Source organism: Acinetobacter sp. LUNF3 (assembly GCF_022699605.1).
Lineage (GTDB): Bacteria > Pseudomonadota > Gammaproteobacteria > Pseudomonadales > Moraxellaceae > Acinetobacter > Acinetobacter johnsonii.
Genome location: NZ_CP093968.1, coordinates 3,227,373 through 3,317,686 on the forward strand (window position 1 = coordinate 3,227,373; position 90,314 = coordinate 3,317,686).

Annotated in this window: 65 protein-coding genes, 2 tRNA genes, 3 rRNA genes and 2 pseudogenes (1 of these 72 only partly in view); 26 read left to right on the forward strand and 46 right to left on the reverse strand. The window is 43.1% G+C overall.

Annotated features, from left to right (window positions below):
* Both MN200_RS15780 and MN200_RS15785 read right to left on the reverse strand, forming a co-directional pair.
* Window positions 1–674: the 5' portion of a replication-associated recombination protein A gene (locus MN200_RS15780; protein WP_242760556.1), read on the reverse strand. Its footprint begins 604 nt before the window's first position; the window shows 674 of its 1,278 coding nt (coding positions 1–674); it begins with the start codon at window positions 672–674; the stop codon falls past the left edge of the window.
* A 99-nt stretch (window positions 675–773) separates the two neighbouring features.
* The gene (locus tag MN200_RS15785; RefSeq protein WP_242759831.1) at window positions 774–1,226 is read right to left on the reverse strand and encodes a YcgN family cysteine cluster protein; all 453 of its coding nucleotides are present in this window, start codon (window positions 1,224–1,226) and stop codon (window positions 774–776) included.
* Window positions 1,227–1,427: 201 nt separating this feature from the next.
* Here MN200_RS15785 and MN200_RS15790 point away from each other — a divergent pair, with 201 nt between their 5' ends.
* The 8 genes from MN200_RS15790 to MN200_RS15825 all read left to right on the forward strand — a co-directional run bounded on the left by MN200_RS15790 (window position 1,428) and on the right by MN200_RS15825 (window position 6,594).
* Complete coding sequence (locus MN200_RS15790) at window positions 1,428–1,586, forward strand: DUF1328 domain-containing protein (protein ID WP_004647174.1); 159 nt, start codon at window positions 1,428–1,430, stop codon at window positions 1,584–1,586.
* 166 nt (window positions 1,587–1,752) lie between these two features.
* Window positions 1,753–2,493, forward strand: coding sequence for a dienelactone hydrolase family protein (locus tag MN200_RS15795; RefSeq protein WP_058951488.1), 741 nt, complete (start codon window positions 1,753–1,755; stop codon window positions 2,491–2,493).
* Window positions 2,494–2,567: 74 nt separating this feature from the next.
* Window positions 2,568–2,930, forward strand: a complete 363-nt coding sequence (locus tag MN200_RS15800; RefSeq protein ID WP_058870560.1) for an HIT family protein — start codon at window positions 2,568–2,570, stop codon at window positions 2,928–2,930.
* A 108-nt stretch (window positions 2,931–3,038) separates the two neighbouring features.
* Entirely contained in the window at window positions 3,039–4,073 is a 1,035-nt protein-coding gene (gene mutY / locus MN200_RS15805; protein WP_242759833.1) for an A/G-specific adenine glycosylase, read from the forward strand.
* Window positions 4,074–4,157: 84 nt separating this feature from the next.
* Complete coding sequence (locus tag MN200_RS15810) at window positions 4,158–4,700, forward strand: M23 family metallopeptidase (protein WP_242760557.1); 543 nt, start codon at window positions 4,158–4,160, stop codon at window positions 4,698–4,700.
* 15 nt (window positions 4,701–4,715) lie between these two features.
* On the forward strand, window positions 4,716–4,961 hold the full coding sequence (locus MN200_RS15815; protein WP_094148434.1) for a hypothetical protein: 246 nt from the start codon (window positions 4,716–4,718) through the stop codon (window positions 4,959–4,961).
* Between the two features lie 19 nt (window positions 4,962–4,980).
* Window positions 4,981–5,535 (forward strand): DNA-3-methyladenine glycosylase I, encoded by a 555-nt coding sequence (locus tag MN200_RS15820; RefSeq protein WP_094148435.1) that lies wholly within the window; start codon window positions 4,981–4,983, stop codon window positions 5,533–5,535.
* A gap of 36 nt (window positions 5,536–5,571) precedes the next feature.
* Entirely contained in the window at window positions 5,572–6,594 is a 1,023-nt protein-coding gene (locus MN200_RS15825) for an NAD(P)-dependent alcohol dehydrogenase (RefSeq protein WP_242759835.1), read from the forward strand.
* A 30-nt stretch (window positions 6,595–6,624) separates the two neighbouring features.
* Here the strand turns inward: MN200_RS15825 and MN200_RS15830 are convergent, their stop codons facing one another.
* Window positions 6,625–8,076 (reverse strand): PLP-dependent aminotransferase family protein, encoded by a 1,452-nt coding sequence (locus tag MN200_RS15830; protein ID WP_125273784.1) that lies wholly within the window; start codon window positions 8,074–8,076, stop codon window positions 6,625–6,627.
* A gap of 99 nt (window positions 8,077–8,175) precedes the next feature.
* Between MN200_RS15830 and MN200_RS15835 the strand changes: the two genes are divergently transcribed.
* A complete protein-coding gene (locus MN200_RS15835) occupies window positions 8,176–8,577 on the forward strand; it encodes a hypothetical protein (RefSeq protein ID WP_201952957.1) in 402 nt (133 codons plus the stop codon).
* Between the two features lie 49 nt (window positions 8,578–8,626).
* Here MN200_RS15835 and MN200_RS15840 read toward each other — a convergent pair.
* Together MN200_RS15840 and dapB are read right to left on the reverse strand one after the other, a co-directional pair.
* Window positions 8,627–9,274 (reverse strand): annotated as a pseudogene (locus MN200_RS15840) (START domain-containing protein).
* A 59-nt stretch (window positions 9,275–9,333) separates the two neighbouring features.
* Window positions 9,334–10,155, reverse strand: coding sequence for a 4-hydroxy-tetrahydrodipicolinate reductase (dapB, locus tag MN200_RS15845; RefSeq protein ID WP_062031806.1), 822 nt, complete (start codon window positions 10,153–10,155; stop codon window positions 9,334–9,336).
* 197 nt (window positions 10,156–10,352) lie between these two features.
* Between dapB and MN200_RS15850 the strand changes: the two genes are divergently transcribed.
* Window positions 10,353–10,592: a hypothetical protein gene (locus tag MN200_RS15850; RefSeq protein ID WP_131230901.1), complete on the forward strand. Its 240-nt coding sequence runs from the start codon at window positions 10,353–10,355 to the stop codon at window positions 10,590–10,592.
* Between the two features lie 63 nt (window positions 10,593–10,655).
* Here the strand turns inward: MN200_RS15850 and dnaJ are convergent, their stop codons facing one another.
* From dnaJ to MN200_RS15870, 4 genes are all read right to left on the reverse strand, one after another.
* The gene (gene dnaJ / locus MN200_RS15855; protein ID WP_004978425.1) at window positions 10,656–11,774 is read right to left on the reverse strand and encodes a molecular chaperone DnaJ; all 1,119 of its coding nucleotides are present in this window, start codon (window positions 11,772–11,774) and stop codon (window positions 10,656–10,658) included.
* Between the two features lie 104 nt (window positions 11,775–11,878).
* Window positions 11,879–12,256 (reverse strand): hypothetical protein, encoded by a 378-nt coding sequence (locus tag MN200_RS15860; RefSeq protein ID WP_004978426.1) that lies wholly within the window; start codon window positions 12,254–12,256, stop codon window positions 11,879–11,881.
* Window positions 12,257–12,387: 131 nt separating this feature from the next.
* Window positions 12,388–15,525, reverse strand: coding sequence for an efflux RND transporter permease subunit (locus MN200_RS15865; protein WP_242759836.1), 3,138 nt, complete (start codon window positions 15,523–15,525; stop codon window positions 12,388–12,390).
* Window positions 15,526–15,527: 2 nt separating this feature from the next.
* Complete coding sequence (locus MN200_RS15870) at window positions 15,528–16,628, reverse strand: efflux RND transporter periplasmic adaptor subunit (protein WP_242759837.1); 1,101 nt, start codon at window positions 16,626–16,628, stop codon at window positions 15,528–15,530.
* A gap of 149 nt (window positions 16,629–16,777) precedes the next feature.
* On the opposite strand from MN200_RS15870, the pseudogene MN200_RS15875 reads away from it, so the two are divergent.
* The 4 genes and pseudogenes from MN200_RS15875 (at window position 16,778) to MN200_RS15890 (ending at window position 22,951) form a co-directional block, all read left to right on the forward strand.
* Window positions 16,778–17,404: pseudogene (locus MN200_RS15875) on the forward strand (TetR/AcrR family transcriptional regulator).
* A 204-nt stretch (window positions 17,405–17,608) separates the two neighbouring features.
* Window positions 17,609–20,293 (forward strand): phosphoenolpyruvate carboxylase, encoded by a 2,685-nt coding sequence (gene ppc, locus MN200_RS15880; protein ID WP_058870573.1) that lies wholly within the window; start codon window positions 17,609–17,611, stop codon window positions 20,291–20,293.
* Window positions 20,294–20,594: 301 nt separating this feature from the next.
* A complete protein-coding gene (locus MN200_RS15885; protein WP_058870574.1) occupies window positions 20,595–21,896 on the forward strand; it encodes a solute carrier family 23 protein in 1,302 nt (433 codons plus the stop codon).
* A 149-nt stretch (window positions 21,897–22,045) separates the two neighbouring features.
* The gene (locus tag MN200_RS15890) at window positions 22,046–22,951 is read left to right on the forward strand and encodes a LysR family transcriptional regulator (protein ID WP_058870575.1); all 906 of its coding nucleotides are present in this window, start codon (window positions 22,046–22,048) and stop codon (window positions 22,949–22,951) included.
* On the opposite strand, the gene MN200_RS15895 is transcribed toward MN200_RS15890, so the two are convergent.
* The 5 genes from MN200_RS15895 to ilvD (MN200_RS15915) form a co-directional block, all read right to left on the reverse strand.
* Window positions 22,948–23,685, reverse strand: coding sequence for a sulfite exporter TauE/SafE family protein (locus MN200_RS15895; protein ID WP_004691863.1), 738 nt, complete (start codon window positions 23,683–23,685; stop codon window positions 22,948–22,950). The two genes, MN200_RS15890 and MN200_RS15895, sit on opposite strands and share 4 nt — an antisense overlap.
* Before the next feature lie 161 nt (window positions 23,686–23,846).
* The gene (locus MN200_RS15900) at window positions 23,847–25,949 is read right to left on the reverse strand and encodes a TonB-dependent siderophore receptor (protein WP_242759838.1); all 2,103 of its coding nucleotides are present in this window, start codon (window positions 25,947–25,949) and stop codon (window positions 23,847–23,849) included.
* 205 nt (window positions 25,950–26,154) lie between these two features.
* Entirely contained in the window at window positions 26,155–27,453 is a 1,299-nt protein-coding gene (locus MN200_RS15905; RefSeq protein WP_242759839.1) for a hypothetical protein, read from the reverse strand.
* Window positions 27,454–27,524: 71 nt separating this feature from the next.
* Entirely contained in the window at window positions 27,525–29,210 is a 1,686-nt protein-coding gene (gene ilvD / locus MN200_RS15910; protein ID WP_005401430.1) for a dihydroxy-acid dehydratase, read from the reverse strand.
* 366 nt (window positions 29,211–29,576) lie between these two features.
* Window positions 29,577–31,406 (reverse strand): dihydroxy-acid dehydratase, encoded by a 1,830-nt coding sequence (ilvD, locus tag MN200_RS15915; protein WP_242759840.1) that lies wholly within the window; start codon window positions 31,404–31,406, stop codon window positions 29,577–29,579.
* Between the two features lie 471 nt (window positions 31,407–31,877).
* Here ilvD (MN200_RS15915) and fmt point away from each other — a divergent pair, with 471 nt between their 5' ends.
* Window positions 31,878–32,837 (forward strand): methionyl-tRNA formyltransferase, encoded by a 960-nt coding sequence (gene fmt, locus MN200_RS15920; protein ID WP_058870581.1) that lies wholly within the window; start codon window positions 31,878–31,880, stop codon window positions 32,835–32,837.
* A complete protein-coding gene (rsmB, locus tag MN200_RS15925) occupies window positions 32,837–34,141 on the forward strand; it encodes a 16S rRNA (cytosine(967)-C(5))-methyltransferase RsmB (protein ID WP_058870582.1) in 1,305 nt (434 codons plus the stop codon). The genes fmt and rsmB overlap by 1 nt, the downstream gene beginning before the upstream one ends.
* 86 nt (window positions 34,142–34,227) lie before the next feature.
* Here rsmB and MN200_RS15930 read toward each other — a convergent pair whose 3' ends face one another.
* From MN200_RS15930 to tyrS, 17 genes are all read right to left on the reverse strand, one after another.
* Entirely contained in the window at window positions 34,228–34,779 is a 552-nt protein-coding gene (locus tag MN200_RS15930) for a hypothetical protein (protein WP_058870583.1), read from the reverse strand.
* A complete protein-coding gene (locus MN200_RS15935) occupies window positions 34,779–40,793 on the reverse strand; it encodes an SdrD B-like domain-containing protein (protein ID WP_058870584.1) in 6,015 nt (2,004 codons plus the stop codon). Before MN200_RS15935 ends, MN200_RS15930 begins: the two co-directional genes overlap by 1 nt.
* A 92-nt stretch (window positions 40,794–40,885) precedes the next feature.
* Window positions 40,886–43,570, reverse strand: coding sequence for an NEW3 domain-containing protein (locus tag MN200_RS15940; RefSeq protein ID WP_081313277.1), 2,685 nt, complete (start codon window positions 43,568–43,570; stop codon window positions 40,886–40,888).
* 46 nt (window positions 43,571–43,616) lie between these two features.
* The gene (locus tag MN200_RS15945; RefSeq protein WP_058870598.1) at window positions 43,617–44,111 is read right to left on the reverse strand and encodes a hypothetical protein; all 495 of its coding nucleotides are present in this window, start codon (window positions 44,109–44,111) and stop codon (window positions 43,617–43,619) included.
* Window positions 44,112–44,608: 497 nt separating this feature from the next.
* Window positions 44,609–48,292 carry a DUF11 domain-containing protein gene (locus MN200_RS15950; RefSeq protein WP_058870586.1) on the reverse strand — a complete coding sequence of 1,228 codons (3,684 nt, stop codon included), beginning with the start codon at window positions 48,290–48,292 and terminating at the stop codon, window positions 44,609–44,611.
* Between the two features lies 1 nt (window position 48,293).
* The gene (locus tag MN200_RS15955) at window positions 48,294–50,951 is read right to left on the reverse strand and encodes a DUF11 domain-containing protein (protein ID WP_058870587.1); all 2,658 of its coding nucleotides are present in this window, start codon (window positions 50,949–50,951) and stop codon (window positions 48,294–48,296) included.
* A gap of 15 nt (window positions 50,952–50,966) precedes the next feature.
* Window positions 50,967–53,612 carry an isopeptide-forming domain-containing fimbrial protein gene (locus MN200_RS15960; protein ID WP_242759842.1) on the reverse strand — a complete coding sequence of 882 codons (2,646 nt, stop codon included), beginning with the start codon at window positions 53,610–53,612 and terminating at the stop codon, window positions 50,967–50,969.
* A 330-nt stretch (window positions 53,613–53,942) separates the two neighbouring features.
* A complete protein-coding gene (locus MN200_RS15965; protein ID WP_081313279.1) occupies window positions 53,943–54,086 on the reverse strand; it encodes a methionine/alanine import family NSS transporter small subunit in 144 nt (47 codons plus the stop codon).
* Between the two features lie 10 nt (window positions 54,087–54,096).
* Window positions 54,097–55,575, reverse strand: coding sequence for a sodium-dependent transporter (locus tag MN200_RS15970; protein WP_242759844.1), 1,479 nt, complete (start codon window positions 55,573–55,575; stop codon window positions 54,097–54,099).
* Between the two features lie 964 nt (window positions 55,576–56,539).
* Window positions 56,540–57,103 carry a DUF4256 domain-containing protein gene (locus MN200_RS15975; RefSeq protein ID WP_058870590.1) on the reverse strand — a complete coding sequence of 188 codons (564 nt, stop codon included), beginning with the start codon at window positions 57,101–57,103 and terminating at the stop codon, window positions 56,540–56,542.
* 137 nt (window positions 57,104–57,240) lie between these two features.
* Window positions 57,241–58,599 carry an MFS transporter gene (locus MN200_RS15980; RefSeq protein ID WP_058870591.1) on the reverse strand — a complete coding sequence of 453 codons (1,359 nt, stop codon included), beginning with the start codon at window positions 58,597–58,599 and terminating at the stop codon, window positions 57,241–57,243.
* A gap of 370 nt (window positions 58,600–58,969) precedes the next feature.
* Window positions 58,970–59,084: ribosomal RNA gene (rrf, locus tag MN200_RS15985) — 5S ribosomal RNA — on the reverse strand.
* Between the two features lie 175 nt (window positions 59,085–59,259).
* A 23S ribosomal RNA gene (locus MN200_RS15990) occupies window positions 59,260–62,153 on the reverse strand.
* A 447-nt stretch (window positions 62,154–62,600) separates the two neighbouring features.
* A tRNA-Ala gene (locus MN200_RS15995) sits at window positions 62,601–62,676 on the reverse strand.
* 68 nt (window positions 62,677–62,744) lie between these two features.
* Window positions 62,745–62,821 (reverse strand) — tRNA-Ile (locus MN200_RS16000).
* Between the two features lie 61 nt (window positions 62,822–62,882).
* Window positions 62,883–64,420, reverse strand: a 16S ribosomal RNA gene (locus tag MN200_RS16005).
* Together the 16S, 23S and 5S rRNA genes with 2 tRNA genes alongside form the textbook arrangement of a ribosomal RNA operon.
* A 1,271-nt stretch (window positions 64,421–65,691) precedes the next feature.
* Window positions 65,692–66,924, reverse strand: coding sequence for a tyrosine--tRNA ligase (gene tyrS / locus MN200_RS16010; protein ID WP_109439270.1), 1,233 nt, complete (start codon window positions 66,922–66,924; stop codon window positions 65,692–65,694).
* Window positions 66,925–66,987: 63 nt separating this feature from the next.
* Here tyrS and MN200_RS16015 point away from each other — a divergent pair, with 63 nt between their 5' ends.
* Window positions 66,988–68,115: an anhydro-N-acetylmuramic acid kinase gene (locus tag MN200_RS16015; protein WP_058870637.1), complete on the forward strand. Its 1,128-nt coding sequence runs from the start codon at window positions 66,988–66,990 to the stop codon at window positions 68,113–68,115.
* 113 nt (window positions 68,116–68,228) lie between these two features.
* Here the strand turns inward: MN200_RS16015 and MN200_RS16020 are convergent, their stop codons facing one another.
* From MN200_RS16020 to MN200_RS16035, 4 genes are all read right to left on the reverse strand, one after another.
* Window positions 68,229–69,512 carry a lytic murein transglycosylase gene (locus MN200_RS16020; RefSeq protein WP_242759846.1) on the reverse strand — a complete coding sequence of 428 codons (1,284 nt, stop codon included), beginning with the start codon at window positions 69,510–69,512 and terminating at the stop codon, window positions 68,229–68,231.
* Window positions 69,513–70,292: 780 nt separating this feature from the next.
* The gene (locus MN200_RS16025; protein ID WP_242759847.1) at window positions 70,293–71,414 is read right to left on the reverse strand and encodes a 5-(carboxyamino)imidazole ribonucleotide synthase; all 1,122 of its coding nucleotides are present in this window, start codon (window positions 71,412–71,414) and stop codon (window positions 70,293–70,295) included.
* Window positions 71,415–71,429: 15 nt separating this feature from the next.
* Complete coding sequence (purE, locus tag MN200_RS16030) at window positions 71,430–71,942, reverse strand: 5-(carboxyamino)imidazole ribonucleotide mutase (RefSeq protein ID WP_111810723.1); 513 nt, start codon at window positions 71,940–71,942, stop codon at window positions 71,430–71,432.
* Between the two features lie 224 nt (window positions 71,943–72,166).
* Entirely contained in the window at window positions 72,167–72,508 is a 342-nt protein-coding gene (locus MN200_RS16035; protein WP_019836196.1) for a DMT family protein, read from the reverse strand.
* Between the two features lie 240 nt (window positions 72,509–72,748).
* Between MN200_RS16035 and mpl the strand changes: the two genes are divergently transcribed.
* The gene (gene mpl, locus MN200_RS16040) at window positions 72,749–74,116 is read left to right on the forward strand and encodes a UDP-N-acetylmuramate:L-alanyl-gamma-D-glutamyl-meso-diaminopimelate ligase (protein ID WP_242759848.1); all 1,368 of its coding nucleotides are present in this window, start codon (window positions 72,749–72,751) and stop codon (window positions 74,114–74,116) included.
* 58 nt (window positions 74,117–74,174) lie between these two features.
* On the opposite strand, the gene MN200_RS16045 is transcribed toward mpl, so the two are convergent.
* The 3 genes from MN200_RS16045 to MN200_RS16055 all read right to left on the reverse strand — a co-directional run bounded on the left by MN200_RS16045 (window position 74,175) and on the right by MN200_RS16055 (window position 75,255).
* Window positions 74,175–74,552, reverse strand: coding sequence for a hypothetical protein (locus MN200_RS16045; protein WP_333654420.1), 378 nt, complete (start codon window positions 74,550–74,552; stop codon window positions 74,175–74,177).
* 94 nt (window positions 74,553–74,646) lie between these two features.
* Complete coding sequence (locus MN200_RS16050; protein ID WP_184119130.1) at window positions 74,647–74,931, reverse strand: GNAT family N-acetyltransferase; 285 nt, start codon at window positions 74,929–74,931, stop codon at window positions 74,647–74,649.
* A gap of 39 nt (window positions 74,932–74,970) precedes the next feature.
* Window positions 74,971–75,255, reverse strand: a complete 285-nt coding sequence (locus tag MN200_RS16055; protein ID WP_062031177.1) for a GNAT family N-acetyltransferase — start codon at window positions 75,253–75,255, stop codon at window positions 74,971–74,973.
* Between the two features lie 398 nt (window positions 75,256–75,653).
* Here MN200_RS16055 and MN200_RS16060 point away from each other — a divergent pair, with 398 nt between their 5' ends.
* The 3 genes from MN200_RS16060 (at window position 75,654) to MN200_RS16070 (ending at window position 78,331) form a co-directional block, all read left to right on the forward strand.
* Window positions 75,654–76,619 (forward strand): TerC family protein, encoded by a 966-nt coding sequence (locus MN200_RS16060; RefSeq protein WP_004697489.1) that lies wholly within the window; start codon window positions 75,654–75,656, stop codon window positions 76,617–76,619.
* A 185-nt stretch (window positions 76,620–76,804) separates the two neighbouring features.
* A complete protein-coding gene (locus MN200_RS16065) occupies window positions 76,805–77,167 on the forward strand; it encodes a hypothetical protein (protein WP_058870645.1) in 363 nt (120 codons plus the stop codon).
* Window positions 77,168–77,170: 3 nt separating this feature from the next.
* Window positions 77,171–78,331, forward strand: a complete 1,161-nt coding sequence (locus tag MN200_RS16070) for a glutathionylspermidine synthase family protein (RefSeq protein ID WP_058870646.1) — start codon at window positions 77,171–77,173, stop codon at window positions 78,329–78,331.
* A 381-nt stretch (window positions 78,332–78,712) separates the two neighbouring features.
* Here the strand turns inward: MN200_RS16070 and MN200_RS16075 are convergent, their stop codons facing one another.
* Window positions 78,713–79,186, reverse strand: a complete 474-nt coding sequence (locus MN200_RS16075; protein WP_058870669.1) for a hypothetical protein — start codon at window positions 79,184–79,186, stop codon at window positions 78,713–78,715.
* Between the two features lie 328 nt (window positions 79,187–79,514).
* On the opposite strand from MN200_RS16075, the gene guaD reads away from it, so the two are divergent.
* From guaD to MN200_RS16090, 3 genes are all read left to right on the forward strand, one after another.
* Window positions 79,515–80,846 carry a guanine deaminase gene (guaD, locus tag MN200_RS16080; protein WP_058870647.1) on the forward strand — a complete coding sequence of 444 codons (1,332 nt, stop codon included), beginning with the start codon at window positions 79,515–79,517 and terminating at the stop codon, window positions 80,844–80,846.
* Window positions 80,847–81,055: 209 nt separating this feature from the next.
* Window positions 81,056–81,583 (forward strand): hypoxanthine phosphoribosyltransferase, encoded by a 528-nt coding sequence (hpt, locus tag MN200_RS16085; protein ID WP_058870648.1) that lies wholly within the window; start codon window positions 81,056–81,058, stop codon window positions 81,581–81,583.
* 172 nt (window positions 81,584–81,755) lie between these two features.
* On the forward strand, window positions 81,756–82,007 hold the full coding sequence (locus tag MN200_RS16090; RefSeq protein ID WP_058870649.1) for a GlsB/YeaQ/YmgE family stress response membrane protein: 252 nt from the start codon (window positions 81,756–81,758) through the stop codon (window positions 82,005–82,007).
* Between the two features lie 58 nt (window positions 82,008–82,065).
* Here the strand turns inward: MN200_RS16090 and MN200_RS16095 are convergent, their stop codons facing one another.
* Together MN200_RS16095 and dmeF are read right to left on the reverse strand one after the other, a co-directional pair.
* The gene (locus tag MN200_RS16095) at window positions 82,066–82,767 is read right to left on the reverse strand and encodes a DsbC family protein (protein WP_058870670.1); all 702 of its coding nucleotides are present in this window, start codon (window positions 82,765–82,767) and stop codon (window positions 82,066–82,068) included.
* 106 nt (window positions 82,768–82,873) lie between these two features.
* Entirely contained in the window at window positions 82,874–83,851 is a 978-nt protein-coding gene (gene dmeF, locus MN200_RS16100) for a CDF family Co(II)/Ni(II) efflux transporter DmeF (RefSeq protein ID WP_242759850.1), read from the reverse strand.
* A gap of 56 nt (window positions 83,852–83,907) precedes the next feature.
* Here dmeF and MN200_RS16105 point away from each other — a divergent pair, with 56 nt between their 5' ends.
* Window positions 83,908–84,174: a metal/formaldehyde-sensitive transcriptional repressor gene (locus tag MN200_RS16105; RefSeq protein WP_058870671.1), complete on the forward strand. Its 267-nt coding sequence runs from the start codon at window positions 83,908–83,910 to the stop codon at window positions 84,172–84,174.
* 166 nt (window positions 84,175–84,340) lie between these two features.
* Window positions 84,341–85,486: an MFS transporter gene (locus tag MN200_RS16110; RefSeq protein WP_058870672.1), complete on the forward strand. Its 1,146-nt coding sequence runs from the start codon at window positions 84,341–84,343 to the stop codon at window positions 85,484–85,486.
* Window positions 85,487–85,530: 44 nt separating this feature from the next.
* Here MN200_RS16110 and mnmE read toward each other — a convergent pair whose 3' ends face one another.
* The 5 genes from mnmE to rpmH form a co-directional block, all read right to left on the reverse strand.
* Complete coding sequence (mnmE, locus tag MN200_RS16115; protein ID WP_058870651.1) at window positions 85,531–86,886, reverse strand: tRNA uridine-5-carboxymethylaminomethyl(34) synthesis GTPase MnmE; 1,356 nt, start codon at window positions 86,884–86,886, stop codon at window positions 85,531–85,533.
* Between the two features lie 99 nt (window positions 86,887–86,985).
* Window positions 86,986–88,749 (reverse strand): membrane protein insertase YidC, encoded by a 1,764-nt coding sequence (gene yidC / locus MN200_RS16120; protein ID WP_242759851.1) that lies wholly within the window; start codon window positions 88,747–88,749, stop codon window positions 86,986–86,988.
* A gap of 5 nt (window positions 88,750–88,754) precedes the next feature.
* Entirely contained in the window at window positions 88,755–89,075 is a 321-nt protein-coding gene (gene yidD / locus MN200_RS16125; RefSeq protein ID WP_004977726.1) for a membrane protein insertion efficiency factor YidD, read from the reverse strand.
* A gap of 9 nt (window positions 89,076–89,084) precedes the next feature.
* A complete protein-coding gene (gene rnpA, locus MN200_RS16130; RefSeq protein ID WP_004697431.1) occupies window positions 89,085–89,474 on the reverse strand; it encodes a ribonuclease P protein component in 390 nt (129 codons plus the stop codon).
* Window positions 89,475–89,507: 33 nt separating this feature from the next.
* On the reverse strand, window positions 89,508–89,642 hold the full coding sequence (rpmH, locus tag MN200_RS16135) for a 50S ribosomal protein L34 (protein ID WP_000831329.1): 135 nt from the start codon (window positions 89,640–89,642) through the stop codon (window positions 89,508–89,510).
* Window positions 89,643–90,314: the final 672 nt, after the last annotated feature.

The following is a 90,314-nucleotide window of genomic DNA, read 5'->3' on the forward strand; positions in this document are numbered from 1 at the left end:
TGTGCAACTTTGACCACCATTGCATTGGTCACGATATTTTCAACGTCAGGTTCGAAGGTGCCCGCAATCAGTTCAATTAAATTCAAGGCTTTACGGGCATCACCTGCGGCAAACTGCACCAGTGCTTCAAATTCTTCAATTTGAATATAACGTTCTTTTAAAAACGGATCGTTCTTAATCGCTTGTAATAATAAAGTTTGAATCGCATCGGCATCAAGCGCATTTAAGGTATAGACCTGACAACGTGACAACAATGCACTGTTGACTTCAAAAGAAGGATTCTCGGTAGTGGCACCAATGAGGGTAATTTTGCCTTTCTCCACAGCATTCAGTAAGGCATCTTGCTGTGATTTGTTAAAACGATGAATTTCGTCAATAAACACTACAGGTGGCATTAAATCTCCACCATCGGCAATGATCTCACGGAGCTCTTTAACCCCCGTATTGAGTGCAGATAAACTGACAAAAGGTCGATCAATCGCTTGCGCCAACAGTAAAGCAATGGTGGTTTTCCCCACGCCTGGCGGCCCCCAAAAAATGATCGATGGCAAATGCCCTTGATCGATCATTTGGCGGAGCGGTGCCTGCTCACCCAATAAGTGATCCTGCCCAATAATTTCAGATAAATCACGCGGGCGTAAACGTTCAGGCAGTGGAATATTGCTATCGGACATAGGGCTAGGACTTATCATGCGTTCATCGAATGCTTATGTTATGGCAAATTCAGGCGAATGACACAAGCTTTTCATGCAATTTGATTGTGCTTTTATCGACTAGCGAACCCAACGCACAATATAGTCTTCGATGTCGTCATCCTGAATCTTTTCTTCAGAAATACAGCGTCCTGCCGCAGACTTTTTCGCTTTCAGAATACTTTGCCGTGAACCCGTGTTCAGATAGTGCCATCTGGGCAAATTTTTACCTTCATGCAGACGACGGTAAGCACAGCTCGATGGTAACCAATGAATCGTGTCTAAAAGTTCGGGCGTGAGCTGGATACAATCGGGCACATGCTGCTTTCGGTTCGGATAATCCCGACAACTGGCCGTTTGACAGTCCAACAGTTTGCAGGCCACTTTGGTATAGGCGACTTCTTGGCTTTCCTCATCTTCAAGTTTCACCAGACAGCATAGACCACAACCATCACACAACGCTTCCCACTCTGCTGAACGTAGCTCAGTGAGCGCATAATGCTTCCAAAACTCTGGTCTTAATTCGTTGGACATAACCACTGCCAATAAAACTGAATGCACTATTATAACCTATAGTCACATGGCTTTCAGAGCTATCTAAAGTGTCAATATTTACATCATATTCATAAACTTAAATACAAACAGAACACTTTTTAAACAAAAGCAACACAGTGTGTCCGAGCCTTCTTTCTATACTAATAGAGTAATAAATAAGAACATCTATGGAGAAAAATTATGTTTCGTTGGGCGATTATCTTCGCAGTGATTGCACTGATTGCAAGTTTACTTGGTTTTGGCGGTGTAGCAGGTTTATCCAAAGACTTTGCCATTATTTTATTAGTGATTGCTGTGATTCTTGCTATTGTCGGATTTTTATCCCGTGGCAAAGTCTAAAGCACATTACGCTTAATCACTAAAAAGAAGGATTCAGATCCTTCTTTTTTTATATGTGCCTTTAAAAATAATTTCTCACACTTCTCATGTACATCGGAATATTTTTCAAATCCTTGTAAAAGTTTTTATGCTTTAATCAGAGCAGATCATCTATCAGGATTTGAGCATGACAATCAGTATTCAAACTCGAGAAATTCAATATAACGCAGCCGATGGACAACGCTTAGTCGGTTATTTTGCAGCACCAAGCTCTCAAACACCGCATGCAGGTATCATCGTTGCACCCGAATGGTGGGGCCGAAATGAATATACTGAACAACGTGCTCGCGAACTGGCTGAACACGGTTATGCCGCACTGGCGATTGATATGTATGGTGATAAAAATGTCACCACAGATGCGAAACAAGCCTATGAATGGATGATGCAAACTTTTGCCGATGCAGACACCATCGTCAACCGGGCTAAAGCAGGTTTAGATACGCTTGCTGCCCAGCCTGAAGTGAATGCAGATCAACTGGCGGCGATTGGTTTTTGTTATGGCGGTAAAGTGGTTTTAGACTTAGCGCGCTCAGGCGCACCACTTAAAGCTGTGGCGACTTTCCATGCAACATTGGCACCGAAAGCCCCTGCGGTCGAAGGTCAAATTCAAGGTGAAATTTTAGTTTTACATGGTGAGTTAGACAGCATGGTTACTTTGGATGATGTTGCTAGCTTCCGTGAAGAAATGCATGCGGCAAAAGTGGACCATGAAGTCATCATTTTTGAAGATGCGAAGCATGGTTTTAGCAATCCATTGGCCGATGAGCGTGCCAAAGCCAATGGCGTAGACTTGGGCTATAACCTAGAAGCAGAAAGACAAGGGCTAGATGCAATGTATGACTTGCTAGAACGCAATCTCAGTGCTTAACTAGAGCTGAGAATTCAACTATTTGATTTTTCAGATCCAACAGGATACATAATTAGATTTTAGAGGAGATAACAATGACTGAGACCCACTGCCAATATTGTAATTTTGATGAATATGACGTGCTTGATAAAAATGACTTTGGGGTGATTTTGCCCGAACCCAATGCATTGTCTAAAGGTCACTGTGTCATTATCCCTCTACGTCATGTGAGCTCATTTTTTGACATTACCGACAAAGAACGTAAAAGCTTAATGTCTTTACTGGAACTGGCACGTAATGAACTCCAATTACGTCATCAACCTTCAGGCTTTCATATTGGTTTTAATGACGGTGAAATATTTGGGAATGTGTCTGAACACTTACATATCCATATTATTCCACGCTACAAAGACCAAGAGCTAAAACTTGATGCACGTTGGGGCATGGCAAAAGACTAAGCTTTTATGGTTTTAAATGGCGCGTAAGCGCCATTTTTTATGCGCAAAAAATCAGGCTCAGAAAAGACATTCAGTTATACTAAGCCGAATTTCTTCCTTGTGCCTCAGATGTCTCCTTTCTCTTTTTCAGATGCGTTACTGACTTGGTTCGATGTTCATGGTCGACATGATCTGCCATGGCAAGTAGCCGATGATCCCTACAAAGTCTGGGTGTCTGAAATTATGCTGCAACAGACCCAAGTCAAAACCGTGCTGCAATACTTCGAGCGTTTTATCGAACGCTTCCCAACGGTTGCAGCTTTAGGGACAGCATCATGGGATGAGGTCGCACCTTACTGGGCAGGTCTGGGCTACTATGCCCGTGCACGTAATCTGCATAAAGCCGCAGGGGTTGTGGCACGTCAGGGACACTTTCCTCAAACTTTAGAGGACTGGATTGAACTGCCAGGCATTGGTCCATCTACCGCAGGGGCGCTGATGTCTTTGGGTTTACGTCAGTACGGCGTCATTATGGATGGCAATGTAAAACGCGTGCTCGCGCGTTTTTTTGCCATTGAGGATGATCTAAGCAAACCTGTGCATGAACGCAGCATGTGGCAACTGGCCACTAAACTCTGTCCAACTGAACGTAACCACGACTATACCCAAGCCATCATGGATTTGGGGGCAACCGTCTGTACCCCTAAAAAACCACTGTGTTTATACTGCCCAATGCAGCAACACTGTAAAGCCCATGCACAAGGTCTAGAAACTGAATTGCCTTTTAAAAAGCCCAAGAAAGCTGTACCTGTAAAGTCTGCCCAAGTTTTGGTGCTGCGTCATCACAATCAATGGCTGTGGCAGCAGCGTCCCAATAGTGGACTGTGGGGCGGTTTATGGTGTTTACCTATTTTTGAAAATCGTGATGAGTTCTCGCAACTGTGCCAAAGTCTAGGACTAAAACAAGTCTCGCAACGCGCTGACATTTCGCATAGTTTCACCCATTTCACTTGGCAACTAAAAGCGCTCTGCTTTGAGGTCGATGCCGACCAGCTCGAACATTTAAGTATAGAATTGGCCAGCACATGGCTAGACATACAAAACGTCACAGAAATGGGCATCCCAACCGCGATGAAAAAATTGATCTCGGCAATTCAACTGTGACATAGTTGGGTGATCCATTGGGTTCACCCTGACACTTTAAAATTAGATCACTGAAATAATAAAGGATTTTTCGTGCGTAATTGTTTGCCCAGCCTTTCTGCGCTTGCCAGTTTAAGTTTTGTGATTCTGTTACTTGCAGCTTGCCGCACCACGCCGCCTGCGCCGAGTGGAAGCCAATTACCTGCCTCACAAGTCCAACAGCTGAAAAACATGCGTTTAGCTCAGCAGCTGCCTGTACCCGTTCAAGGCATTAAACGTCAAGGGCTCACAGATACTTGGGGAGCGTCCCGCAGTAGCGGACGGACGCATGAAGGCATCGATATTCTGGCTCCACGTGGAACAAAAGTTTTTTCTGCCACAGAAGGTCTCGTTGCAGACTTACGCAATAACAATTTGGGTGGTAAAGTGGTTTGGATTATGGGGCCAGCAGGCACTTGGCATTACTATGCTCATCTTGATGACCATAAACGTGGCTTAAGTGTCGGCGACTATGTCAAAAAAGGCGACCTGATCGGCTATGTCGGCAATACAGGCAATGCACGGCACACCGCCCCACATTTGCATTATGGACTTTATTTACAAGGTAAAGGCCGTGGTGCAGTAAATCCCTATCCTTATTTACGTTAACTTTAGGAATTTTTCATGTCAGAAACGTTGATCAACCGTCTGGTCGAATTTGCTGAATCAGGCAATCAACAAAAAATCATCTTGGCTGGACAAAACCACCAAGGTTGGATCATGGAAATTACCGAAGATGCACTTTTAATCAGCACTGGATTTGCTGAAAAAACAGGAAACGATGTCTGGATTAACTTTTCCGACCTCGAACACGCACAATTGTTTTATTGGGACAATCAACACGACCAATGGGCACCTTTTACCCTATAAAAAGATCAGGAGCATGTTCATGACCACTCAACGCTGCGGATGGTGCTCCTCAGACCCACTTTACATCGACTACCATGATCATGAGTGGGGTAAACCACTACATGATGAAAAGCAATTATTTACAATGCTCTGCCTCGAAGGTCAACAAGCGGGGCTTTCATGGATTACCGTCCTGAAAAAACGTGAACATTATCATCGCCAGTTTTTTCAATATTCCATTGAACAGATTGCGGCTTTAAGTGATACAGATTTAGCCGAAAAAGTCCAAGATATCGGCTTAATTCGCCATATCGGGAAGCTGACTGCCATTCGTGACAATGCGATTGCATGGCAAGCCCTAAAGCAAGAAGGCATTAACCCCGTTGAGTGGCTCTGGAACTTTGTCGAGCAACACGCAATCAACAATGATGTCCCGGACTACCGCACAGCACCTGCACAGACACCTCAAAGCCAAAATATGTCTAAAACCCTAAAAAAACACGGCTTTAAATTTGTCGGACCCACCACCTGCTATGCCTTTATGCAAGCAGTCGGCATGGTCAACGACCATGAAAATAGCTGTCATTTTAAATAAAAGTACATAAAAAACCGGAAAATAAGGATATAAAATATGACGGATAACACCATTCGTGCCTATGCGGCAATGCAAGCAGGTGCAGCACTACAACCCTATCAATTCGATGCGGGTGAACTGCAACCACATCAGGTCGAAGTCCAAGTCGAATATTGTGGATTGTGCCATTCCGATGTTTCAGTCATTAACAATGAATGGAACTCTTCGGTCTATCCCGTTGTCGCTGGTCATGAAATTATTGGCACCATCAGTCGCTTAGGCTCCGAAGCCAAAGGGCTTAAACTTGGACAGCGCGTCGGTATTGGCTGGACGGCAGAAAGCTGCCAACACTGTGACCCCTGTGTGTCGGGCCAACAAGTGCTCTGTACAGGAGGACCGACAGCAACCATCGTCGGTCATGCAGGCGGCTTTGCCGACAAAGTTCGCGCAGGTTGGCAGTGGATTATTCCTTTACCTGAAGAGCTGGATCCTGAGTCAGCAGGTCCTTTATTGTGCGGCGGTATTACCGTTTTTGATCCGATTTTAAAACACCGCATTCAAGCCATTCACCATGTCGGGGTAATTGGCATCGGTGGTTTAGGGCATATGGCCATTAAGCTACTTCGAGGATGGGGCTGTGAAATCACGGCATTCACCTCGAACCTCGACAAAACGGAAGAACTCAAGGCCATGGGTGCAGATCATGTGGTGAATAGCCGTGATGTGGATGCGCTTAAAACCCAGCGGGGCAAATTTGATCTCATCCTCAGCACCGTGAATGTCACGCTCAATTGGCCTGCCTATATCAGTACACTGGCACCAAATGGCACGATCCATCTGCTAGGCTTGCCTCTAGAGCCCATCAAATTAAATGCAGGTAGTCTGATTGGTGGAGCAAAGTCTATCACGGGTTCACCCACTGGCTCACCTGCGGCATTACGTCAGCTACTCAAATTCGCTGCACGTAAAAACATTGCGCCACAAATTGAACTGTATCCTATGTCACAGTTGAATGAAGCACTGGAACGGTTACATTCTGGAAAAGCCCGTTATCGGATCGTCCTCAAAGCTGACTTTTAATCGATAAGCGCCTCAAAACAGGCGCTTTTTTTATACCGCTTGTTTGACCAACGTCGAACTGCTGAGTTGCGCTTTCACCCAATCGGCCAACAAGGTGACCGCTGCGCGAATATCTGTTGAAATTTCATGACCTGCATTGAGGCGGATACAGTTTTTATAACGCTGCCCTTCACCAAAGACTTCGCCTGGCACAATATTAATACCGTGCTGCTGAGCAAAATAGTACATATCTAAACCATCGATACACTCGGGTAGCTGTAACCACAGCGCATAACCACCTAAGGGTTGATTGATACGTAACTCAACTCCGTTAAAGGCATGCTGAATCATGTGTCGGTATTGCTCAACTTGCTGTTTCAAAATCGGCTTTAACTGCTGTAAATGCTCCCGATAAGCACGGCTATAAATGAGATCGGCCAGTGCCAACTGCAAGGGTGTATTCACTGTGATATTTTGCATCAGCAACGTAGCCTTCAAATGCGCTAAGCGCTGCGGAATACAGAACCAACCTACGCGATACGCAGTTGAAAGGGACTTGGAAACTGAACCACAGAAAATCACATAACCCTGCTGATCCCAATACTTAATCGGCAGCGGACGACTTGAGCTGAAACTACATTCACCATAAATATCATCTTCAATCACATAGCACTGATAGCGCGCAGCCAGTTGTGCAATTTTTTCTTTTTCTGCATTACTTAAACAAAACCCCAAGGGATTTTGATAATTGGCCGTGAGTAAGCACGCTTTTGCGCCTGAACTTTGCATGACCTGCTCTAAACGTTCAAGATCAAAGCCTTGAGTATCGGCTGGAATTTCAATAATTTTTCGCTTTAACCCCGCCAGCATTTGCAACTGACCATTAAAATTTGGGGTCGGTACAATTACGCTGTCGCCTTCCTTGCTGAGGTGTTGGATCATCACCGACAACGCAGGCATACAGCCATTGCTGATGTAGATATCATCCTGCGAAATATAGAAGCCATCTTCAGCCCAATGCTCAGACAAAGCCTGCCGCAAGCGAATATGACCCTGCTTATCGCTATATAAAAAATCTTCAGGTTGGCTGTGTTTTAAGGCGCGTTGAATGGAGCGGCGGAGCGCTTCTACAGGCACATGTTTTGGAGAAAGCTGAATCGCTCCCAAATGGATGAGACGGCTATTAATGGAAGACTGTTGAATTTCCAGCTGTAGCTCTAAATTAGAAATATCACGGGCTTGAGACTGAAAATCAGGATGCTGCGGTACAGGAATAGATGGGCTGGTATTTTTCTGATAACTGACAAAATAGCCCGACTTATTTTTCACATGAATATACCCCTGCGACTCGAGTAGTTCATAACAGCTCTTAGCAGTATTCAAACTGACCTTTTGTAAGTTGGCAAACTGGCGTAACGACAACAGCTTTTGCCCTGCGGGTAATTCAGCATTTTGAATTTTTTCAAGCAACTGTGCAGCCAAGCTTTGATACTGGAATGCCATTCATCTGTACCTATTTTTTTAACTTTTATGTATCTGTATCCATTATGCCAACAGAATTATGCTTCTGTCATTCGTTCACAACCATAAATAGGCACTTTTATGAAAAAAATAATCATATCTCTCTTTTGCTTATTGAGCTTATCGGCTTGCCAACCGCCACATGTTTCACAGCAGGTACAACAGCAACATTTTATTTGTAAAGCACTGATTGAAGGGTTTCTGAAAACGCAAAATTTAACTGATTATCAGTTTTTAAGTTTAGCGCCGAGCTTGACTGAAACCTCGACCCAACGAACCTATCAATATCGGTTGAACAATGAACGTGAAATGCAGATGAACTTGCCCCACCAGAAAAATTTACAGTTCCAATGTGACCAAAGCAGTGCTGAAAACTTCAAGATCTCGCTCGCTGGTGAAGGAGATGCCATGCTCAGTTTAATCCAGTTAGACCTGCCTAAGGCTTCAACCTTAGAGATGCTGAGCGCCTATCAACAGCCTTAAGTTTTAAAACATAAAAAAGCCTGCATTGCAGGCTTCTTCATCTTTAAAATTAACGTAAGGCAACTGGTAAATGGGCAGGAGTGTCTTCTTGTTCCAGCAATTGATTTTTCATTTTTTGCAGCATTTGATAGGGTTGTTGTTGGACAAACATATTCACAAACTTCAGTGGTATCGACCCCTCAGGGTTAGCATAACCTGAGGTCGAAACCTTGACTTTATTTGGTCCCAGTTTCTGAAAGGTCCAATCGCCCTCATAATGATTTAGGCGCACATAATCTGGATTTTTAAGGATGTTTTTATCAATCGCTTTATTTTTAATGCTAATAATGTCCTGACTGTCCTTGGTCATTTTTCCCTACACCACCAAGTCGCGGTCTTTTAAAGGAAAAGGGAAATCCAGCACCATATACAGTTGAAACTCGCCTTTTTTATCATCGCGCGACAAGACTTTCACACTGCCCATATACGGCACCCATTTCACCGCATGGTCAACATCTAAGATCAATGACACTGCTTTTTCAATCGGCACATCAAACGTGGTTTCAGCCTTATATAAAAAAACTGGGTTTTGTGCATTTTGATAGGTTCAAACTTTAATATTATTTTTATGAATACTGAGTTTGGCTTGATCCATAGGTTTGGCCTGTGCTGTCGTCATCACGGCAACAACACAAGCCATATATATGACTTTTTTCATTCTATTCTTCGTCTTATTTTAGTTTTTTATCTTGTTTTTATGGCGAATGAAGCAGGTTTTTAAACTTGAATGTCGTTAAAACCCAGTACATCTTTCATGTCATATTTACGTGCTTCACGTCCTACCACCCAAGCCGCAGCACGTACCGCACCCGAAGCAAAGTTCATCCGGTTGGTCGCTTTATGAGTAATTTCAACGCGCTCACCATCGGCAATAAACATAGCTGTATGTTCACCGACAATATCGCCGCCACGAATAGTTTGGAAACCAATACTTTGACGCTCACGAGGCCCTGTATGACCTTCACGGCAATACACTGCATCGGTTTTCAAGTCACGACCTAAAGCACCCGCAATGGCCTCACCCATCATCAACGCTGTGCCTGATGGTGCATCGACTTTATGACGATGATGCGCTTCAATCACTTCAATATCCACTGTGTCGCCAAAGACTTTAGACGCCAATTCCAACAGTTTAATCGAAACATTGACCCCCACAGAATAGTTGGCTGCATAGACCACAGGTGTTTGAGTCGCAGAGTCATCCAAATAAGCTTTTTGTTCGTCATTCATGCCCGTGGTGCCAATGACAATGGCCACCCCAGCTTCACGACAAATTTTTAAATGCTGAACGGTCGCTACTGGTGCAGTGAAGTCAATGATCACATCACAATCTTTCACTACCGCTTCCAGACTACCCACCACCTTCACGCCAAGGCTGCCAATACCTGCAAGCTCACCTGCATCTGTACCAACCAGTGAGCTTTCAGGGCGTTCCACTGCCGCAGCCAGTTGATAGCCTGCTTCGTGTACCGCTTGAATAAGGATGCGACCCATACGACCGCCGGCACCTAAGACACCAATGCGTGGAGCTGCTGACATAACATATTCCTAATCTAGCTTCAAAATTGCTCTTACTATAGCAAAACTGATTGCCCAGACTAAAGTTTGTTGGCCATTTTCATCGAAAAAATCGCTTTATTTTCAAACATGATTTCTCCAGCTTTTCACAAATTTGCAATCAATCTTACGCAGACTAGGTTCGCGTTTAAAAACAACTTTAAAATGAGGAAAATAGAATGAAAGCAAAGGTACTTTTTCTAGCGATGGCGTTTGGGGGCAGTTGGGCACAGGTTCAGGCTGAACCCGCTGTTCAAGCGGGCGATACCTTAGAAAGTTTGTCACAGGTAAAGATCACCACCAGCACACACCCTAAAGTACAGGCCGAACAACAAGTACAAGCCGCTGCACCTATGGCTGAAGAAATGGTGTCGGTTGAAGAGATCGATCAACCTGAGCTGCCCGCAGAAGCGCAATAACATAAAAAAAGCGGGAAAATATTCCCGCTCTTTTCAACACCAATTCAGACGTACCGTATTCAATTAATCAAACAGTCGGTCAAAGAAAGACTTCTTCTTTGGTGATGATTTGTGATCATCTCCATCTAAAGTTTCTTGCAACTCTTTCAACAATTCACGTTGACGTGCTGTTAAGTTGACTGGCGTTTCAATCACGATACGGCAGAGTAAGTCACCTTGCATGCTGGTGCGTACAGGTTTAACCCCTTTGCCACGTAAACGGAACATTTTACCCGTTTGTGTGCCTTCAGGAATTTTCAAACTCACACGACCTTCGAGTGTCGGGATTTCAATTTCTTTACCCAAAGCAGCATCGGCAATGCTCACAGGCACATCCATATACAGGTCTGCACCATCACGTTGGAAGATTTCGTGCTCACGCACTACTACTTCTACGTACAAGTCGCCTGACTGACCATCACGAATCGCTTCGCCTTTACCCGTTAAACGAACGCGGTCACCGTTGTCGACGCCCGCAGGAATCGTCACTTCTAAGGTTTGTTGACGGTCTTTAACGCCCGAACCATGACAGGTATTACATGGGTTCTTAATGATCTTACCCTGACCGCGACAGGTACTACAGGTCTGCTGTACAGAGAAGAAACCTTGCTGCATGCGAACCTGACCTGCACCATGACAAGTTTTACAGGTTTCAACATCGTTCGGGTTTTTAGAGCCTTTACCATCACAAGTTTCACATGGCGCTGGTGCAGTAAAAGTAATGGTTTTTTTCACCCCTCTTACAGCTTCTTCCAACGTCAGTTCCATCACATAACGTAAGTCAGAACCACGACGTGCACGCTGTTGACCACGGCCACCGCCGCCACCAAATGCACCACCGAAAATGTCACCGAATTGACTGAAAATGTCTTCTGCGCTGAAACCACCACCGAAGCCGCCTCCGCCGCCCATACCACCTTCAAAGGCTTGATGCCCCATACGGTCATACATGCTGCGCTTTTCGCTATCCGATAAAATTTCATAAGCTTCAGCAGCTTCTTTAAATTTCTCTTCAGCTTCAGCATTGTCAGGGTTGCGGTCCGGATGATATTTCATCGCCAACTTACGGTAGGCTTTTTTAATTTCATCATCACTAGCGGTTTTAGCAACACCTAAAACCTCATAATAATCACGTTTAGCCATGTCTGGCGATGCTCCTTACGGAATTTATTTAATACTCAACTGTGGTCTGAAATTGGGTTCAAACCAAGTTTTACAAGGGGATGTTTGAAAAAAAATCAGCAGAATTAGAAAACTGCTTTATTTTTCAAAAATTTAGACAGGCCTTTAAACCACGCATTTAGAAGGAAGAGAAATGCAATACAGCTAAAAACCACACCTGCAACCGTGCATGCAGTCACCCACAATGCGCTGTCCCAAGTGAAGAAAATAAGAGGAATAAACCACAGTGCTGCAAATAAAGCCAAAATGCTATAAATCACAATATTGCGCATGACCCAGAGTGCTTGCGCTTGTAACCACACTTCGGCATGATCAATTTGCGTGACTTTTCGGGCATACCAATAGGAAAATGCGCCACTAATCACAGTAAACAAAGCCAAAAACATGAAGACATAAGAAATCGCGATAGAGCGGCGATACTTGGTTACATTGTCTTGCATCATGCGTTTAACCCCATTTGCCACATCGTTGGTTTTTTAATGTGTAGCAAAAAACTGCTTTATAAAAATGCCATAAATTTCAGGTGCTACTATATTGAAATTTTCAACGTTTCGCACCTGATATTGGCATAAATTTACAGCTTATGGCTAATTTTTTTTACTTTAAACCACTGCGCGTACAAGGCAGGTAAAAAGAACAGGGTTAATAGCGTCGCCACAATCAGTCCGCCCATGATCGCAACGGCCATAGGTCCAAAGAAAATACTTCTAGACAATGGGATCATCGCCAGAACAGCTGCCAATGCCGTCAGCACAATTGGACGACAACGTCGCACCGTCGCATCAATGATCGCATCCCATGATTCATGCCCTGCTTGAATATCTTGCTCAATCTGATCAATCAAGATCAGTGAATTGCGCATGATCATGCCTGACAAGGCAATGGTGCCCAACATTGCAACAAAACCAAAAGGTTTATTGAACAACAGCAGGAACAACACCACGCCAATCAAACCTAAAGGCGCAGTGAGCAAGACAATCGTAGCACGAGACATACTGCGCAGTTGAATCATCAGTAAAGTCATGACCACGGCCAAGAATAAAGGCATGCCTGCTGCAACCGATTTACCCCCACGTGCAGACTCTTCCACTGTACCGCCAACTTCAACCAAATAGCCATTCGGCAGTTCCGCACGCAGCTGATTCATCTGCTCCGCCATTTCATCCACCACAGTGGCCGGTTGTAACTTGGTCCGAATATCCGCACGTACCGTAATGGTCGGTAGACGGTTCCGATGCCAAATCAAACCTTCTTCAAAGCTATAATCAATTTTGGCAATTTGTGCCAACGGTACTGTTCCGCCATTTGAGGTTGGAACGGCAAGGCTCGCCAGTGATGCTACTTCAACCCGCTCAGCTTGATCGCCACGTAAACGGATTTCAATCAGTTCTCGTTTCTCACGGTACTGGTTAATGGTGGCACCTGAAATTGAGCTGTTCAAGAAATTGGCCAAATCTAAACTCGACACCCCCATTTGGCGGGCACGGTCTTGATCAATCTCTAAATTGATCATCTTGCTTGGTTCACCCCAGTCCAAATGCACATTGGTGGTGTTGGGGTTAGCACTCAGCATCGCCGCGACTTTATCCGCCCAAGCACGCACTTGGGTCAAGTCTTCACCCGACACGCGATATTGAAGTGGATAACCGACAGGTGGGCCATTTTCAAGTAAAGAGACGCGAGTACGCACATCGGGCAATAACTGGCGGATTTGGGTATCTAAGGATTTACGAATTTCATTGCGATCATCCAGTGAAGAAGCCAAGACCACAAACTGAGCAAAGCTGGCTTGTGGTAGCTGCTGATCGAGCGGTAAATAAAAACGTGGCGAGCCTGTGCCCACATATGCCACATAATTATCTATGCCTTCCTGCTTCGACAGGAACTGTTCAACTTTTTTCACCGCATTTTCAGTTGCCGTTAAAGATGCACCTTCTTCAAGCTTTAAGTCGACCAAAATTTCGGCACGATTCGAAGGCGGGAAAAACTGCTGTGGTACTAACTTAAACATCAACACCGAGAGCACAAAAATAGCCACCGTCGTCGCAATGACCGTTTTGCGATAGATCACACACAGATCGACCCAACGGCGAAAACCTTGATAGAACTTGGTTTGATAAGGATCGTGTTGCTCACCTGCATGATGCACCATCGGCTGAGGTTCTGGCTGTTTGCGCAAACGTGCCCACAAACGGCTATACCACGGCGCTTTTTGAATCAGCTCTTTATTAAAATCGGGCAGGAGTTTGTCACCCAAATAGGGTACAAAAAGCACCGCTGCAAACCACGACACAATTAAGGCAATGGTCACCACTTGGAAAATAGAGCGAGTGTATTCGCCTGTGCTGGACGCTGCCGTGGCAATCGGTAAAAAGCCCGCAGCGGTAATCAAAGTTCCCGTCAACATCGGAAAGGCAGTGGTTCGCCATGCATGCCCCGCTGCTTGTAGTCGACTGTAGCCTTGCTCCATTTTGATTGCCATCATTTCCACAGCAATAATAGCGTCATCGACCAAGAGTCCCAGCGCCAAAATCAGCGCACCTAAGGAAATTTTATGCAGACCGACATCAAAAATATTCATGCCTGCAAAGGTCATGGCTAGGACCAATGGAATGGAGAATGCCACCACCAGTCCAGTACGGAAACCCAGCGAGAAAAAGCTAACCAGCAAGACAATAATCACCGCTTCAGCCAAAACTTTCATGAACTCGTTGACACTACGCTTCACCGCGACAGGCTGGTCTGAAACTTTCTTCAGCTCCATACCTAAAGGCAAAGTTTTTTGCAGCTTGGAAAACTCAGTTTCTAAGTTTTTACCCAAAGCCAAGATGTCGCCACCTTTACGCATCGACACCGCAATGCCAATGCCATTTTCCCCCATAAAGCGCATACGGGGTTGAGCGGGTTCACTAAAGCCACGATAGACGTCGGCAACATCGCTCAGCTGGATGGTTTTCCCATTGACCAATAAAGGCATACGTTGCAGTTCTTCAACGCTCTTAATTTGCCCTGTGACTCGGAGTTGAATACGATCCGATTCTGTTTCAAAAAAGCCTGCACTGGCCATGGTATTTTGCTGTTGCAGGGCTTGTTGTACCGCTGTCACAGGAATGCCTAACTGCGCCGACTTGGTGTTGGAAATTTCAATCCAAATCTTTTGATCTTGCAGCCCGACCAAATTGACTTTGGCGACATCTTTGACACGTTGCAGTTGTAACTGTAAACGGTCGGCATATTCTTTCATCACCGCATAATCAAAGTCTTTACCAGTCAGCACATAAATGTTGCCGAAAGTATCGCCAAACTCATCATTAAAGAATGGTCCTTGTACCCCATTGGGCAGCTGATGTTTGATGTCTCCAACCTTCTTGCGTACGTCATACCACACATCAGGTATCTCACTGGAGCGCATGGCATCTCGTGCCACAAAAGTCACCATCGACTCGCCGGGTCTGGAGTAGGCCATAATGCGCTCATACTTACCCGTGGTCATCAGCTCTTTTTCAATACGGTCGGTCACTTGTTCAGACACCTCGCGCGCCGTTGCACCCGGCCAATAGGTCTGTACCACCATCACTTTAAAGGTAAAAGGTGGGTCTTCGCTTTGTGCAAGTTTAGAATAAGACACCACACCCACGATGCCCAGTAACAACATCAAATAAAGGACCAAGCCCTTATTTTTTAAGGCCCATTCCGACAGGTTATAGTTCATGCTTAACCTCCTGTCGCAATCTTGACCGTTTTATTGTCACGGCTAATCGGTTGAATTTTTTGTTTTTCACGCAGTAAATGCACCCCACCCACCACGACATAGTCCTTTGGCTGTAAACCTGAACGAATGGTAACGGTGTCTCGACCATACTCCCCCACGCTGACAGGGACTTTACGAATGCTGTTGTCAGCATTCACCACCCAGACATAAGCATTTTTACCCGCAGCGGAAACACTGGCTAACGGTACACTCAACACATTGCTTTCAGTTGAGCTGAAAAACACCCGTGCACTCTGTCCCAGTTGAATCATATTTTGTCCTTCACGCAAAGCCACTTTGACACTAAAAGTACGTGACTGATCTGCGGCAGGCGAAATTTCACGGACGTAGGCGGCAAAACGTTCATCGGGTTTGGACCACAAAGTGACTATGGCATCTTGTCCAACTTTAATCTGAGCAATGGCTTGTTCAGGCACACCAATCACCACCTCACGATCACCTGAAATGGCCAGTTGAAACGCGGGTTGCCCTGCTGAAATCACCTGTCCAATTTCAATATTTCGCTCGGTAATCACACCGTTTTTATTGGCAATCAGTTGGTTATAACTGGTTTGGTTTTGCGTAACGTTATAATTGGCTTGTGCTTGTTTCAAGCTCGACAGTGCGGCTTTATATTGATTTTCAACGCTGTCGTACTGTGAACGACTCACTGCATTACTCGGTAATAATTGCTTAAAGCGTTTGAGTTCATCCTGCGCATTTTTTTCAGCCGCTTGGGCACTCTCTAACTGTGCTTTTGCTGCATTGAGTTCTAACTGGGCATCTTGTACATCTAAGCGTGCTAAAACTTGTCCGACTTTGACTTGGTCTCCCACATCGACCAGACGCTCCGTGACTTGTCCCCCAACACGAAAGGACAGTGCAGTTTGTTGGCGGGCTTGCACTTCGCCTGCATAGCTTTTTTGTTCTAGATGCGTGGTATTCGGTTGGCTCACCATTACCAAAGGCACCGACTCTGGTTCGGTCGTGTCTTTGCTACATCCCCACAAGGTGATACTACACACCACCATCATACTTGCCACAAGGGTCTGAATTTTGCTCATGAAGTCTGCTCTTCTTCCATAACCACCAATTAATCAGGCACAATATCCAGACTTAACTTGGTTATTTTTTAATTAATATACTGTGTAGTACACTAATTAAAGATATGCTCAGATGTAAATGACTTTTTGAACTTTTTTTAGGAAAATGTGTGCAAACTTCAGCAGGACGTCCCAAGGATTTAGAAAAACGGCAACGTATTTTGGAGGTGGCACGTCAGTTGTTTTTACAACATGGCTACCACGGCTCCAGCATGGACCATATTGCCAAGGAAGCGCACGTCACCAAACTCACGGTGTAAAACCATTTTCAAGACAAAGCCAATCTGTTCAGTTGTGCGATTGAGGAAACCTGTGAAAAGCTGATGCTGGGTCGTTCTTTTCAATTGCAACGTGCCGAAGACTTTGTGCCCATGCTCGAACAGATTTGTGCGCTATCGATGCATATTATTAACCTGCCTGAGGCCATCAAGCTGGAGCACTTACTATTACAGCTGGCCGCTGAACAAAATCCTTTGCTAGAGAACTTCTATAAAGCCTCCCACCTCAAAATGCGGGCGATTTGGGAACAGTTCTTTGACCAAGCCCAAACCTTAGGCGTGCTTCAGTTTGAACAGGTCAACGAGGTCATCACCTTATTAATGTCTCTGCTGTTTGGATACCGTCACCAAGAAATGTTGTTGGGGATGAATGAAGTGCCCAATGCCGAACAACGCGAGCAACTGATTCGAGAAGCCATTGCGATTTTTTTATTAAAATACCCCATACAAAAACCGTAAGATTCGGCTAATCAAATTTATATTTTTTATAATTAATTCAAATACTTGGGATTAAAACCATCTTTATTTTAAAACAATTGCTTGCCCTAAGTGGTTCATTTGATTCTAAAATCAGCAATTAATCCCCTACTTTTGTCTGCCCCTACTTGGATTGTCATCGAATCGGGGTATAGTCAAATTAAGAACAACGAGGGAATAATAATCATGATTCAACAAATTGATGCTCCACTACGTGAAGATGTCCGATTACTCGGCAACCTATTGGGTGAAACCCTCAAGGAGCATGCAGGACAAGATTTGTTTAATCAGGTCGAGCAAATTCGGGCCTTATCCAAAGGGGCACGGGACGGTCAAGTTGAAGCCGAAAAGCAGCTGGAACAATTGTTTTTCAGCCTTGAAGACGATGAAATTTTGCCGCTGACGCGTGCCTTTACCCACTTTTTGAACTTTGCCAATATTGCGGAACAATATCATGTGGTGCGTAGCCGTCGTCAAAGTGAATTTGATGAGACCGCACCCTCTCCAAATCCGCTCGACCACCTCTTTGCTAAATTTAAAAATAACGACATTTCAACCGATAGGCTGTTCCAGCAAATCTGTGATTTAAATATTGAACTGGTTCTGACCGCTCACCCCACTGAAGTCAGCCGTCGTACCCTGATCCAAAAATATGATGGTATTAACGATGCCTTATTTAAAATGGATCAGCAAAAACTGACCCCTCGTGAGCGCCAAACAGTCCTTGAAGACTTAAAACAACTGATCTGTTCGGCGTGGCAGACCGATGAAATTCGTCAACACCGTCCAACCCCAGTCGATGAAGCAAAATGGGGCTTTACTACTATTGAGCAAACCTTATGGAATGCCGTGCCGAAGTTCATGCGTGAACTAGACGACATGGTGATTGAGCACTGTGGGCAACGTTTGCCTCTCCATGTCGCACCTGTACGTTTCGCTTCATGGATGGGGGGTGACCGTGACGGCAACCCGAATGTGACACACAACATTACGCAAGAAGTCCTGTGGCTATCGCGTTGGAAAGCGGCTGATCTTTATTTACGTGACATTGAAGCCTTGCGTTGGGAACTGTCAATTCAAAGCTGTAGCGATGAACTGCGTAAAGCCTTGGGTCAAGACCATCCTGAACCCTACCGTGAATATTTACGTCATACCCGCGAACGGCTGAAAGCTACGCGCCATTGGCTCGCAGAAAAACTGCGCGGTGCCGATGCCGATGACAGCTTGGTGATTAAAGCCAAAGAGGAGCTGCTACAGCCTTTACTGCTGTGTTATCGCTCTTTAATTGCCAGCAACCTGCCTGAAATTGCCAATGGCAAATTGCTAGACTTTATCCATCGAGTGAACTGTTTCGGGATTGAACTGCTAAAACTGGATATTCGCCAAGAGTCAGGCCGTCATCGCCAAGCGATTTCAGCCATTACTGAATATTTGGGTCTGGGGAATTTTGAAACGTGGACCGAACAAGCACGTCAAAACTTCTTATTGCAAGAGCTACAAAGCAAACGTCCACTGTTGCCCAAGCATTTAAATGAACCTGCGCAAAGTTTAATTGAACAACCTGAAGTACAAGAAGTGTTTGCCACCATGCGTACTTTGGCAGCGCAGCCTCAAGAAAGTTTAGGTGCCTACATTATTTCGATGGCTGAATATCCAAGTGATGTGCTGGCGGTACTGCTTTTGCAAAAAGAAGCAGGCATCCAACATCCACTACGTGTGGTGCCATTGTTTGAAACATTGAAAGACTTAGATGGCGCGGCAGCCACCATGAATACCCTATTCAATATGCATTGGTATAAACAGCATATTCAGGGCAAACATGAAGTGATGATTGGCTATTCGGACTCAGCAAAAGATGCAGGTTTTATGTCAGCCAATTGGGCACAGTACCGTGCGCAAGAAGAGTTAACCGCAATTGCGAAAACGCATGGCGTACAACTTACGCTATTTCATGGTCGTGGCGGTTCCATCAGCCGCGGCGGTGCGCCAACGCAACAAGCCCTATTTTCACAGCCACCTGGCTCGATTTCAGGTGCAATTCGAGTCACTGAACAAGGTGAAATGATTCGCTTCAAGTTTGGCTTAGAAGGCATTGCGCTACAAAACTTAGAGATTTATACCGCTGCTACTTTAGAAGCCACTTTACTTCCACCGCCCGTCCCAAAACCTGAGTGGCGCGAGTTGATGCACAGCATGACCGATTTGTCGGTACAAGTGTATCGTCAGACTGTGCGAGAAAACCCGCACTTCGTAAAGTACTTACGTACAGTCACGCCAGAGCTTGAACTGCAAATGTTACCGCTTGGCTCACGCCCTGCAAAACGTAAAGTCACTGGCGGCATTGAGTCCCTACGTGCCATTCCTTGGGTATTTGCGTGGACTCAGATTCGTTTGATGCTACCCGCTTGGTTGGGTACAGGCGCGGCAATTAACCAAGTGATTGATCAAGGACATAAGGCTACCTTAGATGAAATGCTGGTGGCATGGCCGTATTTCCAAACCCTGATTGATATGTTGGAAATGGTACTCTCAAAATCTGATGCTCATGTAGCGCTGTATTATGAGTCGCACCTGACTGATGATGAGGACTTGAAAGTGCTCGGTGAACATCTGCGTCAGCGCTTAAAGTATGCGGTGCAAACCCTGTTAGCGCTTAAAGGTGAGTCTAAACTCCTCAGCAGTAACGAAGTTTTAGATCAGTCGATGAGAGTGCGCAAACCGTATTTATTGCCTCTGCATTTACTCCAAGCAGAGTTAATGAAACGTCGTCGCCGCTACCTAGAAGAGCGTCAGGAAACAAATACACCTGTAGATCATGCACTTATGGTAAGTATCGCCGGCATTGCAGCGGGTCTTCGTAACACAGGATAAAGTTTTAAGCCCGCTCCATTTAAAGCACATCACTATGATGTGCTTTTTTATTGAACGCATAGTCAAACCTTTTATAATTTTTTTTATCAATCCAATCATAAATATTTATGAATGAGCGATTGGCTAAATTTACCAATTAAACCTTGATTTATCATTATTTTTAAAAATATAAATTTTTACCATGCGGTAAAAAGTTCTGAAAAGTCATAAGATTAGTTTGAACAATTTTTTGTATCACTGATTAAATCTTCTAAAAAACAAGAGTATGATGTGCACAATTTATCTTTAGAGTGCTCAAAAAATGTCCAATTGGTTTCCCAAATGGCGCTCGTACGAAGGCAATATCGATGCACGTCCTGTTGGCACAAGTGAATATCTCCCTGCTTCACAAAGTGCAATTTTAGGTGTGCAGCATGCCTTTGCCATGTTTGGAGCAACGGTTCTTGCACCTTTCTTGATGGGCTTCGATCCCAACCTTGCCATTTTAATGTCCGGGATTTGTACCATCTTGTTCTTTATTATGACGGGTGGACGTGTTCCAAGTTATTTAGGTTCAAGTTTTGCCTTTATTGGGGTCGTGATTGCAGCAACGGGCTATACCGCATCGGGCACAGGCGCACTCAATCCAAACTTAGCTATGGCGGGCGGCGGTATTATTGCCTGCGGCGTGCTCTATACCTTGTTTGGTTTTATGGTCATGGCAACGGGCACCAAGTGGATTGAAAAACTGATGCCGCCTGTGGTGACAGGTGCTGTGGTGATGATTATTGGTCTCAACCTTGCCCCAGTGACGGTCAAAGGCGTTGCGGGCAATTCCTTTAATATGTGGATGGCACTGGTTACCGTATTATGTATGGGCTCGATTGCCGTCTTTACTCGTGGTTTATTGCAACGTCTCTTATTATTAATTGGTTTGTTACTGTCTTACTTGGTCTATTTCATCGTGACCAATGTTATGGGCTATGGCACAGCGATTAATTTTGCCCCGATTCAACAAGCCGCTTGGTTTGGTTTACCGACTTTTCATGCACCTGAATTTAATGCCAATGCCATGATGATCATTGCACCGATCGCATTAATTTTGGTGGCAGAGAACCTCGGTCACATCAAAGCCGTGAGTGCGATGACTGGTGAAAACCTAGATCCACACATTGGTAAAGCATTTGTTGCCGATGGTGTAGCAACGACGTTAGCCGGTGGTGTCGGCGCTCCAGGCATGACCACCTATGGTGAAAACATTGGGGTCATGGCAGTCACACGAGTTTACTCGACTATCATTTTTGCCATTGCAGGTGTGTTTGCCATTTTCTTAGGTCTGTCTCCGAAATTTGGTGCCATCATCCATACCATTCCGACCGCGATTTTAACCGGTGCGTCGATTGTGGTGTTTGGTTTGATTACCATCGCAGGTGCAAAAATCTGGATTGAAAACAAAGTCGATTTTTCACAGAACAAAAACCTGATGGTCGCTGCAGTCACCATCATTTTAGGTACAGGTGATTTTGCCTTACAAATTGGCAACTTTAACTTGGGTGGTATTGGTACTGCTACGTTTGCAGCATTGTTCTTAAACTGGTTCTTCAGCTTAGGACAAAAAGATTAATCTGCCTGATATTTTAATTATCCATTGTTGATCGCAGCCTTCGGGCTGCTTTTTTTGGTCTAATGCTCTGACTCCTATTACACCTAAAGGGATGTCTCAAAACACAAAAAGGACTAAGATAAAGCAACATTTTCCGCTTTGACCCTGCCATGCGCCTTGATTTTTTTGATCTGCAATTGTTTATCAATATCCTGAGTACAGGCAGTCTGACCAAGGGCGCAGAACGCTCCGCCATTTCTTTACAGGCCGCCAGTGAGCGAATTAAAAAATTAGAACAGCATTTTGAAGTCAGTTTATTTACCCGCCATGCAACCGGGGTGAAAGCGACCCTTGCTGGGCAAACCTTTGCGGAACATGCGCAGCACTTACTGCAACAACAGCAGCAATTACAACAGGCCATGTTGCCCTTTGCCCACAGTGCAACGAGCAACATTATATTGTGGTGCAACTCATCGGCACAGAGTGAGTACTTACCGCATTTATTGCCGCAGTATTTAATGGAAAATCCGAAGATTCATATTGAATTAAAAGAAGCCGAAACCAATGACATCATTCAGGCCCTTAGTACAGGTACGGCGCAGTTGGGATTGATCTCTGGTTTTTTTGATGCGGGACAACTTGAAACCCAAGAATTTGCTGAAGACCCTTTGGTACTGATCTGCCCAAGCCAGCATCCACTTGCAACTGCAGCTCAACTAGAACTGGGTGAATTATTGCAACATCCGTTTGTGGGCCTCATGCAATATCACTCCTTACAACAGTCAATAGAAGCGCAAGCCAAATGCTTAGGCTGTGACATCCACTATCGTCTACGGGTGCCGAACTTTGCCGCGATTGCCCAAGTCGTTGCCAATGGCGTCGGCATTGCGATTATTCCCAAACGGGCAGCTCTGCGTTTAAAAGCACAGTATGATTTTCAGCAAATTGAACTCTTAGGCAAATGGGCCAACCGCAAGTTGCTATTAGCAGCACGGTGTTTTGATCAGCTCCCAGTAGATTACCAACGCTTTAGTCAATTCCTCTTGAGCCAACATGACCAGCTCATTGCGCATTAAAGCCAGCCCAGTTGATGTAAAACCATATAACTGCCAAATAAGACTAGGCCCACAAAAAACACCTTACGAAAGGCTTGCTCAGGGATGCGATAACGAATTTTAGTGCCCAACCACATTCCGAGCAATGCAGGAAGCAGAGCGATCAACGACAGTTGATAGTCAATGGGAGTGTCTTCAACAGGATTCAGATGTAAATACGTGGCCAGACACAAGGTTGAAACGGTAAAGGCAAGGCCGAGCGATTGTACCAAATCATCCCGTTTCAAATGCAAGGACTGCAAATATGGCACTACGGGAATCACCACCACCCCTGTCGCCACCGTCAAAGCACCGCCCAAATAGCCCATGATCGGTGATAAATATTTTTCATACGGGGCTAAGTTGGGCATGTTTTTGGCAAACAAACCATATAGACCATAAATGGCCAACATCCCGCCCAACAGCGCTTCACTTTGAAATTCGCCATGTCCGAGCGTAGGAAAAACACTCCAAACTGAACCAATGATCATGCCCACCAGCAACGGCCAAAAGCGCTGTACCAGTCGCAGTACACGCCCTTCTGCAAACAATTGCCAAAAGTTCGTGACCATGGAAGGGATAATCAGCAAAGTTGCCGCTTGAAATGGACTAATCACCAAAGATAAAAGTCCCATCGACACGGCGGGCAAACCCAGACCAATGGTACCCTTAATCATGCCTGCGACAGCAAAAACAAAAATAACAAAAGCAAGCATGATGCTTCTCTCTAAACACTTAGCGCCATGCTATAAAATTTAAATCTGTGCTCATATCACTGTTTTTAGAAGTAAGCCTCAATCAAATATTGAGGCTTACTGGAAAGAATGGTCTGGATCCAACTGTTATTGAATCCAAATGTGATGCAGTGCGATTCTGCTTAGTATTTGAAATTTAGGCTGAAGCAGAAAGTACGTGGATCGCCCCAGCTCACCAATTGTGCATTTGGCGTGGTTCCGACTAAATATTCTTTATCAAACAGGTTTTTTACGCTGAATTTTGCGCCCCAATTTTTCGCTTCATAACCGGCACTGACATCGTAGAGTGTATAACTCGATAACGGTACATAATAGCTATCTCTTTGTGCTGTACGCTCACCTTGATAAGTTGCAGCTGCACCAACATTCCAACCCAGTTGATCACCAGCAAAGAAATATTGAGTTGATAAAGAAGCCGCATTTTTAGGCACATGGTTAATCCGCTTACCAATATCACTACTGGTTTCACTTTCAGTAATTTTGGCTGTAGGAATATAACTATAGGTTGCGGTCAGGTTCCATTGATCAGTTAAAGCCGCGGATAATTCAGTTTCAAAGCCCTTGGTCTTTTGTTCACCAATTTGTACAGAATAAGTATTTGTGGGATCTGGTTCTGTGACATTCTGACGGGTTAAATCATAATACGCCACATAACCTTGTAGTCTTTGATTCAGCCCTTGGAACTTCACACCGACTTCATATTGCTCCCCTTCTTCAGGGTTTAAAAGTGAACTATCTTTACCTGCATCACTCACAGGAAAGAAAGAGGTTGCATAACTCATGTAAGGGGCAAACATATCATTAATCTGATACATCAAAGATGCATTACCCGTAAAGGCATTATCTGAATTTTTCAACAACTTATTCTTGAAGATATCTTCAACTTCGATCTGTGTCCAATCATGACGACCTGATAAGCCTAAGATCCAATGATCATCAATTTTAAAATTATTACGTAGATATACACCCATATATTGGGTGTCGGTAATTTGGTGAGCAATTGTTGTTGTTGCTTTTGGAATTGCAGTGTAAACAGGATTATTGGCATTAAAAGATGACAAACTATTGCGACGGCGTTCATAGTCACTACGCTCATGCATCATATCTAAACCAATCATTAAATCATATTGGGTTTTGCCCCAGTCGAAATGACGTGACACATTATTATCTAATGCAAAATTTACATCATCTTTAATCTGTCTTTCCACCGTCCGTTTGATGGTCGGTAAGGTGTTATTACTCCCCGCCAATACAGGATTATTATCTGCATCGGTTTTAGTCACAGCAAAGTTTTGTTTAAAAGTCCAACCATTATCAAAATAATGTGCATAGTTCGAACCTAAGCGCAAAACATCGAACGTATTGCTTAAATTCGGCGCGCCAAAAAACAAACTCTGTGAGTAATTTTTATAAGCACCATTACTATAAGGAATCCCTTGCTGACGAATAAAATCACGATGTTGATAGCTCGCTATCACAGACAACTCATCTTTTTCACCTAAATCAAAATTATAAGAGGGCGCAATATAATAATTTTTATAATAAACATAATCTGTTGGATCATCCTGATCAGAAGCATGACCCACCACACGAAACGCACCCTTTTCACTGTCATTTGGTGCATAGTTAATGTCAAATGTTCCATCAACCAAAGCATTGCTGCCATAGCTCACACTGCCACGATAAGAAGTCTTTGCCTCAGGACGCTTCGTGGTTAAATTGACTAAACCACCCGGTAAGGCAAAGCCAAAACCGGTCGATGTTGGCCCTTTCACCACTTCAATCGACTGTAAACCACTGATGTCTTCTGAACGTAGGGCATTATCAGAAGTTTGAATACGCAAGCCATCGACATAGGTCTGTGCGCTGGAAACCTGACCACGAATAATAAAGTCATCCCAACCACGGCGACCATACTGTCCTGCGGTGACCCCCGCTACACCCTGCAAGGCTTCAGACAGTGTTTTTGCTTGTTTTTGTTCGAGTTGTTTTTCACTAATCACGCTGATCGATTGCGCAGTTTCAAACAGCGGTGCATCTGAACGCAAAACAGCTGATGCAGTTTTTGCTGCATATGCCGCTTTGTCATCTGCATCTTGGGCTTCAAATTGCAAAGTCGGTAAAACTTGGGATGATGCTGTTTCCAGTGTCTCGCCCTGAGCAAACGCTGCTGTAGTCATCATGGCCAGAATGGATAAGCTCAAAGAAGAAATATGAAAACGCATAACATCGATCAACAGACAGAAAGAATGCCAATTATAATCATTTTCATTTGGAAGCCTATTTATTAATAAAATTTAACAATGAATTTAATTGTTAAACCTCATTAACATTATTAATAAGCACTTTAATAACTCAGCCTAAAAACACCATCGGCTTTAGGTTTCATGTGTTATTGGACTGTTTTGATCAATAAGAGGTATACAAAACTCAGCCTTCGCTTTCATCCACAGGGTCGGTTTTATATTGATCTTCCAGCACATTACTGAAAATACTTTCAATCATCCAGACGCGATACAAACTATTAAAGACATAGCTCTGCCCATCCACACGCAGTTCAATCACGGGGAAATCAGGCTGGGACTTCATTTCACAGAGCATGTCATTTTCTTGAAGCTTGGCTTCCACATCTTCGGTGATCAATGCTGTGATTTCCAATTCTTGCATCAGTTGATCAAAATGCGATTTAAAGGATAAATCTTTGCCTTGGGTCCAAACGGCTTTCAAAATCCGATACATGGCATCAATACGCTGCTCTTCAGGCACGCTATAAAATAACTGCGCCATCGCCAAAGTGGCTGCTTGCGTCGGACGGCAAAACGGTGTGAATTTGATTTCTGTCCGTTTGGATAAGCGCGTTGCCAAACTCCAATCAAACCCATCTCGACCGTGATAACTGAGCGGATAGACATTGAGCTGAATATTATAATAATCGGCCAGTTCTTCTTTAATATAGGCCAATAACAACCATGAAATTGGATCTTCTAGCGCAACGTATAGATCTAACTCTGGATCGAGCGCCTGAATTTCATTTAACTCTTCAGCATCGCTAATCAAATGCTCACGCCAATCAATATGATTGATCAAGAAAATTGGGTTATCGGTAAATAATTTTTGTTGTTTTAACCGGCGCGTTAAACGTAGCAGATCATCGACCGCATGATACTGACGGTCACCGAGTTGGAAGTAACTGGCCAGTACCGCATCATCATTAAAAATACGTTCTGGAAAGTTTTGCTCTTGATGGTGACGGCTGGCCATCGCATATAAGGTGCGCAGCTTACCTTCTTGTTTTTGCCACAGCATGTGAAACACATCTTCCAGCAAATACAAAAAGTCCTGCCCTCGCAGCGGCGTATGCCGCAAGATGGTTTCCGCTTGGCTCAGCGCCTCAGGACTGGGTTGTTCTGGCGTTTCATGAAAGCTAAAACGATGCTGACGCGACAGAATTTTGGCATCATTTAAACAATAAGTTTGCCACTCCAAAGCCGACATTTGGTTCGGAGGTTCAGCGGCCTGACTGGAAATGACCACCTTCAATGGTTTCAGTTCGTCCGCTAAAATTTCTTCAATTTGTGGTAACTGCTGAACCGCTAAATAGCTATATACATCGTCGAGGCGTAAATGAATACTCAAGCCTTGTTCTGTAGAGACGACCGTTTGACGAATCGGTTTTTGGTAAAACCAACGCGATCGAATCGGATCGAACCATCGACGCAACAGTGACATGAGCAAAGCCTCTAAATTAAACCCTTGAAAGTACTACAAGGGTTTATATCAATTCACAGCAAAATGATCAATTAGACATCTAAATTTAGATCAGTTACCGCGCCTTTTTCCGCACCAGTGGTCAGTTTTGCAAACTTGGCCAAAGCCCCATAACGATAATTCGGTTGCGGTTTCACCCACGCGGCTTGACGCGCTGCGATCTCTTCTGCCGAAACATGCCACGTCATTTCGCGAGTTTCTGCATTAATCGAGATTTTATCGCCATTTTGCACTAAACCAATTGGCCCACCTTCATAGGCTTCTGGGGTCACATGACCAATCACAAAACCATGACTGCCGCCTGAGAAACGACCATCGGTGATCAGCGCTACTGATTTGCCCAAACCTTTACCAATAATCGCTGAGGTCGGTTTCAGCATTTCAGGCATGCCCGGTCCACCTTTAGGCCCTTCACCACGAATCACCACCACTTCACCCGCTTGAACTTCGCCATCTAAAATGCCACGCATCGCGCCGATTTCACCTTCAAAGACACGTGCAGGCCCCTCAAAGTACAGGCCTTCTTTGCCGGTAATTTTAGCCACAGCACCTGTTGGAGACAGATTACCTTTAAGCACCACTAAGTGAGAGTCTTTTTTAATTGGCGCGTCGAACGGTAAAATAATCTGCTGACCTTCTGGATAGTCTTCGACCTCAGCCAAATTTTCCGCCAAGGTCTTTCCAGTTACGGTTAAACATGAACCATCGAGCATGCCAGCATCAAGCATTCGCTTCATCAGCGGTTGAATGCCCCCAATCGCGATCAGCTCAGACATCAAATATTTGCCAGATGGACGCACATCGGCCACTACGGGAATATCTTGCCCGATACGGACGAAATCATCCAAACTCAGCTCAACCCCAGCAGTATGTGCCATTGCCAGTAAGTGCAGCACACCATTGGTCGAACCACCCAAGGCAATCAGCACTTTAATTGAGTTTTCAAATGCAGCTTTGGTCATAATATCGCGTGGTTTCAGGTCTAAGCGCAGTAAATTCATCACCGCTTCACCTGCTTTTTGACAGTCGATCCGCTTGTCATCAGAAACCGCTTCTTGTGCAGAGGAGCCCGGCAAACTCATGCCCAAGGCTTCAATCGCAGAGGCCATCGAATTTGCAGTGTACATGCCACCACATGAACCCGGCCCCGGCAGTGCCACTTCTTCAATCTGTTTGACTTGAATGGCACTGATTTCACCTTTGGCGTGCTGACCCACAGCTTCAAAGACGGAAATCATGTCGGTATGTCCTGCGCCAGGCTTAATTGTACCGCCATAAACAAACAAACCTGGACGGTTTAAACGGGCTAAGCCCATGATGCAACCCGGCATATTTTTGTCACAACCACCGATCGCGATCACGCCATCATAGGCTTGGCATCCCACCACCGCTTCTATCGAATCCGCAATAATTTCACGGCTCAGCAATGAATACTTCATACCTTCGGTGCCGTTAGAAATACCATCTGAAATGGTGATGGTATTAAAAATAATGCCTTTACCACCAGCTTGATTGACCCCTTTTTCGGCCTCACGTGCCAGTTCATTGATATGCATATTACATGGCGTGACATTAGCCCAAGTAGACGCAATACCAACAAAGGGACGAGTAAAGTCTGAATCTTTAAAGCCTGTGGCACGCATCATGGAACGTGCAGGCGCATTTTCAATGCCTTCATAAACTGGGGCTGAATGTTCGCGGATATTGTCTTTACTCATTGTATTTGTCCTTAGCGATGGCTGCGTATTGCTCTACAGTCTTGGCAATTTTTTCTGTTTTTATTGTATAGAAAGCAGGCTAGACATGAAAGCGACTCGCTGGGTATTACATGAACCCATTTATTGTTTTTTCTACCAAATCAGATCACATGATGAAGCAATATGGATGTCGCTGTTTCACTGTATGACAGGGATGCCATATCAGGGGAGCAAAGGCATTTTATTACTTTTGTGTCGTCAAAAGTAAAATCTCATCTACGCAATAACAGTACAAACCGTACTGTAAAATGTGACTGTGCTATTTTCATTAATCAATAAAAAAGCACCCCCAAAGGAGTGCTCTTTCTTATCCGTAAAACCTACCGATTAAATTTCACGTACTGCGCCTTTAGACGCACTGGTGGTATGCATTGCATAAGCCTTTAAGGCTTTAGACACTTTACGTGGACGCTGCTCAGCAGGTTGCCAGCCTTTGGCTTCTTGTGCTTCACGGCGCGCAGCCATGGTTGCTTCATCCACGGCCAAGTGAATACTACGGTTTGGAATATCGATTTCAATACGGTCACCATCTTCAACCAAACCAATCGCACCACCTTCAGCCGCTTCAGGAGACACGTGACCAATAGACAGACCTGATGAACCGCCCGAGAAACGCCCATCGGTGAGTAAAGCACAGTCTTTACCAAGGCCTTTCGATTTTAAATAACTGGTTGGATACAACATTTCTTGCATACCCGGACCACCACGCGGACCTTCGTAACGAATCACCACCACATCACCAGCAGTGATTTTGCCACCTAAAATCGCTTCTACCGCTGCATCTTGACTTTCAAACACACGTGCGGTGCCATTGAATTTCAAGATGGAATCATCTACACCCGCAGTTTTCACAATACAGCCTTCTAATGCGATGTTGCCGTACAGCACAGCCAAACCACCATCTTGAGAGAAGACATGTGCAGCATTACGAATCACGCCGTTGTCACGGTCACCATCTAAACGAGAGTAGTAACGGTCTTGTGAGAATGCGGTTTGCGTCGGCACACCACCCGGTGCTGAACGGAAGAATTGATACACTTCTTCATCTTCAGTACGGATGATGTCCCACTTGTCCAAGGCATCTTTTAAGGTTTTTTCATGCACAGTCGGTACAGAAGTATCCAACAAGCCTGCACGGTCTAATTCACCCAAGATCGACATAATACCACCTGCACGATGTACGTCTTCCATGTGGACATCTTGCTTTGCAGGGGCAACTTTACACAGCACAGGCACTTTACGTGACAAACGGTCAATGTCGGTCATGGTAAAGTCAACTTCCGCTTCATGCGCCGCTGCCAACAAGTGTAAAACGGTATTTGTTGAACCGCCCATTGAAATATCAAGGGTCATGGCATTTTCAAAAGCCGCTTTAGTGGCAATTGAACGTGGCAACAAGCTGTGATCATTTTGTTCGTAATGACGCTTGGTAATTTCAACAATCAACTGACCAGCGCGTTCGAATAGTTTTTTACGATTGGCATGGGTCGCTAAGGTTGAACCATTGCCCGGAAGCGATAGTCCCAAAGCTTCGGTTAAACAGTTCATTGAGTTTGCAGTAAACATGCCTGAACATGAACCACAGGTTGGACAAGCTGAACGTTCGTATTCCGCCACTTCTTCATCAGTGAAACTGTCATCTGCTGCGACAATCATGGCATCGACCAAGTCAATCGCGTGTTCATTACCACGGATTTTCACTTTACCCGCTTCCATCGGCCCACCAGAAACGAATACCACAGGAATGTTCAGACGCATAGACGCCATCAACATGCCAGGAGTGATTTTGTCACAGTTCGAAATACACACCATCGCATCAGCACAGTGCGCATTGACCATGTATTCCACTGAGTCCGCAATCAAGTCACGTGAAGGCAATGAATACAGCATGCCATCGTGTCCCATCGCGATCCCATCATCGACCGCAATGGTATTAAATTCTTTAGCTACGCCGCCTGCCGCCTCAATTTGACGTGCCACAAGTTGACCTAAGTCTTTTAAATGAACGTGACCCGGTACAAATTGAGTGAATGAGTTGACTACCGCAATAATCGGCTTACCAAAGTCTTCATCTTTCATCCCCGTAGCGCGCCATAAGCCACGCGCACCCGCCATATTTCTTCCGTGTGTTGATGTTTTTGAACGATAGTCAGGCATTGTACTTTTCCAACATAGTTGTGCTTGAGATGAATGTCCACATTCACTCTGGCTAAAATCTGAGTTCTGAGAGTGTCAAACTGTCAAAAATTTAAACATAGCATATTCGCATTCTGCGTAAATCTCGTTTTTAGGCATCTCGACCTAAATTACCGACAACAGTAAGTTTGCGCGCTACATTTTAACCGATGAGCTGACATTCAATTGCATATGGAAACTACTATAACCCGTTCAATCGTCTTGCAATACAAAACTTCTATGAATAATTTTTAAATTTTGCATGAGTTTTATTTATATGAAATACAAATTTTGAGCGATACGCTATCAAGAGTCCTTTCTCTATTCTTAGAATAAAACTATCGTACATCATATAGTTAGAACCGCTCTATCGGCTTTTTATACAGGATAAATCTGTAGCTGCTCGAGTTTTGCTATAATTGTTTTAATCTTCTCCTTTTTTCCGAGTATTTCTTGAAAATCATCTTTGCAGGCACGCCCGAATTTGCGGCTGTGGCATTAGACGCTCTCCTAAAAACAGAACACGAAATTGTAGCCGTCTATACGCAACCTGACCGTAAAGCAGGTCGTGGGCAGAAACTTACCGCTTCAGCCGTGAAGCAGTTGGCTTTAGCACATGATATTCCTGTGTATCAACCACTGCATTTTAAGTCTTCAACTGAAGAAGGTCTGGCTGCTCAAGCTGAACTCAAGGCCTTAAATGCAGATGTGATGGTGGTGGCTGCTTATGGCCTGATCTTGCCCCAAGTGGTTTTGGATACGCCTAAATATGGCTGTTTGAACATTCACGGTTCACTGTTGCCCCGCTGGCGGGGTGCAGCGCCTATTCAACGCGCAATTTCTACTGGAGATACCGAAACTGGGATCACCATTATGAAAATGGCTGCGGGTTTGGATACTGGCGATATGATGTATAAAACCTACTGCCCGATTGAAGCTACAGATACCTCTGCAAGTTTGCATGACAAATTGGCACAACAAGGGGCCGAGGCGACGGTCAAAGTTTTAGCCTCTGAAAGCACATTGCAGCACTATTTAGACAACCGCGAAGTGCAAGATGAAGCTTTGACAGTCTATGCACACAAACTCTCTAAGGCTGAAGCGCAAATTGATTGGACTTCAACAGCGGTGCAAATCGACCGTAATATTCGCGCATTTAACCCATGGCCTGTCGCATTTATCGCACTGGATGAAAGCAATAATCTGCGCGTTTGGGGTTCGATGTTGTCCCAAGAAAATGCCCAAGCTCAAGCTGCAGGCACCATTTTAGCTATTGATAAACACGGTGTTCATGTCGCTTGTGGCGATGAACACGCGGTGTGTTTAAGCTCTCTGCAATGGCCGGGCGGTAAACCCCTAAATGCCGTACAAATTTTACAAACCCAAAAACTGAATATTGGACAAATTTTATAATGAAACAATCTCCTCACGCCTCAGGTAAGACCCTAAACTTACGTGCTCAGGTTGTTAAAACGTTATTGGCTGTCCAAAATGGTCAATCACTGGCATCGGTACTTCAGCAACACATGGCAATTGTGTCTGACAAAGACCGTGCCTTGTACCATGAGTTAGTTCTTGGCTGTTTACGCCAATGGCATGCGCTTAAACAAGTGACTTTACCGTTGTTGACTAAGCCACTGGAAAACCAAGTCGTTGAAACCTGTTTATATGTGGGTTTATACCAATTGCTGTGTACCCGCGTTGCAGCGCATGCCGCGATTTCTGAAACGGTAGAAGCAGCCAAACAATTGGGTATGGAAAGCTTAAGCGGTGTGGTGAATGCTATTTTGCGCCGTGCAACACGTGAAACGGAACAGTTCTACGATGTTTTGGAACAAGCCTCGAATCTGCCAAGTTGGTTAGCAAAGCGTTTGAAAAAGGACTGGGGCGAGCAACTGGCTGAAATCAGCTATGAGCTGAAACAAGTTGCACCCTTAACCTTAAGAGTGAACACCTTACAAGTCAGCCGTGACGAATATCTTGAAATTTTAGAAGATGAAGGCATTGAAGCACACGCCTGTGAACTTTCGAATGTCGGTATTGTGTTGGATGACAGTCTGCATATCCCAAGCCTACCGGGTTTTGAAGTAGGTGGTTTTTCAGTACAAGATGAACATGCGCAACTTTGTGCAACCTTGTTGCCAGACTTAAATGGCAAATTTGTAATTGATGCCTGTGCAGCACCTGGCGGCAAGACAGCGCATATTTTAGAGATGTATCAGCCGAAAAAACTGATTGCACTCGACCAAGATGAAAAGCGCTTAAAACGTGTCTCTGAAAACTTAGAGCGTTTGGCTTTAAATGAAAAGTATGTCGACATTATCACTGCCGATGCAGTGAAATGGACATCGCCTGAACTGGCGGATTGTATCGTTCTCGATGCACCCTGTTCTGCCATTGGAGTAATCCGTCGCCATCCCGATATTCGTTTACTGCGTCAGTCGGGCGATATTGCTAAAACGGTACAGCTGCAAAAGCAAATTCTTGAAAATATGTGGCAACAACTCAAAGTAGGTGGCTCATTGCTATACATCACCTGCTCGATTTTGAAAGCTGAAAATGAACAGCAAATGGTCGACTTCTTTGCTGAACATACGGATGCGAAAGAAATTAAAATTGATGCCGATTGGGGCGTTGAGCAGATTCATGGTCGCCAACTACTCCCACAAGTAGGGCGTGGCGATGGTTTTTATTATTGTCGCATTGAAAAAATTTAAAATTAAAAGGAGCTGAAAGGCTCCTTTTTTCATGTGTGTACTGATTGCAGTTACTGCAATTTTTCTAAAAAGCGAACTGCTTTAAGTTAAAGTGTGCCACAGTTTTCAGATAAATATGTGGCTTGATCCATCAACCGTTCTGCAGAAGCAAAAATCTCACGCGAATGATGCCAACCTAATTCACGGTACTCAGCAGCCGCCCAAACCAAATTCACTTCAGCTTGTGCAAGTTCTTTATAAGCACACTGAAATCCAGTCTGTGTTTTTATGGTTGTGGCACGCGTCCATAAATCACGGCGCATCAGTTGGGAAAATGGTAGCATTGGTGTTTCTATACTTAACGTTGCACGCTGATCTGCATATACAATGTCTAAGACCTGCTGATAGATCAGATCAATATTTTGACGCTTCGCTTTTTCACTATATTCATGGTCAGCATAACTCAGCCATGTTCGTGCTTTTTCTAACTGGTACTTGTCTCGTACGTCCATCGCTTGCTCAATTGCAGTGTGCAATTGCTCATGCACATGTTGCTGCGAAACTGGATAATTTGAGCTGACAGGGACCTCTGCAGCATGCGCCACCACAGTACCCAAAGCTAAAAGCCACAACACATGTTTAGCATGGTGTTTCAACATTATTTAGGCTCCAAGGCTTTATTGACTGAAGGCTTATTTTTGTTAAATAAGTTTTCGTCAAATTTGAAGCGGAAACGGAAATATGCACCATCCATCGTTGTATCACTATCAATCAGATCTTTATCTTGATAGCCCACAAAGTTATATCCACCTGAAACCCAAAGGTTCGACGCTAGTAGATAACCCACTTCAACCCCTGCCATCAACTTGGTTCCATCCGAAACACTGTTCCACATCACGCCAGCATTCACCCCTGCATCCCAACGCTCATTAATGTCATACATAAACCGGCTGTTGAGCATTTGAGTCATACCACTGGTTTGCAGTAGATCATAAGTTTCATCCAAATATTTAACCGCATATTGCCCTGATACATGTACCGAACGTGTTGGATGATAATTCATATGATGAGACATAATATAAACATTGCGCTCATATGGATCATTCAGCGTTGTTTCATTTTTCTCGTAGCGATATTCAATTTTGCTCAATGAGTCAAAACGATTGGTTGCCAAATCACGATATGCAGCACCGACCTGAACACGGTCAATCACGCGATCGCCAGAATCTGCAGACTTATTGTCAGTAATATTCAAGACATTTTTAGCCAATAAAGTCACTTCGTCTGAATACTTATACGCTGTACCTAAAGTATTTAAATAGCTATCACTTTGATTAGACCAGCGCCCTTCTATACGTGCCACATTTTTCCAGCGTGGATTGGAAAGGTGTTCAAAGCCCAAAGTCGCTGCAGTGGACTCTAGTGAATCTTTATTTTCACCTTCAAAGACTTTTACTTTTTCAAAACTGGTATTAAAGAATAGCCCTTCTTTAAGCTGCCAACGATTACGCACACCCATCGCGGCTTCAGCTTCACGTGCGCTCATACCATCACGTACACGATATTCACTAAACACAGAGCCATCACGCATATATTCACTGTCTAAACCAAAAACGGTGGTATTACGTTTTTGCGTGTCATTGAGTTCGTATAATCCGCCTATACTTGAAATGAACTCATGGCGCGCATAGGCATGAATATTTTTATAAACTTGTGCATCACCGCCCACAGCAAATACACGGCGGTCACTATCCGCGATGTCTTGCTCATATTCTAGGAAAGCACTTGAACCATCAAAAGGGAGTGCTGTTTTTAATTTAGCACGCACGGTGGTACCGTCATATGGTGTTTCAACATTTTGGGTCGAAGCACTGGCTGCATTGACCGACTCATTATAATAACGTGCACCCAACTCTAAACTTACAATACGGTTAATCGCTTTCTCAATCGAAGCGCTCACGCCATGGCGAACACCTTCATTCACGCTATCTTCAGTTCTTACCGCTTCAACACGTAAAATACCAAACTGATCTAAACGTGCATTAAGTTTGACTGCACTTTCTTTGCGCCCTGAACTGATTGAAGACGCCGCATTACGGAAACCTTCATCTGCTTGTTGATGGTAAGCACGTAAATCGACCTTGTCATTTTTGTATTCCAATTCAACGCGTGCCGCTGTGCCATCCCCAGATGTGTCTGTACTATTTGACGCATTCACATCTGTCAATTGGTCAAGGTTTAGGGCATCGTGGTCAGAATATGCATATTCCGCAATCAGTTTGGTCTTATCATTCCAATGAATGACGGTATTGGCACTGGCAATTTTCTCTTGATCCATAGGATCATCATTTTGAATATAAGAGCCACCCACCGTCACTTTATCATTGAGCTTATAACGACCATTCACACCAGCAACGGTATATTCCTGCCCCCCTTGATCCGACTCTACAGTAATCCGTAGATAAACAGGATTCAGGTTTTCATCAATACTACTTAACGGTGAAGTCAGGTAAATACTGTTGGTATAGGTATCTACTTGGTAGTCGCTGAAGCGATTTAAAGTACGCTGCGCAATAATCAAACCTGGATTGTTACGATCACGAACAATCACTTCCACCTTTTCACTATTTTCTAAAATATCGTCGGTATCAATTCCTAAAGAATATGGACCAGAAACCCCCATTGCACGTAATTCATTCACGATTTGCGTTGCATTGGTTCGTGCCGCGAAGCCCGAAACTTGGTAACGATCCCCTTCAACAGTTGACTTCAGACCTGTCAATGAACGGCTGTATTGCCCCAGTGAAAGCCCTTCGTCATTTTCAGTACGTGTAACATAGTCCCCATACATGGCATAAGAACGTCCCTTATCCACACGGACATACAGTTTACTGGTGGACTGCGCATCAAACCCTTTTGCCGATGCATCACCATACACGGGGTAATATTCATCTGGGCGAATATCACGGAATAGACGCTGATTATTTTCTTTGCTCGAGTCATAAGCCAAAGTCAGTAAATAATCTCCGCGCACCTTCCCTTTCAAGAATAAAGCCGCACGACCACGAATGGCGGTTTCACCATCCCCTGAACTGGATAAATCATTCAGTTCTTCTTCGAAGCCATCTTGTGTTGAGCTTTGCGATAAATTTTTTGGGTCGAATTTGTTCAATGCAAATGAACCTTCGATAATCCCCGCAACCAACATTGGGCGTAATTCTGCTAAAAAGCGAACTGGAACAGTCTGCTCATAAATACCACTACGAATACGCAGCACACCTGAACCTGCTTCTAATGGCGCAAGGACTGGGATCACCAGTGAGCCACCTTCAGCAAAAACTTGAATACCCGGTTTATCTGGATCTAAATCTTTGAGTTGAACCGTTCCCACCGATGTTTCTATCGTAATTGGGGTACGTGTTGCAACAGCCGTGCCATTGCGATCAAGCACCTTAACAACAACTTGATAAACGTCTTTGCCATTGGCATAAACCACTTGTTCTGCAGGCTGCGCAGCCAGTTGACTCATCGCATCTGGTGCGATTACTGTCACTTGCTGTTGGTCACGTAAATTGCCAAAGCTATCGTACTGGCGAACTGCAACTGTGTTTTTGCCTGCAAGCAGCGGCACACCAATAAAGTCTAAACCAGCAACACCATGCTCTTGATAAGCTGCTTTTTTACCAATACGTTTTTCAGAAATTTGCTCATCATTCACAAATAAACGAATGTCGGTTCCTAAAGCACCCTTCACCTGAATGGTTGCTTGTTGAGCAGATAGCACTTGCTGTTCATTTAAATTCAAAATTGCAAGTTGGTTCGACTCAGAACGTTGTAGCTCTTGCTCTAAATCTAAAATCATTGGTGTTTTAACGGGTTCAACTTGAACCGTTTTAACGTCTTTAATCTGTTCTTTTTTATATTCAATATTACAGTTTGCCGAAGCCCCTGAAGCACTAATACAACCACTTGCAGGCTGACCTTGAACATCAGTCACATAACTGCTCTGTGCATCTACGTTTAAATCTTGGCGTAAGGTTTGCTCAAGTGCATCAAGTTGCGCATCAATTTTGCTACGACGGGCTTCAATTTGTGCGGCCAATGCCTGACTACATTCGCCTGCGGTATCTGCAATCGCGAAATCGGCACGGTGCAATTCACCGCGTTTTAGGTCCACAAATCGGCTGGCTGGATCACCCGCTTGACGGTTACTGATCAGTACCAACTCAGCATTATTCGGTAAAGTGGTGTTGTCGACTTTAAGAACATGGGTAATCGGTTTAATGCCATAGAAGTTATATTTCCCTTCACGGTCAGTGACCACAAAGTTACCATCTTCCATATAAATACGAACACCTGGAACACCAAGCTCGCCCACATCTTGCACCCCATTACGGTTACAGTCAGTAAATACTTTACCCACCACGAAACCATCTGGACTAAATACTCCTGGTGTCACTTTGACTGCCGCTTGTGCTTCATTTGAGGTGGTATTTTTATTGTCCTGTGCATAAACACGGTTAATCCCATCGCCACTTAAAGCATTTGGCCCGACATACACACGGTATTGAACTTTCGCTTCTTGTTTCGGTGTCAGTGTCCCTAAACCTAAAGTTAAATAAGGACCTTTACCACCCTGAGGGTCATTACTCTTTTGACCATTAACACGCGTAGTGCCTGATACATACACAAAACCACGTGGCAAAGTATCTTTCATATTGACGTCATACAATGTTGAGTCACCCATATTGGCAACCGTCACCATATAATCTTTAAAGTCACCAATCTCAGCTGTTTTATCGCCCACCACTTCTTTTTTAATGACCAATTTGTCATTAATTGGCGTCACAATATCAACTGGGTCGATTGGGATATCAATATTGAGTGCAGCATCACCTGTTTTTAAAGTGAAGTTTCCGCCATAAGACCATGATGCGTCGACCACACGCTGATCAAAATTATTATAAATGGTTTTGTCACTGGTAAATTTATAGTGGGTTCCACCCGCAATCGTTGAGGTGTCGATATATAAGCTATAAGTACCATTTTCAACATAAGGGTAAATAAACTCACCATCACTATTGGTTACCTGCTTTGCAGGAATAGCAACTTTGTCCCCTGTCGTTTCATCTAGTTTATAAGCAACATTTTCAGCAGGTTTGCCATTCGCATCCAATAAAGTAACGGTTGCACCCGCAACAGGTTGATTGGTTTTGGCATCAAAAACCACACCATATGGATCAATGAGTACATTGGTATCTACATCACTAATACTGTTTGTGGAGTTACCATTTTCATCCAAGCAATCCGTTAAGCTAACAACCACTTGATCACGCTTAACCGTTTGTAGAATTTGATCATTCTGCTGTGCTGTCGCAGACTCCTGCGTAGGTAATGAAAACCGGAATATGCCTGTGTTGATGCCTGTTTCAACACCCTGTACATATTCAATATCACCAGTTTTCGTCGATTGAACTTTGATTTTAACTTTGTCTACACTGCTACGCGTGGCATTACACATGGCACTATTTGCAGCAATATACAACGGCTTAGTTAAACTGCCAGTCGCTAAAATATTAGAATAATCTTTGCTGTTATTGGTGATGGAAGAGCTTCCACCCACTGTGGTGACCACTTCATTCGACAGAGTCTTTTTAATACTTGAGACTAGGCCATGCTCAACACTAAAGATGTTCGAAATCGATGTACGACTAATATTAGAATTCATCGTCACAACCAGTTCGACCGTTTCAGTCGCATTGGCTGCTAGCGCTTGCGGATAAGCCACCACTAAAGTATTGATGAGTGATTTATCATTCGGGATCTGCTGGGTAAATTTATCTTGACCTAATGGATATAACACCAAAGCTTTTGAGTTATTTGCTTTTGCTGATTTAAACGTGGTGTTTGCTGGTAACTCGTCCAATAACACCACAGCATTAATGGTTTGACCATCGACCTCAATCGGCTTAGTACCCGAATTACGCGTAGAGGTATTTTTTACGTTTAAGGTATAAGTTAAATCGTAAGACTGACCCGCTTTTGGTTCGAAACTACTTTTATCGACAGCTTTGGTTGCCGTTAACTGAGGTAAAAAACTAATTAAGCCGTTAACAGCATCTGCAATAGCTGTTGGATCTTGAATGACATATGCACGCAGCGGTAAATCAACTTGTTGACTATCATTTAAAGAGCTCGATGAATCAGCCACGACCCATAGGTCAACTTGTTGACCACTTTCTAAACTCAAATGCCCCGTCACCAATAAGTCTGAACGATCAAACTCACCATTTTGGTTACTGTCGACATAAATTTTTATATTGGATAATTCTGGAACCGAATTTTTATCAATTGAAATATCGGCTTGTGTATTACTGTGATTGGTTAGAGTGTTTAACCAAATGACTTTTGCACCCGCATTAATCTCTTGACGAGCTGGTGAAGTTAGACTAATGACATATTGGGGATTAATCGTCACTTGAACAGTATTGGAAACGGCCTGACCAATCAAACCGTCCTTTTGTACAAAAATTGCATACGCAGTATTGGTGATATTTTGCCCAGCAGCAGGCATCACAGCATAAGCATGATTTACCAAAGCCATAGCGGTCGCTAAGCTTGAGAAAATGAGCTTGATCTTATGATTATATAGCGGCTGAACTCGTTTAATCACGAAAATACCCCAATACCAAGTAAAACAAGGTTAAGGGATAGGCATTTTGACAATGCCTATCCACAAAAATAGTTATTAATGTTATGTCTTAATTATTGTTCATCGACCTTAACGCTGAACTCCATCGTTACAGACTCTAATGGGGTTAAATCAAATTCTTTTGATTTCAATTGCCCATTCGTTGTTGTAACGTCTGCAGTAGTACCTGGATCTAACTTTGGAGCTGGTGATGTGCCAAGTGTAGTATAGTTCGGCACGACGTCAGTAATCACAACTTTGGAGACTGGGCCATTCCCCTCATTCGTCGCTTTAATACGATAAACGATACAAGCACCAGGCTTAGCTCCAATCGGGGATGTACCAAATGCACCATCTGCACCATTACTACAATCAGCATCTAGCGCTTGTGTTTTTTCCAGACGGACTTGACCAATATTCACTGTAGTCTTATCAGTAACCGTCACTGCAGTAGGAGCATTTGCACCACCAGGAGCAATCTTGATAATTGATAGGTTACTTTGACCAGCTGTAGCACTACTTGGTGCTTCAACTTTCACAAAAATATTGACAGTTTCATTTGGAGAAAGTCCATCAAACGCAGATGTTGTTCCACCCGTTTTTTCTAACCAAGCTGTTAGATCATTTCCTGTAACTAATTCACTTGCCTCAGCAATACCATTATTATTTTGGTCAACGTAAATTGAAGTTACAAATCCAGAATTTACAGAGTTCTGAGTAATCTCAACAGGTAAAGTATTACCAGCAAGTCCCTCTATCACATTACCGTTGTTGGTTAAGGTATGCTTATAGATAATAGAACCACCTGGCGCTACTTGACCAGTCTGATCTGCGACAAAAGTAATTTTACGTGCAGCTTCAATATCCAAATGATCTTTTAAGCTATCAGTTAAACCAGTCGCAGGAGAGTTAATTGTGAAGACGATATCACGACTATCTGTTGGCACAGCATTGACTGATGGAGTAACAACTGCACAATATTTAACAGTCGCACCTGGTTGAATCGTACCCGAATTCGTCAGCTTGCTAGCACTACAGCTACCATCAGCATTTTGAGCAAAAAATTCGACCGTCCAACCATTTGGTAAAGTAGAAGAAATACCTAGATTATAATTATCTGGCTGAGTTCCCTCATTTTTAATGGCTAAGTCAAAAGTAATTGGTTTTCCTGGTTGAGTAGATTTTTTATCCACTACATTGCCATTATCTGGACCAATACCACCTGTTCCACCATTACTTAAGTCCACCTTAAGCGCTGTTACCTCACTAATTTTTAAAGTAATAGTATCGGTTGCAGAGGCATTTTGAGATGCAGTTGTTTTTAAGACTACTTGAATTGGGTTGTCATTATAGCTGATTCCTGTGAACCCAGTTGGTAAGCTCACCACTGCAACAATTTGGTATTTTCCACCAGCGGCAATTGGACCTGTATCTTTATCAGACCCAATTGAAGAAGTAAGTGGTGTTACACCATCTGATTTAAATAAGCTGACGATAGCACCTGGTGGTAGATTTGTTCCAGCAGCAGTCACAACCTTAAAGGTATCTGTTACGTTCCCTGTATTGTGAACATAAATAACTTCACTCTCTGGTGTGCCTGTACCAAAACGGACCTGAGCTCCTTGGCTTGCTGTTGCAATAGTAATAACGTCATCTTCACCAAGTGCCGTTGCTTTGGTACTACTATCGTTAATTACACCCGTATAGAACGACTGCACCGTAATATCTGTACGGTTGGTTGGTTGGTCTGGTATAGAACCATTTGTATTTGGGCCATCTGCATCAAACATTGCAGTGTTCGGGACAACACCTGCTGCTGTTCCCTTTTTCACTTCAGCTTCAAACTTAACGATACCACTGGTATTGGCTGCAACATTCTTAATCGTAATCGTGAGTTTTTTGGTTAAGGAATCCCATGCATAATATGCATTAGCCGTTGAATTGGTACCCAATACAGTTCCAGATACCGTAATCTGATGGCGTGTAGGATCAAAAGCTAAATTAGAATCTAGTGTATCTTCAATAATTAGGGTATCAGTTGAATTCCCTTTATTCACATAATTTAATTGATAAGTCACAGCCTGAGCAGTATTACGCGTATCAACTACACTCACGCTTGCACTTTTTGTGACAGCAAAGCTTGCACCTGTAACAATTTTGACTGAATCTGTATTTTTAATTGTTTTACCAGTAGCACTTGCATCAACTTCTTTACTAGTTGCAGAAAGTTCCAGCTTACCGAGTTCATCTAATTTCGCTGTTGTAGATGTTGTCCCCACAACCACTAAACCAATTGACTCACCAGCATTCAACGAAACTTTTTGCCCCATTAAATTTGTATTATTATCAGGTACACCATCTTTGTTGGCATCTAAATAAATTGCAATATTTGAGAAATCGAATGCATCACCAGACACGTTAGCCAAACCTAACGTAAACTCGTCTGTACCATTACCCGTATTGGTTAATACATGCGATAAAGCCACAGCACTATTTGGATTTGCTGTTGTTGTACGGTCCTGAACCAAAGTAAAGCTTCCGACTTGTAAAACAGTCGTTTTGACTTCATTTGATGTAACGGTACGTGTAGTCGACGTACCATCCACATACGATGCCGTTGCAATGTTACTAATGTTCGTACCCGCAGCTGGTGCAGCTGCATATGTGGTGCCTGTAGCAAAGAAAGCAAACCCACCTAAGACTGTCGCAATTGACAAATAAAGGTTATTTCGCTTTGTTGTTTTCAAATTCATAGACATGAAAGTCCCCCGACTCCATCGGAATGATGTGTGTAAAATTTAGAAATTAATCGTTTGAAGTATTTACTTTGGCTTGTGCACTAACCGTTACAGACTTTTTCGCTGGTAACTCTGCAATCTGCCACTGTAAAGCGCGGTATTCTTTCAGTGGAATATTGACCAATTTGCCATCTACTTTTTTCTTTAATGGCATTGCTGCAAAGTTGACACCATCCGTGCTCGCGAGTGCACCTGAAGGCAGACTTGCACCCAAATATTGAGTATCTGCTGGAATAGGTAATGTCGCCTTTAAGCTTTTGATATTACCTGTCGTGTTGTTGGTATAAGTCGCACGATACTCAATCACATCCTGCGGTTTAATTGAGTCTGCAGCTTTAAATTGTGCATTCCCCTTATTGTCTACAACTTTTTTAAACGCTTTAAGCTGAACAGAGACAGGCTCATTATTGGTCGCTGCAGTTGCCACCATCGCACTGGCAGCAACCCCAACAAACATCAAACTAATTGTCATTTTTTTCAGCATAGAGTTTTTGTTTAACATGATTTTATCCACTGAGAACCAATGCGAAATTTTTGTGACACTAATCACTTTTTTATAAATTAATGCAACAAATTCCAAAGCAATGTTAAACAAAAATCACACAAACAACCATACATTATTTAAAAAAAATGTTAACCAGTTCACCTTGTGTTTTTTTTAGTGAATACAAAAAATCAAAAATAACAATCAAGTTACTGATATTTATTATATTTTTATTTTAAAACCAAATTACATAGTGAAACATTTGTAAAAGATACAAAAAATGACAGATGCTAGTAAAAATTTTAATGCTCTGTAAGAGTCCTAAATGTTATTTTTCTGAGAGAACCATCTGAACAAAATAGACGCTATAACTGTCTTTAAATTACTCAACCCACGCTTATTATTTAATATATTTTTCAAGTAAATAAATAAACTACATCTCCCTTTTATAAAAATGAGCAATAAAAAGCCCCTTCCTGTAGATCCCAGAAGGGGCTTGCCATATCAAAAATTAATTAATCGGGAATGCGTACACAGAAACCCACTTGCCCATTTTGTTTAGGTGCCAACACACCAGGAATTGTCCATTTCAACTGCCCTGCATTTGCTTCAGTTTGACAACCTGTAGCTGTACACGACATTGCTCCATATACAGTACCAATGGGAACACTATCTTTTAAAACAACATCAACTAAGTTTTTGTTTGAATTATTGGTATAGGTCATTTGATATTCCAAATAATCCCCTTTCGCAGCTTGGTTTGACACAGTAAATGGCGTGGAATTATTGCTAGGTGCAGGACATGTAGATGTTTTTCGAACCAACTTAGTGATGTTTAAACCTGCAGTCCCAATCGTCGTAATGTCATTCACACTATTACTTTCTTTCGCTGTGGCAGTGCTATAAGTTCCTTTTCCATTGACTTTAAAACTCGCAATAAACCGATCGCCACCTTGCCCTGTGGTTGGTGAAACCACTCGCTGAATCAAACAGACTTTTTCATTGGCTTTGATAGTGCGACTCGTCAGTAAACTCTCACCTTGATCTAACTGCGCATTACAGTTGCTGTCCACGTAAACTAAACTCTGCCAAGGCTGATTATTTGCAGGTTGCTGTTCTTTGCTTTCCGTTACATTGAGCACATTCATCACACTTTTAGCCATTAATTCATGCGGATAATCCACTACATCCCCAGCCGCAATGGTTTTTTGTCCATTTTGGCTTAAGACCAATTGCAACTCGGCATCTCCAAATAAGAAGCCTTCATAACTGGTGACAGATTGAACCTTAGGAATTTCAAAAAGATCATTTGTTGTTTTCTCAAGCACACTACCTTTTTGTTTCGCACTTACAGAGTCATAACCATTTACATTACGCTGTACTAGACAAACTTTGCTGCGACTCGAGAATACATCTTGCAAAGTTTGTATTCTGAAGTCCCCGTTTTTATCCGTTGTAGCCGATGCTAACACTGCCTGCGTTGAACAATCTTGAAGTTCTACGACACTACCCGCGATTCCTAACTCCCCAATATCCTCTATGCCATTGTAAGCATTGCTATCTACCATTGTCGTACCACTGTTATCATTAAACACTCGACCAGAGAATACATAGCCAGCATTTTTGCTGTTGGTCACACGACAAACAAACTTGGATGCAAATTTCACATTCGCTGCTGGAATCGTTTGAGTCAATCCACTTAAACTACCCAAATTACCTGTACTATTGCCCGAAACAGCTGTATTCGTATCCGTACACTCTACCGTCTTGAGCGAATATAACGTTGAGGCAGATTCAGCAAAACTAATGGCGGTATTCGGTGTCGCATAAGCCAATAAAGAACCTTGCTCAACAGGAGAGGTACTTTTCTTTAAGCGTACAGACTGTGCAGTCCCAACAACAGTTGTTACCACTTCTCCACTAGTAATGGTTTCAGCATTGGCATTGCTCAAATTTGAAAAAGAACTAAAGTTGAAACTATCAACGCCCCCCTCGGACACTTTATTCATTTCAAAAGTCGGCTTAAGACAAACATTAAGTTCATTAAACCCAATTCCAATATCATCCCCCACATAAGTGCTGGTATTTGGCCGAACATTTTGGAATTCGGTCCGTACTATTTTGGCCATTGTTACTGTTGTAGGCAAAGTAATCGTAAAATTAATAGCCACTGGGTCGGTGCCATACGAGCCAATGGCATAATCCGCAGTATCCACTTGCGCGCCATTAAACGCCGTAAATGAAGCTCGAGTATTTGAACTTTTGGCAGGCGTGACAAGCGTGGCATAGACAACGCCATCAACTATAATTTTTAAAGTTGCTCCACTGGTATTTGCTTTAGGACTACCATTTGACCAATTTAAACGCCCTTTTAACTGCAATGCACCATTTGCACCCGTACCGTACATAACTGAATTTGGCACAATAGTCGGGTTGGTTCCCGCCGTTTTTAAAGCATTATCATAAGCAGTGCTCGTATTATCCACCAAATATGGTTTAAAAGTTGTGTCTGAAACCAAATTCGCCGATTGACCAGATAAGCATTGGTTTTGTGAACTACCGCTGGTTACTGGAGTATTTTTACTTACCGTTATACTCACGGCACTTGTATTATTTGTTAAATCAATTTCTTTCGCTTCAGTTGAGTTAACAGTTGCCGTATTGGTAATTTGATTGGATGATACTGGCTCTTTATACACTAAACCTGAAACAATAAAATTCAGAAAGTTGGTATTCCCTGTTTTATCTACAGGCAATGTATTGATCGTAGCACTCAGTTGATTGGAATCCTCCGGATTAGATACTGTCGGACACGTTACCGAAGCACTACTCGCCACACAATAGCGATATAAACCTGCAAGATTGTCAGGAATTAAATCTGATATGACCACATTTGAAATCGCTTTTTCACCCTGATTCCAGACTTTTAATGTATAGGTAACGATATCTCCAACCTGAGCAACAGTTTTATCTACCGTTTTACTAATAACCAAATCATCACTACGTTTAGCTACTGTAATCGCTGTGCCAAAACCAGTTTCAGTTAAACGTTGTAATTCCGTATTACTACACGTTCCACCTGAAAAGGACATTCCAATGGGGCCATACTGTCCTTGCGAATACTTATTTGAAGTATTTTGGTTAAGCATTCGATAGTTAACTTTATAATAACCGCCTGTTGAAATGGTTGTAGATACTTCATAACGAATACCAGACTGATAACTGTCTCTTGGCGTCTGAATAACGGCTACTGTACCAGATGGAGGTGTTATTGAAATATATGCTCCATCATCCACTTCCGCCCCAGAATTTCCAACACAAGCACTCACACTACTGGTGGATGCAGGAATATAAACATAAGTTTCAAATTCCCACGCACGCAAGTTATTCACACGACTATTCGTTGCACTCACCGTTGGCAATAAAACACTTCTATATTGATAGGTCGTTAAATTCGTGACTGCTTCAACAAATGTCGGGTTTGGGGATACGACCTGATTAGTATAATATCTATCTCCACTATTACTACCAGGCACAGAGGCTGATAGATATTGACCAATAGGATTTTTATCACTTGCAGGCCATGCACCTAAAATAGCACTTGTTTCCTCCGCATAAGTTCCACATGTAGAACCGCTACATACTGCTTGAGTTGTATTACGACCCGCCCAAAAAGCATCATACGGCTGTGGATTAGTTGCTTGGGTATTTCCTGGTTGCCCCCAAACTCGATGAATACTTTCACCGACCCCACTGCCAGGGTTTACCTCATTACTCGAAATCGCAACGGTAGTTTGTTGTGTAGCACTTGATATAGGAGCCGTCGAAGCGACAGAATAATCAACATAAATATCAAACGTGCCAGCATTTGCGACGTCCCCAATATTACAAGTATAAATTGAGTTGGCCAATGTACACGTATTAGATGCTGTCCGTACCTGACTGATGCTAACACCCGTAGTGAGCGTAGCCCTGACTTCAACTTTTGTCGCTGTCGCAGCGGATGGTCCAAAATTTTTAATGGTAATCGTTTGTGTGCCCACATCACCTTGTACAATAGTAGGCGTGTTCGCACTAGTAACTTCAAAACGCGCAATGGCGATTGGATTATCATTGAGTGGAGTCAAGGCATGCGTCAAGGAAATCCCTATTGTGGAAAGCACAACAGAAAGCATGATTTTTTTCTGGATGCATTTCATTTTAGTTCCCCACATACTTCACCCCAAACTCTAAGCTATGGCTTTCATTACTATTTATTGCTGCAACAGAAGCTTTAATTGCACCTGTTTGTCCCAATGCAGGCGCACTAAGCGAGCCAGACTCACAGCTTGTACACGTTGGTGCTTTACTCATCACCATCGCTTCAGGCGTATAATCATAAAAATTAAATCGACCAATGGCCGAAGCTCCCAAATTATTCACGGTTAATTGATACAGAACACATTGCCCAGACCCATCTGAATTACGTGTAATCGGCAAGATATTTGAGGTATACACGCCATCTGCCACGCCATCACAATTATTATCTTTGGCTTGTAACTTGCTCAAACGTACGGGTGCACTAGTGATAGTCGTAATATCTGTTGCTGTGTCTAATATCGTACCCGCACTATTTTTTAGGCTAATCACAGAGGCATTCGCCACTCCAACCGTGTTATATGCGGTATTTTCAACTTTATTAAAAATACGAATCGGTGATTTACTGCTGAGAATAGCAGCATTCACAATAGATAAGTTTTGAATAATCGGGTCAGATGCATCTAACTGCCCATCATTATTGGCATCATAATAAAGTGTTGTGGTAAAGCCAGTTCGATCATTGGCAACGCTGAAATTATCCGTTGCTGACAATACAGACGTTCCCCACGGTTTTAAGGTGTGGGTATAAACAATACTGCCTCCTGGGGCAATTTGCCCACGTAAATCAGGCTCTAAACTCACCCCACCTTGGCTTGCATTTGAGCTAATCGTAATGGCATTCTGAATTACATCATAGCCACTGTTTGGTGCTGAGGTAGGCAAACTAGAAGAAGCCACTTTAAAATAAATTGGAATCGGCTGGGTTGTACTTTTTGCGTCTGCTCGAATTTCCACAACCGCACAATAGAGCTGAGACTCCCCATTATTCAGCAAACGCGTTGAAGTAATTTCTGCTCCAAGCACCGAGCAGTCTGTGGTTGATGAAGCAAAATAGCGCACCGAACTGATATCGCTTGGCAATGCAACCGTCGCAAAATTATTATCGGCATCGGCACTAAAACTATATGCCGTCGCTTGACCTGTATGACGTACAGTGAGTGGGAACACCACCGTTTGATTATTCACCCCAGCTAAAATTTTCCACGGCGAACCACCATTCGACACATTGCCATTTCCTGTCCCATTTACCGTAGTTTCAGGGCTATTGATCAGGTCAACCAACCGAGAGGCTGTACTTTGAATCAGTGAGGTACGATCTTGTACCATATCTGTTTTGGTACTGTCAGTAATCGATTGTGCTTTAGGCGCAATGTTATATATGGTATTGGCTGTATCTATATAGTCTGCAGGGAACGTAACTTTCACAATTATCGGAAGTTTAGCGCCTGCATCTAGCGTTCCCGTATCAACAATACCGTCATTATTACTATCAAACAGTGGAGTGACGCCATCTGCACGATAGAATTCCAATACACTCCCTATCGGTAAATTATGACTGTTAAAAGTTAAATTGAACCGATCTGCTACCGTTCCTGTATTCCACACATAGTTTTCAAAGACAACGGTTCCACCACTACTCGCCCCTAATTTTTCTAACAAATCACTACCACTTACACTATTCGCATCCGCATTAATGACCACCCCATAAATCGGCTTAATGCTTAACACAGCAGTGTTAGACTGGGTGACTAAGTTAGGCGTGGTAGTCGAACTATCATGGTCATAGTCCATATTTGCAAAGTTGGGAATCTCACCGGGTGCAGTACGAGCAACCCGAACACGGAACTCAATATAGCCTTGCGCATTCGCAGGGACATTGGTGATTTGCGCACGAATAGTTTTACCATCCGTATCAAGGTAATAATTAATGCCTGTTGGATCATTACTGCCTGTCGCAGAATTCAGTGCTTGCCCATTCCAGTTTTCATTACCCGTGACATACGTCAACTGCGTGGTATCCAACAAGTCACTAATATTCACTACACCGCTGTTATTACCATTATTGAAATAGGTTAAACGGACGGTCGCGATATCCCCATTCACAACGGTTGTTTTATCAAAACTCTTGGTTAAATTTAAAACTGCCTGATCCGTGATGCGAGATGTATCAATGTTATTTTGAGTCAGACTAGGTTGTTGTGTAGAGGTCGCTGTGAGTTGAATCTGACTGGAGCTATTTACGGCTGCTGATGAAGGAATAATGGCTTTAATAATCAGTGCAACCGTCTCTCCAGCATTTAAGCTATATTGGCTCATTGGCGTATTATTGTCTGCAACACCATTGCGATCGGCATCTAAATAAATTTCAATATTGCTATGGGTAAAACTCCCCCCTGCAATTTGACTGCCCAACAAATTATAAAGATCGCGTTCGTTCCCAGTATTGGTTAGAACATGGTGATAATAGACCGCCTGCCCTGGACGCACATATTCCGTTCGGTTATCTTTCAAACTGAGGTTATACACAGGAATAACAGTGGTTTGAACCAAATTGGAACGCGCCACTTGAACAACCGTAGAACCTTCTTCCTTGTATTCACCCACAGCCATGTTACTGATGACCAGAGCATCAGCAAAAACCCAAGTCGATGCTGTTGCCCCCAATAAGCTCAGCATGGCAATACGCATATTTCGAATCATTTTCTTTTCTGCAAACATTTTCCGAGCCTACTCTTAAGGGTTAACACGAATAACAAAGTAGAAATTGGCTTCTTGGCTTGGATCTAAACTACTCACCAAAGCAGAAACTTTGTCACCAGAAGATAAATTTGTACCTGACGGAACAATGACAGGCGTTCCTACTAGGCTGGTATAAGCTGGAACAACATCATTAAACTGCACATTCTTCACCACTGAACCACCATCATTTTTAAGTGTCAGCTTATACACCACACATTGATTTGGCTTGACTGAAACCAACTGGGTGGAATAGCTCAAAGATGCTAAATTAGTAGTGGTACAACTACTATTCGCTGCTTGTGTTTTAACTAACTGTAAATGCCCCGTTGCAACCGTGGTCACATCTGTATTTTTTAAGTTATCTAAATGAATGCCATTAAAATCAGAAACTTCAACCACGATATCCGCCTGACTCACCACACCTTCTGTTGCAGAAGGGGCCGCCTGAACTTTAAGTAAAAGTTGAATATCAGCCTGCGCCAATAAGCCCGCACTACCCAAAAGCTGATTTAAACTGGTTGTTGCGCTAATAATTTGGTCTGCACTATCAATCTGACCATTTTTATTTGCATCATAATAAAGGGTATAAACAAAGCCATCATTTCTAAGTGGTACAATTTTCAAATTCACTTGAGAACCTGCGTTTGCACCTTCTGCCATATTGCCCAAATTCTTTAAAGTATGCGCGTAGACAATCGTGCCGCCCACACTTACCTGACCTTGCTGATCATTGGTCAGGGTGAGTAAGCGTGCGACATTACTTTCAATTTGGTTCTTAATCGAGTCCGCTTGTTGATTAACTGGTGATTGAATCGCAAACCAAATCGGCGCTGTAAAATTCTGTTGGCTTACGTCAACATCAATCACTGCACAATATGCCTTGCTTGCTCCTGCACCTAAGGTTCCCGTATTGGTAATTTGCTTACCCACCGTTTGACAGCTGGCATCACCTTCATAAAATTTGACGCTAAAACCTGTTTTAGTGGTAGGCATAATATTGGCGACATCAATCGCGCTAAAGGATGCATACAAATTATAGTTATTGGCTTGGGTTGAATTATTCTTTGCCACCAAAGGAAAAACCGCTTTACCCGAAGTAACTTTAACCGTACGTAAGGGTTGACCGGCATTATCCACGATCCCCACGCCTAAACCCGATTGGTCAGCATTATATAAATCACTACTGCTGGATGCAGCAGTTAAAGCTGTAATTTGGTTACGAATCGGGTCAGAGACTGTACTTGAAGCAATGGATGTCGCAACCACATCAATATTGATATTGCTGACATTGCTGCTACAGCCTGTAGAGGCCGATACTCCAACCTGAATTTGTTTTACCGCCGCATTTGAAATCGAACCTGTGTCGACTTTACCGTCACCATTGGTATCCGTAAGTAAAGTTTTTCCGTCCTGCGTGTAAAAATTAACTTTGGCACAGCTAGGCAAATTGTTTGAGCTATAACTTAAATTATAAGTATCTGTGGTATTGCCGATGTTCCAAACATAGTTATTAAAGAAAACTTCTTGCCCTGGTTTCAAACTGGCTTGAACCACTAGGTTATCGGGACTGCCATTCGGGTTACCAAGGTTCGTTGCTGAACTGGATTTATTATTTAAAACCACCCCATAGACAGCAGCTAAGTTGTAAATGACGGTATTGGAGAAACTGCTCAGTTTTACCGTGGTACTATCTGTATCGTATTGTACAAAACCTGCCGTGTTTGGAATTTTATTGGTCGCACCTTGTTTCACTTTGGCTTTAAAAGCCAATGTGCCTGATGTGAGTGGTGCAACAGCCGTAATACTGGCTTCTAGACTCTTCCCATCAGGTTTAAGTTGATAGGCTATTCCTGTATTCGCAGATCCTTCTGTATCATTTGCATCGGTGAGTGCAGTGCTATTCTGATTCCAAACTGCCGACCCGGATACGTATTCTAAAGAATCATCCAACACATCTTGCAGCACGACACGACGTGTTGCTGTCCCTGTATTCCGATAGGTCAAAGTATAGGTAATCAAATCACCAATATTGCCTTCACTTGTACTTTGCGCTTTAACGAGAGAAATCACAGCATCATCGACAACGCGAATCGTATCTGTGACTTGTGCAGAAAGCGTAGCATTTTGCTGGCTCACAGCTTTGAGGTCTAAACTACTGAGCTGATTAAAAGAAACATTGGTCGGGATACTACCCACAATCACAACTGCTAAAGATTGACCCGCATTGAGCTCAATTGAACCTACCAATAAGTCTTCAGTATTATCTGGTAAACCATTTTGATCGCGGTCTGCATAGACCTTCACATTACTTAAATCAAAATTATCCGTACTACTTTGTACTAAACCCAATGTATATCGATCAGCAGTATTACCTGTATTGGTTAAGACATGTGGCAGATTCACCGCCCCACCGACCACACCATATTGGTTTTGATTTTGTACTAAAGTCAGTGAGTACGTTTTTTGCACTTCCAATGCCACGGGATTGGAATTGACCAATAAAACATTCCCCATCTCATCGGTATAGTCCCCAGATGCAACGTTAGAAATATAGCTTCCCGGTTGTGGAAATGCATGTGCTTCTAATGAAAAAAAAAATAAAAACGACAAAGCAGAAAATTTCTTTTTGTTAATTTTCATATGAATTAGCCAGCAAAAGTACAAACTGTGTCACAATTCTATACTATTTTGTATCATAGTTGTTATTGTGATTGCATATTTATTAGATGAAATTTGTACAGCATACTTTTTGTTCTTTCTGGCCGTATGAATTCTTACTTATTTCAAGCCAAATTGACGTGAACACTAAGCTCCAAATCAACTCATCAAAAAAACTTATCGAAGCATTGTTGTATGGCGCTGATGTGCGATAGCTCACTACACCCTCGTTAAAAAAACGCCCAATGAGCTCATCGGGCGTTTTTTAATAAGTAGATACTATTTCAGGGCTACTAAACTTTAAATCAAGTATTACAACGTATGCTGGTCTTTCACTTCTTCAAGAACCTCATCGAGTTCTTCAGGGTTTTTCATCAAGTGGAGAATAGACAATACAAGTCCGCCCCATAAAAACACCATTGAAATGATCATCATCACGATTGCTGAAGTATTCATTTATGCTCTCCTAGCGATCTTTCATTTTGCTGAGTACGATTGCAACGACACCACAGAAAATCACGCTGCCCCATCCGAATACACCCTGCAGACTCATACTATAACTATCGTAACCATTTTTCAGTAAGTTAAATATGGTCATGCTCAAGGTCGTTAACAAGATCAATGAGGTGATTACCGTTAAAGTAAATGCCCAGCCTTTGCCCAATTGAACCGTTGAAATACGGTTCACGTGATCACGAAGCTCAATCAATGCAGAACGCTTAAACCACGCCACACTGATAATCGACAATAATGCACCACCGATAATCCCAATGTTATTGATAAAGTGATCCACGATGTCTACCAGTTTAATCGCATTCACACTGGAGAATAAGATCACTGAAACCAGTGCACTACCACCACCAATAATGGTAACGGCTTTTTTACGGCTCCATTTTAACTTATCCTGCATCGCTGCAATTGGCACTTCCAAAATACTGACCATGGAAGAAATACCGGCAACAAATAATGATGAGAAGAACAATAGACCGAATAAATCAGCACCCGCTCCAAGACTTGAAATGATTTTTGGGAAAGCAATAAATGCCAGACCAATACCGCCACTCACTACATCTTGAACTTCTTTGCCTGCGGTATGCGCCATAAAGCCCAATGCAGCAAAAATACCAATACCCGCCAAAATTTCAGTTGAAGCATTGGCAAAACCAACGATCAGCCCCGAACCAGTCAAGTTGGTCTTTGGCTTTAGGTAAGATGCATAAGTCACCATGATCCCGAAACCCACGGAAAGCGAGAAGAAGGTATGACCATATGCCGCCAACCACACTTTATAGTCCATCATCGCAGACCAGTTCGGTGTAAAGAATGCATTTAAGCCTTCTGCTGCACCGGGTAAACGAAGTGATTGCACCACTAAAATGGTAAATAAAACGAACAATAAAGGCATGAAAATCTTATTCGATAATTCAACACCTTTTTTAACCCCGCCAAACAGAATAATTAAGGTCAGTGCCCAAATTCCCACGATTGGCCAAAATAAATGGCTTACAAACTGTAAATCGAAACCTGTTGCTTTCGACGTTTGTAAGTAGGTATTAAAGAAGAAACTTTCAGGGTCGCTACCCCAAGCCTGACCAATCGAGAAGTAAACATAACTTCCCGCCCACGTCAGTACGCTGGCATAGTACAAACCAATGATGATACACACACAGACTTGCCACCAACCTAGCGTTTCACCGCCTTTAAACAAAGCCCGATAGGCTTTAGGTGGTGACCCCGAACTACGGTGTCCCGTTGCATAATCTAAAAATAACAGAGGTAAACCAGCGGTAATTAACGCCAATAAATAAGGAATAAGAAAGGCACCGCCACCATTTTCATAAGCAACATAAGGGAAACGCCAAATATTACCTAAACCTACAGCCGAACCTACAGCTGCAATAATAAAACCAGATCGTGATGTCCAGTTTTCACGAGTTCCTGACATAAAACACCTAAACCTAGGTCCCTTTTAATTGCTTTTTATTTGGTTATCTCGCAACAAAAAAGAACCATTTAATATTAATCTTGAGTGTTTGATTTAGCTTCGACCTTTTGGGTACAAGGTTCTAAATGACAAACAGAGGAGTTTTCACAAAACCTTGGTTAAAGTGTGTCGATTAAACTTCCCTTTTATATGGTTCAACAATACTCACTTTTATAAAAATATTCTGTAATTTCTGCTTCAAATATTCCATTTTTATAATGTGTGCTGATTCAACCGTTCAATTAATCAGCTTATTTATTGTACAAAATTAGTTATAAATTAACAAACTTTTTGGAATGATTTATTGTACCTATTTTCCTGCACAGAATTTGAAGATCGGGCATCGATGCTCAACCTACTGAAAAAATCAATGCAAAGAACACTAAAGTGATCAACTCCTTGCACAAAAACATTACTTTTCACATTTTTATTCAAATATTCACCCCATCAAGGAACATTGGCCATATTTCTGATGAACATCACATGCATGAATACGGCTTTTTAATTTTATTCTGTACTTACAGCGCAGTCGAATTTACAAATTCGATAGACCAGTGATGCAATATATTTAGAAGAGAAACCATCACAGCCAGGCATTACGTAGGGCATCATCAGTTTCACTAGATCAATCCAGCATTAATCAGGCTATTTAAACGATGCCGATTTAAAGCACTAAGCAAAAATATATAAGCTATTCACTGTTGTCAGCTTAGACTTACAAATAGCGTGGTTAAAATGCTGTATGAACAACAGCCACCGCCCTGTATATTTAAATCATCAGGAAACAGGACGTTTCCCAAACTTAAAACAACAATAATCAGTTTGAGCATCAGGATGTGAGATATGACAGGAGTTGTATCTAAGCACTGAAATACAAAGAAACCTCGACAGGATGTCGGGGTTTCTTTTTATCTCTATTCCACAGTTAAAGCTGAATATAGGTCCGAAATCCTCGACTCGCATAGTACGAAGCAGCGCCATTATGATAGGTAAACGTACGACCATAGCGCTGATCACAAAAAATTGCCCCGCCTTGCTGACGTAATTCAGCTGGAGTTTCAACCCAACTGGATGTTTTCAAGTCAAAATTAAAAATCTGCTGTAAAAGATAATATTGTTGTTCCGTCATTAAGCTTAAGTCATAAGCCTGTACCCAATCGAGTACTGTATTTTCAGGCGGATGGTTTTTACGACTCAATAGTGCCTCTCGGTCATAACACATGCTCCGTCGCCCTTTTGGGGACTCAATTGAACAATCAAAAAAATACACATCTTGTGTATTCGGTAAAGCCACGACATCGGGCTCACCACCGCTCATTTCCATTTGTTGTAAGGCGTATAATTTTTCCGGAGACTGCAAAAGTTTTTCTCGGACAAATGCCCAACTAATTTGCATACGACGTTCAGTATGCTGTTGAAACCGTTGTTCTAAGGTATTGAATAAATGTTTAGTTTGCTCAGGTTCGAGTTTTTTCTGCTGTTTAATCATTGTTATTGTATTGCCCTATTTAATGCTACCTTTAGCATAGCACTCTCCTTCAAACACGACCAAATATCACCCAAAGGTACACCCATTTTGCAAAAATAAAGGCCCTCAAAATGAGAGCCTTTATTTTTAGGGTTTGATTAAGAAGATGCTTTGATTGAACTCGAAACTTTCACCTGAGTTTTAACTGCTTCTTCAGCACTATTTAAACGGATAAAAGAAACCGCTATCGCAGCAAGCACCGCAGGAATCGCCACAGCAATAAAATTCAACTTATGTGGTAATTCCATGCCCAACAATACCCCGATGACAATTGGACCCACGATTGCACCCACACGGCCAATGCCAGATGCCCAACCTAACCCAGTTGAACGAACAGCTAGCGGATAATATTGCGCCACATAGCTATATAGTAAAATACTACAACCGATCGAAGCGGCTCCTGCAAGTGCAACCAATAAATAAATTACAGGTTGCGGCGAATTAAAGCCTAAACCCACCAATGCAAATGCCCCGACAGTCAACATGCTAATAATGACAGGTTTCAAGTGGAAACGATCCGCGAGCACACCACCACCAGCAGTGCCAATCACCGCACCAATGTTCAAGGAAAGGAGGAACATTAAACTGCTGCCCATCGAATAACCCGCAGCCATCATCAGTTTTGGTAACCAGCTTCCTAAGGCATAAACCATCAATAAGCACATGAAGAAGCAGCACCAAAATAAAACTGTACCCATACCACGACCATTTTTAAACAAGGCAGCGACAGATGCATCAGGGACTTTAGCTTCGTTCAGCACTAGAACAGTATCTGAAGTTACAGTCTCTTCAGGGACCAGACGTTGAATAATGCTGCGAGCCTTTTCTGTTTGCTGGTCTTTCACTAAAAAAGTGACTGATTCAGGTAAGAATTTCCATAAAATCGGAATAAACAGTAATGGAATACCCGCAATGAAAAACATGATCTTCCAGCCAAAGGTTGGCGTAAACGCAACACCTAGTAGTGCTGCCATAATCCCACCCATTGCATAGCCACTAAACATCGCGGTCACCAAAGTACTACGAAACTTCTGAGGCGCATATTCCGAAGTTAAAGCGACCAAGTTCGGTAATACACCACCAATTCCAAGACCTGCGATAAAGCGTAAAATACCAAATTCAGTCGGGTTTGATGCAAAGCCACCCGCAAAAGTGAACCCACTGAACAACGTAACACAGATAATAATGACTTTTTTACGGCCAATTTTATCGGCCAGCATCCCAAATAGCATTGCACCAAACATCATACCTGCTAGGGCAGTACTGGCTAGCATTCCCGCTTGAACAGCCGTCATACTCCACTCTTTCATTAAAAGCGGTAAAGCCACACCGTTAATTGCTAAATCATAACCATCAAACAAGACGACGAATAAGCACCACAAAACAACCGTTAAATGAAAAGGCTTAAACTTAGCCTGATCGATTACAGCATTTACATTCATTGTTGTCGCTGTCATTTTTCCCTCACCTCCAATTGTGAGCTTTATTATAAAAAGTGAATCCAAATTCACTTTTAAATAAAATGAATCATAATTCAGTTTTTGTCTATAAATAAAACAATTGAAACAGCTTTTTTTGGAAAAACTAGACTAAAGTTGTATAAAAATTACGCAAAATAATTTGCACTCCATCGAATTCTTTGATAAATAGTAGATGTTTCACATAATTTTAATTTATATAAATGTATTTATGTATAATTTAGCGTGTATTCTCCGCTCTAATTCTCTTCATTCCCACTTAATATTTCGCTTTTCGTTTATTATTTAATATATTCAGCATAAAAAAAATCCCCCTCAGCCTTAAGCGGAGGGGGATTTAGAATTAATGAGCTGGCGATGACTTACTCTCACATGGATAACTCCACACTACCATCAGCGCTAAGAGGTTTCACTTCTGAGTTCGGGAAGGGATCAGGTGGTTCACTCTTGCTATTGTCGCCAGCACAACTGTTTATGACTATTCGTTGGGTCTAACCTCAGAGCAGTGCTCTTCGTGCCTAACTTTCATCAAATGAGTTATTAACAGGTATATTTGAGTTGGATATTTTATCTAGCTTTATAACTAAATCAAGTTGTTTGCAGTGATTTGAACCACAACACCAACTGTTTGGGTGTTGTATAGTCAAGCCTCACGAGCAATTAGTATTGGTCAGCTTCACATATCACTATGCTTCCACATCCAACCTATCAACGTCGTAGTCTTCAACGGCTCTTTAGAGGACATAAAGTCCTAGGGAAATCTTATCTTGAGGTAGGCTTCCCGCTTAGATGCTTTCAGCGGTTATCCCTTCCGAACATAGCTACCCGGCGATGCGACTGGCGTCACAACCGGTACACCAGAGGTTCGTCCACTCTGGTCCTCTCGTACTAGGAGCAGATCCTCTCAAATTTCCAACGCCCACGGTAGATAGGGACCGAACTGTCTCACGACGTTCTAAACCCAGCTCGCGTACCTCTTTAAATGGCGAACAGCCATACCCTTGGGACCTGCTTCAGCCCCAGGATGAGATGAGCCGACATCGAGGTGCCAAACACCGCCGTCGATATGAACTCTTGGGCGGTATCAGCCTGTTATCCCCAGAGTACCTTTTATCCGTTGAGCGATGGCCCTTCCATACAGAACCACCGGATCACTAAGACCTACTTTCGTACCTGCTCGACTTGTGGGTCTCGCAGTTAAGCGCGCTTTTGCCTTTATACTCTACGCGTGATTTCCGACCACGCTGAGCGCACCTTCGTACTCCTCCGTTACTCTTTAGGAGGAGACCGCCCCAGTCAAACTACCCACCAGACATGGTCCTCGTCCCGGATAACGGGACAGAGTTAGAACCTCAATATTACCAGGGTGGTATTTCAAGATTGGCTCCACCGAAACTAGCGTCTCGGTTTCAAAGCCTCCCACCTATCCTACACAAGTAAGATCAAAGTTCAATGTCAAGCTGCAGTAAAGGTTCACGGGGTCTTTCCGTCTAGCCGCGGGTACACCGCATCTTCACGGCGAATTCGATTTCACTGAGTCTCTGCTGGAGACAGCGCCCCCATCATTATGCCATTCGTGCAGGTCGGAACTTACCCGACAAGGAATTTCGCTACCTTAGGACCGTTATAGTTACGGCCGCCGTTTACTGGGGCTTCGATCAAGAGCTTCGCTTACGCTAACCCCATCAATTAACCTTCCAGCACCGGGCAGGCATCACACCCTATACGTCCACTTTCGTGTTTGCAGAGTGCTATGTTTTTAATAAACAGTTGCAGGGGCCTGGTTTCTGTGGCTGCCAATAGCTCAAGGAGTAAATCCTATCACCGTCGGCAGCGTACCTTCTCCCGAAGTTACGGTACCATTTTGCCTAGTTCCTTCAGCAGAGTTCTCTCAAGCGCTTTGGTCTACTCGACCTGACCACCTGTGTCGGTTTCGGGTACGATTCCTATGTAACTGAAGCTTAGAGACTTTTCCTGGAAGCATGGTATCAGCCACTTCACTGTACAAGTACAGCTTGCTATCAGTTCTCAGCATAGAGTACCCCGGATTTGCCTAAGATACATGCCTACAACCTTCCACCTGGACAACCAACGCCAGGCTGACTTAACCTTCTCCGTCCTCTCATCGCATTACATAGAAGTATTGGAATATTAACCAATTTCCCATCGACTACGCCTCTCGGCCTCGCCTTAGGGGTCGACTCACCCAGCCCCGATTAACGTTGGACTGGAACCCTTGGTCTTTCAGCGTGCGAGTTTTTCACTCGCATTGTCGTTACTCACGTCAGCATTCGCACTTCTGATACCTCCAGCATACTTCTCAATACACCTTCATCGGCTTACAGAACGCTCCCCTACCACTTGCAATAAATTGCAAATCCGCAGCTTCGGCATATAGTTTTAGCCCCGTTACATCTTCCGCGCAGGCCGACTCGACTAGTGAGCTATTACGCTTTCTTTAAAGGGTGGCTGCTTCTAAGCCAACCTCCTAGCTGTCTATGCCTTCCCACATCGTTTCCCACTTAACTATAATTTTGGGGCCTTAGCTGGCGGTCTGGATTGTTTTCCTCTTGACTACGGACGTTAGCACCCGCAGTCTGTCTCCCGGATAGTACTCATTGGTATTCGGAGTTTGCATCGGTTTGGTAAGTCGGGATGACCCCCTAGCCGAAACAGTGCTCTACCCCCAATGGTATTCGTCCGAGGCGCTACCTAAATAGCTTTCGGGGAGAACCAGCTATCACCGAGTTTGATTAGCCTTTCACCCCTATCCACAAGTCATCCCCTGGCTTTTCAACGACAGTGGGTTCGGTCCTCCAGTTAGTGTTACCCAACCTTCAACCTGCTCATGGATAGATCACCCGGTTTCGGGTCTACACCCAGCAACTAAACGCCCTATTAAGACTCGATTTCTCTACGGCTCCCCTATGCGGTTAACCTTGCTACTGAATGTAAGTCGCTGACCCATTATACAAAAGGTACGCAGTCACCGAACAAGTCGGCTCCCACTGCTTGTATGCATGCGGTTTCAGGATCTATTTCACTCCCCTCACAGGGGTTCTTTTCGCCTTTCCCTCACGGTACTGGTTCACTATCGGTCAGTCAGGAGTATTTAGCCTTGGAGGATGGTCCCCCCATATTCAGACAAGGTTTCACGTGCCCCGCCCTACTCGACATCATCATATAAGCCCTTTCGTGTACAGGACTATCACCCACTATGGTTGCACTTCCCAGAGCATTCCACTAGAACTTATATGACTTAATGGGCTTTTCCCCGTTCGCTCGCCGCTACTGAGGGAATCTCAATTGATTTCTTTTCCTAAGGGTACTGAGATGTTTCACTTCCCCTCGTTCGCCTCGTATGACTATGTATTCATCATACGATACCTGCCTTATGACAGGTGGGTTTCCCCATTCAGAAATCTCCGGATCACAGGATATTTGCCGCCTCCCCGGAGCTTATCGCAGGCTATTACGTCTTTCATCGCCTCTGACTGCCAAGGCATCCACCACATGCACTTAATTACTTGACTATACAACCCCAAACAGTCGTTAATCCCTACAAGTAGGATTAAGACAGTCTATGATGATTTCTCATCACTTCCTTACAGTTTGTTGTTCTGTGTACTTAAACACTGTACAGCTTCAATTCAATTCACATACCAAAACGCTTGATTCAGTTAATTTCGCTAGTAACTCATTTCTTTAATCTTCATCAATCAGTAATAAATCACTGTTAATGTCGATCTTAAAAACGAGTATGAACAAATTATTTCAACTCAAATATATTCTGTTAATGATTTTTCCAGCCTTCGTCAGGTCAGGAAACTGCGATAAATCACAGAAGTTAATAAGTTATCTACTTACTAATTTCTGTAATCCAACTTCTTAGATTAAGCTTCGTTCTATGTGTGCCTGCGCACAGCATAGCTGTTTGCTTAAATTCTCGGACAAAGCGCTGCTTTGTTTTTCCTCGAATTTGGTGGAGACTAGGAGAGTCGAACTCCTGACCTCCTGCGTGCAAAGCAGGCGCTCTACCAACTAAGCTAAGTCCCCAGCTTATCAATAAGTCAATGTCTCTGTTTTTCTGTATTCAGCATTTAACAATGCTTGTTAGTCAGATTTGGTGGGTCTGACAAGACTTGAACTTGTGACCCCACGCTTATCAAGCGTGTGCTCTAACCAACTGAGCTACAGACCCTCAGATACATCGTCATGAAGAACAACTTGTTGTGGATTCTTACCAATCGTCAATCTTTCGTTAAGGAGGTGATCCAGCCGCAGGTTCCCCTACGGCTACCTTGTTACGACTTCACCCCAGTCATCGGCCACACCGTGGTAAGCGTCCTCCTTGCGGTTAGACTACCTACTTCTGGTGCAACAAATTCCCATGGTGTGACGGGCGGTGTGTACAAGGCCCGGGAACGTATTCACCGCGGCATTCTGATCCGCGATTACTAGCGATTCCGACTTCATGGAGTCGAGTTGCAGACTCCAATCCGGACTACGATCGGCTTTTTGAGATTAGCATCCTATCGCTAGGTAGCAACCCTTTGTACCGACCATTGTAGCACGTGTGTAGCCCTGGTCGTAAGGGCCATGATGACTTGACGTCGTCCCCGCCTTCCTCCAGTTTGTCACTGGCAGTATCCTTAAAGTTCCCGACATTACTCGCTGGCAAATAAGGAAAAGGGTTGCGCTCGTTGCGGGACTTAACCCAACATCTCACGACACGAGCTGACGACAGCCATGCAGCACCTGTATGTAAGTTCCCGAAGGCACCAATCCATCTCTGGAAAGTTCTTACTATGTCAAGACCAGGTAAGGTTCTTCGCGTTGCATCGAATTAAACCACATGCTCCACCGCTTGTGCGGGCCCCCGTCAATTCATTTGAGTTTTAGTCTTGCGACCGTACTCCCCAGGCGGTCTACTTATCGCGTTAGCTGCGCCACTAAAGCCTCAAAGGCCCCAACGGCTAGTAGACATCGTTTACGGCATGGACTACCAGGGTATCTAATCCTGTTTGCTCCCCATGCTTTCGTACCTCAGCGTCAGTATTAGGCCAGATGGCTGCCTTCGCCATCGGTATTCCTCCAGATCTCTACGCATTTCACCGCTACACCTGGAATTCTACCATCCTCTCCCATACTCTAGCTTCCCAGTATCGAATGCAATTCCTAAGTTAAGCTCAGGGATTTCACATCCGACTTAAGAAGCCGCCTACGCACGCTTTACGCCCAGTAAATCCGATTAACGCTCGCACCCTCTGTATTACCGCGGCTGCTGGCACAGAGTTAGCCGGTGCTTATTCTGCGAGTAACGTCCACTATCCTAGAGTATTAATCCAAGTAGCCTCCTCCTCGCTTAAAGTGCTTTACAACCAAAAGGCCTTCTTCACACACGCGGCATGGCTGGATCAGGCTTCCGCCCATTGTCCAATATTCCCCACTGCTGCCTCCCGTAGGAGTCTGGGCCGTGTCTCAGTCCCAGTGTGGCGGATCATCCTCTCAGACCCGCTACAGATCGTCGCCTTGGTAGGCCTTTACCCCACCAACTAGCTAATCTGACTTAGGCTCATCTATTAGCGCAAGGTCCGAAGATCCCCTGCTTTCCCCCGTAGGGCGTATGCGGTATTAGCATTCCTTTCGGAATGTTGTCCCCCACTAATAGGCAGATTCCTAAGCATTACTCACCCGTCCGCCGCTAGGTTAGGTAGCAAGCTACCCTTCCCCGCTCGACTTGCATGTGTTAAGCCTGCCGCCAGCGTTCAATCTGAGCCATGATCAAACTCTTCAGTTAAAAATCATTAGTAGCTTATGGCTACAAATCTTGGCTCATCAATTTTCTGACAAATATTTCTCAAATAAACTTCGAGTAATTTTTACCTTCAATCAATGAAATATTTTCGATCGATCAATCAGTAAAAATCCACACAAGTTGTTCTTCATAATCTCTTAATGATCTTTCTAACACCTCGTCAGTGCTAGAAGCTGGACTCAATATACTTAACAACTCAGCACTTCGTGCTTCGTTCGTTTCCGTCTATCTCGTCGGTATGGGGTGCATTCTAGAGGATTTCTAAAGCTTTGCAACCCCCAAATTCACTTATTTGAAACGGGTGTTGGTTTTTTCTACAAAACTTAAGAAAAACCGTATTTTTCATCTATTTTTTGATCATATTTATAATTTTTTCTCTTATTTCTTTCAACATGAGCATTTCATTTCCAATCTTTAAAAGCCTTTTTAAGCTTAAAATTTAATCCTTAGCATTTATTTTTTCTTTAGGATGATTCTTATCAATCTTCTGGCAAGGTTTTCAGACTTAAAATCACCCTGCATTCCTTTCATCTCTGTATTTTTGATAAATCATCTTTCTAAAGACGTAGTTCTTTTATATTTAATACACGCTTAAGCTGAAAAACTGCCACATCGCTATAAAAACACCTAAGATTTAGTAAGAATGGAATGCTTAGTCTGTTTTTATTTCATTCGCGTAATAGCAAAGCCCTCTTCTATCTATACCATGGCCAAGATAATTCAAGACAGAGCTGAAATAACAGCCACGATAAAGCTTGATGATACGAAGCATCTGGATATAAGTAGAAAACGCAGTGCTATATAGCTGATGACCAGCTTTATTTAAAAGTCTGTTGCACCTAACTTTTATGACAGCTCGTTATTTGTCTACGAGAAACTGATTTTAAAAACTAAATTTTTGCCAATAAAAAAGGAAGAGATCTCTCCCAAAACCTCTTCCTCGGAGTTAGATCGTTATCTGATCCATAGATGTCATTATTATAGTTATCTTAAAAAAGTCCCTTGGGGAAGAGACTTGAAAACTGTGGAGAGTTATTCTTATTGACCCTTCTAGCGATGTTAAAAACATCGACTAGACGTTGAAATCTTATACACACTCATTTTAAATTGCAATATTTTTGGAAAAAATTAAGCATTGTTTTTATAAGGTTTTTTTTGAATTTACTTATTTGATTTTTTTATAAAGATTAAAAAATAAAAAGCAGGCCAAAGCCTGCTTTTATATCAACAACTTAAAACATATATGCACCGACTTAGTCTGTAAAAGTGACTTTCGCAATGGCTTTTTTACCCGACTGGATAATTAAAGTGACATTTTCTTTAACAGAGAAACTCATATCGACCACGTTCCAATCAACTTTGACCGCACCACGACCAACAGCATCTTTTGCTGCTGCAGCATTTGGGTTTAAGCCCGCTACGCGAAGAATCGTTGCAATAAACAACTCGCCACCAAATTCAGCGCGTGAAATCGTCACTTCTGGTGTCCCTTCGGGTAGTTCACCCTCAGTAATCAGGTTGCCTGCACCTTTATGTGCATTTTCTGCCGCTTCTGCACCATGGAAACGCTCTACCAACTCAAGCGCAAGAATCTTTTTCACCTCTTGTGGATTACGCCCTTCAGCAATTTCGTTTAGCAGGACTTTAATATCATCAACGGATTTAAAGCTGAGTAAATCGAAATAGCGTTCAATTAATGCATCTGGCATCGAAAGGACTTTCTGATACATCGCCCCTGGTGCATCAAATACCCCAATATAATTACCCAAAGACTTAGACATTTTGTTCACACCGTCTAAACCTTCAAGGATTGGCACTGTAATGCAGACTTGCGCTTCTTGATCATAACGACCTTGAAGTGTACGCCCCATCAATAAGTTAAAGGTTTGGTCCGTACCGCCTAACTCAACATCTGCCTCAAGGGCAATCGAGTCATAGCCTTGAACCAATGGATATAAAAACTCATGAATTGCGATTGGTTGATGGTTGTTATAACGCTTGGTGAAGTCATCACGCTCAAGCATACGAGCAACCGTTTGCTGTGAAGCCAATTGAATCAGGTCAGCAGCCGTTTTATCGGCAAACCATTCAGAGTTGAAGCGCACTTTGGTTTTATTCGGATCAAGAATTTTAAACACTTGTTCTTGATACGTTTTTGCATTTTCAAGCACTTGCTCACGCGACAATGGTGGACGTGTTGCACTTTTTCCAGTCGGGTCACCGATCATCGCGGTATAATCCCCAATCAAGAAGGTCACGTCATGACCCAAGTCTTGGAAAGTTTTCAATTTATTAATTAAAACCGTATGCCCCAAGTGCAAGTCAGGCGCAGTCGGGTCAAAGCCCGCTTTAATTTTTAAAGGACGATTTTCTTTTAATTTCTTCAGAAGATCTTCTTCAGAAATAATTTCATGCGTGCCTCGTTGAATGAGAGCAAGTTGTTCTTCAGCCGGCAGGAAATTTGACATCACAAAACCCAAACACATCAGTTATTCAATTTGTGCGATATACTAACACTTTTTCAGCACATTGCAGGCTTTAGAATAATCATGACAGCGATCTATATTGGGGTAATGACCGGCACCAGCATGGATGGTGTTGATATTGTTGCTGCTTCTTTTGATCCATTGCAGCTTCACGCCACCCTCACTCTTTCTTTCGACCCAGATTTACGCGATGAACTGATGGCACTCACTTTGCCCGGTGACAACGAAATCGACCGTATGGGCAAGGCAGATGTGGCTTTAGCAAAGATGATTGGCGAAGGCATCAATCAGCTGATTGAGCAAAGTCATTTAGATCGTAGTCAAATCAAAGCGATTGGCTCACATGGACAAACCATTCGCCATCGGCCAGAGCACGGCTTTACCCTGCAAATTGGTGACCCAAACATCATCACTGAAATCACCCAAATTCCGGTGATTTCAGACTTTCGACGTCGTGATATGGCCGCAGGTGGCCAAGGTGCCCCGCTGGTTCCTGCGTTTCACCAAGATATGTTCCAACATGAAAGCATTCATCGCGTCATCTTAAACCTAGGCGGCATCGCCAATGTCAGCATGTTACCCGCAGGCCAACCTGATCAGGTATACGGTTTTGATACAGGCCCAGCCAACATTTTAATGGACGCTTGGTGTGAACGCTTTACTGGACAGCCCTATGATGAAAATGGCAATTGGGCAGCTTATGGCCATCCAATTCGTAGCTTGCTTGATCGGCTCCAATCTCATGAGTATTTTTCTAAAGAACCACCGAAAAGCACTGGCCGTGAAGACTTTAACCTCGAATGGTTAGATGAACAAATTGCCGACTGGCGCAATGACCTTGAATATGACGAGCTTGAAGATAGTCCAGAAAATGTTCAAGCCACCTTAATGAAGCTCACCACGCGCGCCATTAAAAAAGCCATCTATCGCTCCGATATGGATACGGGTGAAGTCTACGTCTGTGGCGGTGGTGCCTATAATTCACACCTTTTAGAACAATTACGTTGGCGCTTACGTAAGCACAATTGGTCTGTACAAACCACCTCCGCAATTGGCTTAGCCCCAACGTGGGTGGAAGCAACCGCCTTTGCTTGGTTGGCTATGCGTTTTATCCAGCAACTCAGTGGCAACTTACCGACAGTGACAGGTGCACGGGGCGACCGTATTCTCGGGACAATTACCGCAGTTTAAACATCACAGTGCTTCTGACCTTTTAGTCGCAACCAGTGCAAATCAAAAAAGCCAGTCTGGTGAATAACCGACTGGCTTTTTATCTATATCAGCAATTTTTTTTGCTGTTAATGTTAACGCATCATCAACTTGGCATTTTCCTGCCGGAAGGCTTTTAATATTTGCTGTCCTGCTCGTCCCGTCGGGCTTAAACCTAAGCGGATTTGCTCCTGTCGTATGGCTTGACGAGTTTTATCACCAATCAAACCATCTACTGCGCCAATATCATAGCCACGATTCAGTAAAAACTGCTGAATTTCACGACGTTCGGAACGCGAAGTGCCTGCATCATCGGTTGGCCAAGTTGTACTAAACCCACCTTGCCCTTGTAAGCGGTCTGACAAATGCGCAATCGCCAATGCATAACTTTCTGCTGCGTTATAACTATAGATTGCATCAAAGTTTTTAAACACTAAAAACAGTGGACCATTTTCACCAGCAGGTGCCATCAACCCCGCTTGCGAGCTAGAAGATAAATTGCCTTGAATTAACGCTGAACCATCTGCGCGTACCAAGCCATTTTGCATCCAGTAAGATAAGGACTTCTTATTGCGACGACTTTCACCACTCAGAGAGATCGCTTGCGGGTTTTTTACTTCAAAGCCCCAAGCCTGCCCAGTTTGCCAACCGCGTTTTTTGAGGAAATTGGCTGTTGATGCCAAAGCATCTGTGGTACTCGACACCAAATCACGGCGTCCATCGCCATCAAAATCGACGGCTAACTCTTCATACGTCGATGGCATAAACTGGGTATGGCCAAATGCGCCTGCCCAAGAGCCTTTCAGTTGTGATTCAGTTAAATCACCACGCTGTAAAATGCGCATAGCGGCAAAAAACTCACCACGGAAATAGCTTTGGCGGCGCCCCTCACAGCTCAATGTGCCCAGCGCTTGTAATAATGGATATTTACCTGAAATATCACCAAAATTACTTTCCACGCCCCACACAGCAACCACGGTCTCCGCAGGCACACCATACGCTGCCGCAACGCGATTTAGCACTTCACGATGCTGCGCCAATTTTTGCCGACCCACTGCAACACGCTCATCATCCACCAATCCTGACAAATAATCCCAAATCGGCGTGGAAAATTCAGGTTGGTAATTTAATTTTTCAATCACAGAATAATCAGGCGCTAAATTTTGCGTGTAGTGATCATAAGTAGACGCAGACACACCATTCGCCATCGCTTGGCTTTTTAAGTTGGCAATACAGCTTTGAAATGAATTCTGAGGACTATAATCAGAAGTTACGACATTTGAACTGCCTGTAACTTTTTGACCATTAATAATGAGCTCAGCATTCGCCTGAGTCGCCGCTAAAAAAAATGAACCTAAAAGAAAAGCAAAACGGTGCATAAAATCCCTAATGATTCTTTATCTCTAAATTATGCTTTTTACCTTAACACTTTCGATTTCACTTTTCTGAATCAAAACGTAAATGAATATTCATTCTGGTTTAAATTCAAAACCATCTTTTAAATTTAAAAACCACTTATCCACAGCGCCCCACATCTCAACTTTTGAATTCAAAAACAATCTCTGATTCAGTAGGTACTTTAAATTCAATCATCTTGTTTTAAATTTATTTATCCACAAATTTTATTTAACATTCATAATCAACAATATACAAAGAATTAAACTTCAAAACCCAAGCTCAATATTTTTAAATTCAAAACTTTAAATTCATTCCACAGACTTTAAATTTATTGTTTTGAATTTAAATTCAAACAGCATCAAAACTTTTAAATTTAAACGCTCGATTTAAATTTAAAACTCACTTTTGAATTCAAAATTTTACTTCTATTTTTTAAATTCAAAGCAAACTTAAAAGATATCCACACACCCAAGTTGATAGAGATCCCTGCTATTTCAGCATTTTTTAGGTAAACATCTGTGTCACATTCAATTGTGGGCTCTGTTTTAAACGTGCTTTTCCACACAAAACTCGCTTTATTTTGCTTTCAGTTTATTTTCCTATGCGCTAATTTTATCTAAATGGATAAAAAACACGCAATTTATTTTAATTTTGATCCGATTAACGGTCACTTTTTTCGAAGAGGCGCAATCATGCCTGAATGAATCCAAATAAAAAAGCGACCACTCTTGTGATCGCTTTTTTTAACAACAACTGAAGCTTTAGATGGTCATATCTTCGCTCAGTGCCAAGGGATTTGGTAAGATTTTAGCCAACTGGCGACATAGCATCGTGAGTTGAGCTGGATCATTCGGCATTAAAGTCAGGTGACCAATCTTACGACCTTCACGTTCTTCCTTATTATAAAGATGTAGATGAACACCTTCTAAGGCCAAGACTTGTTCAGACTGTGGATACTGACCAATAATATTGATCATGACCGTAGGGCGAACCACTTCAGTTGAACCCAAGGGTAAGCCTGCGACTGCACGAATATGGTTTTCAAACTGAGAGCATACTGCGCCTTCAATCGACCAGTGTCCTGAATTATGCACACGTGGCGCCATTTCATTGGCATACAAACCTTTTTCTGTGACAAACAGTTCTAAGGTCAATACGCCAACATAATTCAAATGATTCAATAGGCGAGTGATATAGTCTTGTGCAACGGGTTGTAAGTCCGCACTATTCGGTGCAGGGACAATCGAGTGCGACAAAATACCATGATGGTGATGGTTTTCAGCCAATGGCCACGTTTTCACATCGCCATTTTGACCACGTACCGCAATGATTGAAACTTCACGCGAGAAGGTCACAAAGCTTTCTGCAATTAAACTACCAGCAGGGCCTAATTCAGCCCATGCTTGTTCAATTTGTTGTTCAGAGCGCAATACAAACTGACCTTTGCCATCATAGCCACCTGTGGCTGTCTTCAGCACAATCGGTAAACCCAGCTCAGCAACCGCAGCACTTAAACTTTCTAGGGAATCTACCGCTTTATAAGGCGCAACAGGAATCTCAAGCTCATCAAATAACGCTTTTTCAGATAAGCGATGCTGTGCAATGGCTAAAGCCTGACGCGGCGGATGCATATCTTTTTGCTTGGTCAAAACATCAACATCAGACAAAGGCGTATTTTCAAACTCAAGGCTGAAGACATCTGCACTGGCAATAAAGTCTTGTAAACCGTTTTCAGTTTTGCTTGAAATCACAGTTCCTAAAGCCGCTGAAGGGCAGTCTGTACTCACATCAAAGAACGTACATTGAATATTCAGTGGCAAAGCCGCTTGCGCCATCATGCGACCCAGCTGCCCACCACCAAAAATACCGATGGTTTTATTCATGAGGAATGCCCCGTATTAAGCTTGGCCTGGAATGTTGTTGCTTGCGACTTTGTCGGTTTGTGCAGCACGGAAATCGGCTACATTTTTTGCAATTTCAGGACGTGTCAGACCTAAAATTTGCGCTGCCATAATCGCGGCATTGGTTGCACCTGCTGGACCAATCGCTAAGGTACCCACTGCAATACCTGCTGGCATTTGCACAATGGACAACAATGAGTCGACACCGTTTAAAATCGAAGACTTCACTGGTACACCCAGTACAGGCAAATCAGTTTTCGCCGCACACATTCCTGGTAAATGCGCCGCACCGCCTGCACCCGCAATAATCACTTGGATACCACGGTCACGTGCTTGCTCAGCATATTCAAAAAGACGATCTGGCGTACGGTGCGCAGACACAACTTCCGCTTCAAATGGGACACCAAGTTGCTTAAGCATATTGGCAGTGTGTTCGAGAGTGGCCCAATCTGATTGAGAACCCATGATAATTCCAACGAGAGGAGCGTCTTGTGCAGCGGCCGCGTTCATTAAAAATATTCCAGAAACGAAACTAAGGAAAGAGAAATTCAGGCGAGAAAGCCAAGCTTGAATAAGAACTCCACATTATAGACTGATTTTTCGACTTGTTAAAATTGAACACGGCGACTCAACCGACTTTTTTGATTATCTTTATCGGGTTATTTTTAAAGAATTGAAAACAGTCAAACAAAATAGGGGAACCTAAAGCTATTCAAGCGAGCTAAAACTCGTCTTTAAGGCGCACGAAATACAAAATACACGCAACCACATAAACATAAGGCTGCCCATAAATAATCCAGTTTAAAAGGTTGCTTAAACAAAAAAATCATAAACGGGACAAACACCAATAAAGTCACAACTTCTTGGGTAATTTTCATTTGACCTACCGCCCAACCATGCTGCGCCAGCAAACGGGTGGCAGGAATCATCAAACTGTATTCAAACAGGGCAATCACCCAACTGAATAAAATAGCCTGCCACAGCGGCGCATCATGTGGTAAAAACTTGAGATGACCATACCACGCCAAGGTCATAAAACAGTTTGCAATCACCAAAAGTAAAAGTGCTGAAGACATTGTGTCGTACTATCTTAAAAATTCAGTTTTATTTTACGAGCTATTTGCCATGAAAAATGCAAGAGCAGCAATTTTTTACATCGTTTGGCGCAGATTCAGCGCTGAAAAATCCCTGAAATGAGATACAAGAATCACTATCTTTTCGCCAAAACCCTTGCTATCGTTGCTTCAAATCAAGTTAATCACGACAACAGCACAAAAATACGTGATGTGTCTATAAAAGCAGTGGAGTAAGGCGGAATGCATCTGCATATTTTGGGTATTTGTGGCACATTTATGGGCTCATTGGCACTTTTGGCCCGCGATTTAGGACATACCGTCACAGGTTCAGACCAAAACGTCTATCCACCGATGTCGACTCAACTGGAAAATGCAGGCATTACCTTAATGCAAGGTTATGACCGCAGCCATTTACAACCGCATCCAGATTTAGTGATTGTGGGCAATGCCATGAAACGTGGGATTGATGCGGTTGAATACATGCTGAATGCAGGTTTACCGTATATTTCTGGCCCGCAATTTTTGGCCGATCATGTCTTGCAAGGCAAACACGTACTGGGCGTTGCAGGCACGCACGGCAAAACCACCACCACCACCATGTTGGCTTGGGTATTGGATCAGGCAGGCTTAGAACCGGGCTTTTTAATTGGCGGCGTTCCTTTAGGCTTTAGTGAAAGTGCACGTTTGGGTGCAGGCAAGTATTTCTGTGTCGAAGCCGATGAATACGACTCTGCGTTTTTTGATAAACGCTCCAAGTTCGTACATTACCATCCTAAAACCGCCATTTTAAATAACCTTGAATTTGACCATGCCGACATTTTTGATGATCTAGCAGCGATTCAAAAACAATTCCATCACTTGGTTCGTACCATTCCAAGTGAGGGTCGTATCATTGCTCCAATTACTGAAAGTAATATTGATGAAGTTTTAGAACAGGGCTGTTGGACGCCTGTGGTTCGTACCTCTTTAGAGGCCCACGGCAAGTCTGAATTGTATGCCGAACAACTCAGTGCTGATGGTTCGCACTTTAAAGTACTCCAACACGGCGTGGTGAAAGGCATCGTGCAATGGAACATGACAGGGCAGCACAGCGTAGCCAACGCTTTGGCGACTATCGCTGCGGCTGAACATGTTGGCGTAAGCATTGAAACAGCGTGCGAAGCACTGTCTAACTTTGGCGGCGTGAAGCGCCGTATGGAGCTTTTAGGCACGGTGCGTGGTGTTGAAGTGTATGATGACTTTGCCCATCACCCAACCGCAATTGATACTACGCTAGAAGGCGCACGTAAGCGTTTAGGCGAGCGTAAGTTGTGGGCAATTATTGAACCTCGTTCAAATACCATGCGCATGGGAAGCCATAAAGATGGACTCGCACACTCTGCACGTTTGGCCGATGAAGTGATTTGGTATCAACCAGAAGGTTTGGACTGGGACTTGCAACCTGTCATTGCAGCTGCACCCAACAAGGCCGTGGTCGCACGTACATTAGATGACATTATCCATACCATCGTCAGTGAAGCAGGCGAGGGCGATGCTGTCGTGATCATGTCCAATGGTGGCTTTGGTGGTTTACACCAAAAATTGATCAGTGCCTTAAACGCAGAATAAGTTGTCCCATTAGAAGAAAAAACCCGCATATGGCGGGTTTTTTTACAAGCGTATCTAATTAAAAACCAGACATCGTACCCGTATATTCAAAGTCTTTTAGTTTTGACCAACCTTGAACCGTGTCTCCCAAGCGTTTACTAAAATACATGATCGAAACCCACTGTTCTTGGCCATCATCATAGGTGCTATAAGCTGTGATATGGTCATTTTTAATCATAAACAGATCTTTGATTTTACAAGCATTGCTCGGTGCTGAATGAAAATACACTCTGGTTGGAGCAGTCACTTTCATGCCCCAACGTGGAATAATCTGAACTTCTTTTTGTTCTGCCTTTTCCTCAAGTTTTACACAATCTTCAGCATGCAATAAAGGGGCAACTGAACAGAATAGGGCAATAGATAAAAGCGTCTTCATATACTTTAATTTCACCATCATTCAGCGCTGCAAAACACAAAATAGAACTGTAATGGCAGCTATATCGATCTCATTTTAGTTTAACGCTTAGAACCGCGATGAATGTTGTGAACAATTAAGCCGCGACATCTTCAAAACTTTTCTCTCGGCGAAACATCACATCGACATAAGAGCAGGTCGGGATAATCTTCAGGTTTTTCTCACGTGAAAAATCAACCAGAGTATCCAACAGCAAACGCGCCACACCTTGACCCCGCAGTGAATCATCGACCCAAGTATGGTTGGCATCAATGGTTGTCTCGTCCCGCCAAATATAGCTAATTTCAGCAATGCGCTGACCTTCTGCATTATTTAAAAAAAACTCACCTTTTTGATCGCGATCTACATGTTGAAATTGCATAGCATACTCGTTGAATGGATTGATTTATCGTTCTCTATCTTAATGGAATAAAACATCATGAATAGATGGATCTTTGTCGAATACCGATTTGGAAAAAGGGCACAAGGGTAAAATTTTCACGCCCTTATCACGTGCAAAGTTAACCAAAACATCCAATAACTGACGCCCCACATGTTGCCCACGGAGCAACTCACTGACCCAAGTGTGATCAATGATAAATTTATCGTCCCCAGCCCAACTATAAGTCATTTCCGCCACACGCTCGTTTTCTTGCTCAACAAAAACTTCGCCTTTACTACCTGTTTCTTGATGTTGAATTTTCATTATTATTCCTCTTTGGTTTACTGTTTTTTTTAGCTTGCCACAAATTGAAGCAAAATTTTGTCTCATTTATATTTCATCTACAATTTTCTTTAATATTTGCTCAAACCATAAAAATATGCGATGCTTAGCTCACTTTTGGATCAAATCCAAAACCAAATTTATGTTGAACAAGGGGAGTAGCCTCCTCCAAACGTGAAAAATCAATGCTATGCATAACTTTCACGTGTCAGATTATCGTCATTACACTTTGCAAAAAGTCGGTATCTGAGCATTTTAGCGCACAAAATACATACGCTAAAATGTAGGCAAGACCTTGATCATGTTGTCACAGATGTTTTATTTCATCTGGCAGCAGGTCAAGGTTTTTTTGTGGCCGATTGCTGGATGTGGAGGATTTCATGGAATCTATCGGCAATTTATGGCTATACCTTGCTTTTTTCGGCATTGTTACCGTGATGCTACTGATCGACTTTTTAGGCTTTAAACAAAAAGAAGGCCAAGAAGTTAAAATCAAAACAGCCGCGTTATGGAGTATTGCGTGGGTTTCCGTCGCATCACTCTTTGGTGCAGGTCTCTGGCTGTATTTACAACAAACTGCAGGTGTCACTGTGGCCAATACCAAGGTCATGGAGTATTTCGCAGGTTATTTACTTGAAAAATCTTTAGCCGTCGACAACGTCTTTGTCTGGCTGATGATCTTTGCTGCTTTTGCTATCCCACCTGCACTACAACGCCAATTACTGCTGTATGGTGTATTGGGCGCGATTATTCTACGTACCATCTTTATTTTTATTGGCGCGTGGTTTGTACAAGAGTTCTCATGGATTCTGTATATCTTCGGTGCGTTTTTGGTGTATACGGGCTTCAAATTCTTCAAAGGGCAAAATGAAGAAGAAACCAATATCGAAGACATGGCGATCTTAAAATGGCTACGTAAACATATGCGGATTACCCCGCAAATGCATGGCAATAAGTTCTTTGTGCGTCAAAATGGGATGCTGTGGGCAACGCCGCTGTTCTTGGTGTTAATTCTAGTTGAAGCGTCGGATGTAATTTTCGCGGTGGACTCCATTCCTGCAATTTTCGCGGTGACCTCTGATCCGTTTATCGTGTTGACTGCAAACTTAATGGCAATTTTGGGTCTACGTGCGATGTTCTTCTTGTTGTCTGGTGCAGCAACCAAGATGCATTATCTCCCGTATGGTTTAGGTATTATCTTGGTATTCATCGGCTTTAAGATGCTCATGCTGGATGTGTTCCACATGCCAATTTGGATTTCACTGGGCTTTATTGTATTGGTGCTGACCATTACTGCAATCTTATCGATTCGATACAGTAAGAAACATCATCAAACCACCCTCTAATATTTTAAAAAAGCCTTCCACTGTGAAGGCTTTTTTGATGGCTAAATCTTAAATTGTACAAGACTTAATCCTATGATTTTCGGTGCAAATGCACTGTACTTTATGCAAACAGCTCCCTATGATAAGCGGGCTTAAAACCCTTGGTTTTACCTGTAAAAATAAAACAACCCGAAGGTTGCTCATCCATGCGTACCAAAAAATTAACTCTTGTTGTGGTGCCAGTTTTGCTCACGGCATGTAGCGGTTCTAAAACCCTACAACAGGATGTTTACAATAACCAATACAACTGCTACCAAGACTGGCATTTTGAACTGTGCGAACCTGCTAACGAAAATAGTGAATCGAGCTATAGTGGCTCTACTGGGGTTTATATCGGCCCTCAATATTATAAAAATAACCGTAAAGTCCGTTACTTGGGCCAAGTCTTGAAAGCTCGCGGACGTCATTCGACGGGCACACCTAGAATCTCGACTCACGTTTTTAGCCATGCCAAATCCCAACCCATTCGTGGTGGTTTTGGCCGTGGCGGAGGCTCGTTTGGAGGTTAATACATGAAACGAGTTCTACTGCCTGAGCGTGCAAACTGGCAACAAACCCATCAAGAGGTTGGTTTTGACTACTACAACTTGCCGTCGCGGGATGGTTCAATGTATTGGTCAGAAGGGGTCGCCTATGAGTTTAGCCTCAAGCAAATTGAACAGCTAGAAGATGCCTCGAACGAATTACACCAGATGTGCCTTGAAGTGGCAGGGGATATGATTCAACGCGGTCATTATCCCGAATATTTTCAAATTCCCCCAGCAGCGATTCCTCTGATTGAGCACTCATGGAAAAACCAAGCACCAATGCTGTATGGCCGTTTCGATTTTGCCTATGATGGTCAAGCCATCAAAATGCTGGAATACAATGCCGATACGCCAACAGGTTTACTCGAAGCGTCTGTTGCACAGTGGCATTGGATTGAACAAGTCGAAAATATTGCAAACCGTGATCAGTTCAACAGCATTCATGAAAAGTTGATTGAGCGTTGGAAACAGCTTTATCCTACACGTAGCCGTGTCCATTTCGCGGCCTGCCAAGAAGCAGGACGTGAAGATTGGGGCAATTTAGAATACCTCATGGATACTGCTTTTCAGGCAGGCTTAAATGTCAGCGAACTGTCGATGGAAAACATCGGTTGGAATGGCACAGCCTTTGTCGATTTGCATCAGCAAGAGATTCAGCATTTATTTAAGCTATATCCGTGGGAATGGATTTGGGAAGAAAGTTTTTCGCAGTTTCTCAAACCCGAAACTGAATGGATTGAACCGTGTTGGAAAATGCTACTCTCCAATAAAGCCCTGTTGATCGAGCTATGGAAACGCTTTCCAAATCATCCATTGTTGTTAGAAACCCATGCTTATGATGCGCACGCCCACTACGCAGGGAAATGGGTGCGTAAACCAATCTTAGCGCGCGAAGGCGCAAATATTCATATCTTACAAAACAATGTCGATTGCGGCGCAGCCTCAGGTAGTTTTTACTTCGATGACTACGACAAATATGGTTATGTCATGCAGCGCTGGGTAAAAACTCCGTTGCATGAAGGCATGCTGCCCACCTTGGGACTTTGGATGGTCGGGGATGAATGTGCGGGGATGTCACTGCGTGAAGATGTATTTGATGTGATCGGCAATGATGCGCATTTTGCTGCGCATTATTTTGTGGAATAAAGTGGCGCTCTAAATCACCTATTTAAACTAAGTGTCCAATGATTAATGCGGGTCTGTTCAGGCGTTTTAGTAGGAGCACCATCACTTTTAGGTTATTCACGACAGAGTCTTATCTTTTTTAAGTTCGATACTGGGAGCTCAATTATTCTTTTGTTTCGCCAAATGAGAAGCGAAGCTTCGTAAGGAACGCATTTGTCCTCCGCAAAACCTATTCACTTTCTATAATTAAAAAATTTGTGTTGCAAAAACAATCTATTCCAAACACTACGCAGGTTGCGGATGACGCTTCCGTGTATCAAATAAAGTTTAGATTGAAAAAGAAAATGCCTGTCAACTCTAAAACTGGCAGGCATACATTCGAAGACAATATTTTTTTCAAGCTTAAATGGTATGCGCTTTAACCCGCTTCATATAAGACACTAAACGCGTGAAAAACAAGATTTGCAGGAAGATGGTAAACAGCGAAATAGTCCATTCATACCAATCGTCAAACGCCGTGCCTTCTAGATTAAATGCAAAATAAAGCCCCAATAACACTGCACCAAATACAACACCAGCCACAGTGGTTTGTACCAAAATGGGAAAAGACAACGCTGTGATTCGACCTAAGAAATGCTCACCCTCATCACCGCCATTGGCTTTGTAAGCGCTTTGAATCCCGATAAACATAATCAATAAAGTCAGAAGTCCCTCGATACCAATCACACGGACATCACCATAGGGCGAATACATGCCGTAGTAATACACCACTGAAACCAGCAACGCTGTGACTAAGTAGTAATTTTTATAATGCTTTTTATCGAGGGTATTACTAGATAATTCATGTGCTAATGCTTTGGTATTCCAAAAATACATGCCGGTCATTGTCTCTTATTTTATCAATGCCGACACTGTACTGACTCAGCATTTAAAGATAAAGACTTTCTCAACAAAATTTTGCGAATAGATTGAATCATTTAAGCTCAAAGCTTGTGCTTATGTATTGCATAAAAAATCATGATCTTATCGATGGCACAGGTACATGACTGGCCTCAAAACAGTTCAATTTTTTAGAAAATACTGCTCCAGTCTTCCATTTAAAATCTAGCGTTCACAACACACATAAAAACTTCAGTAAATAGCCGTGAAAAAAATCCAGTTTACGGTACAATCAATCGAAAAAAAGTCAAAACGCAGGTTTAAAATGTCTTCTATAGTTGCAACGACGGCGGTTCGCGGTCGCTTCCTAGATATTCAGAATACGGTTGCCCAAGCGCGTGAAATTCACGACCAAGTGCGTTACGTAGAAGATGGTTTACTGATTAGCCAAAATGGCAAAATTCAATGGTTTGGATCTTGGCAGGAGGGGCAACAGCACCTTCCTGTTGGCGTCGAGGTTCAGCACTATCCTGAACAATTGATTGTGCCGGGTTTTATCGACACCCACATTCATTTTCCACAAACAGAAATGGTGGGGGCCTATGGTGAACAGCTACTCGAATGGCTCAATACCTATACCTTCCCAACTGAATTGCAATTTTCCGATAAAGCCTATGCCGACCAGATTGCCCAATTCTTTGTGCAAGAACTGCTAAAAAATGGCACCACCACAGCCTTGGTCTTCTGTACTGTGCATACCGAATCAGTCGATGCTTTATTTGAAGCAGCAGGACAGCACCAGATGCGTCTGATCGCAGGTAAAGTCATGATGGACCGTCATGCACCTGAAGATCTGTGCGACACACCTGACAGTGCTTATGCGGACTCTAAAGCACTGATTGAGAAATGGCATGGCAAGGGCCGTAACCTGTATGCGATTACGCCACGTTTTGCTCCAACCTCAACACCAGAGCAATTGGCTAAAGCAGGGCAGCTCAAAGCTGAATACCCAGATGTGTATGTGCATACGCATTTAAGTGAAAATAAAAATGAAATCGCTTGGGTGAAAGACTTATTCCCTGAGCAGCAAGGTTATCTCGATGTTTATCATCACTTTGGTTTAACCGGTTCACATTCGGTCTTTGCCCACTGCGTGCACTTAGAAGAGGCTGAGTGGGACTGCATGCATCAGACGGATTCAGCCATTGCTTTCTGTCCGACCTCCAACCTATTTTTAGGCAGTGGTTTATTTCCATTGAATAAGACTTGGGAAAAGCAAGTAAAAGTTGGGCTGGGTACAGACATTGGTGCAGGGACCTCTTTTAACCAACTACAAACTCTGAATGAAGCCTATAAAGTGCAGCAGCTTCAGGGCGATAAACTGTCCGCGTTTGAATCGCTCTACCACGCTACACTGGGCGGTGCCAAAGCACTGAGCTTGGATGATAAACTCGGTAACTTTAATTTGGGCAAAGAAGCCGACTTTGTAGTGCTCGACCTCAAAGCAACCGCGCTGCAAGCATTACGTCTGCAGCGTGCAAAAGGGATTGAAGATGCGTTATTTGCCCTAATGACCATGGGTGATGACCGTAATATTCATGCGACTTATATTTTTGGTCAGAAAGCCTATGTGCAAAACCAAGTAGCAAATAGCTAAAATTTAAGCAGCTAATCGAATTTTGAAACAACTTTGATTTTCGCCTCTAAGCCAAGCTGCATCCCGTCTGCAATGAAATGATTACATTTTCAGCGGGCAAAAGGGGGTGCATCTCGTTTAGAGATATATTAAAATTAATGCATATATAGAGGTGTTGCAGGTCAACGCCTTTTTTATTTTTGATTTTTTTAATTTTTAGGTATCTACCCATGACCGTTCAAATGAGCGTAATGATTTCTACTGAAGAGATTCAAGCGAAAGTAAAAGAGCTTGGTGCACAAATCGATGCGCATTATGCAAACAGTGATAAGGAACTCGTACTGATTGGTTTATTACGTGGTTCAGTCATTTTCATGGCAGACTTATGTCGTAGCATTTCAAAACCCCATGAACTCGATTTCATGACGGTTTCGAGCTACGGCAGCGGTACGGTATCTTCACGTGATGTAAAAATTTTAAAAGATTTAGACGGTGAAATTCGCGGTAAAGATGTTTTGGTCATTGAAGACATCATCGACTCAGGCAACACCTTGAGCAAAGTACTCGAAATTTTAGAAACACGCTCTCCCAACTCAATTGAACTTTGTACCTTAGTCAGCAAACCTTCACGCCGTGAAATTGAACTCGATGTGAAGTTTTTAGGCTTTAGTGTCGAAGATCGATTCATTGTGGGTTATGGCCTAGACTACGACCAAAAGTACCGTCATTTGCCATTTATTGGTGAAATTGGTCTTTAAGAGCAATCGATAAAAGAGTGGCCGAAGGCCACTTTTTTTATTTTTACTATTAGCTAAGTACATAAAACATACAGTTTTTAGCAGATTCGCTCTACTGCACAGTCGCATTATGCCCGATGATATTTTTGCAAATGATGTAAAAACAAAGACATGATAAAAAAGGAGCTGGCTCATGTGGTCACTTATTGTTGCAATCGTGATTGGTTTTATTGCAGGTCTCATCGCACGCGCTATCCATCCTGGCGATGACAAAGCGGGATTTATTGTCACCACTTTACTGGGGATTGCAGGTTCTCTCGTAGCCACTTATGGTGGTCGTTTACTCGGTCTATATAGTGAAGGTTCTACCGCAGGCTTTATTGCGTCAGTTATTGGTGCCATTATTATTTTATTCATCTACAACATGGTCACCAAAAAAAGCTAAACTCATCCATTAAAAAAAGCACCATTGCAGGTGCTTTTTTATCTATATCTTTGAACTCTTATAAGCCCAGTTCACGCCACATATTTTCAATGGTGGTTGAAGGCACAGCACCATTCACTTTAAAGCCATTTGAGAAAATAACTACAGGCGTCCCTTGTAAATCCAGACTACGACCGAGTTCAATGTTGCGCTCAATTGGATTGGCACACGGTTTTTTCGACGTCGGTTGGGTCCCTTTCGCAATCAAATTTTTCCATGCGAGGGCAGGGTCTGCTTCACAAAACACTTGTTTCGACGGTGCAATCGATTGCGCCTTAATAGCATAAATAAATGTGTAGATGGTCACATCATTCAGTTTATTCAGTTCAGCCTCTAACTGCTTACAGTAAGGACAGTTTGGGTCTGAAAAAACCGCCAATTGGCGTTTGCCGTTGCCTTTAACGCTTTTAATGGCATCTTTTAGCGGCAGCTTATTCCAATCGAGCGAGTTTTGTTGCACATATAAGGCAGCACTTAAATTTTTCTGATCTTTTAAACGCACCATCGAACCTGCAATCACATGCTCAGCCGCTTCGCCTAAATACACAATTTCGCCATCTAAAGATCCGCTATAAATGCCCGACATTTCTGTTTTTTGAATATTTTGAACATTAATATTTGGATAATTCTTTTTTAAGTTAGCTTGAACACTTTCTACACTGGCCATACTCATGCTTGCAATTGCACTTGTGAGTAGTGCCAAACCCAGTTTTTTTATCATCACTTTTTGCTCTTTCAATCGGAGAACCACAGCGCTAGTGTAGAGCGTATTATTCAAGCATTGAATCATTTTTTCCACGGCTTTACCGAAACCCAACACGCCATGCTTATGAACTGGCCAAAGTTTCACGTGGAACAGTGAGAGCCTTGCTATTAATTTCTACCGAGACATGAACAATTTCCTCATGAATCGAGAGCATTGCCCGCACGCGATCCGCAGTTAAGTCTACCGTCGTTTCTAAGGCCAAAATGCAGGAAAACTTGCCTTTGCCTACTTTCCAAACATGTAAATCGGTCAAGGTCGTCTGCGGTAGTTCTGCCAACACTTCGCGAATTTCATCCACCACATGATGATCCATTTCAGCATCTAACAAGGTTTTTCCCGTTTCTTGCATTAAGCTCAATGCCCATTTGGCTACCAGTATTGATCCCACGATTCCAAGGGCAGCATCGAGAAAATCCCAGCCCAAATATTTACCAAAAATCAGCGCAATAATGGCAAAAATAGACGTCACAGCATCTGCCACTACATGCATAAATGCAGCTTTCTGATTTAAATCATGATGATGGCTATGTACTTCTACTACATGATCATGAGCGTGATGGTGATGGTGATGGTGATGGTGATGGTGATGGTGACCATCGTGCAGCAACCATGCACAGATTAAATTCACCAATAAGCCTAAAATCGCAATTGGAATCGCTTCGTTATAATGAATTTGTACAGGCGAGAATAGACGCTGAATCGAGTGAAAAGCCATAAAACCTGCTACTACCATCAGCAAAATAGCACTGCTGTAACCTGCAAGAATTTCAATTTTCCATGTGCCGAAACTAAAGCGCTGATCATGGGCATAATGCCGTGCAGCACGATAAGCAAAATAAGCCAAACCCAGTGCCAACATATGCGAACTCATATGCCAACCATCCGCCAGCAAAGCCATTGATTGGAAAATCCATCCACCAATCACTTCTAATAACATCATGACTGCCGTTAAAATTGTCGCCATTAAAATCCGTTTTTGTGCCAGTGGATTACCGTCATCAAAATGATGCGTATGCTGACGTGATGGGGTATTTTGCATTTTAAATCATTCACCAATATACTCCCCCTTAGTATATTTATTTTTGGAGCAATGTGTTGAGTCATTTGCATGAAGATAAAAAAATTTTAAACCGTGTGAAACGCTTACAAGGACAGGTCAAGGCCGTTGAACTCTCGATCACACATCCCGATGCCAGTTGTATCGACGTTTTACAACAAGTCGCTGCTATTAAAGGTGCGGTAAATGGGCTGATGAATGAACTGGTTGAAGCACACTTACGCCATCATGTATTAGCACAAGCTGAACAGGTCAATGAAGAAGAGTTGGCTGAGTTCTTAAAACTGCTGAAACGCTATGGCTAAGTTTTATTGCGTTCTTTTTCAAGTTTTTAGTTGACCATTTTTTCCACAAACCGATACACTGTTGCTCTCTATCCTTTTTCTCTTGGGCATCAAAATATTCTTGTTTTGACTGAGAGAGCCGCATGGCATTTGCATGACAACAACCACTTCTTGGCGTCCATTTTGTATGGTCAGCCTCGCCTTAATGATGGGAACGATGGGGACTGCTTTAGCCAGTCCACTTTACCCACTGTATCAAGCCTTATGGCATCTGGTGCCGAGTCAAATCACCTATATTTTTGTGGCTTATATGTTTGGTTGTCTCGCTACTTTACTGTTTCTTGGCCGGACCAGTAATAGCATTGGCTATTTACGCACCTTACAAGTAGGGTTGGTGTTTATCAGCATCGGGTTGGTGATTTCCGCTTATGCTTCTGATGCTCTCATTTTATCTTTGGGGCGTTTTATTATTGGTATTGCATCTGGTTTGATGACCACTTCAGCCTTACTGGGACTGATGTATACCGTGCCCAAAAGCCATCAACAGATTGCACCACAACTGAGTTCAATTATTACCGCAGTAGGCTTTGGCTTAGGCCCACTGATTGGCGGCCTGATTGCTCAATTTTCAGAATACCCTTTGGTCAGTCCTTATCTACCCGTTATTCTTGGCGCTGTACTGTGTTTCTTTGGTTTATTTTGGGTTCAATCTCCCACGTTTACCGCACAGCCCTTTAGTATTGCCCCAAAGCTACTCCGACCAGAAGTGCAATATCATCAGTTGTTTTTGATCGTTGGATTTACCGCATTTAGTGCCTTTGCCGCGTTTAGTTTATTTGCATCCTTATCCCCGTCATTTGTGCGGGATATTTTGCCGTGGCACGGCCCTCTCATTAGCGGTTCAGCCATTACCTGCATTCTCATTGTCTCTGCCGTGGTGCAGTATTTTGCCAGAAGTATTCCTGCTTATAAGTGCCTTAACTATGGCTTAATCACCTTGATTGCAAGCTTAGGCATTTTGGCGCTGTGTATACTATTTCAACTGAGTGCATTTTTCTTTATCAGTGATTTTCTCGTTGGTGTCGGACATGGCCTGACCTTGATTGGTTCCTTTGGTCTCATTCATGCCATGACCACCTTAGAGAATCGTGCTGCAGTGATGTCGACTTATCTTTTTATTGGTTATTTGGGTACGATTGTACCCATTGTAGCTGTGGGTTATTTGGCAGATCACTTTGGATTAAGCTTCGGGGTCATTAGCTTTTGCATTGTCATCGCTTTATTGTGTTTTTATCTGTGGTTTGCGCATAAGGGCAGTATACGTCTGGCTTAAAGATCAAAAGCCCTGATCAGAGGGCTTTTTCATCAAAAGCAGTGTTATTTTCCAATACAGAATGATCCAAAAATTTTCCCAAGCAAATCATCCGCACTAAAGTCCCCTGTAATTTCACCGAGGGCATTTTGCGCCAAACGTAGCGACTCTGCGACCAACTCACCTGCGTTATACACCACCAATTGTTCACGAGCTTCAGCAAGGTAAAGCTGAGTACGTTTCATTGCGTCTAAATGGCGTGTACGCGCAATAAAGGTATCTTCTTCTGGCTGGAAGCCTGCATGCGCTGTAATCGCTTCTATGAGTGCTTGAACGCCAGTTTCTTGCTTTGCCGAAACCATAATATGACGGAAGCCATTAAAATCTTCGATATGCGATGTTGTTTCCATCAAATCACACTTATTACCAATCAGCATTAAACGTTTCGGTTCAATATGCTCAGCAAAATATTCTTGCGCCAGTTTGAGTGGGTCTTCGCCTTGGCTTAAGTCATAGACTAAAAGTAACAGGTCGGCTTGCTCAATTTCTTTAATGGCACGACGAATCCCTTCTTTTTCGACAATATCGCCGGTTTCACGTAAACCCGCGGTATCAGTTAAGGTAATGGGTAAACCATTCAGGGTAATTTTTTCATGTAATACATCCCGCGTCGTACCTGCAATATCCGTCACAATGGCGCGTTCAATGCCCGCTAATGCATTGAGCAGTGATGACTTACCCGCATTCGGTTTTCCTGCAATCACCACTTGTAAACCTTCACGCAGCAACTGTCCTTGACGAGCCGATTGTTGCACTTGGTTCACAGCAGCTGTAACACCATCTAAAAGATTTAAAATTTTCCCATCCGCAAGAAAATCAATTTCTTCTTCAGGAAAATCAATCGCAGCTTCCACATGCAAACGTAGATGAATCAATTGCTCCAACACGCGATTTACTTTAGTTGAAAATGCGCCTTGTAATGAGCGTACCGCAGAACGTGCAGCGGCTTGAGACGTCGCATCAATCAAATCGGCGATCGCTTCAGCCTGTACCAAATCCAGCTTGCCATTTTCAAAAGCACGCATGGAAAACTCACCGGCTTTTGCTGCAATCGCACCGAGCTCCAACAAACGCCCCAGTAAAGCATTTTGAATGACAGGGCCACCATGACCTTGCAACTCAACCACATCTTCACCAGTAAACGAGTTCGGGTTCGGAAAACAAATCGCTAAGCCCTCATCCATCACTTCGCCAGAGGCATCATAAAACTGGCGAAAACCAGCAAAACGCGCTTTCGGTAATTCTTTTTGAATCAAGGCCTGTGCAATCTCATAAGACTTGGGACCAGATAGGCGAATGACCCCCACACCACCACGCCCAGGTGGTGTTGCAATGGCAGCAATCGTGGTTCGGTTGTACATAACATTCACCTAAAATCTTAAAAGTCACACAATGAAAAATCCGCCTAAGATTACCATCTTAAGCGGATTTATTCAGCTTTTCGCGAAAAGTTGCCTCGATTAACTCGACGCACTTTCCTTATTCAAGCGGTCTTTTTCAACAGATTTGTTGATCAAGGTCTGCTGAATAATCGTGATACTGTTGTTGACAATCCAGTACAACACGAGACCCGCAGGGAAGAACAACATAAAGACTGTGAAAACAATCGGCATGATTTTGAAAACTTTCGCTTGCATTGGATCAGCAGGTTGGGGGTTTAAAGACTGCTGAATGAACATCGTTGCGCCCATTAACAGCGGTAAAATAAACCACGGATCCATCGCTGACAAATCTTGAATCCAAAGTAACCATGGCGCATGACGAAGCTCAACTGACTCCATCAACACCCAGTACAACGCAAGGAAGATTGGCATTTGTAATAACAATGGCAAACAACCCGCAAGCGGATTGACTTGTTCACGTTTATACAGTGCCATCATTTCTTGAGAGAAGCGCATGCGGTCTTCACCGAACTCTTCTTTCATACGCTGCATTTCAGGTGCAATGACACGCATTTTCGCCATTGAGCGATAGCTCTTAGACGACAATGGCCAAAGAATCAGTTTCACCAAGACCGTTAACAAAATAATTGCCCAGCCCCAGTTGCCCACTAAACCGTGGAAGAACTCAAGACCCAAGAACAATAATTTCGCAATTGGCCATAACCAACCATAATCAACAGTTTGGTTTAAACCTGTTGCGAGCTCTTTTAACTCAGATTGAACTTTAGGACCTGAATAGAAGGTCGCGTCAATCTCAGCCACTGTACCAGCAGGCACAGTAATCGTCGGCGAAGTAAAACCAATGATATTCATATCATCCGTTGACTTACGCGACTCTAATTTCGCAACATAAGGTTGACCATTGGCTTGCGTCAATTTTAAGTCACCAGGAATCCAAGCACTCACAAAGTAGTGCTGAACCATAGCAACCCAGCCGCCTTTCGCTTCAACATTCAATTTTTCTTCATTGAAGTTAGCAAATTTAAGCTTGTTATAATGTTCTTCAGGCGAACCCCAAGCACCACCTAAGAAAGTGCCCAGCGTGAAAATACCTTGATCCGATTTGCCTGGATCATCAGAGTTGTCACGTTTGAGTTGACCAAACATTTGACCATGCCAGTTTTGACCACTGCGGTTCACCACTTTATGGTTCACAACAACAGGATATTCACCTTGCTTAAAGGTAAAGGTTTTAATGATTTCCACACCATCAGCTGTTTTCAGTACCATCGGTACGGTTAACACTTTGATGCTTTTTCCATCTTCGGTTTGAACCGCTTTGGCATCATTCAATGTATAAGCAGATTTTTCAATCTCATACATTGGGCGACCGCTACGGTTACTGTCTGGACCATTAAGACCAATTAAACCAGACTGCGCCACATAAATACGTTTTGCATCACTTTCAAGCATGACAAATGCTTCGTTACTGTCTTTGCTCTTGTCATGGTTTAACAATTCAATACGAACAATATCACCACCTTTAGGATTAATCCAAAGATGATAAAGGTCAGTTTGTACTGAAATAAGCTGTTGATTTACAGATGCTTTTGCTTCTGTAGCTGGTTGCTGAGTCGCGATATTTGCTTGTGGCATATCAGACGCTGCTGAAGCCGTTTGAGCATTTGGCAAATCTGCAGATACTTCATGTGAAACTGCTGCAGCCTGTTGTGGCTGTGGCTGAGTCTCAGCATGTCCATAATCTTTTTGCCAAGCCAAAATGAGCAAATAAGCGACAACAAACATGGCCCCGAGAATGGCAAACCTGGCCCATTGTTGCATATCGATTACCCCAAGTGGTTAGAGTGATTTTGGTTCAAGAAACAATCACGAAAGGGTACAGCAACCAGATGCTTTTGAGAATCTATTTGCTGAAAAGAGATAAAACGAATCCTTTTGTTTGGAACAGGGTCATACCCCGATCCACCCCAAGGATGACAACGGCAAATACGTTTAGTAGCCAACCACACACCACGCACAGCACCATGTGTATGGACTGCTTCCAATGAATATTGAGAACATGTAGGGATATAACGACAACGCGGTCCAAGTAAAGGACTAATCGCAATTTGATAAAATCGAATTAACCAATGCAGTAACCGGACCATTGGCCATCTCTACTTTTGCAGGGAGGGAGCTATTTTTTGATGCTTTTTGGCAAGACGTTGTAATTTTTGCCAAGCAAATTGTAATTGCTGGTGCAACTCTGCATTAGGCACTGCTTCTATCCCCATTTTAGGCATAACCACAATATCTAAAGTTAATTGCTGTTGATGCAAGCGAAAACTTTCGCGAGCCAAACGTTTTACTCTATTTCTTTCGTGTGCACGACGCACTTTCTTTTTAGCAACAACAATACCCAAACGACTTTGAGGTTGTTCGGTCAGTTTTGCTAGAAATAAGAAATGGGGCTGATGCACTTTAAAAAGCGCACCATCGAAGACACTCTTATAATCGGCAGCACAGCGAATACGAACCTCTGTGCTGAAGCCATAAAGTGTAGTCATAACACCCAAAATCGTTTAAGCGTTAACTATTGATTAAACAGTTAAGCTGTGACGACCTTTTGCACGACGACGAGCTAATACTTGGCGACCAGCTTTAGTAGCCATACGAGCACGGAAACCATGAACGCGCTTACGCTTTAATTCAGATGGTTGGAATGTACGTTTCATATCGAAACTCCAAAAATGATCATTCAATGAAGGTTCGCGAGTTTAGTGTTCATTGCTTGAGCTGTCAATGGAAAACCGATTTTCTTGTGAAATTAAGCCTTTTTATTTGTAACAGCAGCTTGAGCTTGCTCTTTTCTCGATAACATTTAAACAACTGCACTTTTTTCTTATACACAACCTAGATTATTGTTTATTAAAGTGATATAAGTTACCAACAAGATTACCCACACAATTATCCACAAGTCTTTAAATTCACTTGCTGTACATGTTTTTAAATTTAAATTCATTTTGGATCTCCAGTTATCCCCAGAAAACAGGTCTCTTATAAATAAATTCAAATTTATAAATTTAAATTTATTACTATTAGGGAGGTCTTTTTCTGTGGAAATGACACTTTTTTAATTATAAAACAATAAAATATGGTGTGGATAAGATTGTTTTTATAAAATTAATAGTTTGTGGATAACTTTGTGATATATTCTATCCACAGTTTGCGGATAAACTTATCCACACCAGTATTTGAATTTAAATTTATTTTCATAAGCAGGCTTTTTGAGCAATTTCTGCAGAATTTTCCATGACAGATGTGGATAACTTGGTTAGAATGGCGACCCGCTTCGGTGGGTACATAGTGTTTTTATTAATTATCGATGGAATGAATAGGGGTTTCAC

Bases quoted from the DNA above. Each gene is read 5' to 3' on its own strand.
- MN200_RS15930 (WP_058870583.1), bottom strand. From the start codon at position 34,779: ATGTTGAAACACCATGCTAAACATGTGTTGTGGCTTTTAGCTTTGGGT.
- MN200_RS15885 (WP_058870574.1), top strand. From the start codon at position 20,595: ATGTCCAATTGGTTTCCCAAATGGCGCTCGTACGAAGGCAATATCGAT.
- rnpA (WP_004697431.1), bottom strand. From the start codon at position 89,474: ATGACTACACTTTATGGCTTCAGCACAGAGGTTCGTATTCGCTGTGCT.
- MN200_RS15945 (WP_058870598.1), bottom strand. From the start codon at position 44,111: ATGTTAAACAAAAACTCTATGCTGAAAAAAATGACAATTAGTTTGATG.
- MN200_RS16060 (WP_004697489.1), top strand. From the start codon at position 75,654: ATGGAATCTATCGGCAATTTATGGCTATACCTTGCTTTTTTCGGCATT.
- mutY (WP_242759833.1), top strand. From the start codon at position 3,039: ATGTCTCCTTTCTCTTTTTCAGATGCGTTACTGACTTGGTTCGATGTT.
- ilvD (WP_005401430.1), bottom strand. From the start codon at position 29,210: ATGAGTAAAGACAATATCCGCGAACATTCAGCCCCAGTTTATGAAGGC.
- MN200_RS16035 (WP_019836196.1), bottom strand. From the start codon at position 72,508: ATGTCTTCAGCACTTTTACTTTTGGTGATTGCAAACTGTTTTATGACC.
- MN200_RS15900 (WP_242759838.1), bottom strand. From the start codon at position 25,949: ATGCGTTTTCATATTTCTTCTTTGAGCTTATCCATTCTGGCCATGATG.
- guaD (WP_058870647.1), top strand. From the start codon at position 79,515: ATGTCTTCTATAGTTGCAACGACGGCGGTTCGCGGTCGCTTCCTAGAT.
- ilvD (WP_242759840.1), bottom strand. From the start codon at position 31,406: ATGCCTGACTATCGTTCAAAAACATCAACACACGGAAGAAATATGGCG.
- MN200_RS15940 (WP_081313277.1), bottom strand. From the start codon at position 43,570: ATGTCTATGAATTTGAAAACAACAAAGCGAAATAACCTTTATTTGTCA.
- yidC (WP_242759851.1), bottom strand. From the start codon at position 88,749: ATGCAACAATGGGCCAGGTTTGCCATTCTCGGGGCCATGTTTGTTGTC.
- MN200_RS16020 (WP_242759846.1), bottom strand. From the start codon at position 69,512: ATGCACCGTTTTGCTTTTCTTTTAGGTTCATTTTTTTTAGCGGCGACT.
- MN200_RS15905 (WP_242759839.1), bottom strand. From the start codon at position 27,453: ATGTCACTGTTGCGTCGATGGTTCGATCCGATTCGATCGCGTTGGTTT.
- MN200_RS15785 (WP_242759831.1), bottom strand. From the start codon at position 1,226: ATGTCCAACGAATTAAGACCAGAGTTTTGGAAGCATTATGCGCTCACT.
- MN200_RS16050 (WP_184119130.1), bottom strand. From the start codon at position 74,931: ATGCAATTTCAACATGTAGATCGCGATCAAAAAGGTGAGTTTTTTTTA.
- MN200_RS16065 (WP_058870645.1), top strand. From the start codon at position 76,805: ATGCGTACCAAAAAATTAACTCTTGTTGTGGTGCCAGTTTTGCTCACG.
- MN200_RS16090 (WP_058870649.1), top strand. From the start codon at position 81,756: ATGTGGTCACTTATTGTTGCAATCGTGATTGGTTTTATTGCAGGTCTC.
- MN200_RS16025 (WP_242759847.1), bottom strand. From the start codon at position 71,414: ATGAATAAAACCATCGGTATTTTTGGTGGTGGGCAGCTGGGTCGCATG.
- MN200_RS16055 (WP_062031177.1), bottom strand. From the start codon at position 75,255: ATGAAAATTCAACATCAAGAAACAGGTAGTAAAGGCGAAGTTTTTGTT.
- MN200_RS15820 (WP_094148435.1), top strand. From the start codon at position 4,981: ATGACCACTCAACGCTGCGGATGGTGCTCCTCAGACCCACTTTACATC.
- rsmB (WP_058870582.1), top strand. From the start codon at position 32,837: ATGAAACAATCTCCTCACGCCTCAGGTAAGACCCTAAACTTACGTGCT.
- MN200_RS15895 (WP_004691863.1), bottom strand. From the start codon at position 23,685: ATGCTTGCTTTTGTTATTTTTGTTTTTGCTGTCGCAGGCATGATTAAG.
- rpmH (WP_000831329.1), bottom strand. From the start codon at position 89,642: ATGAAACGTACATTCCAACCATCTGAATTAAAGCGTAAGCGCGTTCAT.
- MN200_RS15955 (WP_058870587.1), bottom strand. From the start codon at position 50,951: ATGTTTGCAGAAAAGAAAATGATTCGAAATATGCGTATTGCCATGCTG.
- MN200_RS15815 (WP_094148434.1), top strand. From the start codon at position 4,716: ATGTCAGAAACGTTGATCAACCGTCTGGTCGAATTTGCTGAATCAGGC.
- MN200_RS15950 (WP_058870586.1), bottom strand. From the start codon at position 48,292: ATGAAATGCATCCAGAAAAAAATCATGCTTTCTGTTGTGCTTTCCACA.
- dapB (WP_062031806.1), bottom strand. From the start codon at position 10,155: ATGTCAGCAGCTCCACGCATTGGTGTCTTAGGTGCCGGCGGTCGTATG.
- MN200_RS15975 (WP_058870590.1), bottom strand. From the start codon at position 57,103: ATGATTAAACAGCAGAAAAAACTCGAACCTGAGCAAACTAAACATTTA.
- MN200_RS15865 (WP_242759836.1), bottom strand. From the start codon at position 15,525: ATGAACTATAACCTGTCGGAATGGGCCTTAAAAAATAAGGGCTTGGTC.
- dnaJ (WP_004978425.1), bottom strand. From the start codon at position 11,774: ATGGCTAAACGTGATTATTATGAGGTTTTAGGTGTTGCTAAAACCGCT.
- hpt (WP_058870648.1), top strand. From the start codon at position 81,056: ATGACCGTTCAAATGAGCGTAATGATTTCTACTGAAGAGATTCAAGCG.
- MN200_RS16095 (WP_058870670.1), bottom strand. From the start codon at position 82,767: ATGATAAAAAAACTGGGTTTGGCACTACTCACAAGTGCAATTGCAAGC.
- yidD (WP_004977726.1), bottom strand. From the start codon at position 89,075: ATGGTCCGGTTACTGCATTGGTTAATTCGATTTTATCAAATTGCGATT.
- MN200_RS15830 (WP_125273784.1), bottom strand. From the start codon at position 8,076: ATGGCATTCCAGTATCAAAGCTTGGCTGCACAGTTGCTTGAAAAAATT.
- MN200_RS15850 (WP_131230901.1), top strand. From the start codon at position 10,353: ATGAAAGCAAAGGTACTTTTTCTAGCGATGGCGTTTGGGGGCAGTTGG.
- mpl (WP_242759848.1), top strand. From the start codon at position 72,749: ATGCATCTGCATATTTTGGGTATTTGTGGCACATTTATGGGCTCATTG.
- tyrS (WP_109439270.1), bottom strand. From the start codon at position 66,924: ATGTGTTTGGGTTTTGTGATGTCAAATTTCCTGCCGGCTGAAGAACAA.
- MN200_RS16070 (WP_058870646.1), top strand. From the start codon at position 77,171: ATGAAACGAGTTCTACTGCCTGAGCGTGCAAACTGGCAACAAACCCAT.
- MN200_RS16045 (WP_333654420.1), bottom strand. From the start codon at position 74,552: ATGATGGTGAAATTAAAGTATATGAAGACGCTTTTATCTATTGCCCTA.
- mnmE (WP_058870651.1), bottom strand. From the start codon at position 86,886: ATGTACAACCGAACCACGATTGCTGCCATTGCAACACCACCTGGGCGT.
- MN200_RS15790 (WP_004647174.1), top strand. From the start codon at position 1,428: ATGTTTCGTTGGGCGATTATCTTCGCAGTGATTGCACTGATTGCAAGT.
- MN200_RS16075 (WP_058870669.1), bottom strand. From the start codon at position 79,186: ATGTATTTTTGGAATACCAAAGCATTAGCACATGAATTATCTAGTAAT.
- ppc (WP_058870573.1), top strand. From the start codon at position 17,609: ATGATTCAACAAATTGATGCTCCACTACGTGAAGATGTCCGATTACTC.
- MN200_RS15825 (WP_242759835.1), top strand. From the start codon at position 5,572: ATGACGGATAACACCATTCGTGCCTATGCGGCAATGCAAGCAGGTGCA.
- MN200_RS16110 (WP_058870672.1), top strand. From the start codon at position 84,341: ATGGTCAGCCTCGCCTTAATGATGGGAACGATGGGGACTGCTTTAGCC.
- MN200_RS15980 (WP_058870591.1), bottom strand. From the start codon at position 58,599: ATGACAGCGACAACAATGAATGTAAATGCTGTAATCGATCAGGCTAAG.
- MN200_RS15795 (WP_058951488.1), top strand. From the start codon at position 1,753: ATGACAATCAGTATTCAAACTCGAGAAATTCAATATAACGCAGCCGAT.
- MN200_RS15890 (WP_058870575.1), top strand. From the start codon at position 22,046: ATGCGCCTTGATTTTTTTGATCTGCAATTGTTTATCAATATCCTGAGT.
- MN200_RS15870 (WP_242759837.1), bottom strand. From the start codon at position 16,628: ATGAGCAAAATTCAGACCCTTGTGGCAAGTATGATGGTGGTGTGTAGT.
- MN200_RS15965 (WP_081313279.1), bottom strand. From the start codon at position 54,086: ATGAATACTTCAGCAATCGTGATGATGATCATTTCAATGGTGTTTTTA.
- MN200_RS15960 (WP_242759842.1), bottom strand. From the start codon at position 53,612: ATGAAAATTAACAAAAAGAAATTTTCTGCTTTGTCGTTTTTATTTTTT.
- MN200_RS16015 (WP_058870637.1), top strand. From the start codon at position 66,988: ATGACAGCGATCTATATTGGGGTAATGACCGGCACCAGCATGGATGGT.
- MN200_RS15835 (WP_201952957.1), top strand. From the start codon at position 8,176: ATGAAAAAAATAATCATATCTCTCTTTTGCTTATTGAGCTTATCGGCT.
- dmeF (WP_242759850.1), bottom strand. From the start codon at position 83,851: ATGCAAAATACCCCATCACGTCAGCATACGCATCATTTTGATGACGGT.
- MN200_RS15860 (WP_004978426.1), bottom strand. From the start codon at position 12,256: ATGATGCAAGACAATGTAACCAAGTATCGCCGCTCTATCGCGATTTCT.
- MN200_RS15970 (WP_242759844.1), bottom strand. From the start codon at position 55,575: ATGTCAGGAACTCGTGAAAACTGGACATCACGATCTGGTTTTATTATT.
- MN200_RS15800 (WP_058870560.1), top strand. From the start codon at position 2,568: ATGACTGAGACCCACTGCCAATATTGTAATTTTGATGAATATGACGTG.
- purE (WP_111810723.1), bottom strand. From the start codon at position 71,942: ATGAACGCGGCCGCTGCACAAGACGCTCCTCTCGTTGGAATTATCATG.